Source organism: Cryobacterium cheniae (genome assembly GCF_004403395.1).
In the GTDB taxonomy this organism is placed as follows: Bacteria; Actinomycetota; Actinomycetes; order Actinomycetales; family Microbacteriaceae; genus Cryobacterium; species Cryobacterium cheniae.
Genome location: NZ_SOGN01000044.1, coordinates 1 through 113,530 on the forward strand (window position 1 = coordinate 1; position 113,530 = coordinate 113,530).

At 66.9% G+C, this 113,530-nt stretch carries 108 protein-coding genes, 1 tRNA gene and 2 pseudogenes (1 of these 111 cut by a window edge); 58 read left to right on the plus strand and 53 right to left on the minus strand.

From position 1 onward, the window contains the following. The first annotated feature begins 121 nt into the window (after positions 1-121). Positions 122-517, plus strand: a complete 396-nt coding sequence (locus E3T23_RS09410) for a hypothetical protein (protein ID WP_478213375.1) — start codon at positions 122-124, stop codon at positions 515-517. Then, the gene (locus tag E3T23_RS09415) at positions 502-831 is read left to right on the plus strand and encodes a metal-sulfur cluster assembly factor (RefSeq protein WP_134370125.1); all 330 of its coding nucleotides are present in this window, start codon (positions 502-504) and stop codon (positions 829-831) included. Before E3T23_RS09410 ends, E3T23_RS09415 begins: the two co-directional genes overlap by 16 nt. A gap of 109 nt (positions 832-940) precedes the next feature. On the opposite strand, the gene E3T23_RS09420 is transcribed toward E3T23_RS09415, so the two are convergent. Together E3T23_RS09420 and E3T23_RS09425 are read right to left on the minus strand one after the other, a co-directional pair. After that, the gene (locus E3T23_RS09420; RefSeq protein WP_134370126.1) at positions 941-1,189 is read right to left on the minus strand and encodes a hypothetical protein; all 249 of its coding nucleotides are present in this window, start codon (positions 1,187-1,189) and stop codon (positions 941-943) included. A 135-nt stretch (positions 1,190-1,324) separates the two neighbouring features. Beyond that, positions 1,325-1,876, minus strand: a complete 552-nt coding sequence (locus E3T23_RS09425) for an OsmC family protein (protein WP_134370127.1) — start codon at positions 1,874-1,876, stop codon at positions 1,325-1,327. A 140-nt stretch (positions 1,877-2,016) separates the two neighbouring features. Between E3T23_RS09425 and E3T23_RS09430 the strand changes: the two genes are divergently transcribed. Both E3T23_RS09430 and E3T23_RS09435 read left to right on the plus strand, forming a co-directional pair. Further along, complete coding sequence (locus E3T23_RS09430) at positions 2,017-2,682, plus strand: TetR/AcrR family transcriptional regulator (RefSeq protein WP_134370128.1); 666 nt, start codon at positions 2,017-2,019, stop codon at positions 2,680-2,682. Positions 2,683-2,742: 60 nt separating this feature from the next. Continuing rightward, positions 2,743-4,341, plus strand: coding sequence for an ABC-F family ATP-binding cassette domain-containing protein (locus E3T23_RS09435; RefSeq protein ID WP_134370129.1), 1,599 nt, complete (start codon positions 2,743-2,745; stop codon positions 4,339-4,341). A gap of 19 nt (positions 4,342-4,360) precedes the next feature. On the opposite strand, the gene E3T23_RS09440 is transcribed toward E3T23_RS09435, so the two are convergent. The 3 genes from E3T23_RS09440 to E3T23_RS09450 are packed head-to-tail and all read right to left on the minus strand — an operon-like array spanning position 4,361 to position 5,720. Then, positions 4,361-5,197 carry an SURF1 family cytochrome oxidase biogenesis protein gene (locus E3T23_RS09440; protein ID WP_134370130.1) on the minus strand — a complete coding sequence of 279 codons (837 nt, stop codon included), beginning with the start codon at positions 5,195-5,197 and terminating at the stop codon, positions 4,361-4,363. After that, positions 5,194-5,427, minus strand: coding sequence for a hypothetical protein (locus E3T23_RS09445; protein WP_134370131.1), 234 nt, complete (start codon positions 5,425-5,427; stop codon positions 5,194-5,196). Before E3T23_RS09445 ends, E3T23_RS09440 begins: the two co-directional genes overlap by 4 nt. Beyond that, positions 5,424-5,720, minus strand: a complete 297-nt coding sequence (locus E3T23_RS09450; RefSeq protein ID WP_134370395.1) for a DUF3099 domain-containing protein — start codon at positions 5,718-5,720, stop codon at positions 5,424-5,426. The genes E3T23_RS09445 and E3T23_RS09450 overlap by 4 nt, the downstream gene beginning before the upstream one ends. A 138-nt stretch (positions 5,721-5,858) precedes the next feature. Between E3T23_RS09450 and fabG the strand changes: the two genes are divergently transcribed. Continuing rightward, entirely contained in the window at positions 5,859-6,569 is a 711-nt protein-coding gene (gene fabG, locus E3T23_RS09455; protein ID WP_134370132.1) for a 3-oxoacyl-ACP reductase FabG, read from the plus strand. Here fabG and serB read toward each other — a convergent pair. Both serB and E3T23_RS09465 read right to left on the minus strand, forming a co-directional pair. Further along, positions 6,566-7,213: a phosphoserine phosphatase SerB gene (gene serB, locus E3T23_RS09460; protein ID WP_134370133.1), complete on the minus strand. Its 648-nt coding sequence runs from the start codon at positions 7,211-7,213 to the stop codon at positions 6,566-6,568. The genes fabG and serB overlap by 4 nt on opposite strands. Next, positions 7,210-8,454: a glucose-1-phosphate adenylyltransferase gene (locus E3T23_RS09465; RefSeq protein WP_134370134.1), complete on the minus strand. Its 1,245-nt coding sequence runs from the start codon at positions 8,452-8,454 to the stop codon at positions 7,210-7,212. Before E3T23_RS09465 ends, serB begins: the two co-directional genes overlap by 4 nt. 80 nt (positions 8,455-8,534) lie before the next feature. Between E3T23_RS09465 and glgA the strand changes: the two genes are divergently transcribed. From glgA to E3T23_RS09480, 3 genes are all read left to right on the plus strand, one after another. Beyond that, a complete protein-coding gene (gene glgA, locus E3T23_RS09470) occupies positions 8,535-9,716 on the plus strand; it encodes a glycogen synthase (RefSeq protein WP_134370135.1) in 1,182 nt (393 codons plus the stop codon). 96 nt (positions 9,717-9,812) lie between these two features. Next, positions 9,813-10,595, plus strand: coding sequence for an ABC transporter ATP-binding protein (locus E3T23_RS09475; RefSeq protein ID WP_134370136.1), 783 nt, complete (start codon positions 9,813-9,815; stop codon positions 10,593-10,595). Between the two features lie 148 nt (positions 10,596-10,743). After that, positions 10,744-10,995 carry a type B 50S ribosomal protein L31 gene (locus E3T23_RS09480; RefSeq protein ID WP_104102169.1) on the plus strand — a complete coding sequence of 84 codons (252 nt, stop codon included), beginning with the start codon at positions 10,744-10,746 and terminating at the stop codon, positions 10,993-10,995. A gap of 101 nt (positions 10,996-11,096) precedes the next feature. Here E3T23_RS09480 and E3T23_RS09485 read toward each other — a convergent pair whose 3' ends face one another. Together E3T23_RS09485 and treS are read right to left on the minus strand one after the other, a co-directional pair. Continuing rightward, entirely contained in the window at positions 11,097-11,783 is a 687-nt protein-coding gene (locus tag E3T23_RS09485) for a 3'-5' exonuclease (protein WP_134370137.1), read from the minus strand. Positions 11,784-11,858: 75 nt separating this feature from the next. After that, on the minus strand, positions 11,859-13,556 hold the full coding sequence (gene treS, locus E3T23_RS09490; protein WP_134370138.1) for a maltose alpha-D-glucosyltransferase: 1,698 nt from the start codon (positions 13,554-13,556) through the stop codon (positions 11,859-11,861). A 63-nt stretch (positions 13,557-13,619) separates the two neighbouring features. Between treS and E3T23_RS09495 the strand changes: the two genes are divergently transcribed. Both E3T23_RS09495 and E3T23_RS09500 read left to right on the plus strand, forming a co-directional pair. Next, positions 13,620-14,519 (plus strand): alpha/beta fold hydrolase, encoded by a 900-nt coding sequence (locus E3T23_RS09495; protein WP_134370139.1) that lies wholly within the window; start codon positions 13,620-13,622, stop codon positions 14,517-14,519. After that, complete coding sequence (locus E3T23_RS09500; protein WP_134370140.1) at positions 14,516-15,646, plus strand: glycosyltransferase family 4 protein; 1,131 nt, start codon at positions 14,516-14,518, stop codon at positions 15,644-15,646. The genes E3T23_RS09495 and E3T23_RS09500 overlap by 4 nt, the downstream gene beginning before the upstream one ends. On the opposite strand, the gene E3T23_RS09505 is transcribed toward E3T23_RS09500, so the two are convergent. Both E3T23_RS09505 and E3T23_RS09510 read right to left on the minus strand, forming a co-directional pair. Then, positions 15,634-16,233, minus strand: a complete 600-nt coding sequence (locus E3T23_RS09505; protein WP_134370141.1) for a histidine phosphatase family protein — start codon at positions 16,231-16,233, stop codon at positions 15,634-15,636. The genes E3T23_RS09500 and E3T23_RS09505 overlap by 13 nt on opposite strands. A gap of 49 nt (positions 16,234-16,282) precedes the next feature. Further along, on the minus strand, positions 16,283-17,140 hold the full coding sequence (locus tag E3T23_RS09510) for a Sir2 family NAD-dependent protein deacetylase (RefSeq protein ID WP_134370142.1): 858 nt from the start codon (positions 17,138-17,140) through the stop codon (positions 16,283-16,285). 102 nt (positions 17,141-17,242) lie between these two features. Here E3T23_RS09510 and E3T23_RS09515 point away from each other — a divergent pair, with 102 nt between their 5' ends. Both E3T23_RS09515 and E3T23_RS09520 read left to right on the plus strand, forming a co-directional pair. Then, positions 17,243-18,046, plus strand: coding sequence for a TrmH family RNA methyltransferase (locus E3T23_RS09515; protein ID WP_134370143.1), 804 nt, complete (start codon positions 17,243-17,245; stop codon positions 18,044-18,046). A 26-nt stretch (positions 18,047-18,072) separates the two neighbouring features. Further along, positions 18,073-19,305: a D-alanyl-D-alanine carboxypeptidase family protein gene (locus tag E3T23_RS09520; RefSeq protein WP_134370144.1), complete on the plus strand. Its 1,233-nt coding sequence runs from the start codon at positions 18,073-18,075 to the stop codon at positions 19,303-19,305. 17 nt (positions 19,306-19,322) lie between these two features. On the opposite strand, the gene E3T23_RS09525 is transcribed toward E3T23_RS09520, so the two are convergent. Next, positions 19,323-20,111 carry an SGNH/GDSL hydrolase family protein gene (locus E3T23_RS09525; RefSeq protein WP_134370145.1) on the minus strand — a complete coding sequence of 263 codons (789 nt, stop codon included), beginning with the start codon at positions 20,109-20,111 and terminating at the stop codon, positions 19,323-19,325. A gap of 57 nt (positions 20,112-20,168) precedes the next feature. Between E3T23_RS09525 and E3T23_RS09530 the strand changes: the two genes are divergently transcribed. Continuing rightward, positions 20,169-21,983 carry a DEAD/DEAH box helicase gene (locus E3T23_RS09530; protein WP_241977804.1) on the plus strand — a complete coding sequence of 605 codons (1,815 nt, stop codon included), beginning with the start codon at positions 20,169-20,171 and terminating at the stop codon, positions 21,981-21,983. A gap of 73 nt (positions 21,984-22,056) precedes the next feature. On the opposite strand, the gene E3T23_RS09535 is transcribed toward E3T23_RS09530, so the two are convergent. Then, positions 22,057-23,334 carry a trans-sulfuration enzyme family protein gene (locus E3T23_RS09535; RefSeq protein ID WP_134370147.1) on the minus strand — a complete coding sequence of 426 codons (1,278 nt, stop codon included), beginning with the start codon at positions 23,332-23,334 and terminating at the stop codon, positions 22,057-22,059. A gap of 106 nt (positions 23,335-23,440) precedes the next feature. Between E3T23_RS09535 and E3T23_RS09540 the strand changes: the two genes are divergently transcribed. Then, positions 23,441-23,920: an Lrp/AsnC family transcriptional regulator gene (locus E3T23_RS09540; protein ID WP_134370148.1), complete on the plus strand. Its 480-nt coding sequence runs from the start codon at positions 23,441-23,443 to the stop codon at positions 23,918-23,920. A 139-nt stretch (positions 23,921-24,059) separates the two neighbouring features. Here E3T23_RS09540 and cspE read toward each other — a convergent pair whose 3' ends face one another. After that, the gene (gene cspE, locus E3T23_RS09545; protein ID WP_035840308.1) at positions 24,060-24,263 is read right to left on the minus strand and encodes a transcription antiterminator/RNA stability regulator CspE; all 204 of its coding nucleotides are present in this window, start codon (positions 24,261-24,263) and stop codon (positions 24,060-24,062) included. Between the two features lie 248 nt (positions 24,264-24,511). Further along, on the minus strand, positions 24,512-25,348 hold the full coding sequence (locus E3T23_RS09550; protein WP_134370396.1) for a DUF3097 domain-containing protein: 837 nt from the start codon (positions 25,346-25,348) through the stop codon (positions 24,512-24,514). Positions 25,349-25,484: 136 nt separating this feature from the next. Between E3T23_RS09550 and E3T23_RS09555 the strand changes: the two genes are divergently transcribed. From E3T23_RS09555 to E3T23_RS09565, 4 genes and pseudogenes are all read left to right on the plus strand, one after another. After that, positions 25,485-26,198, plus strand: coding sequence for an SOS response-associated peptidase (locus E3T23_RS09555; RefSeq protein WP_134370149.1), 714 nt, complete (start codon positions 25,485-25,487; stop codon positions 26,196-26,198). Positions 26,199-26,267: 69 nt separating this feature from the next. Continuing rightward, positions 26,268-26,432: a hypothetical protein gene (locus tag E3T23_RS15245; RefSeq protein WP_158250294.1), complete on the plus strand. Its 165-nt coding sequence runs from the start codon at positions 26,268-26,270 to the stop codon at positions 26,430-26,432. 64 nt (positions 26,433-26,496) lie between these two features. Then, a pseudogene (locus E3T23_RS15685) lies at positions 26,497-26,857 on the plus strand (SMP-30/gluconolactonase/LRE family protein); the annotation flags it as partial. Between the two features lie 216 nt (positions 26,858-27,073). Continuing rightward, entirely contained in the window at positions 27,074-28,009 is a 936-nt protein-coding gene (locus E3T23_RS09565) for a DnaJ domain-containing protein (protein WP_134370397.1), read from the plus strand. On the opposite strand, the gene E3T23_RS09570 is transcribed toward E3T23_RS09565, so the two are convergent. Continuing rightward, a complete protein-coding gene (locus tag E3T23_RS09570; protein ID WP_134370150.1) occupies positions 28,006-28,890 on the minus strand; it encodes a hypothetical protein in 885 nt (294 codons plus the stop codon). The genes E3T23_RS09565 and E3T23_RS09570 overlap by 4 nt on opposite strands. A 223-nt stretch (positions 28,891-29,113) precedes the next feature. On the opposite strand from E3T23_RS09570, the gene E3T23_RS09575 reads away from it, so the two are divergent. After that, complete coding sequence (locus tag E3T23_RS09575) at positions 29,114-29,476, plus strand: hypothetical protein (RefSeq protein WP_134370151.1); 363 nt, start codon at positions 29,114-29,116, stop codon at positions 29,474-29,476. 112 nt (positions 29,477-29,588) lie between these two features. Here the strand turns inward: E3T23_RS09575 and E3T23_RS09580 are convergent, their stop codons facing one another. Next, positions 29,589-32,108 (minus strand): FAD-dependent oxidoreductase, encoded by a 2,520-nt coding sequence (locus tag E3T23_RS09580; RefSeq protein WP_134370152.1) that lies wholly within the window; start codon positions 32,106-32,108, stop codon positions 29,589-29,591. Between the two features lie 187 nt (positions 32,109-32,295). Here E3T23_RS09580 and E3T23_RS09585 point away from each other — a divergent pair, with 187 nt between their 5' ends. Then, the gene (locus tag E3T23_RS09585) at positions 32,296-34,524 is read left to right on the plus strand and encodes an MMPL family transporter (protein WP_134370153.1); all 2,229 of its coding nucleotides are present in this window, start codon (positions 32,296-32,298) and stop codon (positions 34,522-34,524) included. 9 nt (positions 34,525-34,533) lie between these two features. On the opposite strand, the gene E3T23_RS09590 is transcribed toward E3T23_RS09585, so the two are convergent. From E3T23_RS09590 to E3T23_RS09635, 10 genes are all read right to left on the minus strand, one after another. Beyond that, positions 34,534-35,685, minus strand: a complete 1,152-nt coding sequence (locus E3T23_RS09590; RefSeq protein WP_134370154.1) for an XdhC family protein — start codon at positions 35,683-35,685, stop codon at positions 34,534-34,536. A 34-nt stretch (positions 35,686-35,719) separates the two neighbouring features. Further along, positions 35,720-36,436: an SRPBCC family protein gene (locus tag E3T23_RS09595; protein ID WP_134370155.1), complete on the minus strand. Its 717-nt coding sequence runs from the start codon at positions 36,434-36,436 to the stop codon at positions 35,720-35,722. After that, a complete protein-coding gene (locus E3T23_RS09600) occupies positions 36,436-37,710 on the minus strand; it encodes a vWA domain-containing protein (protein ID WP_134370156.1) in 1,275 nt (424 codons plus the stop codon). The genes E3T23_RS09595 and E3T23_RS09600 overlap by 1 nt, the downstream gene beginning before the upstream one ends. Then, positions 37,703-38,623, minus strand: coding sequence for an AAA family ATPase (locus tag E3T23_RS09605; protein ID WP_134370157.1), 921 nt, complete (start codon positions 38,621-38,623; stop codon positions 37,703-37,705). The genes E3T23_RS09600 and E3T23_RS09605 overlap by 8 nt, the downstream gene beginning before the upstream one ends. After that, a complete protein-coding gene (locus E3T23_RS09610) occupies positions 38,620-39,228 on the minus strand; it encodes a nucleotidyltransferase family protein (protein ID WP_134370158.1) in 609 nt (202 codons plus the stop codon). Before E3T23_RS09610 ends, E3T23_RS09605 begins: the two co-directional genes overlap by 4 nt. Continuing rightward, entirely contained in the window at positions 39,212-40,117 is a 906-nt protein-coding gene (locus tag E3T23_RS09615; RefSeq protein WP_134370159.1) for an XdhC family protein, read from the minus strand. The genes E3T23_RS09610 and E3T23_RS09615 overlap by 17 nt, the downstream gene beginning before the upstream one ends. A 13-nt stretch (positions 40,118-40,130) precedes the next feature. Then, the gene (locus E3T23_RS09620; RefSeq protein ID WP_134370160.1) at positions 40,131-42,524 is read right to left on the minus strand and encodes an aerobic carbon-monoxide dehydrogenase large subunit; all 2,394 of its coding nucleotides are present in this window, start codon (positions 42,522-42,524) and stop codon (positions 40,131-40,133) included. Further along, entirely contained in the window at positions 42,521-43,036 is a 516-nt protein-coding gene (locus E3T23_RS09625; protein ID WP_134370161.1) for a (2Fe-2S)-binding protein, read from the minus strand. The genes E3T23_RS09620 and E3T23_RS09625 overlap by 4 nt, the downstream gene beginning before the upstream one ends. 4 nt (positions 43,037-43,040) lie before the next feature. Beyond that, the gene (locus E3T23_RS09630; protein WP_134370162.1) at positions 43,041-43,919 is read right to left on the minus strand and encodes an FAD binding domain-containing protein; all 879 of its coding nucleotides are present in this window, start codon (positions 43,917-43,919) and stop codon (positions 43,041-43,043) included. A 313-nt stretch (positions 43,920-44,232) separates the two neighbouring features. Beyond that, the gene (locus E3T23_RS09635; protein ID WP_134370163.1) at positions 44,233-44,871 is read right to left on the minus strand and encodes a TetR/AcrR family transcriptional regulator; all 639 of its coding nucleotides are present in this window, start codon (positions 44,869-44,871) and stop codon (positions 44,233-44,235) included. Positions 44,872-44,945: 74 nt separating this feature from the next. Here E3T23_RS09635 and E3T23_RS09640 point away from each other — a divergent pair, with 74 nt between their 5' ends. The 5 genes from E3T23_RS09640 to E3T23_RS09660 all read left to right on the plus strand — a co-directional run bounded on the left by E3T23_RS09640 (position 44,946) and on the right by E3T23_RS09660 (position 50,454). Further along, positions 44,946-45,938: a nitrilase-related carbon-nitrogen hydrolase gene (locus tag E3T23_RS09640; RefSeq protein ID WP_134370164.1), complete on the plus strand. Its 993-nt coding sequence runs from the start codon at positions 44,946-44,948 to the stop codon at positions 45,936-45,938. After that, positions 45,935-46,960: an agmatine deiminase family protein gene (locus E3T23_RS09645; protein WP_134370165.1), complete on the plus strand. Its 1,026-nt coding sequence runs from the start codon at positions 45,935-45,937 to the stop codon at positions 46,958-46,960. The genes E3T23_RS09640 and E3T23_RS09645 overlap by 4 nt, the downstream gene beginning before the upstream one ends. A 202-nt stretch (positions 46,961-47,162) precedes the next feature. Beyond that, positions 47,163-47,663 (plus strand): CarD family transcriptional regulator, encoded by a 501-nt coding sequence (locus E3T23_RS09650; RefSeq protein WP_104102105.1) that lies wholly within the window; start codon positions 47,163-47,165, stop codon positions 47,661-47,663. A gap of 80 nt (positions 47,664-47,743) precedes the next feature. After that, positions 47,744-49,120, plus strand: coding sequence for an FAD-binding oxidoreductase (locus tag E3T23_RS09655; RefSeq protein ID WP_134370166.1), 1,377 nt, complete (start codon positions 47,744-47,746; stop codon positions 49,118-49,120). Beyond that, on the plus strand, positions 49,117-50,454 hold the full coding sequence (locus E3T23_RS09660) for a class I SAM-dependent methyltransferase (RefSeq protein ID WP_134370167.1): 1,338 nt from the start codon (positions 49,117-49,119) through the stop codon (positions 50,452-50,454). Before E3T23_RS09655 ends, E3T23_RS09660 begins: the two co-directional genes overlap by 4 nt. Before the next feature lie 198 nt (positions 50,455-50,652). Here E3T23_RS09660 and E3T23_RS09665 read toward each other — a convergent pair. Next, positions 50,653-50,735 (minus strand) — tRNA-Leu (locus E3T23_RS09665). Between the two features lie 117 nt (positions 50,736-50,852). Here E3T23_RS09665 and E3T23_RS09670 point away from each other — a divergent pair. From E3T23_RS09670 to mshC, 3 genes are read left to right on the plus strand one after another with little or no spacing between them, the layout of a single operon-like run. Beyond that, positions 50,853-52,178, plus strand: a complete 1,326-nt coding sequence (locus tag E3T23_RS09670; RefSeq protein ID WP_134370168.1) for a M20/M25/M40 family metallo-hydrolase — start codon at positions 50,853-50,855, stop codon at positions 52,176-52,178. An 18-nt stretch (positions 52,179-52,196) separates the two neighbouring features. After that, on the plus strand, positions 52,197-53,051 hold the full coding sequence (locus tag E3T23_RS09675; RefSeq protein WP_134370169.1) for an undecaprenyl-diphosphate phosphatase: 855 nt from the start codon (positions 52,197-52,199) through the stop codon (positions 53,049-53,051). A gap of 13 nt (positions 53,052-53,064) precedes the next feature. Continuing rightward, complete coding sequence (gene mshC / locus E3T23_RS09680; protein WP_134370170.1) at positions 53,065-54,339, plus strand: cysteine--1-D-myo-inosityl 2-amino-2-deoxy-alpha-D-glucopyranoside ligase; 1,275 nt, start codon at positions 53,065-53,067, stop codon at positions 54,337-54,339. A gap of 20 nt (positions 54,340-54,359) precedes the next feature. Here mshC and E3T23_RS09685 read toward each other — a convergent pair whose 3' ends face one another. Then, complete coding sequence (locus tag E3T23_RS09685) at positions 54,360-55,304, minus strand: proteasome assembly chaperone family protein (RefSeq protein WP_198416205.1); 945 nt, start codon at positions 55,302-55,304, stop codon at positions 54,360-54,362. Positions 55,305-55,401: 97 nt separating this feature from the next. On the opposite strand from E3T23_RS09685, the gene E3T23_RS09690 reads away from it, so the two are divergent. From E3T23_RS09690 to lnt, 10 genes are all read left to right on the plus strand, one after another. Continuing rightward, the gene (locus E3T23_RS09690) at positions 55,402-56,106 is read left to right on the plus strand and encodes an HAD family hydrolase (RefSeq protein ID WP_134370398.1); all 705 of its coding nucleotides are present in this window, start codon (positions 55,402-55,404) and stop codon (positions 56,104-56,106) included. 26 nt (positions 56,107-56,132) lie between these two features. After that, the gene (locus E3T23_RS09695) at positions 56,133-57,164 is read left to right on the plus strand and encodes a tRNA (adenine-N1)-methyltransferase (protein WP_134370172.1); all 1,032 of its coding nucleotides are present in this window, start codon (positions 56,133-56,135) and stop codon (positions 57,162-57,164) included. A 79-nt stretch (positions 57,165-57,243) separates the two neighbouring features. Next, on the plus strand, positions 57,244-58,212 hold the full coding sequence (locus tag E3T23_RS09700) for an FKBP-type peptidyl-prolyl cis-trans isomerase (RefSeq protein WP_134370173.1): 969 nt from the start codon (positions 57,244-57,246) through the stop codon (positions 58,210-58,212). Between the two features lie 34 nt (positions 58,213-58,246). Then, positions 58,247-59,326: a helix-turn-helix transcriptional regulator gene (locus tag E3T23_RS09705; RefSeq protein WP_241977805.1), complete on the plus strand. Its 1,080-nt coding sequence runs from the start codon at positions 58,247-58,249 to the stop codon at positions 59,324-59,326. Then, positions 59,323-60,318, plus strand: coding sequence for a helix-turn-helix transcriptional regulator (locus tag E3T23_RS09710; protein WP_134370174.1), 996 nt, complete (start codon positions 59,323-59,325; stop codon positions 60,316-60,318). The genes E3T23_RS09705 and E3T23_RS09710 overlap by 4 nt, the downstream gene beginning before the upstream one ends. Before the next feature lie 3 nt (positions 60,319-60,321). After that, positions 60,322-60,666, plus strand: a complete 345-nt coding sequence (locus tag E3T23_RS09715) for a hypothetical protein (RefSeq protein ID WP_134370175.1) — start codon at positions 60,322-60,324, stop codon at positions 60,664-60,666. Continuing rightward, on the plus strand, positions 60,659-60,880 hold the full coding sequence (gene tatA / locus E3T23_RS09720) for a twin-arginine translocase TatA/TatE family subunit (RefSeq protein ID WP_104102079.1): 222 nt from the start codon (positions 60,659-60,661) through the stop codon (positions 60,878-60,880). Before E3T23_RS09715 ends, tatA begins: the two co-directional genes overlap by 8 nt. Positions 60,881-60,927: 47 nt before the next feature. Then, positions 60,928-61,680, plus strand: coding sequence for a twin-arginine translocase subunit TatC (gene tatC, locus E3T23_RS09725; RefSeq protein WP_134370176.1), 753 nt, complete (start codon positions 60,928-60,930; stop codon positions 61,678-61,680). Between the two features lie 9 nt (positions 61,681-61,689). After that, complete coding sequence (locus E3T23_RS09730) at positions 61,690-64,143, plus strand: DEAD/DEAH box helicase (RefSeq protein WP_134370177.1); 2,454 nt, start codon at positions 61,690-61,692, stop codon at positions 64,141-64,143. 9 nt (positions 64,144-64,152) lie between these two features. Then, positions 64,153-65,697 (plus strand): apolipoprotein N-acyltransferase, encoded by a 1,545-nt coding sequence (gene lnt, locus E3T23_RS09735; RefSeq protein WP_134370178.1) that lies wholly within the window; start codon positions 64,153-64,155, stop codon positions 65,695-65,697. Between the two features lie 55 nt (positions 65,698-65,752). Here lnt and E3T23_RS09740 read toward each other — a convergent pair whose 3' ends face one another. The 4 genes from E3T23_RS09740 to E3T23_RS09755 all read right to left on the minus strand — a co-directional run bounded on the left by E3T23_RS09740 (position 65,753) and on the right by E3T23_RS09755 (position 68,445). Next, positions 65,753-66,118, minus strand: coding sequence for an RNA polymerase-binding protein RbpA (locus E3T23_RS09740; protein ID WP_134370179.1), 366 nt, complete (start codon positions 66,116-66,118; stop codon positions 65,753-65,755). 90 nt (positions 66,119-66,208) lie between these two features. Further along, positions 66,209-66,952: a glycerophosphodiester phosphodiesterase family protein gene (locus tag E3T23_RS09745; RefSeq protein WP_134370180.1), complete on the minus strand. Its 744-nt coding sequence runs from the start codon at positions 66,950-66,952 to the stop codon at positions 66,209-66,211. Positions 66,953-66,958: 6 nt separating this feature from the next. Beyond that, on the minus strand, positions 66,959-67,918 hold the full coding sequence (locus E3T23_RS09750) for an SPFH domain-containing protein (protein ID WP_134370400.1): 960 nt from the start codon (positions 67,916-67,918) through the stop codon (positions 66,959-66,961). A 56-nt stretch (positions 67,919-67,974) separates the two neighbouring features. Further along, positions 67,975-68,445, minus strand: a complete 471-nt coding sequence (locus E3T23_RS09755; protein ID WP_134370181.1) for an NfeD family protein — start codon at positions 68,443-68,445, stop codon at positions 67,975-67,977. A gap of 116 nt (positions 68,446-68,561) precedes the next feature. Here E3T23_RS09755 and E3T23_RS09760 point away from each other — a divergent pair, with 116 nt between their 5' ends. Beyond that, on the plus strand, positions 68,562-69,353 hold the full coding sequence (locus E3T23_RS09760) for an SDR family oxidoreductase (protein ID WP_241977813.1): 792 nt from the start codon (positions 68,562-68,564) through the stop codon (positions 69,351-69,353). A 29-nt stretch (positions 69,354-69,382) separates the two neighbouring features. Here E3T23_RS09760 and E3T23_RS09765 read toward each other — a convergent pair whose 3' ends face one another. The 4 genes from E3T23_RS09765 to dhaK form a co-directional block, all read right to left on the minus strand. Further along, on the minus strand, positions 69,383-69,979 hold the full coding sequence (locus E3T23_RS09765) for an HdeD family acid-resistance protein (protein ID WP_134370182.1): 597 nt from the start codon (positions 69,977-69,979) through the stop codon (positions 69,383-69,385). Positions 69,980-70,140: 161 nt separating this feature from the next. Continuing rightward, complete coding sequence (gene dhaM / locus E3T23_RS09770; RefSeq protein WP_134370183.1) at positions 70,141-70,827, minus strand: dihydroxyacetone kinase phosphoryl donor subunit DhaM; 687 nt, start codon at positions 70,825-70,827, stop codon at positions 70,141-70,143. A gap of 1 nt (position 70,828) precedes the next feature. Continuing rightward, positions 70,829-71,467, minus strand: a complete 639-nt coding sequence (gene dhaL / locus E3T23_RS09775; protein WP_134370184.1) for a dihydroxyacetone kinase subunit DhaL — start codon at positions 71,465-71,467, stop codon at positions 70,829-70,831. A gap of 19 nt (positions 71,468-71,486) precedes the next feature. Next, on the minus strand, positions 71,487-72,488 hold the full coding sequence (gene dhaK, locus E3T23_RS09780) for a dihydroxyacetone kinase subunit DhaK (RefSeq protein WP_134370185.1): 1,002 nt from the start codon (positions 72,486-72,488) through the stop codon (positions 71,487-71,489). A gap of 226 nt (positions 72,489-72,714) precedes the next feature. Here dhaK and E3T23_RS09785 point away from each other — a divergent pair, with 226 nt between their 5' ends. Together E3T23_RS09785 and glpK are read left to right on the plus strand one after the other, a co-directional pair. Continuing rightward, on the plus strand, positions 72,715-73,479 hold the full coding sequence (locus E3T23_RS09785; RefSeq protein ID WP_255570709.1) for an MIP/aquaporin family protein: 765 nt from the start codon (positions 72,715-72,717) through the stop codon (positions 73,477-73,479). A 59-nt stretch (positions 73,480-73,538) separates the two neighbouring features. Further along, on the plus strand, positions 73,539-75,053 hold the full coding sequence (glpK, locus tag E3T23_RS09790; protein ID WP_134370186.1) for a glycerol kinase GlpK: 1,515 nt from the start codon (positions 73,539-73,541) through the stop codon (positions 75,051-75,053). A 39-nt stretch (positions 75,054-75,092) separates the two neighbouring features. Here glpK and trpD read toward each other — a convergent pair whose 3' ends face one another. Further along, the gene (gene trpD / locus E3T23_RS09795; RefSeq protein ID WP_134370187.1) at positions 75,093-76,145 is read right to left on the minus strand and encodes an anthranilate phosphoribosyltransferase; all 1,053 of its coding nucleotides are present in this window, start codon (positions 76,143-76,145) and stop codon (positions 75,093-75,095) included. Between the two features lie 105 nt (positions 76,146-76,250). Here trpD and ctaE point away from each other — a divergent pair, with 105 nt between their 5' ends. The 6 genes and pseudogenes from ctaE to E3T23_RS09820 all read left to right on the plus strand — a co-directional run bounded on the left by ctaE (position 76,251) and on the right by E3T23_RS09820 (position 81,365). Next, positions 76,251-76,919, plus strand: coding sequence for an aa3-type cytochrome oxidase subunit III (gene ctaE / locus E3T23_RS09800; protein WP_134370188.1), 669 nt, complete (start codon positions 76,251-76,253; stop codon positions 76,917-76,919). 22 nt (positions 76,920-76,941) lie between these two features. After that, positions 76,942-77,754 (plus strand): cytochrome bc1 complex diheme cytochrome c subunit, encoded by an 813-nt coding sequence (qcrC, locus tag E3T23_RS09805; protein WP_134370189.1) that lies wholly within the window; start codon positions 76,942-76,944, stop codon positions 77,752-77,754. Positions 77,755-77,810: 56 nt separating this feature from the next. Continuing rightward, positions 77,811-78,884: a cytochrome bc1 complex Rieske iron-sulfur subunit gene (qcrA, locus tag E3T23_RS09810; RefSeq protein WP_134370190.1), complete on the plus strand. Its 1,074-nt coding sequence runs from the start codon at positions 77,811-77,813 to the stop codon at positions 78,882-78,884. Beyond that, positions 78,881-80,500: a cytochrome bc1 complex cytochrome b subunit gene (gene qcrB / locus E3T23_RS09815; protein WP_198416206.1), complete on the plus strand. Its 1,620-nt coding sequence runs from the start codon at positions 78,881-78,883 to the stop codon at positions 80,498-80,500. Before qcrA ends, qcrB begins: the two co-directional genes overlap by 4 nt. A gap of 31 nt (positions 80,501-80,531) precedes the next feature. Next, positions 80,532-80,654, plus strand: a pseudogene (locus E3T23_RS16000) (methyltransferase domain-containing protein); the annotation flags it as partial. A 3-nt stretch (positions 80,655-80,657) separates the two neighbouring features. Next, positions 80,658-81,365: a methyltransferase domain-containing protein gene (locus E3T23_RS09820; protein ID WP_166806264.1), complete on the plus strand. Its 708-nt coding sequence runs from the start codon at positions 80,658-80,660 to the stop codon at positions 81,363-81,365. Between the two features lie 145 nt (positions 81,366-81,510). On the opposite strand, the gene E3T23_RS09825 is transcribed toward E3T23_RS09820, so the two are convergent. The 5 genes from E3T23_RS09825 to E3T23_RS09845 all read right to left on the minus strand — a co-directional run bounded on the left by E3T23_RS09825 (position 81,511) and on the right by E3T23_RS09845 (position 86,655). Continuing rightward, complete coding sequence (locus E3T23_RS09825; protein WP_134370192.1) at positions 81,511-81,933, minus strand: cytochrome c oxidase subunit 4; 423 nt, start codon at positions 81,931-81,933, stop codon at positions 81,511-81,513. Next, complete coding sequence (ctaD, locus tag E3T23_RS09830; RefSeq protein ID WP_134370193.1) at positions 81,934-83,673, minus strand: aa3-type cytochrome oxidase subunit I; 1,740 nt, start codon at positions 83,671-83,673, stop codon at positions 81,934-81,936. A 3-nt stretch (positions 83,674-83,676) separates the two neighbouring features. Then, on the minus strand, positions 83,677-84,564 hold the full coding sequence (gene ctaC / locus E3T23_RS09835) for an aa3-type cytochrome oxidase subunit II (RefSeq protein WP_134370194.1): 888 nt from the start codon (positions 84,562-84,564) through the stop codon (positions 83,677-83,679). Positions 84,565-84,746: 182 nt separating this feature from the next. Beyond that, entirely contained in the window at positions 84,747-85,103 is a 357-nt protein-coding gene (gene erpA, locus E3T23_RS09840) for an iron-sulfur cluster insertion protein ErpA (protein ID WP_134370195.1), read from the minus strand. A gap of 130 nt (positions 85,104-85,233) precedes the next feature. Then, a complete protein-coding gene (locus E3T23_RS09845; RefSeq protein ID WP_134370196.1) occupies positions 85,234-86,655 on the minus strand; it encodes a dipeptidase in 1,422 nt (473 codons plus the stop codon). Between the two features lie 37 nt (positions 86,656-86,692). On the opposite strand from E3T23_RS09845, the gene E3T23_RS09850 reads away from it, so the two are divergent. Further along, a complete protein-coding gene (locus E3T23_RS09850) occupies positions 86,693-87,289 on the plus strand; it encodes a DUF3043 domain-containing protein (RefSeq protein WP_241977817.1) in 597 nt (198 codons plus the stop codon). Positions 87,290-87,309: 20 nt separating this feature from the next. Here E3T23_RS09850 and E3T23_RS09855 read toward each other — a convergent pair whose 3' ends face one another. Beyond that, a complete protein-coding gene (locus E3T23_RS09855; RefSeq protein WP_134370197.1) occupies positions 87,310-88,455 on the minus strand; it encodes an alkaline phosphatase family protein in 1,146 nt (381 codons plus the stop codon). 102 nt (positions 88,456-88,557) lie between these two features. On the opposite strand from E3T23_RS09855, the gene E3T23_RS09860 reads away from it, so the two are divergent. Together E3T23_RS09860 and E3T23_RS09865 are read left to right on the plus strand one after the other, a co-directional pair. Continuing rightward, complete coding sequence (locus E3T23_RS09860; protein WP_134370198.1) at positions 88,558-91,041, plus strand: DNA gyrase/topoisomerase IV subunit A; 2,484 nt, start codon at positions 88,558-88,560, stop codon at positions 91,039-91,041. A 60-nt stretch (positions 91,042-91,101) separates the two neighbouring features. Continuing rightward, a complete protein-coding gene (locus tag E3T23_RS09865) occupies positions 91,102-91,800 on the plus strand; it encodes an SDR family NAD(P)-dependent oxidoreductase (RefSeq protein WP_134370199.1) in 699 nt (232 codons plus the stop codon). Between the two features lie 12 nt (positions 91,801-91,812). Here E3T23_RS09865 and E3T23_RS09870 read toward each other — a convergent pair whose 3' ends face one another. Then, positions 91,813-93,894 (minus strand): DNA gyrase/topoisomerase IV subunit B, encoded by a 2,082-nt coding sequence (locus tag E3T23_RS09870; RefSeq protein ID WP_134370200.1) that lies wholly within the window; start codon positions 93,892-93,894, stop codon positions 91,813-91,815. A 172-nt stretch (positions 93,895-94,066) separates the two neighbouring features. On the opposite strand from E3T23_RS09870, the gene E3T23_RS09875 reads away from it, so the two are divergent. Continuing rightward, positions 94,067-94,303: a DUF7455 domain-containing protein gene (locus E3T23_RS09875; protein WP_134363773.1), complete on the plus strand. Its 237-nt coding sequence runs from the start codon at positions 94,067-94,069 to the stop codon at positions 94,301-94,303. A 61-nt stretch (positions 94,304-94,364) separates the two neighbouring features. On the opposite strand, the gene E3T23_RS09880 is transcribed toward E3T23_RS09875, so the two are convergent. From E3T23_RS09880 to E3T23_RS09900, 5 genes are all read right to left on the minus strand, one after another. Next, on the minus strand, positions 94,365-95,093 hold the full coding sequence (locus tag E3T23_RS09880; RefSeq protein ID WP_134370201.1) for a type 1 glutamine amidotransferase: 729 nt from the start codon (positions 95,091-95,093) through the stop codon (positions 94,365-94,367). Then, positions 95,090-96,265: a MurT ligase domain-containing protein gene (locus tag E3T23_RS09885; protein WP_134370202.1), complete on the minus strand. Its 1,176-nt coding sequence runs from the start codon at positions 96,263-96,265 to the stop codon at positions 95,090-95,092. Before E3T23_RS09885 ends, E3T23_RS09880 begins: the two co-directional genes overlap by 4 nt. A gap of 101 nt (positions 96,266-96,366) precedes the next feature. After that, complete coding sequence (locus tag E3T23_RS09890) at positions 96,367-97,707, minus strand: RNA polymerase sigma factor (RefSeq protein ID WP_134370203.1); 1,341 nt, start codon at positions 97,705-97,707, stop codon at positions 96,367-96,369. A gap of 231 nt (positions 97,708-97,938) precedes the next feature. Then, on the minus strand, positions 97,939-99,273 hold the full coding sequence (locus E3T23_RS09895; protein WP_134370204.1) for an MFS transporter: 1,335 nt from the start codon (positions 99,271-99,273) through the stop codon (positions 97,939-97,941). Between the two features lie 62 nt (positions 99,274-99,335). Next, the gene (locus tag E3T23_RS09900) at positions 99,336-100,259 is read right to left on the minus strand and encodes a proteasome assembly chaperone family protein (RefSeq protein ID WP_134370205.1); all 924 of its coding nucleotides are present in this window, start codon (positions 100,257-100,259) and stop codon (positions 99,336-99,338) included. 96 nt (positions 100,260-100,355) lie between these two features. On the opposite strand from E3T23_RS09900, the gene E3T23_RS09905 reads away from it, so the two are divergent. From E3T23_RS09905 to E3T23_RS09915, 3 genes are all read left to right on the plus strand, one after another. Next, positions 100,356-101,843 (plus strand): leucyl aminopeptidase, encoded by a 1,488-nt coding sequence (locus E3T23_RS09905; protein ID WP_134370206.1) that lies wholly within the window; start codon positions 100,356-100,358, stop codon positions 101,841-101,843. Between the two features lie 100 nt (positions 101,844-101,943). Further along, a complete protein-coding gene (gene lpdA / locus E3T23_RS09910; RefSeq protein WP_134370207.1) occupies positions 101,944-103,314 on the plus strand; it encodes a dihydrolipoyl dehydrogenase in 1,371 nt (456 codons plus the stop codon). Between the two features lie 70 nt (positions 103,315-103,384). Next, positions 103,385-104,824 (plus strand): 2-oxo acid dehydrogenase subunit E2, encoded by a 1,440-nt coding sequence (locus tag E3T23_RS09915; RefSeq protein WP_134370208.1) that lies wholly within the window; start codon positions 103,385-103,387, stop codon positions 104,822-104,824. Positions 104,825-104,852: 28 nt separating this feature from the next. Here E3T23_RS09915 and E3T23_RS09920 read toward each other — a convergent pair whose 3' ends face one another. Further along, entirely contained in the window at positions 104,853-106,427 is a 1,575-nt protein-coding gene (locus E3T23_RS09920; protein ID WP_134370209.1) for a serine/threonine-protein kinase, read from the minus strand. A 108-nt stretch (positions 106,428-106,535) separates the two neighbouring features. Between E3T23_RS09920 and lipB the strand changes: the two genes are divergently transcribed. From lipB to E3T23_RS09935, 3 genes are read left to right on the plus strand one after another with little or no spacing between them, the layout of a single operon-like run. Then, the gene (gene lipB, locus E3T23_RS09925) at positions 106,536-107,171 is read left to right on the plus strand and encodes a lipoyl(octanoyl) transferase LipB (protein WP_134370210.1); all 636 of its coding nucleotides are present in this window, start codon (positions 106,536-106,538) and stop codon (positions 107,169-107,171) included. After that, a complete protein-coding gene (gene lipA / locus E3T23_RS09930) occupies positions 107,168-108,157 on the plus strand; it encodes a lipoyl synthase (RefSeq protein WP_134370211.1) in 990 nt (329 codons plus the stop codon). Before lipB ends, lipA begins: the two co-directional genes overlap by 4 nt. A gap of 48 nt (positions 108,158-108,205) precedes the next feature. Continuing rightward, positions 108,206-108,916, plus strand: a complete 711-nt coding sequence (locus E3T23_RS09935) for a DUF4191 domain-containing protein (protein ID WP_134370212.1) — start codon at positions 108,206-108,208, stop codon at positions 108,914-108,916. A gap of 17 nt (positions 108,917-108,933) precedes the next feature. On the opposite strand, the gene E3T23_RS09940 is transcribed toward E3T23_RS09935, so the two are convergent. Then, positions 108,934-109,374: an RDD family protein gene (locus E3T23_RS09940; protein WP_134370213.1), complete on the minus strand. Its 441-nt coding sequence runs from the start codon at positions 109,372-109,374 to the stop codon at positions 108,934-108,936. A 144-nt stretch (positions 109,375-109,518) separates the two neighbouring features. On the opposite strand from E3T23_RS09940, the gene glnA reads away from it, so the two are divergent. Further along, positions 109,519-110,943 carry a type I glutamate--ammonia ligase gene (gene glnA, locus E3T23_RS09945; protein WP_134363786.1) on the plus strand — a complete coding sequence of 475 codons (1,425 nt, stop codon included), beginning with the start codon at positions 109,519-109,521 and terminating at the stop codon, positions 110,941-110,943. Positions 110,944-111,023: 80 nt separating this feature from the next. Here the strand turns inward: glnA and E3T23_RS09950 are convergent, their stop codons facing one another. After that, a protein-coding gene (locus tag E3T23_RS09950; protein ID WP_134370214.1) for a bifunctional [glutamine synthetase] adenylyltransferase/[glutamine synthetase]-adenylyl-L-tyrosine phosphorylase crosses the window boundary here: on the minus strand, positions 111,024-113,530 show its 3' portion. It continues 529 nt past the right edge of the window; only the last 2,507 of its 3,036 coding nucleotides appear in the window; its start codon lies off the right edge, out of view — the gene reads right to left on this strand; its stop codon occupies positions 111,024-111,026.

Genomic DNA, 113,530 nt, shown 5'->3' on the forward strand with positions numbered 1-113,530 from the left:
CGAGATCCCCGGCGTGACCGTGACGAACTTCCTGCGCACCGCGAAGACCGCCGTCGACGGCACGGCGCCGCCCATCCGGACCTGGATCAAGGACGTGCGTGAGTCGATGAAGCAGCTCCGGATGGATAAGTCCTTCGCCGAGCGCAACGTGAACGAGGGCTTCTCCGGTGGCGAGAAGAAGCGCAACGAGATCCTGCAGCTCGAACTGCTGAAGCCCCGGTTCGCCATTCTCGACGAGACCGACTCCGGCCTCGACGTCGACGCGCTCAAGGTCGTGTCGGAGGGCGTGAACCGGGCCAAGGAGAACACCGGCCTGGGCCTCGTCCTGATCACGCACTACACGCGCATCCTGCGCTACATCAAGCCGGACTTCGTGCACGTGTTCGTCGACGGCCGCATCGCCGAGCAGGGCGGCCCCGAGCTCGCCGACCGTCTCGAAGACGANTCTCGAAGACGAAGGCTACGATCGCTTTCTCACGGAATCGAACGTAGGTTAGCTACATGGTCTCCACGCTGACTCCGGCGCGTTTCGATGAAATCGAAGAGGCGCTCAAAGACGTCATGGACCCGGAACTCGGCATCAACGTCGTCGACCTCGGGCTCATCTACGACCTGGGCTGGGACGACGAGAACGACGCCCTGATCATCCACATGACCCTCACCTCGGCCGGCTGCCCGCTGACCGACGTGCTCGAGGAGCAGACCGCCGAGGCGCTGGACGGCGTCGTCGACGCGTTCCGCATCAACTGGGTCTGGATGCCGCCGTGGGGCCCGGAGAAGATCACCGACGACGGCCGCGACATGATGCGCGCCCTCGGCTTCTCCATCTGATCCGCTTGGTCTGAAGCGCGTCGTGAAGCCACGATGACCTGAAAATGGGGCACCCACCATCCGGCCGGTGCCCCATTCTCTGTGTCCTGACCCGTGGTCCGCTCCAGGGTCACTCGTCCGACGACGTGTCCTCGGTGCTGGTGTCCTCGGTGTTGGTCTCCGATGTGCTCGCGGACGAGGCCAGATCGGATGAGTCCCAGTTCTCCAGATTGATGAGGTCCGGGTGTGGTCCGACGTCGGTCTCACCCTCCTCGAACATGTCGCCCACCGGACTGGCGGATTCCGGTTCGTCACCAGGCTCGGACCGGGGAGGCCCGCCCTGGCTCGGCGGGCGTGGTGTAGCTGCACTGTTCTCCATCGTCGACCTCCTCGCTGTCGCGCAGCGACTGCTGCGGCTGCACCTGACGGTAGGCCTTAGCCCTGCTCGCCGCTAGACGAGGGAATCATTTGATGAAGCGCAACTGGGAAGGACCGGGCCACCCGCCGGACGCGGCTATGCCGTGGTGACGGTCACGGACACCGGGGTGGGGTTCGCGAACAGGTCGAGCACCGGGCAGTGCGCGTCAACGGTCGCACGGAGCTCCTGGTAGCGCTGATCGGTCTCCGGCCCGGTGATGGTGATGCTCAGGCGGATCGCCGAGAAACCGGCGCGCACGTCGGCCTGGATTCCGAACAGCTTCCGCACGTCGAGGTCTCCCTCCGCGACGATGTCTATCCCGTCGACCTGGATGCCGAGCGCCTGGGCGTAGAGACGGTAGACGACCACCTGGCAGGAGAGCAGAGCGCCGAGCGCGATCTCCACGGGGCTGGCCGCCACGTCGTCTCCGGCCAGGGCTCCGGGTTCGTCCACGAGGAAGACGTGCTTGCCGGCCGTCACACGGGTGGCGACCGACCCCTCGCCGGCGGCGGTGACCCGGTAGGTCAGCTGCGCCGTCGTGGGGTCCGCGGTGATGCGTTCGTTCCAGGCGGTTCCGGCGGCAACGAGGCGGCCGGCCCGATCTTCGGCAAGGGACAGGAGGGCGGCTGGCGTCTGCAAGAGTGTCATGCCGTAACCATAGGAGCCGAGTCCGGCAGGGGCGCTCGTCCCGGTCATACGGCGTCATGGAAGCAGGACCGGAGAACGCCCAAACGGTGATCAACCACACAAGATCGTCATTCCAGTGAGTAGAACTCTATCCTAATGAAATGGTTGAAATCCTGATGAGCTCGAAATCCCGGAGAGCGGAGCAGGTTTTGCAGACCCGCACCCTGATTGTGCGGGCCGCGTTGCGGCTGATGCTCGAACGAGGCTACATTCCCACGACCCTGGGTGCCATCGCCGCCGAGGCGGGCGTCGCCGTGCAGACGATCTACAACTCCGTCGGCGGCAAGGCCGCGGTTCTGTCCGCCGTGCTCGACCTTGCGGCAGCGCGCCCCGACCCACCGGATGACCGTCCAGGACCGCTACGGAGTCAGGTCAGTGAGGCACGAACCGCCACCGAGATCGTCCGGATACTCACCGACTGGATCGCGGACCTGAACGAACGCACGTCCGGGGTGCACCGGGTGATCGCCCAAGCCGCCGGCGTCGATGCCGACATCGCCGAGCTTGAGATCCGTCGCTCCGCCCAACGGCTTCTCCAGTACGGCGAGGTGGCGTCCGCGCTGCGCTCACGGCACAGTCTGCGCGGGGGACTGAGCGACCACGAGGCGGCGGCGACGGTGTGGGCGCTCGGGCATCCGCAGTCGTACCGGTCCCTGGTCCTCGACCTCGGCTGGTCCGGTGCCGCGTACCGGGACTGGCTGGCAAAGGCCCTTCAGGGGGCACTTTCGCTTTCCGGCGCACCCGGCGGCGCACGGGATCAAATATAGTGGAGAGTTGGCCCACTTCGGCTAAAAAAATTCTACGACTCCCCTGATCGGACTGTTGCTGTGCTGAGTGTGCAAAATCTCGAAATCCGAGTTGGGGCGCGCGTGCTCATGGAAGACGTCAGTTTCCGCGTTTCCGCCGGCGACAAGATCGGTCTGGTCGGTCGCAACGGCGCCGGCAAGACGACACTGACGAAGACCCTCGCGGGGGAGACCGTCCCGACCAACGGCTCCATCGACCGCACCGGTGACATCGGCTACCTGCCCCAGGATCCTCGATCAGGAGACCCGGACATGCTCGCCCGCACCCGCATCCTGGATGCGCGCGGCCTCGGCACGATTTCGCTGGGCCTCAGTCAGGCTGGAATCGACATGGGCAGCGACGACCCCAAGGTCAGCGCCAAGGCGATGCGCACCTACGGCAACCTCACCGACGAATTCAACGCGCTCGGCGGTTACGCGGCCGAGGCGGAAGCCGCGTCGATCGCCAGCAACCTGAACCTTCCGGACCGCATCCTCGACCAGCAGCTGCGAACCCTGTCCGGCGGGCAGCGCCGCCGCATCGAACTCGCCCGGATCCTGTTCTCGGCCGCGGAAACGATGATCCTCGACGAGCCCACCAACCACCTCGACGCGGACTCCGTGGTCTGGCTGAGGGAGTTCGTCAAGAACTACCGCGGCGGATGCATCATCATCAGCCACGACATCGAGCTGGTCGGCGACACGGTGAACCGGGTGTTCTACCTCGACGCCAACCGCATGGTCATCGACATCTACAACATGAACTGGAAGAACTACCAGCGGCAGCGCGTCGCAGACGCTGACCGTCGCAAGAAGGAACGCGCCAACGCCGAGAAGAAGGCGTCGACCCTGCAACTGCAGGCCGCGAAGTTCGGTGCCAAGGCGAGCAAGGCCGCCGCCGCCCATCAGATGGTGGCGCGCGCCGAGAAGCTCCTGTCCGGACTGGACGCCGTGCGCGCGGTGGACCGGGTCGCGAAGCTGCGCTTCCCCGAGCCCGCACCCTGTGGACGCACCCCGCTGATGGCCACCGACCTCTCCAAGAGTTACGGCTCGCTCGAGATCTTCGCGGCCGTGGACCTGGCCATCGACCGCGGTTCGAAGGTCGTCATCCTCGGCCTCAACGGTGCGGGCAAGACCACGCTGCTGCGGATGCTCGCCGGCGTGGACAAGCCGGACACCGGTGAGATCGTGCCGGGCCACGGGCTGCGGATCGGGTATTACGCGCAGGAGCACGAGACCATCGACGTCAAGCGCAGCGTCCTCGAGAACATGGTGTCCTCCTCGCCGAACATCACCGAGATGGAGGCGCGCCGCGTTCTGGGCTCGTTCCTCTTCACCGGTGACGACTCGCACAAACCGGCCGGCGTGCTGTCCGGTGGCGAGAAGACCCGCCTCGCCCTGGCCATGATCGTGGTCTCCGGCGCCAACGTGTTGCTGCTCGACGAACCGACCAACAACCTCGACCCGGCCAGCCGCGAGGAGATCCTCGACGCCCTCGCGCATTATGCCGGCGCTGTCGTCCTCGTCAGCCACGACGAGGGTGCCGTCGAGGCGCTCAACCCCGAGCGCGTGCTGATCATGCCCGACGGCACCGAGGACCACTGGAACAAGGACTACCTCGATCTGATCATGCTCGCCTGATCACCCTCGTTGCGGTCGCTCAGCGGTCGATGAGTTCGTCCTCGATCTCGGAGTCGCTGCGCGGTTTGGCAGCCTGACGGCGGGCCCGCTCAGCCGCACGAACGCGCTCCTGCGGGTCGTCGAAGTTCACGGTCCGGTATTCCTGACGAATGGCCCAGCCGAGCCCGACGAAGCCCATCAGCGCGAACACGAACCATTGGAAGGCATACGACAGGTGCGGGCCCTCGTCTTTTACCGGACGGGTGACGGCCACGGGACGTTCATCCGGCGCCGGATCCTCGGTCGCCATCAGCCCGTAAGCTCCGGTGTACGTGGGCAGCCCCAGCCTGCCGGCCACATCGTCGAGATTGATCGTCGCGATCTGGTTGCCCGTGGCGGAGCGCCCGGGTAGAAGGGGCTCGCCGGCCTTGAGCCGGGCGACGACCGTGACCTCACCCGAGGGCGCGGCCGGAACGGATGCCGGGGCGTCCGCGGTCTGACCGGTCGGCAACCAGCCCCGGTTGACGATGAAGACCGAGCCGTCGGCGAGCAGCAGGGGAGTGAGGACCTCGAACCCCGGGTTGATCTGCAGCGGACGGTTGCGCACGATCAGCTCGTCGTCCGTCAGATACGTGCCGGTCATCACAACGGGCAGCCACTTCTGGGACTCGGAGAACGATTCCAGGCCCGGCAGTGCGTCAGCCAGGGGAACGGGGTCCGCCGCGTAGTTCGTCTCGACCTTGCTCATCTCGGTGAGAGCATCCGCGCGGCGCGCGAGCTGCCAGAGACCGAGGCCGGAACAGACGGCGGCGAAGAGGATCGTCAGTGCGAGGTATCCGGCCCAGCGCCGGGTGAACGCGAATCGCCAGCCGATCACTCCGGCCCTGCTTCCGGCTCTGCACTCAGCGGAGATACGGCCAGCGGGAAGTCCCGGGCGGCCAGAAAATCGCGGAGGTAGTCAACGTGCAGGTCGCAGGCCAGCCAGGTCTTCACTCGGTTTTCAGTGTGAAGGCGCGGATTGCGCCAGTCCAGTCGCCAACCTGCGCTCTCACGACAGCCGGCGCGAGAACAGTTCCTTGTGTCGAGTTCGGCGCCGAGGCCGATCACGTTCCGCTCTCATCGCTGTTCGACCGCTTGTCCTGGCCCCGAAACACCTGCACCGCCCCCGGACGAACGACGGAAGATGCCGATGCGGCGCCCTGCACATTCGCGAAGACGACCGCGAAGTAGGGGAGAGTGATCGCGCCTACGGCGCAGACGAGCAGCCACCAACCCTGGACGAAGAGCATCAGCACGATACAGACCATCCGGATGCCCATGGCGATCGAGTATTTGATCATCCGGGCACGTCGCTCATCCTCGGGCGAGGGTGGGAGCGAGGTGATCGACTGCTGCTTCATGGGTGCCATCGATTCGGTCAGTCGGGGAGGTTTTTCCTCTAAATTCTACGTCTCGTCCGGGTCAAACGCGGACGCTCTAAGCTGGGATTTACATGCGTGCGGCTGTTCGTTCGCTGAGAAAAAGAGATTGGACGCAGTATGACCACTGGCAGAACTGTCCTTGTCACCGGAGGAAACCGCGGCATCGGATTCTCGATCGCCGAGGAGTTCATCCGGCAGGGACACCGCGTCGCGGTCACCGCCCGCTCCGGGGACGGCCCCAGCGGCAGCCTGACCGTGCGCGCGGACGTGACGGACGCCGCGTCCATCGACGCCGCGTTCACCGAGATCGAGGCTGCCCTCGGCCCGGTCGAGGTGGTCGTCGCCAACGCCGGCATCACCAAAGACATGCTGCTGATGCGGATGAGCGAAGACGACTTCACCTCCGTGATCGACACCAACCTGAGCGGCGCCTTCCGAGTCGTGAAACGCGCCTCCAAGGGGATGCTCAAGGCCCGGTTCGGTCGCATCGTCCTGATCTCCAGCGTGGTCGGCCTCTACGGCTCCGCGGGCCAGGTCAACTACTCTGCCTCGAAGAGCGGCCTGATCGGGCTGGCCCGCTCGGTGACCCGCGAGCTGGGCGCCCGGGGCATCACGGCCAACGTCGTCGCTCCCGGCTTCATCGAGACCGACATGACCGCCAAGCTCTCCGAGTCACAGCAGTCCGACTACAAGCGGAGCATCCCGGCGGGACGCTTCGCCACGCCGGTCGAGGTGGCTCGTGTCGTCACCTGGCTCGCCGGCGACGACGCCGGGTACATCTCCGGCGCCGTTATCCCCGTCGACGGTGGACTGGGGATGGGGCACTAACCGCGCAGGCCGAGCATCGGCAGGATCTGGCTGAGGTCGCGGGCGTCGACGGCCAGGTCCGCCTGTGCCTTCACGATCGGTTTCGCGTTGAACGCGATGCCCAGTCCGGCCACCCTCATCATCGTCAGGTCGTTCGCGCCGTCGCCGACGGCGACGGTCTGGGGGAGAGCAACGCCCTCGAGGGCCGCCCACTCCCGGAGGGCCGCAGCCTTGGCCGCGGCGTCGATGATGGGCCCGACCAGGCCGCCGGTCAGGCGACCGTCTGCCGTTTCGAGCCGGTTCGCCCGCCAATGGTCGAGTCCGAAGGCGGCGGCGAGCGGGTCGAGCACTTCATGGAAGCCTCCGGAGACCACCCCGATTCGGCTTCCGTGCGCGTGCAGGCCGTCGATCAGTTCCTGGACTCCGGGAGTCGGCCGGACGAGCCGCCCAACCTCCGCGAACACATCCGTGGACAGCCCGGCCAGAGTCCTGACCCGTTGCCGCAGACTCTCCGCGAAATCGATCTCACCGCGCATGGCCTGCTCGGTCACCTCGGCGACGAGCGCCAGCGAGCCGGCCGCATCCGCGAGCAGCTCGATGACCTCGTCTTCGATCAGGGTGGAATCGGCGTCCAGGACGACGAGGAAACGTACGGGAGCGGTCACGGGTGGACGTGCACTCCCTTGCCGACCACGGTGATGCCGGACTCGGTGACGCTGAAGCCACGGGCCAGGTCCCGGTCGCGATTGACGCCGACCTCCGCCCCGGCGGCGACGACTACGTCCTTGTCCAGAATCGCCCGACGCACGGTCGCACCCGGCTTGATCTGTACCCGGTCGAAGACGATCGAGTCCACGACCTGGGCACCGGAGTCGATGGCGGCCCAGGGGCCGAGAACGCTGCGCTCGATGTGCGCTCCCGAAATGACACAGCCGAGGGAGACGATCGAGTCGATCATCGTGCCGAGGAAGCCGCGTCCGTCGCGGACGAACTTCGCCGGCGGGGAGTTGAGCTGCTGGCTGAAGATCGGCCACTTCTGGTTGTAGAGGTTGAACACGGGGAGCGCGCTGATCAGGTCCTGATGTGCCTCGAAGAACGAGTCGATGGTACCCACGTCGCGCCAGTAGTCCCGGTCGCGATCGGTGGATCCCGGGACGTCATTGAGCTTGAGGTCGTACACGCCGGCCTCGCCACGGGACACGAAGTCGGGAATGATGTCCCCGCCCATGTCGTGGCTGGAATCGGCACGCTCGCCGTCGCGGAGGACGGCCTCGATCAGCGCCTCCGTGTTGAAAACATAGTTGCCCATGGACGCGAAGACCTCGTGCGGGGCATCGGCCAGACCGATTGCGTCCTTCGGCTTCTCGCGGAAATCACGGATGCGGTCCGGCGTCGCCGCGTCGACCTCGATGACACCGAACTGGTCGGCCAGGCCGATCGGCTGACGGATGGCGGCGACGGTGGCGGCGGCTCCGGAGGCGATGTGAGCCGCGATCATCTGGCTGAAGTCCATCCGGTACACATGGTCGGCTCCGACGACGACGACGATGTCGGGCTTCTCGTCGTGGATCAGGTTCAGGCTCTGCAGGATTGCGTCCGCGGATCCGCTGAACCAGCGTTTGCCGAGTCGTTGCTGCGCCGGAACGGAGGCGATGTAAGAGTTGAAAAGGCCGCCGGAAACGTGCCAGGTCTGGGAGACGTGACGGTCGAGGCTGTGCGACTTGTACTGGGTGAGCACCACAAGCTGGGTGAGGCCGGAGTTGATCAGATTCGACAACGCGAAGTCGATCAGTCGGTAATGACCCCCGAAGGGCACCGCCGGTTTCGCACGGTCCTCCGTCAACGGCATGAGCCGTTTTCCTTCTCCGCCGGCGAGCACGATTCCAAAGATCTTCTTTGACTGCATGTCTTTACAGTAGGGCCATTCGTCACGTCGTTCCAGCAGGGATGGGTGTGTCCCCGGCCAGCCTGCGCTAGCTTTGCCTCATGCGAGTGGATCTATTGACCAAGGAGTATCCCCCGGAGATTTACGGCGGGGCAGGCGTGCATGTGGCGGAGCTTGTGAAAGCCCTCCGCACCGACATTGACGTCTCCGTGCGGTGTTTCGGCGCGCCCCGCGATGCCGTCGACACCGTCGCCTATGGGGTGCCGACGGAGCTGGCCGACGCGAACGCGACGCTGGCCACGCTGGGTGTGGACCTTCAGATGGCGCAGGACGTGCAGGGTGCCGACATCGTGCATTCGCACACCTGGTACGCCAACGGCGCGGGCCACCTCGCGAAGCTCCTGCACGGGGTGCCGCACGTCGTGACCGCGCACAGCCTCGAACCGCTCCGCCCGTGGAAGGCCGAGCAGCTCGGCGGAGGCTACCGGGTCTCCAGTTGGATCGAGCGCACCGCCTTCGAGGCAGCGGATGCCGTCATCGCCGTCAGCGGCGGAATGCGCCGCGACATCCTGCGCAGCTACCCGGCGCTCGACGCGTCCCGGGTGCACGTCGTCTACAACGGCATCGACCTCGACCGGTGGAAGCCCACGGACGACCCGGACACGGTGCGGGCCCTGGGCATCGACCCGGACCGGCCGGCCGTGGTCTTCGTGGGCCGCATCACCCGGCAGAAGGGGCTGCCGTACCTGCTCCGCGCCGCAGCCCTGCTGCCGCCGGAGGTGCAGCTCGTGCTCTGCGCCGGAGCCCCCGACACCGCGGGCATCCTGGCCGAGGTCACTGCCGGGGTCGAGGCCCTCCAGCGCGAGCGATCCGGCGTGGTCTGGATCGACCGCCTCCTGTCGCAGCACGACCTGGCCGCCGTCCTCACCGCCGGCACCGTCTTCGTCTGCCCGTCGGTCTACGAACCGCTGGGCATCGTCAACCTGGAGGCCATGGCCTGCGGCCTGCCCGTCGTCGGAACGGCCACCGGGGGCATCCCCGAGGTCGTGGCCGACGGCGTCACCGGCCGGCTGGTGCCGATCGACCAGGCCACCGACGGAACCGGCACCCCCGTCGACGCGGACCTCTTCGTCGCCGACCTGTCGCGCACCCTGATCGAGGTTCTTGCCGACCCGGTCAGGGCGGCCGAGATGGGCCGTGCCGGCCGGGTCCGCGCCGAGCAGATGTTCAGTTGGACTCAGATCGCCACCCGCACCCGGGAGATCTACGCCTCGCTGCTCTGACTCCTGCTCTGAATAGCCGCTCCAACGGGTGCCGCAGGAAAGCGCGGCACCCGTTTGGCGTGACTGGCGCTCCTTTTCGGCAGATAACATGGCTTCATGGTCAACGTTCTTCATCTCACCGACGTCTCCGTCATCCGGGATGGCGCTCCCATCCTCGACTCAGTGAACTGGAGTGTTGATGACGACCAGCGCTGGGTGATCCTGGGTCCGAATGGCGCGGGCAAGACCACGCTGCTGCAGATCGCCGCCGCACTCATCCACCCCTCCAGCGGCAGTGCCGTGGTTCTCGACGAACCGATCGGACGCACCGACCTGTTCGAACTGCGGCCGCGGATCGGGTTCGCCTCCACGGCGATGGCCCGCCGGGTTCCCGCCAACGAGAAGGTCCTCGACGTCGTGATGACGGCCGCGTACTCGGTCACCGGTCGTTGGACGGAAGAGTACGAGGCCATCGATGAGCGGCGCGCCCAGAGGGTGCTCGGCGAATGGAAGCTCGACACTCTGGCCGGCCGCAAGTTCGGCACGCTGAGCGACGGCGAGCAGAAGCGGGTTCAAATCGCCCGGTCCATCATGACCGACCCTGAGGTTCTGCTGTTGGACGAGCCCGCCGCGAGCCTCGACCTCGGCGCCCGCGAGGAACTGCTGCAGCTCCTCGGCGGCTACGCGAGTGAGTCCGGGTCTCCGGCGATCATCATGGTCACCCACCACGTGGAGGAAATCCCGCGCGGTTTCACGCACGTGCTGCTCCTGTCCGGTGGCCGCATCGTCAGCGCCGGACCCATCGCCGACGCACTGACCGCCGAAGCGCTGACCGAGACGTTCGACCTGCCCATCGAGTTGAGCGAGACCGACGGACGTTTCAGCGCCCGCGCGATCTGACCGGCACCGGATGGCGGTCACCGCCACCGGATTCTGCTAAACTCGACAGTCGGTCCTAGGACCGCACATTTTTTCTGCCGCACCTGGCGAGTCTGAACTCGCTAATCGAAGCGCAACTCACCAATCGAACAGCAATAAGGAAGTCTTCATGAAGTCTGACATTCACCCCACGTACGCTCCCGTGGTTTTCCGCGACCTCGCGTCGGGTGCGACGTTCCTTACCCGTTCGACGGTCTCCAGCTCCAAGACCATCGAGTGGACCGACGGAACCACGTACCCGGTCATCGACGTGGAAATCTCGTCGGAATCGCACCCGTTCTACACCGGCAAGCAGCGCATCATGGACTCCGCCGGCCGTGTCGAGAAGTTCAACTCCCGGTACAAGGGCTTCGGCAAGTAAGACCGCCGTACCCCGCAGCATCCGGCACGATGAAAGGGCGACCAGCTTCGGCTGGCCGCCCTTTTTGTGTGGCTGTACGGTGTCGTGCGGACGGTGCCGGGTCAGCGCTCGGGCCACCCGCCGGCGGCGACGAACTCCGGGTCGCGTTCGCGGCGCATGTAGGCCTGGAAGCTCTCCGCCTGCTGCTGTGACCACTTGGCCTGAAGCACGTGCAGTTCACTGACGGTGGGCGGCAGGGCCGTGACGTGCGTCCGGGCGATGGCCTGGGCGACCCGGCCGGCCGCGATCGCATCCGCACCGGAGTCGTGCGCGTCGTCGAGGCGCACACCGTAGAACGCACTGGTCACTTCGAGGGTGCGCTTGCCCTTGCGGTAGCGATCGACGGCCTTGTCGATGACCAGCGGGTCGACCACCGGCGCCGGTGACACCAGCGGGGCAACCCCGTAGCGGATCGACTCGCGGTTCAGCAGGGTGAGATCGTAGGGGGCGTTGTACGCCACCAGAGGCAGACCCCGGGCGAGGTGCTCCCGGATCGTCTGGACGATCTCGGCCACCCCGTCCGCGGCAGGCCGGCCGTTCTCGGCGGCGTGCTGGGTTGTGATGCCGTGCACGTTGGTGGCCTGGGCCGGGATCTCGATACCGGGATCGAGGAGCCAGTCGACGCGCTCGAGCACCTCCCCGGTCACATCGATGATCGCGACGGTGGCCGACACGATGCGGCTCGTCTCCACGTCTATACCGGTCGTCTCGAGGTCGAAAACGGCGAGGGTGTCACTCCAATTGCTCATGGGGAAAGCCTAGGGCCGACCACCGTCATCACCGGGCGGTTCGGGACTCGGCCCGGTGACCCAGGGTGCCCACCTTCAGCCGCAGTGCAGCCAGTAGAAGCTCTGCGCCCCCAGGGTCAGGGTCAGTCCGCCCTCCGCGTCGAAGCTGGGGAACACCGAACCGCCGAAGATGTCGTAGAGGCGCAGGTCGGCCAGCGTCGGGTCGTCGATCCGGCAGGCGACCGGGTTGTGGGAGAAGCTGAAAACGCACAGGACTGTCTCCGGCTGATCCCCGAAACTCGTCCCGGAGCCGGCGTATTCACGGGTGAAGGCCAATACCGATTCGTGGTCCGTGGACAGCACCCGCAGCGCGCCGAGTCCGAAGGTCGGGTGGTTTTTGCGCACGTGAATGACGTTGCGCACCCAGTGCAGCAAAGAACTGGACTGGGCCAGGTGCGACTCCACATTCGTCTGGCTGTAGTTGAAGACGAGGGACTGCACGACCGGGAGAAAGAGTTTCCCGGGGTCCGCGTCCGAGAATCCGCCGTTCCGGTCCGGCGTCCACTGCATCGGTGTGCGTGAGCTGTCCCGGTCGGGCAACCAGATGTTGTCGCCCATGCCGATCTCGTCCCCGTAGTAGAGGAACGGGCTGCCGGGAAGCGCGAAGAGCAGGGCGTAGGCGAGTTCCAGCTCCGACCGAGAATTGTCCAGCAGAGGAGCGAGCCGGCGACGGATGCCGATGTTCGCGCGCATCCGAGGGTCGTACGCGTACCAGCCGTACATCGCCTGACGGTACTCCTCACTCACCATCTCGAGGGTCAGCTCGTCATGGTTGCGAAGGAAGACGCCCCAGCCGGCCGCCACCGGGATGTCGGTCGTCTCCGAGAGCACCCGCACGAGCTCGTCGGCCCGTTGGGAGCGCAGGGAGTAGAAGATGCGGGGCATGACCGGGAAGTCGAAGGCCATGTGGCACTCGGGTTCGGATTCGGACCCGAAGTAGGCCGCCACCTCGCGGGGCCACTGGTTCGCCTCGGCGATCAGGACCCGGCCGGGGAAGTCCCGGTCCACCATGGTGCGCAGCTTCCGGACGAACTCGTGGGTGGGCGGTTCGCCCTCGCCGTTGCCCTCGTCCGACTCGTACAGGTAGGGCACGGCATCGAGCCGGAAGCCGTCGACGCCCAGGTCGAGCCAAAATCGCACGACCTCGAAAATTGACTCGTGCACCTTCGGGTTGTCGTAGTTGAGGTCCGGCTGGTGCGAGAAGAACCGGTGGAAGTAGAACTGCCGCCGCACGGAGTCGAAAGCCCAGTTCGAGTCCTCCGTGTCGGTGAAGATGATGCGGATGTCCGGGTACTTCTGGTCCGTGTCGCTCCACACGTAGTAGTCGCCGTAGGGCCCCTCGGGGTGCTCCCGGGACTGCTGGAACCACTCGTGCTGGTCCGAGGTGTGGTTCAGCGGCAGATCGATGATGATGCGCATATTCCGTTCGTGCGCCTTGGTGACCAGCTCCTTGAACAACTCGAGGGTGCCGAATTCGGGCAGGATCGACCGGTAATCGGTGACGTCGTAGCCGCCGTCCTTGAGCGGCGACGTATAGAACGGCGGGATCCAGAGTGCATCGATGCCGAGCCACTGCAGGTAGTCCAGTTTGGAGATGAGGCCGGCGAGGTCACCGACCCCGTCGCCGTTGCTGTCGACGAACGAGCGGACCATCACCTCGTAGAACACGGCGCGCCGATACCAGCGCGGGTCGAGGGTGAGACCAGGAAGCTGGATCGGGGCGGTGAAGCTCATTGCGTTCCTTCCGATCCGAGGGGCGTCGAGCCGACGGGCGACCGTCGCCCTAAACTTGGGATGATGAATGTTCCTTCGCCTTACGACGCACTGCTCGCCCAGATCCCGGTCAGGGTCCGGGACGTCCCGGTGCTGGGCAGCGTAACGCGGTATTGGGAGTACGGCGATCCGGCCGCGCACACCACCATCGTGATGGTGCACGGATTCCGCGGCGACCACCACGGCCTGGAGCCGGTCGTCGCCCAGCTCCACGGATTCCGCATGATCTCACCGGACCTCCCCGGTTTCGGCGAGTCCGGGGCTCTCCTCCGGGACCGGCACGACATCGCGGGGTACGGCCGGTGGCTGGCGGAGTTCGTGGCAGGGCTGGGGCTGACGGGGCGCGTGGTGGTGCTCGGGCACTCGTTCGGGTCGATCGTCGTCGCGGCCTCCGTAGCGGGCGGGCTGCCTGCCGACGAGGTGGTCCTGGTGAACCCCATCGCCGCGCCCGCCCTGGCCGGGCCGCGCGGCATCCTCACCCGCCTGGCCGTGTTCTATTACTGGGCGGCCGCCCGACTGCCCGAGCGACTCGGCTTCGCCCTGCTGCGCAACCGCCTCATCGTGCGGGTGATGAGCGTGACCATGGCCAAGACGGGGGACCCCGGGCTGCGCCGCTGGATCCACAACCAGCACGACCGCTACTTCTCCGCTTTCGCGGACCGCCGGGTCGTACTGGAGGCCTTCACCGCGTCGGTGGGCTCCGACGTCAGCGAGTTCGCCGGCCGCATCCCGCAGCGGACGTTGCTGATCGCGGCGGAGAGAGACGACATCACGCCGGTCGCAGCCCAGCACCGGCTCCAGAAGCTGTTCCCCGATGCCGCCCTGCAGGTGATCGCCGGCGTGGGCCACCTGATCCACTACGAGGTGCCCGCGCAGGCGGCCGACGCAGTGCGCCGCTTCCTCGCGGAGGAAGAGACGGCATGAGAATCGTCTTCGATTGCCGTTACACCCGACTCGACCGGCATGACGGCATCAGCCGGTACACGGCCGGACTGGTCACGGAGCTGGGCAAGCTCCACCCGGTCACCATGCTGATCAGCGACCATCGGCAGCTCGAGCTGCTTCCCGATCTGCCCTGGCAGCTCGTGAGCGCCCCCACCAGCATCCGGGAACCGTTCATCGCCCGCCAGATCAACCAGCTGCGGCCCGACGTGGTGTTCACCCCGATGCAGACGATGGGGTCATGGGGCCGTCGCTACCGGCTGCTCCTGACCGTGCACGACCTGATCTACTACCGCAATCGCACCCCGCCGCGGGACCTGCCCGGCCTGCTGCGCCTCACCTGGCGGCTGTATCACCTGTCCTGGTGGCCGCAACGGATGCTCCTGAACCGGGCCGACGGGGTCGTCACCGTCTCCGAGACCACCCGCGGTCTTATCCTGGAGAACCGTCTGACGCGGAAGCCGGTCACGGTCATCCACAACGCCGCCGATACGCTGTCGACGCGGCCCGCCGGGCATCCCGCACCGAGAACGGGTCGCCTGGTCTATATGGGATCTTTCATGCCGTACAAGAACGTCGACACCCTCGTGCGCGCCGCCGCGCAGCTGCCGGGGCACGAACTCCACCTGATGAGCCGGGTGAGCGACCAGGAACGAGAGCGCCTTTCCGCGCTGGCGCCGCAGGCGACGCTCGTGTTCCACGACGGCGTCACCGACGAGGAGTACGTGCGGGTGCTTGAGTCGGCGACCGCGCTGGTCACGGCGTCCCTGGACGAGGGCTTCGGTATCCCGCTCGTCGAGGCCATGAGCCTCGGAATTCCCGTCGTGGTGAGCGACATCCCGATCTTCCGCGAGATCGGCGGCGGCGCGGCGCTCTACTTCGACCCGACCAGCGCCGACGCGCTCGCCCTGGCCGTGCGACGCCTGGCTGCGGGGGAGTGGGCGGCGCGCTCCGCGGCCTCCGTCAACGAGGCGAAACGTTTCACCTGGCGCGATTCGGCGCGGCGGCTCCTGGATCTGCTCACCGAGGCGGAGTCGGAGACCACGGCCGAGTCGGGTGCCGGCATCGGCAGCGGCACCGGTGCGGAGGGACGAGTTCAGCCGGTGTAGTGCGTGTTCTCGGCCCGGCCGCGCAGGGTGGCATCGAAGTGCGTCAGCTCCAGCCGGCCGTCCCGCCAGACGAAATCGTGCACCGAACCGTTCGCGATGAGCTCGTTCTGGCGCGGCCGTTCCCCGGCCGTGCTGTGCCGGAGCAGGGTGCCGATCACCCCGCCGTGGCAGACCACCAGCACCGACTGGTCGGGACGCTCGTCGGCCAGCAGCCCGAAGGCCGGCAGCACCCGGTCGAGCACCTCCTGGCGCGTCTCCAGGCCGGGAACGGAGACGCCGTCGGGAAAGCGGTGCTGTCGCTCGGCGAACGTGAGCCCCTCGATCTGGCCGTGATGGCGCTCCGTGAGCTCCGGGATGACCTCCGGGCACGGCAGGCCGAGCTCGCCGGCGATGATCCGGGCCGTCTCGTGGGCACGGTCGAGCGGACTCGTCACGATCGTGTCCCAGCTCCGGGCGCGCAAGCGAAGGCCGGCCTCGGCGGCCTGCGCCCGGCCGGTCGAATTCAGGGGGATGTCCGTGCTGCCCTGGATGCGGGTGTGCAGGTTCCACTCGGTCTGTCCGTGCCGCACGATCGAAAGTCTGGTCATCCTGTGGTTTCCGTGTTCGCCGGGGAGGTGAGGTCGAAGGGGCCTGTCGTCACGGTGTGCCGGCCAGGCGGTCGGCCAGCCCCGCCAGCGACTCCGACGTGCCCGCTTCCAGCTTGATCAGGGCCCGGCCGTCCCCCTTGGTCTCGCCGCGGTTGATGACGACGATCGGCAGTCTGCGGCGCCGGGCCTGTTCCAGCAGACGGATGCCGGAGTTCACGAACAGGGACGAACCGGCCACGATCAGGGCCTCCGCACCGGAGACGAGCGCTGTGGCCTCGGTGAACTTCACCGTCGGCACCAGCTCGCCGAAGAAGACGACGTTGGGCTTGAGCATGCCGCCGCAGACCGTGCAGTCGGGGATGGTGAAACCGTCGATGTCGGCGACCTCCGCATCACCGTCGGGGGCGGTTCGCACGTCCTCCGGCGTCAGCAGAGTCGGGTTGACCGCTTCGAGGCGGGCGGCCACGCTGTCGCGGCCGAACGCCTGGCCGCAGTCCAGGCAGACCACGAGGTCCAGCGACCCGTGCAGGTCAACGACGTGCCGCGACCCGGCCCGGGTGTGCAGGCCGTCCACGTTCTGCGTGATGACCCCGCTGATCAGGCCGCTGTGCTCGAGTCGGGCGAGGGATCGGTGCCCGAGGTTGGGCTCCGCGGCGCGAAACCGGTGCCAGCCGAGGTGGCTGCCGGCCCAGTAGCGTTTGCGCGCCCGCTCGTCACCGACGAAGGTCTGGAAATTCATCGGTGTGCGCACCGGGGCACCCTTTCCCCGGTAGTCGGGAATGCCGGAGTCGGTGCTCAGACCGGCTCCGGTGAGCACCGCGGTGTGGCGACCCCGGAGCACCTCGGCCACGGCATCCAGCGCGGCGGCAGCGGCGCCGACGGCGATCGGAAGCGTTTCGGTGGTCATCGTGCTCCATCCTCTGTACACCGAGTCTAAACTCGCGAGTTTTCGACTTGGTGACGGAACTGGCAGGCTGGTCAGATCATCCCGGTGAAAGGCGCCCCCGCTGTGCAGATCGTTCCCATTGACAACCTTGACCTGCCCGGTCTCGCCGACTACTCGCGCTTGACGGATGTCGCGCTCCGCCGCGTGGCCGAACCCGCGGGCGGGCTGTACATCGCCGAGTCGAGCAAGGTCATCACCCGTGCCCTCGCGGCCGGTCACCGCCCGCGTTCCGTGCTGCTGCAGGAGCAGTGGCTGCCCGACGTGCTGCCGCTGCTCGCGGACTGGCCGGACGTGCCCGTATACGTCGGCGCGGCATCCGTTCTCGAACGGCTCACCGGCTACAACCTGCACCGCGGTGCGCTGGCGGCGATGCATCGTCCTGACCTGGCACCGGTGCACGAGGTGATCCGGGACGCCCGGCGCATCGTGATCCTCGAGGACATCGTGGACCACACCAACGTCGGCGCCATTTTTCGCTCGGTCGCCGGTCTCGGCGCGGACGCCGTGCTGATCACGCCCCGCTGCGCCGACCCGCTCTACCGGCGCAGCGTGCGGGTGAGCATGGGCACGGTGCTGCAGGTGCCGTGGACCCGGCTGCCGGAGTGGAGCGAGGCCGCCCCGCTGCTGCACGACGCCGGATTCCACCTGGCGGCCCTGGCGCTGTCCGACGACGCCGTCAGCCTCGAACAGTTCGCCGGGCACACGCCGGAACGTCTGGCCCTGATTCTCGGCGCCGAGGGTGACGGCCTCAGCACCCAGGCGCTCGCGGCCGCCGACACCGTCGTGACCATCCCCATGCTCCACGGCGTCGACTCGCTCAATGTCGCCTCGGCCAGCGCCGTCGCACTCTACGCCCTGCGCGTCTGAACACGGGCGCTTGATAGAGTCGACGGATGCCACTGACCCGACGCCAAACGTTCCTCCGCCGTCGGATCGCCTTCACGGCGGCCCTGGTCCTCACCCTGGGTGGTGTCGGCTACCTGGCGGGCACGGGGCTGGCTCCGGCTCCGGCCGCGGCCGTCGAGCTGATCGAGCCGGCCGCCCTGACCCAGCCGGCTGCGGAGCTGGACTGGCCGGAGGAGGGTGCGGGCTCCATCGGCGCGGTCGGCTATCCGGGGCTGCTCGGCTCCACCGGCGATCAGGAGTCGATGCCGATCGCGAGCATCACGAAGATGGTCACCTCCCTCGTGCTGCTCGAGAAGAAACCTCTGAGCGAGAACGAATCCGGGCCGGACATCAGGTTCACCGACGAGGACGTCGACATCTACTACGACGTGCTGGCCGAGGACGGCTCGGTCGCGCCCGTCACCGCGGGCATGGTGCTCAGCCAGCGTGAGGCCTTCGAGGCCATGCTCCTGCCGTCCGCGAACAACTACAGCATTTCGCTGGCGATCTGGGCGTTCGGATCCGTCGACGCGTACCTGGCGGAGGCTGAAACCTGGTTGGCCGCGAACGGACTGTCGGAAACCTCGGTGGCCGACACGAGCGGGTTGTCGCCGGCCAGCGTGAGCAGCCCGGCCGACCTGGTCAAGATCGGCAAGCTGGTGCTGGCCGAGCCCGTCCTGGCCGAGATCGTCTCCATGGAGACGTCCGACCTGCCGACCATCGGCACCGTCACGAACACCAACAAGCTCCTCGGTTCCAACGGTGTCACCGGGATGAAGACCGGAACCACGGACGAGGCCGGCGCCTGCCTGCTGTACTCGGCCGAGTTCACGGTCGGCGGAGAAACCATCACCCTCGTCGGCGTGATGCTCGGCGGCGCCACGCACACCGATCTGAACGCGTCGATCGTGGACCTGATCGACAGTGTCGAGCCCGGTTTCCGCGAGGTCAGCCTGACCGAAGAGGGAGCCGCATTCGCGTCCTACGGCACCCAGTGGGGGCAGACGAGTCAGGCGGTCGCCGCGGAGGCGGCATCCGCGGTGGTCTGGTCGGACACGCCCATCACAGCCGTTCCGACGGCCCGCCCGGTCACTCTCGGGAAAGCCGGCGACACGGCCGGTGAGGTCGACTTCCAGGTGGGGGAGACCACGGTGAGTGTTCCGCTGGTGCTCGATGGCGAGCTGACCGATCCGGGCGCCGGCTGGCGCTTCACGCACCCGGGCGAGCTGGCCGCAGGGTAGTCGCAACCCGCTCCGGTCTAGTGCCGGGGCTGGCTGAACGGCTGGGCGTCGGGGCGCTTGGGCAGCATGTGGTCCCCGGAGGACTGGTGCCGGATGCGGCGCAGCACCCAGGGCAGCAGGTATTCCCGCGCCCACTGCATGTCCTCCGTGCGGGCCTCCCGGAAGGTGCGACCCGGCATGGGCTCGGGCTTGTGCGGTTCGAGCGTATTGGGCACGTTGAGATCGGACAGCACCATCCGGGCGACGGTGTGGTGACCGAGGGCGTTCAGGTGCAGCCGGTCCGCAGACCACATGCGGGCATCCTGGATCTCGGTCAGCGACCACAGGTCGGCGACGACACAGTCATACCTCGCTGCGACCGCGCGCAAATTCTCGTTGTAGATGGCGATTTTGCCCCGGATGCCCCGGAACATGGGGGAGAATCCCACATCCGCGCCCGTGAACAGCACGATGGTGGCGTTGTCCCGGCTGAGCCGACGGATCTGCTCCTCGCACCGGGCGGCGATGAGATCGGGGTCGGAACCCGGCCGGAGCACGTCGTTGCCGCCCCCTGAGAAGGTGATCAGGTCCGGGTGGAGGGCGAGCGCCGTGCCCACCTGCTCGTCGCTGATCTGGCGGATCAGTTTGCCCCGCACGGCGAGGTTCGCGTAGGCGAAGTCCGGCGTGCCCTGGCTGAGCACCTCGGCGACCCGGTCGGACCAGCCCCGGTTCCCACCCGGGCTGTTCGGTTCCGGATCGCCCACCCCCTCGGTGAAGGAGTCGCCGAGGGCGACATAGCGGGACCACGGATGCATCGGCGTCGTCATCGTTCCATTCTGCCCCGCGCACCGGAGCGCTCCGTTCAGCGGGTAAGTTCTTATGAAGTGAATACTCCACCTGCTTTCGGACCTGCCCAGGGGACGAGTGCAGCCGAACACCTCTCACCCTCCTTCCCGGAGCGTGCCGCGTGGGGAACGGCCGGCAAACTGCGGGCCTGGCAGGCCGAGGCGCTGGAGGCGTATTTCGTGCACCAGCCGCGTGATTTCCTGGCCGCGGCCACCCCTGGCGCCGGCAAGACCACATTCGCTCTGCGGCTCGCCGCCGAGCTGCGGGCCCGCCGGCTGATCGACAGCATCACCGTGGTCGCGCCCACCGAGCACCTCAAGCGCCAGTGGGCGGATGCCGCGGCTCGGGCGGGCATCCGGCTCGACCCGAACTTCAAGAACGCCAACGGCCGCTACGGCAACCACTACCACGGCATCGCCGTCACCTACGCCCAGGTGGCCAGCCGGGCGGCCCTGCACCGGCAACTCACCCAGTCCAGCCGCACCCTGGTGATCCTGGACGAGGTGCACCACGGCGGGGACGCGCTGAGCTGGGGCGACGCGATCCGGGAGGCGTTCGAGCCGGCCACCCGCCGGCTGTCGCTCACCGGCACCCCGTTCCGCTCGGACACCTCGCCGATCCCGTTCGTGAGCTACCTGCCCGACGAGCACGGCATCCGTTTGTCCCAGAGCGACTACAGCTACGGCTACGGCCGTGCCCTCGAGGACGGCGTCGTGCGCCCGGTCATGTTCATGGTCTACGCCGGCCACATGAAGTGGCGCACCCGTGCGGGCGACGAGATGGAGGCCAAACTCGGCGAGGGCAACACCAAGGACATCACCTCCCAGGCCTGGCGTACGGCCCTGGAGCCCACCGGGCAGTGGATCCCCGCCGTGCTGCGCGCCGCCGACTCACGCCTCACCCAGGTGCGCCATGGCATCCCGGATGCCGGTGGCCTCGTGATCGCCACCGACCAGACCATGGCGCGCGCCTACGCGGCCATCCTGCGGGAGATCACGGGGGAGTCGGTGACCGTCGTGCTGTCCGATGAGAAGGAGTCCAGCGACCGGATCGACGAGTTCGCGCACGACACCTCGCGCTGGATGGTCGCGGTGCGGATGGTGTCGGAGGGGGTCGATGTGCCTCGCCTGGCCGTGGGCGTCTACGCGACGAGCGCCTCCACGCCGCTCTTCTTCGCCCAGGCCATCGGTCGGTTCGTGCGGGCCCGGCGACGCGGCGAGACGGCGTCCATCTTCCTGCCCAATGTGCCGAGCCTGCTCAGTCTGGCGAATGCCCTCGAGCTGGAGCGCGACCACGCCCTCGACCGCAGCAACCGCGACGACGGCGACGACGGCATGTACAACCCCGAAGACGCCATGGTCGCCGACGCCAACAAGTCGGAGAAGGCGTCCGACGACCTCGGTGAGGAGTTCACCTGGCAGGCCATCGACTCCCAGGCCACCTTCGACATGGTGATGTTCAACGGTGACGAGTTCGGCGAGCTGGCTGAACCCGGCACCGATGAGGAGTTCGACTTCATCGGCATCCCCGGGCTGCTCGAGCCCGAGCAGGTCTCCGAGCTGTTGCGTCAGCGCCAGCACCGCCAGGCCAAACGCTCCACCGACCGCCGCAAGGATCCGGTCACGGGTGAGGTCGCCCCGGTGGAACCGCCGCCGCTGTACCGCACGCTCAAGGAACAGCGGACCCTGCTGGCGAGCCTGGTCGGTATGTGGTCGAAGCTCGCCGGTGAACCCCACGGAATGGTGCACGCCGAACTCCGGCGCGAGTGCGGCGGCCCGGCCGTGGCGCAGGCCAGCGTCACCCAGCTGCAGAACCGGATCGACCTGCTCCGCCGCCGCCTCGGTCGCAGCTGATCATCCCGCCGAACCGTGAGTTCGGCTCCTGTCCCGTCGCCGGAACGGGACGAAACTCACGGTTCGGCGAAGATCAGGCCGGGCTGAGTGAGGCGGCCGCGGAGTCCGGGACCAGGTCCAGCGACCCGTCGGGCGTGACGCGCACCGCCACGTCCAGGGCGGCGAGGATGTCGGCGAGGAGATCGTCGGCGTGCTCGAGGCCGATCGAGAGGCGGACGATCCCGGCGCCGGGCCGGGCGCCGGCCTCGACCGGGCGGTGGGTCAGCGAGGCCGGATGCTGCACGAGCGAGTCGACGCCGCCGAGGGAGACCGCGTGCGTGATCAGCGTGCAGGCCTCCGTGAATCGCACGGCCGCGTCGAAACCGCCCGCGAGGTCGAGGGCGATGATCGACCCGGGCCCGCTCGCCTGACGGCCCAGGAGCCCCAGCGGGTCCTGCCCGGGCAGCCCCGGGTAGAGCACCCGGGTGAGGGCAGGATGGCCGACGAGGCGCTCCGCGACCGCGGCGGCGGTGGCCTGCTGGGCGCGCACCCGCACCGGCAGGGTGCGCAGCCCGCGGTGCAGCAGATAGGCCGCGAACGGATGCAGGATGCCGCCGGTCAGGGCTCGCACCTGCCGCAGACGCACCATCCAGTGCTCGGGGCCCGAGACCGTGCCGCCCATCACGTCCCCGTGGCCGCCCAGGAATTTGGTCGCACTGTGCAGCACCAGGGTGGCGCCGGAGTCGACCGGGCGTTGCAGCACCGGGGTGGCGAAGGTGTTGTCGACCAGCACCGGGACGCTGCCGGCCGCCGCGACCACGGCCCGGATGTCGGTCAGGGTCAGCGTCGGGTTCGCGGGGGACTCCAGGATGACCAGCCCCGTGTCCGGCCGGATCGCCCCGGCGACACCGTCGGCGTCGACCCAGGTGACGGTCGTGCCGAGCAGCCCGGTGGCGAGCACATGGTCGGTACCGCCGTAGATCGGCCGGAGTGCCACCACGTGGGGCGTGCCGGCGGCCACGGATGCGATCAGCACGGCCGCCAGCGCGGCCATTCCGCTCGCGAAGGCGACGGTTCCCTCGGTGCCCTCCAGCGCGGACAGCGCCGTCTCGAACCGGGCGACTCCGGGCTGCCAGAGCCGCTGGTACACCGCGGAATCGCCCTCCCGGATCGTGCCTCCCGTGGCGAGGTTCTCGTAGGAGTCGCCGCCGCACTCGACCCCCGACAGAGGATTGGTCGTGGACAGGTCGATCACGGGCACGTGCGAACCGGTCTGAGTCACCCCGGCCATTCCGCCGTGCACGGCGACCGTGTCCGGGTGCAGGGTGGGTGGCAGCAGAGCAGGGACTCGCGGAGGCAGCGGAGGCGTCATGCAGAGACAAAAGCAGATTCTGAGTCTGAGCGCAATCAGTCCTGCAGACCCTTCCGAATCGGCAGTCGCTTTCGCATAAACTGCTCATGGAAGAAAGAGTGTGGCGATGGAACCGAAGAAATCCGAAATCGACCGGGTCGACCGGGCGCTTCTGCGTGCGCTGTCCGTCAACGCCCGGGCCTCCGGTGCGGCGCTGGCCGCGGAGATCGGCGTCGCCGAGTCGACCGTGTCGTTGCGCCTTCGCCGTTTGCAACAGCTGGGGCACATCCGCGGCTATCGCGCCAATATCGATTTGGCCGCGCTGGGTGCGTCCCTGCAGGCGTTGATCTCGGTTCGCCTGGTCAAGCATGCTCGCACGCAGATCGACGATTTCCGGGCGGCGGCGCCGCACTGGCCCGGGGTGATCGGCCTGTTCCACACCGCCGGCGCCGACGACTACCTTCTGCATGTGGCCGCGGCGGACGCGTCGGACCTGCGCGACTTCGTCCTGCAGCACCTGGCCGAGCATCCGGCGGTCGCGCACACCGAGACGAACCTGATCTTCGAGTACGTCGACGGCGACGGTTGGCAGGACCTCGTCAAATAGGTGACGTTCGGGCAGAGCCGGGTTAACGAGACAACGCCCCCACCGAAGTGAGGGCGTTGTCGAAGCTCAGAGTGAGCGGTTGCGCTGTGTGCGCAGTTCCGCTGCTAGAGCAGTTGCGCTATGTGCGCAGTTCCGCAGCTTAGAGGGCGCGGATGTTCTCGGCCTGAGGACCCTTCGGGCCCTGGGTTACCTCGAACTCGACCTTCTGGTTCTCGTCGAGCGACTTGTAGCCGTTCGAAGCGATCGCGGAGTAGTGCGCGAACACGTCGGCGCTTCCGTCGTCGGGAGCGATGAAGCCGAAGCCCTTTTCAGCGTTGAACCATTTCACGGTACCTGTTGCCATTATGAAACTCCTCCAGGAGTGTTAGAAAGGCCCCGACTTTCGAGGCCGTTCGTCGCGGTATTCGTCGTCCGCTTCCGAAAGGAATACGCCGCGGTGACCGGAGTCACCACGTTTTAAGACGTGCAAGCACTACAACTACTGAGACCACTGTAGCCCACATCGCCGCGGCCCATTCGGATTCACAGCCAATTCGGTTCCAAAGCGTTACGTATCTTGCAGTTTGTGACGAAATCCGGGTGCACGCTGCATCAGTCGGCCGTGACGAAGTCGATCAGCTGCTCGACCCGACCCAGCAGCTGCGGCTCCAGGTCGGCGAAGGTGCGCACCCGGCCCAGGATCCGCTGCCACGCCCGGGCGATGTCGGCCTGGTCCTCGTGGGGCCAGCCGAGGGCCGCGCAGATCCCGTGCTTCCATTCGACACTGCGCGGAATCTGGGGCCACTCCGTGATTCCGAGGCGGTTCGGCTTCACGGACTGCCACACGTCGATGAACGGATGCCCGACCACGAGAACATTCCGGCCGTACGGTCCGCGCGCCACGGCTTCGGCGATCCGGCTCTCCTTCGATCCGGCCACGAGATGGTCCACCAGCACCCCGACCCGACGGGTGGGCCCCGGCCGGAATTCCTTGAGGAGCTCCTCGAGGTTGTCGACGCCCTCGATGTACTCGACCACGACCCCCTCGATTCGCAGGTCGGCTCCCCAGACCTTCTCGACGAGTTCGGCGTCGTGCCGGCCTTCGACGAAGATGCGGCTGGCACGGGCCGCCCGGGCCGGGGCATCCCGCACGGCCATCGATCCCGACGCGGTGCGGGCGCGGCCCTGCGGCGCCGCGTTGGCCGGGGCGACGAGCACCACCGGCTCGCCGTCGATCAGGAATCCGCCGCCGAGTGGAAACAGTCGCAGCTTGCCGAGGCGGTCCTCCAACGTGACGATCTTCTTCTCGATCCGCACCACGGCGCCGCAGAATCCGGTCGCGATCTCTTCGACGACCAGGTCCGGCCTGGCCTCGCGGGTCGGAATCACTCTCCGTCCGGCGTCCCGCCAGCCGGGGGAGAGCACGTCCGCGCTGTACCGGTCCTGCATGTTCCGCTCATCCATCCGGGTCTTCCTCGTTCCCGCGTCTCGCCGACGCCGGAATCGACGCTAGCGGATGCCCCGCACGATCTACTCCGTGCCGTCCAGATCGGCGGTGTCGGCGGCCGGGGGTAACCTGTCATCCATGTGCGGTCGATTCATCATCACGGACACGGCGTCCGATCTCGCCGCGATGTTCGACGTGGAGCACGAGGGCGAGAGCCTGCCGGAGCCGTCGTGGAATATCAAGCCCACCGAGAAGATCCCGATCGTGCTCGAGTCCGCCAAGACCGGGCCGGTCGTGCGCCGGCTCGAGGCCGCGCGCTGGTCCCTGGTACCTTCGTTCGCGACCGAGTTGCAGTCCTCTTTCCCCACCTTCAACGCTCGCGCCGAAACGGCGGCGGTGAAGTCCTCCTTCAAGAGTTCGGTCGTCTCCCGGCGCGCGCTCGTCCCCGCCACCGGGTACTACGAGTGGCGCACGGTCGGCGCCGTGAAGACCCCGTACTTCATTCACTCGGACGACGGTCTTCCGTTGGCTTTCGCCGGCCTCTACTCCTGGTGGCGCAACCCGGCCCTGGCCGAGGACGACCCGGCCAGATGGGTGCTGTCGGCGACGATTCTCACACAGGACGCCGTGGGCCCCCTGGCCGCCCTCCACGACCGGATGCCCGTGATCCTGGCCGAGGAATGGTGGGACCAGTGGCTCGACCCGCGCACCATGGGCGACCAGGCGCTGATCGACGCCGCGGTGGCCGCCTCCCGGGAGGCCGGTGAGAGCCTGCGCTTCCACGAAGTCGCACCGGTGCGCGGTGACGGCCCGGAACTCATCGAGCCGGTCGGGGCGCCGTCGCCGCTCTGACGCTCGACCGGGTACGCTCGATTCATCGGCCCGGCGACCAGTGCGGGCATCGCTCGAAAGGATCGCACCATGAACGCCGTCGCCTTCACCGTCGCAATGGCCATCTTCGTCTTCGGTCTCTGGCTGTTCGGGTTCGCGTTCGAAGTGACGGCCTGGCAGCTGCCGATCTTCCTCAGTGGCATCCTCTGCGTTTCCCTGGCCGTGGCCATCCCGGTGCAGATCCTCCGCGACTAGTCCGTCCGGCACCGGCTCCGGCTCCGCGGGGCGCACCGTGCGTGCCAGACAGAGAACCGACCCGGTGGCTTTTCACGCCGAGGGCCCGGTCTGGTCCGAGCGATGGGGCGGGCTGCGCTGGGTGGACATGTTCGCCGGCGACACCCTCTCCCTGCACGGGGACACCGTGAGTCGTCGCCGGGTCGGCACGATCGCGGCGGCCCTCCGGCCCCGCAGCGTCGGCGGGGCCGTCATCGCTCTCGAACGAGGGTTCGCGCTCGAGGATGCCGGGGGAACGATCACCGAGCGGGGCGCGCTGTGGGACGACCCCGGACTGAGGATGAACGAGGGCGGCTGCGACCCGGGTCCTGCAGAATCTCACCGTCTCGAACGGCCTGGAATGGAGCCCGGACGGCTCCCGGGCCTACTTCAACGACACCCCTACCGGCCGGATCGCTGTTCGTGGCCGAGGTCGGTGTTGCCGGCCGCCCGGTGCGGGAGTTCGCCGGCTGACGCCCGTCAAACCGTCAAGCCAGGTGCGCGGGCCGCCGGACGCGGCACGGAGAGCGCCCGGCGAGATGCCAGCCAGGGTCGGTAGGGTGAGGTATCGATGGGCCGGTTGTTCCACTGCCGGCCGCACTAACGCTGAAAGAGACCGCTGGATGTCAGATAGCCCGGCCGCGGCGTCGCCCTACGAGGTGCTCGGCGTCAGCCCGTCGGCCAGTGACGACGAACTCCGTCGTGCCTACCGTCGCCTGCTGCGCCACACGCATCCGGATGTCGGCGGAGACGCCGCCGCCTTCCACACCGTGCAGATCGCGTGGGAACGGGTGGGAACCCCGGCCGATCGCGCCGACTACGACCGCCGCCGGTATCCGGACTCGGCCGCCGAGCCGGAGCGCCCCGCCTACGCGTCGGGGGCCGGCCGCGGGCAGGCCACGCAGGCCGGGCCGCGCGCCCGCATGTACGGCCATCCGGGCGGCGAAGCGCGCCAGCGCTACCTCGAGCTCCTGCGGGAATGGGCCGGGCGCGGAACCTCCATCGACGACCCGTACGCCCCGGCGCTGATCCGTTCGGCTCCGCGCGAGATCCGGCACTGGCTGGCGAAGGCCTTGGCCGAGGAATCCACGGCACAGCTGGTCTCCGCCCTCGGAATCGGTTTCACGGCCTGGCACGACGTGGTCGCCGGCGCTACGCAGGGCAAGGTCGATCACGTCGTGCTCGGCCCGGCCGGACTGTTCGCGGTCCTGTCCGAGGACTGGGGCGGGCCGGTCCAGCTGCGCCGCGGGGAACTCGTCGGCGACGCCCTCGACCCCGATGATCGCCCGATCGAAGATGTCGAGGGTGCCGTGCGTGCTCTGGCGAAGTCGCTCCGGGTGCGGTTCACCGCCGTGCTGATCGTGCTGCCCGACGAGGCCCTGGACGCCCCCCTGACCGTCACCGGCCGTGGCCGGCGCCCGACCGTGATCACCCTGCCTCGGTCACGGCTGATCGGTGTGCTGCGCAGCGGTCTGCCCGGTATCGACCGCGGCAGCTTCGAGAAGGTGTTCGAGTTGCGGAGCCGCCTGCAGGACGGCATCCGTTTCAGTTCGGACTAGCCGTTTCGCGGCAGACCCAGCCTGTCGACCCAGGAGCGGAGGAATTCCGCCCCGGCGGCGTCGTGGATCAGTGTCCCCTCCACGATCACGGGGTAGGGGCGCTCGAGGATGCCGTCGGACGGTCGCACGTCCACGTGCGAGACGTCGTAGCCGGCGGCGTGCAGGTGGTCGGCCATCAGGTAGTCGCTCCGCGAGTCGCCGACCGAACGCCAGACGCGGGGGAGTGACCCCGATTCGGAGAAGAAGGCCAGCGCCCGCTCCGCGCCGCGGTCCTTGTCCAGGGTGACCGACTCGATGTCGGTCGAGATGATCGTCGGGTCGATCCGGAATCCCACTGCGCCGGCGGCGTCCGGCACAACCCGATCACCGAAGCGGATGCCCAGCCCGAGTTCCACCATCACCGCGAACGCTGCCTCGTTGAACTCCGCCGCGGCTGCCTGGTACGCGCCGTGGTCGGCATCCGTGCGCTGCTCGACCGACACCATGGCCTGCTTGGTCTCATCGAAGAACATGGTGTCGCTGAACCGGTCCGCGACGAGGTCGCGTAGCAGGTCGACGGCAACGGCAGGAAGGGCCACGCTGTCATCGACGATGATCCGGCCCATCCCCGCAGCCGTGATCGGGAACCAGACGGCCCCCTTCTCGCAGACCCCGTACATGCGCATCGACTCGGGCAGGCCGGCCTCGCAGAGCGGCGCGACGACCTGCTCGCGAATGAACGTCGACGAGCGCCCGGTGATGAACGCGATCGGGACGTTGGCTCCGGCCAGGCTGATCAGGTCCGTGATGATGCTCGGTGTAGCGATGGTCCGGGTCACCGGACTGGCGATCGGGCCGTCCACGTCGAGCAACAGGCCAAGGGGAGAAAGGGTATCGCGCATACCCCAGTGTTTCACGGGTGCGCCGCCGCGGGGTCTCCGGGCTTCGACCGCCCGGCCATCGGTGGTCGTCGCGGCCATTCGTCGCGAGCCGGAGTCGCGCACGTCGATCGCCCCGTTCGTCGTCTGCAGCTCGACGTGACCCCGACTGGTGGACGGAGCCGGCGGCGCGCACGAGTGTGTTCCGCAGTGCCACTCGGACCCGGGAACGCCTATCCTTGATCGAGTGATTACGCGACGAATGGCTGCCCTGCGCCTTGATATCCCGATCGAAATGGCGCAGCGCCACGAACTTCCCTCCCGGATGTCGGAGGCCGAGCTGGCCGAGATCGAGCGCAACCCGCCGGCGTGGCTCGTGCAGTCGCGGGCCAACCGCACGGGCAAGAAACCGGTCTGGGTGGAACTGCGCTGCGACGTCTGCGGGTTCACCGAGGCCGCGCGTCCCAAGAAGTGGTGGCCCACCTTTACGTATCTGACCTGCGATTACCACGGTTCCGAGGAACTCCCAAATCCCGCGTCCGGTCTCAGCCGCACCGAGGTCGACGGCATCGGCAACGCTTTCATCGGCATCGTCGACGAGGCACCCTAGGCCGGATTGGAACCAATTCGACGGAGATTCTGGGTCAAACACCCGGTTCTGAGCCGAAATGCGGTGTCTGGAGCAAAATCCCCGTCGAATTCGTTAGGGGCGGAGCCGCGGACTAGATGAACAGAGTCGTGGTGGACTCCGATGCTTCGCCGAGGAAGGTGGCCACGCCGCCGAGCTCCACGCCCTCCATCAGGTCCGTCTCGGCGATGCCGAGCAGGTCCATGGTCATGGTGCAGGCGATGAGGCGGGCTCCGCCGGTCTGGGCCGACTTGATCAGTTCCGGCAGGGAGGCGACCGAGTTGTCCTTCATGACCTTCTTGATCAGGGCAGCCCCGGCACCGAGCATGTTCATCTGGGACAGCGGCATGCTGCCCGCTCCCGAGGGCATCATCGTGGCGAACATCTTGTCGATCGCCTTGCGATCCCGCTTGGGCGGGTGTGTGCGCCGCAGCGAGTTGAGACCCCAGAAAGTGAAGAACATCGAGACCTCGTCGCCCATGGCGAGGGCGCCGTTGGCGATGATGAACGCCGCGAGCACCTTGTCGAGGTCGCCCGAGAAGATGACGAATGAGGTCTTCCCCGACCTGGCCTCTGCCGGTGCGGCTGCCGCCTGGACGGTCGTGGCCACCGCGCCGCCCTTCCGCATGGTGGCGACGTAGCCTGGACCCTCCGGCTCGATGGCCAGCAGCTGGTGGCCGTTGCGCCGGGCCCATGCCGGGGCGTCGTTGGCGAAACCGGGGTCGGAGACGTGCACGACGATCTCATCACCCGGCGTCAGGGAGCGCATGTTCTCGGTCAGTTTCATGATCGGGCCGGGGCAGGCCAGACCCGAACAGTCGAGGTTGACGCGCACCCCCGTGCCCTGGGCCAGGGCGGCGGTCTTCGCCGCGGCGGCCCGGATGTCGACCGCTTCCGCGTAGGCGGTCATCGGCAGCGGCGGTTCGTCGCTGTCCGGTTTCACCTCGTGCCAGGAGCGGAAGGTGTCCGAACCGCCCGACAGTGTGGCGACATCCGTGAAGCCCCGCTGCACGAGTGCCCGATAGCCCAGGTAGCTGCGGAAGCCGACCGCGCAGTACAGCCGCACGGGAACGGCCGGGTCCCAGTCGCCGGACGCCTCGCGGATGGTGCCGAGGGGCACGTTCTCGGCGCCGGGCAGGTGCCAGATGGAGAACTCCTCGGGCGTGCGCACGTCGATCAGGCGCGCGCCGGCCGTCGTGGCGGGGTAGTCCTGCGCGTACCAGAGGGTGAGGTCGCCGCGGAGCACGTTGCCGGCGACGAAGCCCGCCATGTTGACGGGGTCCTTGGCGGATCCGAACGGCGGGGCGTAGGCGAGCTCGAGTTCCTCGAGATCGTAGACGGTCAGTCCGGCCCGCAGCGCGGTGGCCATCACGTCGAGGCGCTTGTCGACGCCGTCGAAGCCCGCGGCCTGCGCGCCGAGGATACGGCCTGTGTCAGGCGCGAAGAGAACCTTCAGCTGCATCATGGCGGTGCCCGGGTAATAGCCGGCGTGCCCGGACGGGTGCACGTGCACGGCGCGGTAGGGCAGGCCGGCGGCGAGCAGCTGGCGCTCGGTCGCGCCGGTCCCACCGGCGACCATGTCGAAGATCTTCACGATCGACGTGCCCTGAGTGGACGTGTACTCCGTGCTGCGGCCGCAGATGTTCTCCGCCGCCACCCGTGCTTCGCGGTTGGCGGGTCCGGCCAGGGGAGCCAGCCAGAGCCCGGGGAGCACCGTGTGCGGGGTCTCGACCGAGTCTCCGGCTGCCCAGATGTGCGGGTCTGACGTCTGCATGTGGGTGTCGACCGTGATGCCGCCGCGCGGCCCGATCTCCAGCCCGGCGTCCTTGGCCAGGGTCGTGTTGGGGCGGACACCGGCCGAGAGGATGACGAGGTCGGCTTCGAGCACGGTCCCGTCGGTCAGTTCGACGTTCAGCCCGCCCCCGGCGCGCGCGGTGAAGGCTGCGGCCGCGGTCGAGAGATGCAGGGTGATGCCCCGGCTGCGGAGGTGCTGTTCGACGGGAACGGACAGTTCGTGGTCGAGCGGCGGCAGGATCTGGTCGCTCATCTCGACGACGTCCACGAGGGCGCCGCGGTGTTTGAGGTTTTCCGCCATTTCCAGGCCGATGTAACCGGCCCCGATCACGACCGTGCGCACGGGGCCGCGGGCGCCCGTGGCGGCCTCGGAGAGTGCGGCATCCAGTCGAGCCTTAATGGAATCCATGTCGCCGATGCGGCGCAGGACGTGCACGCCGGCCAAGTCGATGCCCGGCAGGGGAGGGCGCAGCGGCTCCGCGCCGGGGCATAACGCCAGAGCATCGTAATTTTCGACGTATTCACGGCCGCCGTCGACCTCGCGGATCGTCACGGTGCGCGCGATCCGGTCGATGCCGGTCACCTCGTGGCCCACCCGCACATCGATGTCGAGGGATTCGCGCAGGCTCTCCGGCGTCTGTAAGAGGAGTCGACTGCGATCCGTGATCACCTCGCCCACGTGGTAGGGCAGACCACAGTTGGCGAAGGAGACATGATGTCCCCGTTCGAGAACCACGATCTCGGCGAATTCGTCCAGACGACGGGCTCGGGCGGCGACGGAAGCGCCGGCTGCGACTCCACCAACGACGACGATCTTCATAAAAGTGCCTTTCGGTTGGCCGGGAGAGCGTTCAGGCCAACCCGACAGATACCCCTATGGGTATGCGGGGCATTCATTCGAGCGTACACCTCGCGAGGTGCGTCCCGCGCACCGGACAGGGGTCGCCCAGCGACCAACGGGTGGAGTAATTTGGCGGTAGCCGCCAGAGACCGGAGGACGCCCGACCATGCTTCGCACCCTCGGCGTTTTCGTCGCCCGTCACCGTTTCACCTCCCTGCTGGTCTGGGCGCTCACGATCGCCGCGTGCGTGGCGACGGCACTGTTCGGGGTGACGGGGGAGAGCCTGTTCCAGCGCCTCTCCAGCGCCGGACCCACCGTCGAGGGCGAAGCGAGCCAGGCCGCCGACCTGCTGCAGGGGGACGACGGCGAAGACACGGAGTCCCTGTCCCTGCTCATCCACGGGGTCGACCTGTCCTCCCCGGACCTGGGCCGGATCCTCACCATGGCCACAACCGACCTGGCCGAGATCGACGGGGTGACCGGCGTCGCCAATCCGTCCGCCATCCCACCGCTGCCTGACGGCTCGCCGAGCCCGGCTGCGGTGCCCCTTCTGGCGCCCGACGGGACCGGATTGCTGCTGACCGCGCAGATGGAGGCACCCGACGGTGAGCTCAGCGATGAGCTGCTGGGGGAAGTGGAGGACCGGTTCGGCGTCGCGGCCGACGAGGTGCGGCTTCTCGAGCCGGACGCCACCGTGGAGGTCGGCGGAACCCCGCTCCTGGTGGAGTCCCTGGTGGCGGTCGCCGAGGCCGACCTGCAGAAGGGGGAGCTGATCGCGTTGCCGATCGCTCTGCTGGTGATGCTCATCATCTTCGGAGGTTTCCTGGCGGCCGGCATCCCGCTGGTCGGTGCGCTCGCGTCGATAGCCGGGGCACTCGGCGCCCTCTACGGGTTCAGCTACCTGCTGGAGATCGACACCACGGTGCTCAACGTCATCACCGTGATCGGGCTGGGGCTCTCCATCGACTACGGGCTTCTGATCGTCAGCCGGTTCCGGGAGGAGTTCCGGGCGCTTGTGGAACGGGTCGGCGAGAGCGAGACGCCCAAGGAACGGCACGATCTGATGCTGCAGGCCGTGGGCGTGACGGTCGACACGGCCGGACGCACGGTGCTCTATTCGGGCCTGACCTTCGCCATCGCCACGGTGGGCCTGCTGGTCTTCGAACCCACGATCATCCGCGCCATCGCCATCGGCGCGGTCTCCGTGGTGCTGATCGCGATCCTGACGGCGCTCGTACTCGTCCCGGCTCTGCTCGGGTATTGCGGCGAACGGCTGTTGCAGCCGGGCCTGCTGACCCGCGTCCCGGGCCTCGGGCCCCCCCTGACCCGGTTCGGCGACGTCGCCCCCCGGGAGGGCGCCTTCTCCCGGCTGACCCGCCGCGTGCAACGGGCGCCCGTGCTCGTGGCGCTCGGCGGCATCGCCGTGCTCCTCCTGCTGGGTAGCCCCGCGCTGAACATCAACGTGTCCAGCGGCGGTGCCGACGCCATCCCGAAGGCCTCGACCCAGTACGGGTTCGTCACGGCGTTGAACGACTACTTCCCCCTCGCCACGGCCCCGCTGGTGCAACTGGTCTCGGACACCGACGAGGCATCCGCCGCGGCCTGGGCCGAAGAAGTGGCGACCCTGCCGAACGTCACCGGCACGACGCCGCCGGCCCAGGTGAACGGGTACTGGGTGTCGCGCGTCGGCTTCGACCAGAACGAGGGCCCGGCCGTCGTCCGGGAGATCCGGGACGAGCGGCCCGACTTCGCCCACTGGGTCGGGGGCACGGATGCCGCGTCGGTCGACTACGTCGACTCACTGGTCGCCGGCGCGCCCTGGGCCGCCCTGATCATCGCCGGGGCCACGTTCCTGCTGCTCTTCCTGATGACCGGTTCCGTGGTCATCCCGATCACCGCCCTCGTGATCAGTGTCATCTCGCTCGGCGCCTCGGTCGGGATCCTGGTCTGGGGTTTCCAGGAGGGTAATCTCGCCGGGCTGCTCGATTTCGATGCCGACACGATCGCCGGGGTGGATCCCCTGGTCCTGACCCTCGTGCTCACCTTCGGTTTCGGCCTGGCCATGGACTACGAGATGTTCCTGCTCGCCCGGATCAAGGAACACCACGAACAGGGCGAGAGCACGCGCCTGTCGATCGAGACGGGTCTGCAGAGCTCGGGCCGGATCATCTCGTCAGCGGCCCTGATCATCGTGATCGTGTTCGCCGGGTTCGCCACCGGCAACCTGCTGCAGATGAAGCAGATCGGTGTCGCCCTGGCGGTGGCCGTGCTTCTGGACGCGACCCTCGTGCGCACCATCGTGGTGCCCGCCGTGATGACCGCGCTCGAAAAGGGGCTCTGGTGGGCGCCGAAGTGGATGCACCCGATCCACGCCCGCTTCGGGATGAGGGAATAGGAGCGTCGGTTACACCGCGGCCGGCTCGTCCGGCTCGTCCGGGTCGTCGTGGTGGATCCGGTCGGCGAGGCTGCCCAGCGGCTCGCCGCTGCCGCCCCACTGCTTCGAAATGATCTCCGCGGCGATGGACACGGCCGTTTCCTCCGGCGTGCGGGATCCGAGGTCCAGCCCGATCGGGCTGTGCAGCCGAGCCAGGTCCGCGTCGGCCAGACCGGCCTCGCGGAGCCGGGCCAGCCGGTCCTGATGGGTGCGCCGCGAACCCATCGCACCGATATAAGCGAACGGGCCGCAGGTCAGGGCCACCTCGAGCAGTGGCACGTCGAATTTCGGGTCGTGGGTGAGCACGCAGACGACGGTGCGCTCGTCGACGAGCCCCGCCCGAACCTGCTCGGCCAGATAGCGGTGCGGCCACCCGACCACGACCTCGTCGGCGCTGGGGAACCGGGCCGGGGTCGCGAAGACCTCGCGGGCATCGCACACGGTGACCCGGTAGCCGAGGAAGGAAGCCAGCTTGGCCAGGGCGGCGGCGAAATCGATGGCGCCGAACACCAGCATCCGGGGGCGCGGGGCGAAGCTGTTGACGAAGACCCGCATCCCCTCACCGCGTCGCTCGCCGTCGGGTCCGTAGATAAGGGTGCTGTTGCGCCCGGCGGCGAGTAGCCCGCGGGCGTCGTCTCCGACGGCCCGGTTGGCCCGTTCGGAGCCCAGGTCGCCGGCGAAGCCGGGCGGCCGGATGATCAGGTGCCGGCCCAGCCGGCTCGGATCGGGGTGCTCGATCACGGTCGCGACCCCGACCGGGACAGAACCGTTGATGTCCTGCTCCACTGCGGCCAGTTCGGGGAAGATCGCCTGGCTGACGGGCTCGACGAAGACGTCGAGGATGCCGCCGCAGGTCAGGCCCACGGAGAAGGCGTCATCGTCGCTGATGCCGTAGCGCACGAGCACCGCCCGCCCGTCCTCGATGACCTGGCGTGCGAGGTCGTAGACGGCACCCTCCACGCAGCCGCCGGAGACCGAGCCGACCACCTCCCCGCCGGCGGTGACCAGCATCGACGCTCCGGCCGGCCTGGGGGCGGATTGGAAGGTGCGCACGACGGTGGCCAGGCCGGCGACGCCGCCGGCCTGCCATCCCGTCAGCATCGGGTTCAGGACTTCACGCACCGTCGGCGACCTTTCCGGGTTCGCTCATCCGGGCCTACTTGCCGCCCGCGCGACGGCCGATGCGATAGGCGACGAACGCCACCGCGGCCATCACGCCGAGGAGTCTGGGCAGGCTGTTGAGCTGGTCCAGGACGATGCCTTTGGCCAGGTCGAGGGCGTTCAGGCTGGACTCGGTGGCCGGCTGAGGCGCGCGGGGTGCGGGCGCCGTCGTGGCGGGCGGAGACGTCGGTGCGGCCGGTGGTGCCGTCGCGGTTCCCTGCTCGGTGACCGTCTCGGTGCCCTGCGATGCTGCGGGTTCCGGAGCCGGCCCCGTGACCATGGCCTGCAGGTTCTCCGAGAAGAGGGACATCATCTGTTCCGTGACACTGCCGATGACACTGCGGCCCATCGCGGCCACCTTGCCGGAGAGTGCCACATCGGCGCTCACCGTGCCCTGGGTCTGGCCGTGCGCCTCCACGAGGGTGAGGGTGGCCGTTCCCTGCGCCGTCCCCTGACCGCGGGTCTCTTGGGCGCGCCCCTCGAACACGGCGCGATGCGCGGCCGCATCCCGTTCGAGAACGGTCATCTGCCCTCTGTACTGCATGGTCACCGGACCCAGTTTCACTTTCATTCCGACCTGATAGGCGTCGTCCGAAAGCTTGTTCAGCACCTGTGCCCCCGGCACGCAGCCGGCGACACGTTCGAAGTCCATCAGAGTCTTCCACACCTCGTCGATCGGTGCGGCGACGGTGAACGTGCTGTTGATGTCCATTATCGGGTCCTCGTATTCTCGTGTGGGTCCGAACGGTCGGCGCGGATCGCCGCCGCCACTTCCGCCAGGGCCGCATAGCTGTGCCCGCTGACGAACGCGTCCACGTAGGGCAAGGCGGCCTTCATGCCGCCCACCACCGGTTGGTAGTCCAGGGCGACCTTCCTCGGGTTGACCCAGATGATCCGATAGGCCAGGCGCCGCAGGCGGGCCATCTGGGTGCCCACGGTTTCCGGGTCGTCCAACGCCCAGCCGTCGGAGATGATCACGACGACCGCCCCGCGGGCGAGACCGCGTCGACCCCAGGCATCCACGAAATGACGGATGCTCTCCGCCAGCCGCGTACCGCCCGCCCAGTCCTCGGTGCTCGCGGCAGCCCGGGCCAGGGCCTGGTCAGGGTCGCGCACCGCAAGTTGCCGGGTCAGCCGGGTCAATCCGGTCGAGAAGATGAAGGCCTCCGCCTCGGCGCCGGCGACCGCGCCCTGCAGGAGCGAGAGGAATACCCGCGTGTACGGCTCCATCGATCCGGACACATCGCACAGCAGGATCAGTCGCCTCATTCGCGTACGCCGACGCCTGTAGACCAGGCGCACCGGTTCGCCTCCGGTGCGGTGCGCCGCCCTGACCGTTCTGCGCAGGTCGAGTCCGGGGGCGCTCCGGGAGGTCTTCCGAGTGCGGCGGCTGAGCCGCTCCGGCGTGGCAAGGGCGATCCGGCGCACCAGCTGACGCATCCGGGCGATCTCGTCCGGGGTCAGGTCGGCGAAGGACATCTGGTGCAGGCGCTCCTCGGCTGCCGCCGTCACCAGGATCGATTCCCGCTCCGGAGCGTCCGGGTCGGTGGAGCCGTCTGCGCCCGGAGTCAGGGCCGGGGGCTGAGGTGGAGCCTGATCCGCCGCGATCGCCGGACGCTGGTCGGCAGCGGTCGGACGGGTGCGGGGTTCGGAGCCGATCGACGGTGGGGCGTTCTGGTCGCCGCGGAAGTCGGCCGGGTCGAGGGTTCCGGCGAACACGGCCTCGAAGACCGCGTCGAAAACAGGCACCTGCTCCCGGGAGGAGACCAGGACCACCCGGCACGTCCAGTACAGCGGCTCGCGCGCGTGGGGCGGAACCAGCCGGAGGGCCTCCGCCAGCCGGGCGGCACGGTCCGGGGAACTCGGCACGCCGGCGCGGCGCAGCGCCGTGCTGAACCCGACCGCCAGTGCGGCCGCTTCGATGCTGGTCCGGCCGAACCCGGAACGATCACTGCTCCGGATGCCCGGTGATCCCTGGTCAGCCATGGTCGCCCACCAGCCAGGCGGCGCCCCGGCCGACCGCCAGGTCGAGGTCCTCGCGGTTCTTCAGAATCGTCCCCCAGGTCTGATCCACGTGCTCGGCGGCGAGCGTGTCGACGCCGAGCACGGTCAGGGCCGACACCCAGTCGATCGCCTCGGCGATTCCGGGCGGCTTCGTCAGGTCCAGCGAGCGCAGCCGGGTGATGGCCGACGCCGCCTGCAGGGCGATCGGTGCGGCGCTGGCAGGCACCCGCCGGCGCACGATCTCCGCGATCCGCTGCGGTGCCGGGTAGTCGATCCAGTGGTACAGGCACCGCCGGGTCAGGGCGTCGTGCAGGTCGCGGGTGCGGTTGGAGGTCAGGATCACGATCGGCGGATGCGTGGCCCGCACCGTGCCCAGTTCCGGGATCGTCACGGCCGCCTCGGCCAGCAGTTCGAAGGTGAAGGCCTCGAACTCGGCATCCGCCCGGTCGATCTCGTCGAGGAGGAGCACCGCCGGGCGCGGACCGGGGTGCTCGATCGCCTGCAGCAGGGGGCGGCGCAGCAGATACTCCGGGCCGAACAGCTCGGTCTCGGCCAGGTTGGCCTGGCGGGCCTCGGCCAGCCTGATTCCCAGCAGCTGGCGCGGGTAGTTCCATTCGTAGAGTGCTTCGCCCGCGTCGATGCCCTCGTAGCACTGGAGCCGGAACAGCGGCGTGTCCAGCACCCGGGCCAGCGCCTTGGCGGCCTCGGTCTTGCCGACCCCCGGCTCACCCTCCAACAGGATGGGCTGCGGAAGGCGCACCGCCAGGAACAACGCGGTGGCGAGGCCCTCGTCGGGCAGGTAGTCGACGTCGTTCAGGGCGCCCAGCAGCGCGGGGACGTCCGGGATCATCCGGCGCACGGCGTCCTCGGCCCCCGTCCGGGCAGCGCCGGTCATGGTGCCTTCTCCCGCTCGGCGAGCGCGCGCTCGTAGTCCGCCTCGGTGTCGATGTCCGGGGGGATCGGGCCGGCCACGATGACCTCGGTCACCTCCGCGGCGCGCTGCTCAAGGAGTTTCCAGACCGCCTTGTCACCGTGGAGTGCGGTCAGTTGCGGCAGCACCGAACGGTCGAAAGCGAACGGATGCCCCACACCGTCGTCGTAGCGGCAGACGGCGAGGAGGGCGGATCCCCGCCCGTCCACCAGGCGCCGCACGGTCTCCGGGCTCACGCCGGGCTGGTCGCCGAGGAGGAGCACCAGCACCTCGGTTTCGGGGTGCAGCGCCGGGATGGCGGCCGCGATCGACGAGGAGCAGCCGGCCCCGAACGCGGGATTGCCGACCACGTCGCAGCCGTGGGTGTCGACGCGCTGCCGGACGGCCTCCTCCGCGCCGCCCAGGGCCAGCACGATCTGGTCGAAGCCGCAGGCCCGTGCGGTTCTGAGGACGGCATCCAGGAGCATCCCGCCGCCGTACGGCAGAAGTGGCTTGGGTCGGCCCAGCCGCAGCGACGCCCCGGCGGCCAGGACCAGCCCGGCGATGCGCGGATCAGGAGGCGATGACATACCGCTCCGGATCGGCGAGGAAGCTGCGGCGGCAGGACTCCGAGCAGAAGAAGACGGATTCCCCGTCGCGCGCGGCCCGCGGGGTCGCGTCCCCGACGGTGACCGACATCCGGCACACCGGGTCGACCACAACCGGGACCGTGTCCCTGACGGGAGCCACCGTCATCCGTTCCGCCCGTTCCGCGATGAGCTGGGCCAGGATGGACAGCGCGATTTCGGCGGGGGAGCGGGCGCCCAACTGCAGGCCGGCCGGGCTGTGCACATGCGCCCGCTGCTCCTCCGAGACGTTGAGGGAGGCGACCACGGCCGCGCCCCGGGCGTGGCTGGCGACAAGAGCGACATACGGCACCTCGGCCCTCAGGGCGGCTTCGAGGAGGGACTCTTCATCACGTCCGTGCGAGGCCACGATCAGCGCCGCATCGTCCGACCGCGGCGCCGCGCCAGAGTCCTCCGTGAGGTGCATCTCCAGACCGAGTGGGCCTCCCAGCGCGACCAGTGCCTGTGCCACCGGCGTCGATCCGACGACCAGCACCCGGGGTGCCGGCATGAACGGCTCGAGGAAGATCTCGATGCCGCCGCCGCTGAGGCAGGGGTTCGACACCTGCACGGCACCCTCCTCGAGCAGGGCGGACGGCGCGCCCGCCACAACACGCAGCAGGAGGGGCTCGTGGGTGGTCAGACTCCTGAGCCCGTATTCACGCACCGACGCCTCCACGCAGGCGCCGCCGACGAATCCAACCAGCGTGCCGTCGGCCAGCAGCAGGCCGGTGTCTCCGGCCTGGGCGCTCGTGGGATGCTGGGCCCGCACCACGGTGGCACGCACGAACGGTTCCCGGTTTCCGGTGAGTGCCCGAGCCCTCTCCGTGAGGGCGTCTCTTATTTCCGACATGGCGACCGGCGGATCAGATCGGTGGGCGCGGCCGGCCCTGCATGGCCTCCCACACCCGAGCCGGGGTGCACGGCATATCCATGTGTGTGATGCCGAACGGTGCCAGGGCGTCGACCACGGCGTTGACGATCGCCGGCGGCGACCCGACGGTGGCGGACTCGCCGATGCCCTTCGCCCCGATCGGGTGGTGTGGCGACGGGGTCACGGTGAACCCGGTCTCCCAGTCGGGCACCTCCAGGGCCGTCGGGATGAGGTAGTCCATGAAGGTGCCGCCGAGGTTGTTGCCCTCCTTGTCGAACTCGATGAACTGCATCAGGGCCATGCCGACCCCGTCGGTGAGGCCGCCGTGCACCTGCCCTTCGATGATCATCGGGTTGATCCGGGTGCCGCAGTCATCGACGGCGATGAACCGGCGCACTTTGACGTGACCGGTGCCGGGGTCGACGTCGACCACGCAGATGTAGGCGCCGAAGGGGAACGTCAGGTTCGGGGGATCGTAGGTGACCTCGGCATCCAGGTTGCCGTCGATCCCTTCCGGGAGGGTGAGCGTGCCGTGCGCGCCCATGGCGATTTCGGCCATGGTCCTGCCGACGCTCGGGTCGCCCTTGACGAACCAGCGACCCTTCTCCCATTCGAGGTCCTCGGGCCGTGTCTCAAGCATCGCCGCCGCGATGAACTTCGCCTTCTCCCGTACCTTGCGTGCGACCAGGGCCACGGCGGCGCCGCTGACGGGGGTCGATCGGCTGCCGTAGGTTCCGAGTCCGAAGGGGGTCTGGTCCGTGTCACCGTGCACGACGTCGATGTCTTCCGGCGGGATGCCGAGCTCCTCGGCCACGATCTGGGCGAAGGTCGTCTCATGGCCCTGCCCCTGGCTCTGCACGGAGATGCGCACGACGGCCTTGCCGGTGGGATGGATCCGCAGCTCGGCTCCGTCCGCCATTCCCAGGCCGACGATGTCCATGTGCTTGCGCGGCCCGGCACCCACGGTCTCGGTGAAGAACGAGATTCCGATCCCCATCAGCTCGCCGCGTGCACGCTTCTCCCGCTGCTCGCGCCGCAGATCGTCGTAGCCGGCCATCTGCATCGACTTGCGCAGCGCCTGCTCGTAGTTGCCGGAGTCGTATTCCCATCCGGTTTTGTTCTTGTACGGGAACTGTTCGGGCTTGATCAGGTTCTTCAACCGCAGCTCAGCCGGATCCATCTCCAGCTTCCGGGCGAGCATGTCCACGAGCCGTTCGACCAGGTAGACCGCCTCGGTGACCCGGAAGGAACAGGCGTAGGCCACCCCGCCCGGCGCCTTGTTCGTGTACACGCCGGTCACTTTGCAGTGCGCGGCCTGCAGGTCGTAGCTTCCGGTGAAGATGTGGAAGAACCCGGCCGGGTACTTCGAGGGCTGCGCCGTCGCGTTGAACGCGCCATGGTCCGCGAGCACGGTGGAGCGCACGGCGAGGATCTTGCCGTCCTTCGTGGCGGCGATCTCGCCCTGCATGATGTAGTCGCGGGCGAAGGAGGTGCTCATCAGGTTCTCGGAGCGGTCCTCCATCCACTTCACCGGCCGCCCGGTCACGATCGACCCGACGACGGCGAGGATGTAGCCCGGGTAGATGCCGACCTTGTTGCCGAAGCCGCCGCCGATGTCGGGAGAGACGATGCGGATCTTGTGTTCCGGGATGCCCGAGACGATCGCGAACAGGGTTCGGTGCGCGTGCGGGGCCTGGCTGGTCTCGTACAGGGTCAGCGCGCCTTCGATCGGCTCGAAGTCGGCGACGGCCCCGCAGGTCTCCATCGGTGCCGGGTGCACCCGGGGGTAGACCATCTCCTGGGTCACGACGACGTCCGCCGCGGCGAACACCGCGTCGGTCTCGGCCGCGTTGCCGGCCTCCCAGTCGAAGATGTGGTTGTCGGTGCGGCCCTCAATGTCGTCGCGGATGACGGGGGAGCCGGGGTCCAGGGCCGTGCGCACGTCGATGACCGGCGGCAGCACGTCGTAGTCGACCTCGATGAGCTCGAGCGCGTCGCGCGCGGCGTAGCGGTCCTCGGCGATCACGAAGGCGACCTCCTGCCCCTGGAATCGCACCTTGTCGGTGGCGAGCACCGCCTGCACGTCGGCGGACAGGGTCGGAGCCCAGGCGAGCTTGAGGCCGAGCAGGTCCTGGCCGGTGATCACGGCCACCACGCCCGGGTGGGCGAGCGCGGCGCTGGTGTCGATCGACACCAGGCGGGCGTGCGCCACGGGGGAGCGCAGGATGGCGCCGTGCAGCATCCCGGGCAGCACGATGTCATCGACGTAGTGGCCCTTGCCCCGCACGAAGCGGGGGTCTTCCTTGCGCTGGATGCGGCCGTAGCCGATCGGGCGGTTCTCGTCTCCGGCTGCCGGATTCGCGGCCCGCTCCTCGATGATGGTCATGCCGTCACCTCTTCTCCTGCGTTCTCTTCCATCTCGTCCATTCGGTCCTGCCCCGCGGGGTGGGCCGCCGCCCACTGCACCGAGCGCACGATGGTCGCGTAGCCGGTGCACCGGCACATCTGGCCGGAGATCGCCTCGCGGATCTCCCCGTCGTCCGGGTGCGGGTTGTGGTCCAGCAGTGCCCGGGCGGTGAGCATCATCCCCGGTGTGCAGAAACCGCACTGCAGGCCGTGTTCCTCCATGAACCCCTGCTGTACGGGATCGAGCGTGGCCCCGGTGGCGAGACCCTCGACCGTGGTGATGGAATGGCCGTCGGCCATCGCCGCGAGCACCGTGCAGGATTTGACCGGCCGGCCGTCCATGAGCACGACGCAGGTTCCGCAGTTGGAGGTGTCGCAGCCCCAGTGTGTGCCGGTCAGTCGGAGCTGGTCGCGGATGAAATGAACAAGCAACACCCGGGGTTCGATCTCCTCGGTGATGTCGGTGCCGTTGATGGTCATGCTGATCTGCATGGACTTAGCCTTCCTGTGCTTCGCCGGCGCGGGCGGCCGCGCGCCGCAGCACCCGCCGGGTGAGTTCGTCGGCGAGGTGCCGCTTGTAGTCGATGGGACCCCGCTGGTCGGCAACCGGGTCGCTCGCCAACGCGGCGATCCGCCCGGCCGCTACGAACAGTTCTTCCCCCGGCCGGTGGCCGCGCAGCAGGGTCTCGGCCTCGGTCACCGTCCCTTCCATGCCGACGGCGGTGAGGCCGATGGTGACGTCGTCGATCGTGCCGTCAGAGGCCAGGGACACCGCTGCTCCCGCCGCGACAACGGCCCAGTCGCCGACGCGCCGTTCGACCTTCTCGTAGGCGCTGCCCGAGTGGGGGCGGATCGGGAAGCGCACCTCGACGAGGAGTTCGTTGTAAGCCACGGCGGTCTCGTAGGGCCCCTTGTGAAAGTCGTTCATGCTGAGCACGCGCTCGCCGCCGGGCCCGCGGACGACCGCCTCCGCCTGCAGAACCTTGCAGACCGTGGAAAGGTCTTCGGCCGGGTCGGCCTGGCACAGGGACCCACCGATGGTTCCGCGGTTCCGCACCGTGGGGTCGGCGATCACCCGCTCCGCATCGGCGATGATCGGAAACAGGCGGGCGATGTCGGGAGACTCCAGCAGCGTGGCGTGGCGCGTCATCGCACCGACCCGCAGCGTGTTGGCGTCCCGGAGCACGAAGTCCAGTTCGAAGAGCTCGTTGATGTCGATCAGCCATTCGGGTCTGGCCAGCCGGAGCTTCATCATCGGCAGAAGACTGTGCCCGCCCGCCACGACCCGGGACTCCGGCCCGTGGCGCTCGAGAAGACTGATCGCATCGTCGACCGTGCTGGCGCGCACATAGTCGAAGGAAGCTGGAATCTGCACAGGGGCCTCCACCTCGAAAAGGTGCCCGGCGGCAGCGACGGGCACGGAATTGTGACACATAGTGCTCCGGGGCCCTCAGGTTGTCAACGCGAATCGGTGCGGCTCCGGGCCGCCGCGGAGACGATTGCCCGGCTCGTCATACCCACCAGGCTCGGAAGGCGGCCCGGAAACGAGAAAGGCCCCGGCGACGAATCGCCAGGGCCTCCTGCACTGTCTCAACCAGTGCTCGTCCGATCGCAGCAGAACTGTGACCGGAAGTCTGTGTGTCAGCCTACAGGGCCGGCATCCGGTGCCGGGGCCGGCGCCATTCGGATCAGGGTTCTGAGTCGTCCCCGGAGCCGAGGGCACCCGGGGGCAGGCCCAACTCGTGTTCGGCGACGGTGCGCACGAGACCGCGCAGCCGCTGCGCATGGCCATAGCGCACGACGGCGTGCGCGTTCAGCCCGTCGATGATCGCCAGGAGTTGCCAGGCGACCGCATCCGGGTCGATCGCCCGGAATTCGCCGCGTGCGCACCCCGTTTTCACCAACTCGGCGAGGAACGCCTGCCAGGCGTCCATCTGCACGCCTACCTCCACCGCGAGCGCAGCGTGTCGTCGGCCGAGGCTCCAGGCATCGAGCCAGACGGCGGTGACAGCGCTGCGCTCGGGTCCGAGCAGCGAGTCGATCAGGGTCTTCAGGGCCGCCACAGACGTCTCGCAGGGTGCCAATTCCTCGGCCACCTCGCTGATCTCGGCCGCGACGATCGCCCCGAACGTCGTGGCCACCAGCGCGTCCATGCTCGGCTGGTAGTGACTGACCAGGGCAGGGGTCACCCCGACGCGGGAAGCAACCGCACGCAGCGTCAGGGCGGACAGACCCTCGTCGAGGGCGATCTCCTGGGACCGGCGGGCGATTTCCGCGGCCCGTTCGATCGGTGCCTTGCGCCGGGATGCGCTCGGATCGGTTGACATGGAACCTGAGTCTATATATCTTTAGCCAACAGTTATTGATCATTTGATCAATTAATTCGCGGGAAGGCCTCCTCATGCTTGTGATCCACGCCCCCGGCATCGCCGAACCGCTGACCCGCACGGCGGGCGAGGCCGGGCCGCTGCTCCGGGTCGGCCTGGTGCAGCACCGCTGGCACGCCGATCAGGGTGCGCTGCGCGCGGAGCTGGCCGACGGCATCCGCCTGGCCGCCGACCAGGGTGCCCGCGTCGTCTTCCTGCCCGAGCTGACCCTGCGGAAATACCCGGCCAACGAGCGCGCCCAGGGTGCGCCGAAGGAAACGGCCGAGGACCTGCTCACCGGACCGACCTTCACCTTCGCGGCCGAGCAGGCCCGCAAGCACGGCGTCGTCGTGCACGCCTCCCTCTACGAGCGGCCGCACGCCGACGACGCCCCGGAGGACCCGCGCGGCTACAACACGGCCGTCATGGTGTCGCCGACCGGGCGACTGCTCGGACGAACCCGCAAAATGCACATCCCGGTGACCGAGGGCTACTACGAAGACACCTGGTTCCGGTCGGGCCCGGCCGAGGACGCGTACCCCGTGTACGCCCCGGCGGAACTGGGCGGTGCCCGGATCGGGCTGCCCACCTGCTGGGACGAATGGTTCCCCGAGGTGTCGCGACTGTACGGCCTCGGCGGTGCCCAGCTGCTCGTCTATCCCACGGCGATCGGCTCGGAGCCCGGCTTTCCGACTTTCGACACCCAGCCTCTCTGGCGGCAGGTGATCGTGGCCAACGGCATCACCAGCGGATTATTCATGGTGGTGCCCAACCGTCATGGCGACGAAGGAGACCTGACCTTCTACGGTTCCTCCTTCATCTCCGACCCCTACGGTCGAGTGCTCGTGCAGGCACCCCGCGACGCGTCCGCGGTGCTGGTTGCGGATCTGGACCTGGCGCAGCGGGAGGAGTGGCTCACGCTGTTCCCTTTCCTCGCCACCCGGCGGCCGGACAGCTACGCGGGGCTGACCGTGCCGGTCGACCCGACGCATCCGTTCGGTTCGACCGTGACGGTGGGGAAGTCGTGACCTGGTTGATGCCGGCGGAGTCCGCGCCGCAGGACCGGGTGTGGATGGCGTTCCCGGTGGCCGGCTACACGCTCGGCTCGAACGCGGAGTCCGCTGACGAAGCGCGCCGCACCTGGGCTGCGGTTGCCCACGCGGCCCTCGACTTCGAACCCGTCACCATGGTCGTCGACCCGGCCGAGATGGGGATGGCTCGTCGGTACCTGTCCGCGGAAATCGAGGTCATCGAGGCGCCGCTCGACGACGCCTGGATGCGCGATATCGGCCCGACCTTCGTTCTGGGGGACGACGGGCAGTTGGGGGCGGTGGACTGGACGTTCAACGGCTGGGGTGCCCAGGACTGGGCGCGGTGGGGCAGGGACGCGGAGATCGGCAGGATCGTCACCGCTGCCTCCGGCGCGACCGGGATCTCCTCGGTTCTGGTGAACGAGGGCGGCGGAATCCACGTGGACGGCAGGGGAACTGTGCTGGCCACCCACACCGTTCAGCTGGATCCGGGTCGAAACCCCTACGTCGACCAGGCCAGGGTCGAGGCCGAATTCGCTCGCACCCTCGGCGCCACCCACGTGGTCTGGCTGCCCCGCGGCCTGACCCGCGACCAGGAGCGCTACGGCACCCGGGGCCACGTCGATATGGTGGCCGCCATCCCGTCACCGGGAACGGTGCTGATCCATGCCCAGAACGACCCGGCCCACCCCGACTATGCCGTGACCCGGCAGCTCCGCGCCGTGCTCGCCGAATCGGCGGATGCCGCGGGCCGGGCCGTCACCATCGTCGATCTGCCGGCCCCGGCCGCGCTGACGGACAAGGACGGCTTCGTGGACTACAACTACGTCAACCACCTCGTCGTCAACGGCGGCGTGATCGCCTGCGGTTTCGGCGAGGAACGGGCCGACCAGGCCGCGCGGGAAATTCTGGCCAGGGCGTACCCGGGCCGATCGGTCGTGACGGTCGAGGCGCGGCCGTTGTTCGCGCGAGGCGGCGGCATCCACTGCATCACTCAGCAGCAGCCATCGGTGAGCTAGCGCGATGCGCCACGCCGCACCGATGGCCGTAGGGTGAACGTTCAGGGGGCTGTGGCAAACTTGATAGGTTGGCCATCAGGAATGGTGCCGGGTGCCCCCACAATCGCGACCCGAGTTCCACAACCCACCACTCCCTGACCGGCTGATCAGCTGGTCGGCGCCACCGGGACGCCACATGCAGCACGACCTGAAACGAGTGAGTTTGAAGTTCATTGTCGGGGAAACCCTCGTCTACCCGCACCACGGTGCGGTCACCCTTACCGAGCTCTCCACCATAACCCTGAAGGGCGTCGCCCAGCCGGCGATGACCCTGCGCGTGCACTCGTCGCAACTCACCATCCAACTGCCCATCGCGAACGCGGGGCTCGTCGGAGTGCGTGACGTCATCGACGCCGCGGGGCTGGAAGAGGTCTACAAGGTACTGCGCGAGCCGTTCACCGAGGAAGCCACGAACTGGAGCCGCCGGTTCAAGGCCAACCAGGAGAAGATGGCCAGTGACAGCGTGACCCGGGTCGCCGAAGTCGTCCGCGACCTGTGGCGCCGCGAACAGGACGGTGGCGTCTCTGCCGGCGAGAAGCGGATGCTCGCCAAGTCCCGCCAGCTGTTGGAGTCGGAACTGGCGCTGGCCCTCGGGACATCACCGGAAGACACCGTCCTGGCTCTGGACGAAGTTCTCTCGGGCGCCCTGACCGAAGCCGTCTGACCCGGAGCCGGTCCTTCAGCGGAGAGGATGAGCCGCAGCCGGCCCGTGCGGTCGGGGTTATCGAGGACTAGCTTGAAGGCGTGTTCCCTCCCTCGATCGATGCACGGTCCGCTCACGCCGCCGCTGTGGCGCGCCTCCTGGCGAGCTATCGGGCGGTGCCGCCGGCGGCTTCCGTGCGGCTGGCCAAGCCCACCTCCAACCTGTTCCGGTCACGAACAAAACCGAACGCCAGGAGCCTTGAGACCTCCGGGCTGACCGGCGTCCTCGCGGTCGATCCGGAAACCCGGACGGCCGACGTGGGCGGCATGTGCACCTACGAAGATCTCGTCGCCGCGACGCTGCCCCACGGGCTGGCGCCGCTGGTGGTGCCGCAACTGAAGACGATCACCCTGGGCGGCGCGGTCACCGGCCTCGGCATCGAGTCGACGTCCTTCCGCAACGGACTGCCGCACGAGTCCGTGTTGGAGATGGACATCCTCACCGGCGCCGGAGAGGTGGTCACTGCCTCGGCCCACGAGCACGACGACCTCTACCGTGCCTTCCCCAACTCGTACGGCACGCTCGGCTACGCAGTAAGCCTCCGCATCGAGCTGGAGCCGGTGGAACCGTTCGTCGCGCTCCGACATCTGCGGTTCCACGCGCTCACCGAACTGGTCGCGGCGATGGACCGTATTGTCGCGACCGGTGGCCTGGATGGTGAGCGCGTGGACTACCTCGACGGCGTGGTGTTCAGCGCCGACGAGAGCTACCTGTGCGCTGGTACGCGGACCGCGGCATCCGGCCCGGTGAGCGACTACACCGGCCAGCAGATCTACTACCGCTCCATCCAACACGATGACGGCATCAAGTCCGACCGGCTCACGATCCACGACTACCTGTGGCGGTGGGACACGGACTGGTTCTGGTGCTCGGAGGCGTTCGGCGCGCAGCGTCCGCGAATCCGCCGGCTCTGGCCACGTCGCTACCGGCGCAGCAGCTTCTACGGGAAGCTGATGCGTTACGAACGGCGATTCCACATCGGCGATCGGATCGAGCGGCTGGGCGGTCGTCCGCCCCGCGAACAAGTGGTGCAGGACGTCGAGGTGCCGATCGAACGCTGTGCGGAGTTCCTGGACTGGTTCCTTGACACCGTCCCGATCAAGCCGATCTGGCTGTGTCCGCTGCGGTCGCAGGGCGACAGCTGGCCGCTCTACCCGATCCGGCCGCAGCAGACCTACGTCAACGTCGGCTTCTGGTCCACAGTGCCGGTGGGGTCGATCGACGGGGAGACGAACCGCCTGATCGAACGCACGGTCAGCGAGCTTCACGGGCACAAGTCGCTGTATTCGGACTCGTATTATTCCCCGGAGGACTTCGACGAACTCTACGGCGGAGCAATCTATCGCACGGTGAAGAAGCGGTACGACCCCGACTCACGTCTGCTTGATCTCTACGCGAAGGCGGTGCAACGACGATGACCACATTCAGGGAACGGTCGACCGAGAATGCGAGAACGGCAGCGAAGCGGGACAGGGAGGCGAAGCTCACCCTCGCCGAGATCCTGGAGATCGTCGCCGGCGGGCGGCTCCCGCTGAGCTTCACCGCCTACGACGGAAGCTCGGCCGGTCCGCCGGACGCACCGCTCGGACTTGAGTTGAAGACGCCGCGGGGCACGACCTACCTGGCCACCGGCCGCGGCGATTTGGGGCTGGCCCGCGCCTACATCACCGGCGACCTCGAGGTGCACGGGGTGCACCCGGGTGACCCGTACGAACTCCTCCAGGCGCTCACCGGCGATCTGGTCTTCAAGTTGCCACCTCCGCGAGTGACGGCCCACATCATCCGCTCCATCGGCGCCCGCCACCTGCGCCCCATCGCACCGCCGTCGCAGGAGGGGCCGTCGCGTCTGCGCCGCGCCGTCGGGGGACTCCGGCACAGTAAAATCCGGGACGCCGACGCGATCCGCCACCACTACGACGTATCGAACACGTTCTACGAGTGTGTGCTCGGACCGTCGATGACGTACACCTGTGCGTGCTATCCGAACTCCGCCGCATCGCTGGACGAGGCACAGGAGAACAAGTACCGGCTGGTGTTCGAGAAGCTGCGGCTGCGGCCCGGTGACCGTCTGCTCGACGTCGGGTGCGGCTGGGGCGGCATGGTGCGCTTCGCCGCCCATCGCGGAGTCGAAGCCACCGGCGTGACCCTGTCGGAACAGCAGGCCGAGTGGGCACAGCGGACAATCGTCGACGAGGGTCTGACCGGCCTGGCCCAGGTCCGCCACAGCGACTATCGTGACGTTGCCGAGACCGGCTTCGACGCCGTGTCATCGATCGGGCTGCTCGAACACATCGGAGTGCAGAACTATGTGTCGTACTTCGACTTCCTGCAGTCCCGGCTGCGCCCCGGCGGGCTGCTGCTCAACCATTGCATCACCCGGCCGGACAACCGGTCCGAACCGTCCCCCCGCGGTTTCATCGACCGCTATGTCTTCCCCGACGGGGAACTCACCGGCGCGGGCCGCATCATCAGCGCGGCACAGGATGCCGGTCTGGAGGTGGTGCACGAAGAGAACCTGCGCCATCACTACGCACTGACGCTGCGCGCCTGGTGCGCCAACCTCGTCGAGCACTGGGACGAGGCGGTCGCCGAGGTGGGTTTGACCACCGCGAAGGTGTGGGGCCTGTACATGGCCGGGTCACGGCTCGCGTTCGAGACCGGGGGAATCCAGCTGCACCAGGTGCTGGCGGTCAAGCCCGATGTCGATGGTAATGTGGGCGACCTGCCGCTGCGGCCGTGGTGGACGCCTTAGCGGAGGGAGCCCGGCAGCCGTGGGCTATGAAAAATTCACGCATCGATGGAGCGAATCGATTGGGACCGGTCTGTCGCAACGGCCGATCGTCTGCCGGAGGCTCGCATCCGGGCATGAAAAAAGGCCGCGCAACGAGGGTTCCGTTGTCGCGACCTATATCTCACATGAAAGCCCGAAACGCTCCGAACTTCTTTTCTGTGCCCGAGGGGGGACTTGAACCCCCACGCCCATAAGGGCACTAGCACCTCAAGCTAGCGCGTCTGCCATTCCGCCACCCGGGCCGGGTGTTTCAGCAGCCGTTCCCGGCCGCCGAATAGATAATCTAGCACGGATTTCGAGGCCTCCCTGCCGCTGCCCACAGTCGCCGGTCGGCGGCGCGGCCCGGTAGCGTGACAGGCATGCTCTCCTCTGCTGACAACACCCCGGCCGACGAACACCTCGACCTGACGGCCACGATCGCTCGCGACCTCATCCGTTTCGACACGACGAACTATGGTGAGGGCCGTTCGAACGGTGAAACGGATGCCGCCGAGTACGTCGAGGCGAACCTGCGGGCGCTCGGCCTCGCCCCGCAGCTCTTCGATTCCGAACCGGGCCGCACGAGTGTGGTCGTGCGCGTCCCGGGTCGCGACAGCAGCCGCGGCGCGCTGGTGGTCCATGGCCACCTCGACGTCGTGCCCGCCGACCCGGACACCTGGTCGGTGGACCCGTTCGCCGGGGTGATCAAGGACGGACTGTTGTGGGGCCGCGGCGCCGTGGACATGAAGAACATGGACGCCATGATGCTCGCGTCGCTCCAGGACATTCTCGGCTCCGGCCGGATGCCGGCCCGGGACCTGATCGTGGCGTTCTTCGCCGACGAGGAGGCCGGGGGAGTGCTCGGCTCGCACCACCTCGTCGATACCCGCCCGGAGCTCTTCCACGGCGCCACCGAGGCCATCAGCGAAGTCGGCGGCTACTCGATCACGCTCGGCGGTCGGCGCGCATACCTGCTGCAGACGGGGGAGAAGGCCCTGCTCTGGATCAAGCTCGTGGCCCGGGGCGACGCGGCCCACGGGTCCCGGCTGATCCATGACAACGCCGTGACCCGGCTCGCCGAGGCGGTCGCCAAAGTCGGCCGGCGTGAGTGGCCCATTCGTCTGACCGATACCACCACGCTGCTGCTGGCGGAGCTGGCCCGGGTGCTCGGCGTCGACCCGCAACGCGTCGGCCCCGACGAGCTGGCCCTCGCCACCGGCACGGCCTCCGGCTTCATCCAGGCCAGCCTGCGCACCACGACCAATCCCACCGGGCTGGTGGCCGGGTACAAGCACAACGTCATCCCGGGCCGGGCCGAGGCGCTCATCGACATCCGTACCCTGCCCGGCGACGAGGATGCCGTGCTGGCCGAAGTGGCCGCGCTGGTCGGCCCGGACATCGAGATCGTGATCATGCACCGCGACATCGGTCTCGAGACCGAATTCGGCGGGCCCCTCGTCGACGCGGTCGTCGAGACCCTTGGCCGGCACGATCCGGGCGCCCCGGTGCTGCCCTACCTGCTCTCGGCCGGCACGGACAACAAGGCCCTCAGCACCCTCGGCATCAAGGGCTACGGTTTCGCCCCGCTCAAGTTGCCCGCCGACCTCGACTTCCCGGCGATGTTCCACGGCGTCGACGAACGGGTGCCTCTCGACGCGTTAGTGTTTGGCAGGCAGGTCCTGACCGACCTGCTCTCGAACTACTGATAGGTAAAAGGGCATTTTGTGAATTTCATCGACGCACTCATCCTCGGACTCGTGCAGGGACTGACCGAATTCCTCCCGGTTTCCTCCAGCGCCCACATCCGGATCGTCGGGGAATTCCTGGGCACCGGGGCCGACCCGGGATCCCGGTTCACCGCGATCATCCAGATCGGTACCGAGGCTGCGGTGGTGATCTTCTTCTGGCGTGACATCGTGCGCATCATCGGTCAATGGTCCAAGTCGCTCGTCGGCAAGGTTCCGCGCGCCGACCCGGATGCGCGGATGGGCTGGCTGATCATCCTCGGGTCACTGCCCATCGTGGTGCTCGGGCTGCTCTTCCAGGACCAGATCGAGTCTTCATTGCGCAACCTGTGGATCACCGCCAGCGTGCTGATCGGCTTCGGCGTCCTACTCGGAATCGCCGACTACGTCGGGGCCAAGCGCCGCCGGCTGAACGACCTCACCGTGCCCCACGGCATCGTCTACGGTTTCGCCCAGGCCCTCGCGCTCATCCCCGGCGTATCCCGCTCGGGCGGAACCATCACGGCCGGCCTGTTCATGGGCTATGAGCGCGCCGCCGCCGCCCGCTATGCCTTCCTGCTGGCCATCCCGGCCGTGCTCGGCAGCGGGTTTTTCCAGATGTACAAGGCGATCGCCAAACCGTGCCTGGAAGGCGCGACCAACTGCACGCCGGAGATCTTCGGGCCGTGGGACACCCTGGCGGCCACGGTGATCGCCTTCGTCGTCGCCCTGTTCGTGATCAAGTTCTTCATGAGCTACATCTCCAGGCGCAGCTTCCTGCCGTTCGTGATCTACCGCATCGCGCTCGGCCTCGTGCTGATCGGGCTGCTGGTGACGAACACCATCGCCGCCTAGTTAGGCTGGAACGATGCGTGCCTGGAAACGACCCGAAATTCCGCAACTCCCCGGTCAGTCCGGCGCACCCTGGCTGCACGACACCGCCACCGCGGCGCTGATCGAGGCCAGGCCCAACGACATCGCGCGCCTGTACGTGTGCGGGATCACCCCCTACGATGCCACTCACCTCGGCCACGCGGCCACCTACCTGGCCTTCGACACGCTCCAGCGGGTCTGGCTGGACGCCGGCTACCGCGTGCACTACGCGCAGAACGTGACGGATGTCGATGACCCGCTCCTTGAACGGGCGGCCGCCACCGGCGTGGACTGGGTGGTTCTCGCCGAGTCGCAGGTAGACCTGTTCCGCACCGACATGGAGGCTCTGGGAATCATCCCGCCGAACGACTATGTCGCCGTCACCGACGTCATCGACGAAATCGCGGATGCCGTGGCCCAGCTCTGGGACGCCGGGCTCGCCTACCCGGTCCCCGTCGAACCGGCCGCCGCCGGCGTAGCCGAGCCGACGGAACCCGCCGGCTCCGACATCTACTTCGACATCGAGGCCGCCCAGCACGCGACCTCGTGGAGGCTCGGCGACGAGAGCAATCTCGACCCCGAGGCCATGCTCACCCTGTTCGCCGAACGCGGGGGAGACCCGGACCGTCCCGGCAAACGGCATGTGCTCGACCCGCTGCTCTGGCGGTCGGCGCGCCCCAGCGAACCATCCTGGGATTCCCGCGTCGGCGCCGGCCGACCGGGCTGGCACATCGAGTGTTCGGTCATCGCTTTGAAAGAACTCGGCACAGACTTCACGGTGCAGGGCGGCGGCAGCGACCTGATCTTCCCGCACCACGACATGAGCGCGGGGCACGCGGCCGCCCTCTCCGGGCATCCGCTGGCCGGCGTCTACAGCCACACCGGCATGGTGGCCTACCAGGGCGAGAAGATGAGCAAGTCGCTCGGCAACCTGGTGCTGGTGTCCAAACTGCGCGCCGCGGGGACCGACCCTCGAGCCATCCGCCTGGCTCTGCTCGACCAGCACTACCGCACCGATTGGGAGTGGACGGATGCGCACCTGCGGGATGCGGAGTCGCGTCTCGCCGCCTGGACCGCGGCCTTCGGGGCAACCGGTGCGGCCGGAACCGGGAACGCCGGACGGGTCGTCGACCAGCTGAGGGCAGCCCTGGCCGCGGACCTCGACACACCCGCCGCGCTGGCGATTGTGGACGCCGCCGCCACCGTGGGGGTCGACGACCCGGCCCTGGTAGCCCTTGCCGCCGACGCACTGCTCGGCGTAGCGCTCTAGGTTCAGGCCTTCAGCCCGGCTTAAGGCTGGCGCGGTCCGTCGGGCCCCGGGCGTCCCTCGCCCCGGGAGTCACGGCCGTCGCCGCGCTTGCGCAAATACTTCTCGAATTCCTGGGCGATCGCTTCGCCGCTGGCCTCCGGGGAATCCACGGTGTCGCGGGCCTGTTCGAGCTGCCCGATGTACGCCGCCATCTCGTCGTCCTCGGCCGCCAGGGTGTCGATGCCGCTCTGCCATTCCTCGGCCTCGGTCACCAGGTCGCCGCGTGGGATGACGACGTCGATGATCTCCTCCAGCTTGTCGATCAGCGCGAGCATCGCCTTCGGCGAAGGCGCGTTGTGCACGTAGTGGGGAACGGATGCCCAGATCGACAGGGTCGGGATGCCGACCTCCTCCGCGGCGATCGCGAGCACGCTCAGGATGCCGACCGGGCCTTCGTAGGTGCTGCGCTCGATCTGCAGTTCGGCCCGCACCTGCGGGTTGTCGCTGGACACGAAGATGGAAATGGGCCGAGTGTGCGGAACATCGGCCAGCATGGCCCCGAGAAAGACGATGCCGCCGACATCCGCGGCCAGCGCGGCGTCGAGGATCTCCGCGGCGAACCCCTTCCAGCTGCGGGACGGTTCCGTTCCGAGGAGCAGGTAGATGTTTCCGGCGTTCGTGCCGCTGACCCGTAGCTGCGCGTCAGCGGCCAGGGCCGCCCCGGCCTCGGCGGGGGTCGTCGGCCCGTAGAGCACGGCGCCCGGCCACTCGAGTTTGCGACGACCCTCTTCACCACCGGCCGAAATGGTGGGCCGATTGAACTGGTAGTCGAAGTAGACCTCCGGGTCGATTTCGGCGACGGGGGAGACATCCAGCAGATCCTTCAGGGTACCCACGGCGCCGGTAGCCGCCTCGCCGGCGTCATTCCAACCCTCAAACGCCACCACCAGGAGGCGCCCGTTCAGGAACCCATTAGCCTCTGTCACTGTATGAAACCTCTTCCGACGGGGTGCCCCGCGTGGCGCACCATCAATCAAGGATAGGCGGTGCCCTCTACACTTGAACTCCGTGAACGCGATCCGAATCAATTCCCCCCTGCCTGCGGCCGTGCTCTGGGACATGGACGGCACCATCGTCGACTCCGAGCCGTACTGGATGCGTGCCGAGACGGAACTGGTCGAATCCTTCGGCGGCGAGTGGTCGCGCAGTGACGCCATGCTGCTGGTCGGCTCTGGCCTCGAGGGTTCCGCGGTGATCCTGCAGAGTCGGGGCGTGGACCTGGCCGGCGACGCCATCGTGCACCGGCTCACCAGTCGCGTCCAGGAACTCCTCCGCACCCACGGTGCCCCGTGGCGACCCGGCGCTCTCGAACTTCTCGCCGAACTCAAAACCGCCGGCGTCCCCATGGCGCTGGTCACCATGTCGCAGCAGCGGATGGCGCACCAGATCGCCGAACTCGTGGGATTCACCGCCTTCGACACCATCATCGCCGGCGACATGGTCACGCACAGCAAACCGCATCCGGAAGCCTACCTGACGGCCGCCGGACTGCTCGGTGTCGACCCCGAGCAGTGCATCGCGGTGGAGGATTCCGTCCCGGGGATCGCGGCCGCCGTGGCATCGGGGGCCGTCGTCGTCGGCGTCCCGCACATGGTTTCCCTGCCCGAGAGCGCACACTACGACCTCTGGCCGACGCTCGCCGGTCGGACCCTGGACGGATTCACTGCGCTCTACACCGCCCGACGCGGCTCCATCGGTCGCACACCGGCCCTGACCGACTCCGAATGACCCGAGAACAAGGACGTAATCCACGCATGAGCGACAACCAGGTCATCCAGAACAGCGGACCCTTCCGGATCGGCGACCGGGTCCAGCTGACCGGGCCCAAGAACAAACTGAACACGATCACCCTGGAACCCGGCAAGGTCTTCCATACCCACCGGGGCATCCTCGCTCACGACGACATCATCGGCCTCCCGGACGCCTCGGTCGTCACGAACAACGTCGGTGTGGAGCACCTGGCCCTGCGGCCGTTGCTGAACGACTTCGTGATGTCGATGCCGCGTGGCGCCGCCATCATCTATCCCAAGGACGCCGCCCAGATCATCGCGCAGGCCGACATCTTCCCGGGCGCCACGGTGGTGGAGGCCGGCGTCGGTTCCGGCGCCCTGTCGCTCTGGCTGCTGCGCGCCATCGGCCCCGCCGGACGCCTGGCCTCCTTCGAACGCCGCAGCGAATTCGCGGATGTCGCCCGGGACAACATCGCGACCTTCCTCGGATCCGACCCTGCCAACTGGAGCATCACCCTCGGCGACCTCGCCGATACCCTGCCGGACACGATGCCGGCCCACAGCGTCGACCGGGTCGTGCTCGACATGCTCGCACCCTGGGAATGCCTGGGGTCGGTCTCGAACGCGCTCAAGCCCGGGGGAGTGCTGCTCTGCTACGTGGCCACCGTGACTCAGCTCTCACGGGTGGCCGAGGCCATCCGTTCGACCGGTCTGTACACGAACCCGGACTCGAACGAGACCATGGTTCGCGGTTGGCACGTCGAGGGTCTCGCCGTGCGGCCCGATCACCGCATGATCGGGCACACGGGCTTCCTGATCACCGCCCGCCGTCTCGCCCCGGACACGATCCTGCCCGAGTTGAAGCGCCGGCCGTCGAAGACCGATTTTTCCGACGCGGATGTGGAGGCCTGGACACCGGGCGCCCTCGGCGAACGCAGCGTCAGTTCGAAGGTCATGCGGAAGCGCGTGCGGATGGCCGAGACCGGCGCCGCCATCTCCAAGGCTCGTGAGCTTGACGCGGTCGCACCCGACGACCTCGCGCCCGACGCCCGTTAGGATTGGGTCCGGCCTGCCGCTGGCCGCAAATCTGCCCCTGTCCCGGACAATCACTCGACCCACACTGAAATGAGACCCCGTGCGTAGAGCTCCTGCACTCATCGCCTCCGCTGGCCTGCTGGTCGCGGTCCTGACCGGCTGCAGCAGTCCCCGCGACGCCGCGGACTGCGAAGCGCCGGTCACGGAGGGGGCAGCGTCCAAGCTCGTCTCAGTGTCAGGCGAGTTCGGGTCCGCACCCACGGTGGACTTCCCGACCCCGCTGAAGACGGACACCACCCAGGTCAGCGAGAACATCGCCGGCACGGGAGGCGGCATCGTCCCGGATCAGCTGGTCAAGCTCGACGTCACCCTCTACAACGGCACGACGGGCGCGCTGATCAGCGAGAGCGAGTACGACGGCGCCACCCAGGCCAGCATCGTCGTCGATGACGAGCAGACCCTCCCCGGCCTGGCCCTGGGCCTGGAATGCGCGCAGGTCGGCTCCCGTCTGGCGCTCATCGTCTCCCCGGACGACGGGCTCGGCCCGGCCGGCGGGGACGCGAACAGCGGCATCGGCGCGAACGACTCCCTGGTCTTCGTGATCGACGTCGTGCGCGCCGACCTGCTTCGTGCCGACGGCGCCAACCGGCCGGTCGCCGGCGGTCTTCCGTCCGTTGTCCTGGCACCTGACGGCACCCCCGGCATCACCATTCCCTCGAGCGAGCCCCCGACCGCGCTGGAGATCGGCGTCCTCAAGCAGGGCAACGGCCCCAAGGTCGCGGAAGGTGACACCGCGACCCTGCACTACACGGGCGTGCTCTGGAACGAGAAGACGGTCTTCGACTCCAGCTGGCAGACCGGGAAACCGGCGGAGTTCCTGATCGTGGACGGTTCCAAGACCGAGGGCGGGCTGATCCCCGGGTTCGCCCAGGCCGTCATCGGCCAGACCGTTGGTTCGCAGGTCGTCGCCGTCATCCCGCCAGATCAGGCCTACGGTGATGAGGCCTCGCAAACCATCCCCGCCGGCTCGACGCTCGTGTTCGTGGTCGATATCCTCGGTGTGAACTAAGGCTCGGCGAGCGAGCGGCGGATAGACTCGCACCGTGTCGTCCACCATTGAGAAGAACAGCCGGGTTTCGGTTGAAGAACGCCTGTTCAGCCTGGTACTTGCTCTCATCGCAACGGAGATCGGGCTGACCAAGGCCGACATTCTGTCGACCGTCCAGGGGTACCGGCAGCGTTACCTCCCCGGAGGCGACAACGCCAGCCTCGAGCGGCAGTTCGAGCGCGACAAGGATGACATCCGCGAACTGGGTATTCCGCTCGAGGTGGTGGAGCAGCAGGGCGAGCCCGGCAGCAACCACCATCTGCGGTATCGCATCCCCAAGGGGCTGTACGAGCTTCCGGCGGACGTGACATTCACTCCGGACGAGTTGATGCTGCTCAAGCTCGCCGCGACGGTATGGCGGGAGGGCTCCCTGTCTGCGGAGTCCCAGCGGGCGATGACGAAACTCCATGCGCTGGGGATCGACTCGAGCGATCCCGTGCTCGGTTACTCACCGTCCCTACGCGTGCGGGAGGCGTCCTTCGAGCCGCTCAGCAAGGCAATGGATCGCGGTCAGGTTGTCGCATTCCTCTATCTGAAGCCCGGCGAGGCCGCCGCGCACCGCCGCCAGGTCGAGCCCCGCGCCGTCGTGCTGCACGACGGACGCTGGCATCTGTTCGGAACCGACCAGGACGCCGCGGCCACTCGCACGTACCTGCTCTCCCGAATCGTCGGGCCGGTCGTGTCCGTCCCCGGAGCCTTGTTCGTGGAGCACGGCGTGGGCCAGGGGCAGGAGGCCCTCAGTGAACTCGAGGCGCTCTGGACGGCCAATATCGCCGTGGTTTCCGCCGAACCGGGCAGTGATGCCGCGGTGCGACTGTCGAAGCGACGCGTTGCGGGGGAGAGGCCAGCGGACCCGGACGCATCCAACCCGCACCTGCATCAGCCCCTGCATCTGCACTACACCGATCTCAACGTGCTGGCCGACGAGCTCGCCGGCTACGGGCCGGAGGTTCTGGTGCGTTCACCCGACTCCCTGCGCGCGGCGGTACGGTCCCGTCTGATCAGCGTGCGGGATGCCCACACCGATTCCGGTGTGAGTGCGCACCCGCAGGCAGCGACGGGAGCTGACTCATGAACGCCGGTCCGGGACTCGGCGCATCCGACAAGCTGACCTTCCTCCTGGCGCTGGTTCCCTTCCTGATGGACCATGACCGCATCAGCGTGACCGACGTCTCCGAGCATTTCAGGGTCTCGCCCGACCGGGTGCGCGACGCGGTCAACCTCATCGCGGTCTCCGGCATCCCGGGGGAGACCCGCCAGTACCTGCACGGCGACCTGTTCGACATCCACTGGGACGAATTCGAAACGAACGACGTCATCGTGCTCACCCATCTCGTGGCCATCGACGACTCGCCGCGTTTCTCCGCCCGGGAAGCCGCCGCACTGATCGCCGGCCTGCAATACCTGTCGTCGCTGCCCGAGAATGCCGACGTCGATGCGATCGCCACCCTGATGGCGAAACTTACCCGCAGCGCCTCGGCCGCTCCCAGCCAGGTGGCCGTTTCCGGAACGGATGCCCGCAGCAGCATCGCGGTCGTTCAGGCCGCTGTCCGCGACGGAGTTCAGATCGAGTTCGACTATCTGAACGCCCGCGGCGAGCATGAGTCGCGTCGGGTCGACCCGTGGCGCATCCAGTCCGTGGACCGGGACTGGTACTTGCGCGGCTGGTGCCACCTGCGCGAGGCCGCCCGCACCTTCCGCCTCGACCGGATGAGCGATCTGCACGCGACCGACGTGCCGACCAGCCCCCGGTCCGCCGACACGCTGCTGCCCGAGAACCTCTTCGAGGGCTCCGCATCCGACCTCGACGTGACGGTAGAGCTCCCGACATCGGCCGTGCCCTTGCTCGCGGACTACGCGCCGCACGGCTCCGCCGGAGGGAAGGGGGACCGCGTGCGAAGAACACTCCGGGTGGCTCATTTCCACGGTCTCAAACGCCTGGTCACCGGCCTCGCCGGAGTCGTGGAAGTGGTCGACCCGGCCGAAGCCCGCGCAGTCGTGCGCGACTGGGCCGCCGCCGGGGTTGCCCGCTATGACGAGACCGAACCGACAGTCGGGGGTGAGTAGCGGATGCCGTGGTGGTCGTGGGTGCTGATCTGGACCGGCCTGGTGCTCGGCCTGCTCGCGATGCTGGTCTGGTTCGGGTTCGCCCTGTTCACGAAGGCCATGGCGACGGGCAAGGCGCTCCAGGACCTCGGCGATCGTGTCGCCGGCGTCACCCAGGGGCAGGAAACACCCGCACAGGGCCGATTCCGACCGTCCATTTTCACAGATCCGACCGACCTCTACCTCGCCCTCGAGCTGGTGCGGCGGGACCGGGCCCAGCGTCGGCAGCGACGGCGGGATTCCTTGATCGCCCGAGGTAAACTATCCATAACACGCTCACTGACCCAGAGGACAGACACTGATGCTTAACAACCTGACCGGATGGCACTTCCTGATCATCCTCGTCATCGTTCTGCTTCTGTTCGGCGCGCCTAAGCTTCCCGGCCTCGCCCGCAGCCTCGGGCAGTCCATGAAGATTTTCAAGAACGAGATCAAGAGCGACAAAGAAGACGCCGAGACCACCGGCAGCGCTGACGACTCTTCGAAGGCCGCCGGCACAGCCGACCCGACGACGAAGTCGTAAGTCCCGTGGCGGGGCGAGCTCCTCGGCGCACGCCTACTGATGGCAAAATGTCGCTGGGGCAACATCTTCTCGAGCTGCGCAAGCGGCTCTTCCTCGCGGCGGCCGGAATCGTGGTCGGTGCGATCATCGGCTGGTTCCTGTCCGACATGGTGTGGGACGCCCTGCGTGAGCCGATCTACGCGATCATCGAGGCGCAGGACCGCACGGCCCAGCTGAACTACCCGGACATCACCAGCGCCTTCGACCTGAAGTTGAAGATCGCCTTCTACGTGGGACTCGTCGTGTCCAGCCCGATCTGGCTGTATCAAATCTTCGCGTTCCTGGTCCCCGGCCTCACCCGGATCGAGAAGCAGTACACCTTCGGTTTCCTGTTCACCGCCATTCCGCTGTTCCTCGCGGGCTGCGCCGCGGGATGGATCGTCCTGCCGAACATCGTCGGACTGATGACGAGTTTCGCCCCCGCGGAAGACGCCGCGCTCATCGTCGCGCAGAGCTACCTCGACTTCGTGTTGAAGCTCATGATCGCGATCGGCGTGGCCTTCGTGCTCCCCGTCTTCATCGTGCTCCTCAACCTGGCGGGCGTGATCAGCGCCCAGTCGATCATCAAATCGTGGCGGATCGCCGTCCTGCTGATCACCCTGTTCACGGCGATCGCCACCCCCGCTGCCGACGTGATCTCAATGTTCCTCCTTGCCATCCCGATGGTGGTGCTTTATTTCGCCGCCTACGGAATCGCGTACCTCCATGACCGACGAGCCGCCAAACGCGCCCGTGCCCTCGAACAGGAGTTGGCGCTCTAAGCGCATCCGATGACTTACCTTGATTCGCCCGCGGAACGCTATGCCGCTTCCCGAGCCCGCGTCGGCCGCCCCCGCCTGGAGTCATTCCGCGCCGGTCTCCGCTTCGAACTGGACCCCTTCCAGTTGGCCGCCTGCGCGTCCCTCGAAGACGGGAACAGCGTGCTGGTCGCAGCGCCTACGGGTGCCGGAAAGACCCTGATCGCGGAATTCGCAATCTATCTGGCGATGCAGAGCACACAGAAGAAGGTCTTCTACACCGCACCGATGAAGGCGCTGAGCAATCAGAAGTTTCAGGAGCTCGTCGCGGAATACGGCGCGGATGCCGTGGGCCTGCTCACCGGCGACACGAACGTGAACCCTCAGGCCCGCATCGTGGTCATGACCACCGAAGTGCTGCGGAATATGCTCTACGCCGACTCGGACCTGCTCACGAACCTCGCCTTCGTCGTCCTGGACGAGGTCCATTTCCTGGCCGACAGATTCCGCGGTGCCGTCTGGGAAGAGGTCATCATCCACCTGCCCCAAGACGTGCGCATGGTCTCTCTCAGCGCCACGGTCTCCAATGCCGAGGAATTCGGCGACTGGTTGCAGGCCGTTCGCGGCGAAACGGATGTCATCGTCTCCGAGGAGCGACCGGTGCCGCTCGAGCAGCATGTGCTGGTCAAGAGCAAGATGCTCGATCTCTTCGACGCGGCCGGCCTGGCCGGGACCCACCGGGTGAACCCCGAGCTGGTCCGGCTGGCCCAGTCGGGCGGGCGCGCACCTGCGCTGCGCTCGGCGAACGGGCGACGGGGCGGCGACCGCGACCGTGGCCGGGGAACCCAGCCGCGCGGCGGCTTCGAACCCGGGCGGATGGATCGTTCCGAGATCGTGCGGCTGCTCGAGGGCAAACACCTGCTCCCGGCGATCTTCTTCATCTTCAGCCGCGTCGGCTGTGACCAGGCGGTCCGCCAGGTGTTGCGCGCCGGCGTGCGCCTGACCGACGCGCACGAGCGCGAGGAGATCCGGCAGATCGTCGACGAACGGTGCCGCACTCTCCTGGACGAAGACCTCGGTGTCCTCGGTTATTTCGAGTGGCTCGACGGCCTCGAGCGGGGCGTCGCCGCCCACCACGCCGGACTGCTGCCGGCGTTCAAAGAGGTCGTGGAGGAGCTGTTTCAGAAGAAGCTGGTCAAAGCCGTCTTCGCCACCGAAACCCTGGCACTCGGCATCAACATGCCCGCCCGCACGGTGGTACTCGACAAGCTCGAAAAGTTCAACGGGGAGGCGAGAGTGCCGATCACCCCGGGGGAGTACACCCAACTCACCGGGCGGGCCGGGCGGCGCGGCATCGACATCGAGGGCCACTCGGTGATCCAGTGGGCATCCGGACTCGACCCGCAGACGGTCGCGTCCCTCGCTTCCCGGCGTACCTATCCGCTCAATTCCAGCTTCAAGCCGACCTACAATATGGCCGTCAACCTGATCGATCAGTTCGGGCGGGAGCGCACGCGCGAGGTCCTCGAGTCCTCGTTCGCCCAGTTCCAGGCCGATCGCGCGGTCGTCGACCTGGCACGCAAAGTGCGCCAGCAGGAGGAATCCCTGGCCGGGTTCGCCAAATCCATGGACTGCCATCTGGGCGACTTCACCGAGTACTCCGCCATCCGGCGCAACCTCACCGAGGTCGAGCGCCAGAATGCGGCGGGGGAGACCGGCGCCCGAGCGGCACGCGAGCGCCGCCAGCGCGAACTGGGCGGTCTGCGCAAACGCATGCGCGAGCACCCCTGCCACAGTTGCCCGGAGCGCGAGCAGCACGCTCGGTGGGCGCAGCGCTGGTGGAAGCTGAAACGCGACACGGATGCCCTCACCCAGCAGATCACAACCCGTACCGGCGCCGTCGCCCGCGTCTTCGACCGGGTGACCGAGGTCCTGGTGGGCCACGGCTACCTCCTCGAGGGTCCCGACGGCACGGTCACGCTCAGCCCGAGCGGTCTGATGCTCCGCCGCATCTACGCAGACCGCGACCTGCTCGTCGCGGAGTCCCTCCGCCGGGGCCTGTGGAACGACCTCGATCCGGCCGGCCTCGCCGCAATGGCCTGCGCCCTCGTCTTCGAACCCCGCCGCGAAGAGGGTCTGATCGATCCGCGCTACCTGCCGAAGGGTGCCTTCCGGGAGGCCCTGCACGAGACCCAGGAGCTGTGGAGCCGCCTCGACGACCTCGAACGCGACCATAAGCTTCCGGGAAGCAACCCCCTCGCCGTCGGTCTCAGCCTGGCGATGTGGAAGTGGGCGCGTGCCGGCTCGCTCATAGATGTCCTGGACGAGGCCGAGATGGCGGCGGGGGACTTCGTGCGCTGGACGAAACAGACCATCGACCTGCTGGACCAGCTCTCGGTCGTGGCCGACGACCCGGTCGGCCGTACGGCGCGCAAGGCCATGGACGCGATCCGCCGCGGGATCGTGGCCTACTCATCGGTCGCTTAGGCTGATGACGTGATTTCGGGGACCCTACGACGGCTTGCCCTACCGCTGCCGGCCGCCATTCTGCTCGTCGCGGTGGCAGGCGCGATCCTCGACGCCGGTTTCCCTGATCGGTCGTGGTGGATTCTGGCCCCGGTCGGGGTTTTCCTGATGCTGCTTGCCCTTCTGGGCCGTGGCCTCTGGTCCGGCCTGCTGATCGGGATGGTGGGCGGCCTGTCGTTCTGGCTGATCCACATCAGCTGGCTGACGCTGTACCTGGGACCTGTTCCGTGGCTGGCGCTGGCCGGCCTTCAATCCATCTTCTTCGGCATCAGCCTGGCGTTGATCGGGGTCGTGCTGGAGGCAGGGCCGCGGGTGTGGCCGTCCACGCTGGGCCGCGTCGGCGTGATCCCGGTGGTGGTGGCCGGGCTGTGGACGGCGCGGGAAGCACTCTCCTCGGTCTGGCCGTACGGCGGATTCGCCTGGGGCCGGGTGGCCATCTCCCAGTCCGAGAGCCCGTTCAATTCGCTGGTGGCCTGGGTCGGCATGTCGGGGCTCAGCTTCCTCCTGGTCTGGCTCTGCGCCCTGGCCCTGCAGTTGGTCCGCGAAACCCCGGTGCGGCTCACTGTGCGCGCAGGCATCGCGGCGGCGGCGATCGCGGTCCTGCTGATCATCCCGGCGTGGCCGACGGTTCAAACGGGCCAGGCCCGTCTGGCCGCTGTCCAGGGGGCATCCGACGCCGGCCTGTTCGCGCGCTACTCGCCGGGGCAGATCCTGGCGGACCATACTTCGGCGACCCTGGCCGTGATCGACGAGGAGGTCGACTTCGTCGTATGGCCGGAGAACGCCAGCGACATCGACCCGCTCCGCTCCACGGATGCCGCGAAGAACCTGGACTACCTCAGCCGCACGATGGGCGTCCCGATCATCGCCGGCACTATCACCCAGCGGGACAACAAGTTCTACAACAGCTCTCTGCTCTGGCAGGAAGGGCAGGGCGCCGTGGACATCTATGACAAGGTCCATCCGGTTCCCTTCGCAGAGTACATGCCCGACCGCGCGTTCTGGCGGCCGTTCGCCCCCGAACTGATCGACCTCATCGCACGCGACTACTCCATCGGCACCCGGGACAACGTCTTCGACATCAACGGAATCATGGCGGGGATCGCCATCTGCTTCGATATCGCCGACGACCAGCTGGTGCAGGAGATGGTCGACGACGGGGCCGAGATCATCCTCGCCCAGACGAACAACGCGGATTTCGGCCGCACGGATGAGAGCGTGCAACAGCTGGCCATCGCACGGCTGCGGGCGATCGAGGCCGGGCGCACGGTCGTCAACATCTCGACCGTCGGCACCAGTGCCATCATCACGCCGGACGGCGCCACCCTCGACAGTCTGCCGACCTGGCTACCCGGGGCCATGGTGCAGACGGTTCCACTCAGCTCCACCGTCACCCCGGCCATGGCGGCGGGCCGGGGGATCGAGTGGCTGGTCGCCGGCCTCGGCCTGGCCGGGTTCGTGTTGTGTTCCCTTAACGAACTACGCGCCCGACGGAATCGGGCGCGTAGCGTGTGACTGAAGAGCAGGTCAGCAATCGAACCTGATCAGATGTGTCCGAGAGAGTGGCCGATCAGGCGCCGATCTTCTGCTGTCCGCGACGCTGCCGCAGGAACGTCAGACGTTCTTCGAGGAGTTCCTCGAGTTCGGCGCGCGTGCGACGCTCCAGGAGCATGTCCCAGTGGGTGCGCGGTACCTTCTCGTCGGAATGGTCGACAACAACCGGCTTGGAGTCAACCAGCCGAGTTGCTGTCTGTGAACAGAAGCGACATTCCCACTCGTCAGGGGCTTCCGCCTCTGCCGAGAAGATCATGACCGTCTCCCGCGCGCACGTTGCACACAGATACGTGTGACTGACTCGTGGTGAAAAGGTAACGCCCTCTTCGCTCTGAAGGCTCTGTGCGCCTAACCTCATGCCACGCAAACTGCGGTCCGCCATCGTGTGGTCTCCTCTCGCGATGCAACTCTCAGGTATAAACCATCAAGCTGGACGTTATCTTTCCGTTACGTGGTCTTTCGGAGACAACTCTCAGGTTCGCGCGGCGATGATCGCCACGGCCAGATCGCAGCGGTCGGTGACGAGCCCGTCGACGCCCAGGTCCAGGAGACGGATCATTGCCTCCGGATCGTTGATGGTCCAGACGTGTACTTCTATCCCCGCAACGTGCATGCCCCGAATGAAGCGGGGCGTGAGGATTCGGTGAAACCTCACCGTTTCCGGGACCTGCACGGCGGCAAAGCCCTTCAAAGTGCGCCGTGACAGAGCGGCCACCCCCATTTCTGCGGCCAGGACAGCGCGCATCAAGACCGAGGCGGATGCCGATGTGGCCACCCCGGGGAGCAGCCCGGCCGTTCGGCGCCGGCGGTTTTCGGAGAACGAGGTGATCAGCACCCGGTCTATGGCGCCGGCGTCCCTGACCGCTGCGGCCGTGGCCTCGACGCCCGACGTAGATTTGACGTCGATGTTGAACCGGGCCTCAGGGAACGCGTCGAGTCCCTCACGCAGGGAGGCGAATGATTGACCCTTGCCGAGTCCGATGCGCCGAAGTTCGCCCATCGTGAGCTGATCCAGGCGGATGCGGGTTCCCGCCACATCATGGTCGGCGTCGTGGCTGAGCACGGCGATTCCGTCGTCCGTGGCGTGGACATCCGTTTCGATGTGCGTCGCGCCGGCGGCCAGGGCGTGCCGGAAGGCCAGAAGGGTGTTCTCCGGTGCGTCGAGGGAGAGCCCGCGATGGGCGAAAACGCGCGGCCCGGCCCCCTCGAGGAACATGGTTGCCTATGCCTCCGTGGCCGCGGGGGCGTAACCAGTCTGGGCTGTTGGGGCTATTGGGGCTGTTGGGGCTGTAGGGGCTGGCGGTACTGGCGGTACCGAGCCGGCCGAGCCGGCCGTGCCGCCGGCGGCGTGGCCGAATGCCGCACCGATGCCGTTCATCGCCGCGGTGAGCTCGCTGGGTACAATCCACAATTTGTTCGCGCTGCCATCAGCGAGCTTGGGGAGGGTCAGAAGATACTGGTAGGCGAGCAGCTTCGGATCCGGATCACCGTCGTGGATCGCTTTGAACACCGTGGTGATCGCCTCGGCCTCACCCTGGGCGCGCAGGACGGCCGCCTTCGCGTCGCCTTCCGCGGACAGGATGGCGGCCTGCCGAGCGCCCTCGGCCGTCAGAATCGCGGACTGCTTCGTGCCCTCAGCGGTCAGGATGACGGCGCGGCGGTCGCGCTCGGCTCGCATCTGCTTCTCCATCGAGTCCTGGATGGAGAGGGGAGGGTCGATCGCCTTCAGCTCCACCCGGCCGACTCGGATGCCCCACTTGCCGGTCGCCTCGTCCAGCACGATCCGCAGCTGCCCGTTGATGTTGTCACGGCTGGTCAGGGCCTCTTCGAGGTTGAGGCCACCGACCACATTGCGCAGAGTTGTCGTGGTGAGCTGTTCGACAGCGCCCAGGTAATTCGCGATCTCATACGTGGCCGCTCGCGCATCCGTGACCTGGAAATAGACCACAGTGTCGATGGAAACCACGAGATTGTCCTCGGTGATCACCGGTTGCGGGGGAAACGACACGACCTGCTCGCGCATATCGAGAAGCGGTCTCACCCGGTCGACGAAGGGGACCAAGATGTTCAGGCCCGGCTGGAGCGTCTTGTGATATTTGCCCAGTCGCTCGACGACCCCGGCATTGGCCTGCGGAATGATCTTGATGGCCCGGATCAGAACGACGACAACGAACACCCCCATCACCAGGAGGAGGGCGACAACGAAGATTTGGCCGATGGTTTCATTCGTGGGAAGCACTAGGTGACGTTCCTTTCAGAGGGTAGGACGACGGCGGTGGAGCCTTCGATCGCGGCTACGCGAACAGTGTCGCCGGGTTCGGCGGATTGCCTGTCGGTGTCGGGGGAGAGGCGAGCGGTCCAGGTTTCGCCGTTGGCCAGTTTGACCATTCCGCCCGAGAGCCGAACGGTGGACAGCACTTGCGCGCTCATGCCGAGCAGTGCGGCTACATTGCTGGGCGTATGGTCGGCACCCGTTCGCAACAGTCGCAGGAGGACCGGACGGATGAGCAGGATGAGCAGGACCGAAACCACGGCGGCGATGACGATCTGGAACCACCAAACGGCTCCCAGCAGGTTCGCACCCAGGCCGGCGAGGCTCCCGACTGCGACCATCAAAAAGGTGAACTCGAGGGACAGCAACTCGATGATCACGCAGACAAGGATGAAGACGAGCCAAACGATCCACAGGTAGTCGGTCAGGTCAGCCATTGATTTCGGAGCCTCTCACGTGACGTTTCGCTTCCGAAGCTATCACCTGCTCGTCGGCCGGTGTCGAGGCAGGCCGGGGCAGAGTCGGGCGACTCCTATTGCTAAGATTCCGTGTTGTGAGTATTGCACCCAAAACCCCCCTCGACGCCGGCTCTCTCACCGGCAAACGCGCTCTCGTCACCGGGTCCTCCCGTGGTGTCGGAGCGGCCACCGTCGGCTTCTTCGCCGAGGCGGGCGCCAGCGTTGCGATCAACTTCCGCAACAAAGAGACTCGCGCGATCAAGGTCGCCGACGCGATTCGCGCCGCAGACGGTACTGCTATCACGGTCGGCGCCGACCTGACGGATGCTGCCTCCGTGGCGTCCATGTTCGAAACCATCCGTGCGGAATTCGGCGGCCTGGACATCCTCGTCATGAACGCCTCCGGCGGGATGGAGAGCGGTATGGCCGAGGATTACGCCATGCGGCTGAACCGGGACGCCCAGGTCAACCTGTTGAACGCGGCACGACCGTTGCTCGCTCCGGGTTCCCGCGTGGTGTTCGTCACCAGCCACCAGGCCCACTTCGTCGAGACCACGACCACGATGGCCGAGTACGAGCCGGTCGCCCGCAGCAAGCGGGCCGGCGAGGATGCCCTGCGGGCCCTCATCCCCGAGCTCGCGAACGCCGGTATCGGTTTCGTCGTCGTTTCGGGCGACATCATTGAAGGAACGGTCACTGCCGTTCTGCTCGAGCGTGCCAGCCCCGGAACCATGAACGCCCGCAAGGATGCCGCCGGCCGGCTGTACAACGTCAGCGAATTCGCCGCCGAGGTTGCGCTGGCGGCCGTCGAAACCGTGCCGGAGAACAACACCCGGTACGTCGGAGACATCGCCGACTACGTCGGCGAAGCCGCCGGCCAGAGCTGACGTCTCCGCAGATCACTCTGCGCAAATAGCTAGGCAGTGTCGAACGTCGCGTCTTGACCCCGGCCGAACATGAAGGCCTGCACCAGCTGAACAATCCCGGACAGGACGAGGAACACTCCGCCGATCACCACCAGGATGGTGACCGACTCGACGGGGGAGAAGAGCACCACAACGCCGGCGACGACGCCGATGGCTCCGAAAACGGTTCCGAACCACCGGCTGGAGTCGGGCGACGTCTCCACCAGTGCGGCTACGCCCTCCACGATCCAGGAGATGCCGATGAGCAGTCCGAGCACGGCGAGAGAATCCAGGGGGTTCCTGATCGCCACGATGCCGCCGACGACCAGCAGCACGCCGAGCAGGATGTTCAGCACCCGGCTGCCACCGGAGGCGCCCTTCGTGAGTAAACCTCGCGCCACATGGACGATCCCGCTGATCAGGAAGTACAGCCCGAACAGGACGCCAAGGACGGCGACGGTGGTGTCCGGCCAAACCAGAATCACGATGCCGACGACCAGCGCCAGCAGGCCGGTTCCTGCGATGGCCAGCCGCACCCCGGTGATCTCTGACTTGCTGAGCGCTCTCGCATCCAACGAGAGATCGTAGGCCGTGACAGTACTGGGCATTTCAGCCGCCTCTCGGTGTCGGTCGACGTGCGACGTCTCGGACCTTGTGGAACACACGATAGTCAGTGCTGCCGACCGCGTCCAGACTTTCCTTTATCTGACCGATAATGCACATTATGTCAGTATGGATCTGAACGGGGTGCGTTCTATGGAGGATCTGACTATTCTTCTCCGAAGCCCGACTCCAGAAGATCTCCCAGTGCGGCCACGGCTTCCGCACCGTTCTCATCCGAGGAGCTGATTTCCGCTGTCATTCCGCGGATGAGCCCGAGCGACATCACGGCGAGCAAACTCGAGGCATCCTTGCCATTCACGGTGACCCGGGCGGTGAACGTGCTCGCGAGCTTCACGAAATCCGCGGCCGGGCGGGCGTGCAGACCGTCCTTGTTGACCAGGGTGACGGTGCGCGTGACCAGCGGCGGCGACGCGGGGTCCACCGGAGCGGCGGGTACTCCTTCGGCGGCGGAGCGAGCGGCACGAACCACGGACTCGAGGTCTCCCCCGATCTCGGCGGCCACAGCCGCAGCCACTCCCCCCTCGACCAGAGGAGCATCCACGATGCGCACCCGGGCACGTACCGCGTCGTCGAGGAAGTCCAAGGCGGTTTCGGCCGTCAGAATCGCGGAGCCCAGATCGCAGAGGAGTACGACCCCGTCGCCGGCGTCTGCCTGTTCGATACCGCTGAGCACCTTCTCGAAGCTCGTGCCGATCCCCCCATCGTCGGTCCCTCCGGCCGGGATCATCCTCGTCCGCGGTGCCATCTGGCGCGCAAGATCGACGAGACCGTCAGCGATCTTCGTGCTGTGGGAGACGAACACAAGCCCGACAGTCCCCCCTGCTGCGGCCATGTCAGTCCCCTGCAGCCGTATCGGCCGCTGCCCGCAACAGCAGGGCCGAAGACTGCGCACCCGGGTCGCGGTGGCCGATGGCCCGTTCGCCCAGGTAGCTCGCCCTTCCCTTGCGTGCGACCCATGGTTCCGTCGCCTCTGCCCCCGCCTCGGCGGCGGCTGCGGCGGCTGCCAGGATCGCCGGGCCGTCCGCGCCGCCGGCGCGGGCGGCGTCGGCGGCGTCGACGGCCGGAGTCCAGGCGTCGACCATGGTCTTGTCCCCTGATTCCGCCTTGCCGCGCAGAACGATACCGTCCCGTGCGGCCGTCAGGAGCGCGACCAGAGCAGCCCCGTCAAGTTCAGCGGATCCGGTGACGGCGACGGCGGCCTTGAGGAAGGCAGTTCCATAGAGCGGTCCCGCCGCACCGCCCACGGTTGAGATCAGCGTGGTCGCGACGAGCTTGAAGACGTCACCGGGGTTCGCCTCGGCGGGCAGGTCATCGAGTTTCAACAGCACCGCTTGAAAACCACGGTCCATGTTTTCGCCATGATCGCCATCGCCGATTTCGCGGTCCAAATTGATCAGTTCCACCCTGTGCTCATTCATCACGGCCGCGCCGGTTGTGATCCAGGCCTTAGCCCAGGTGACGTCTAAGTTCATCGGATCTCCTTCTACCCGTCTATCGTCCCCACCGTAGCGCTGCCGTTTGGACCGGCGCATCCCACAGGGCGGTCAATTCGTCGTCGAGCTTCAGCAGCGTGATGGATGTCCCCTGCATCTCGAGCGAGGTGGTGAAGTTCCCGACGAGGGTTCTGGTCACTTCGATCCCCTTCTCGGCCAGCACCTCTGCGGCCCGTCGAAAGACGATGTACAACTCGATTTGCGGTGTGCCACCCATTCCGTTGACGAACAGAAGCACCTTGTCCCCCGCCGCGAAGGGGATGTCCTCCAGAATGGGGCCGAGGAGGCGGTCGACAATGGCGTCGGCAGGTTCGAGCTTGATGCGCGCGCGTCCCGGCTCGCCGTGGATGCCGATCCCGATCTCGATCTCATCGTCGGCCAGTGTGAAGCTGCCTTCCCCGGCGTGAGGGACGACGCAGGGAGTCAGCGCCACACCCATCGACCGAACACCGGAGATGACCCGTTCCGCGATTCCGGCCACCGATTCCAGCGCGTCACCTCGCTCGGCGGCGGCTCCGGCGATCTTCTCGACCAGGACCGTTCCGGCCACACCGCGTCGCCCGGCCGTGTACAGCGAGTCCTTCACGGCGACGTCGTCGTTGACGATCACGGAGCGAACCTCGATTCCCTCAGCGGCGGCGAGGTCCGCGGCGGTCTCAAAATTCAGGACATCCCCGGTGTAATTCTTGACGATGTGGAGCACCCCGGCACCCCCGTCCACGGCCTTCGTGGCAGCAAGGATCGGGTCGGGTGTCGGTGAGGTGAAGACCGCCCCGGGCACGGCTGCATCCAGCATCCCGAAACCGACGAACCCCCCATGCAGAGGCTCGTGTCCGCTTCCTCCCCCGCTGACCAGACCCACTTTCCCGGCCAGGGGGGCATCCCTGCGCACTATGAAGATCGGATCCGTCGAAATCCGAACAATGTCGGTATGGGCCACACCGAAGCCGGCAACGGCCTCAGCGACGACGTTCTTGGGATCATTGACCAGTTTTTTCATGTCTCTTCCTTCGATGGAGGTGGTTGAACGACGCCGTCGACGGCCCGTAGTTGGAGCATTCTGCATTCCCCGGCCAACTTACGCGCAGCCCCCTCAACCGGTAAGGGGCGGGGATTTGTTCGTCAACCGGCCCATTCCGCTGCGTAATCCGCCGCGCTATATTTGTGCCGTTCGCTCACCGCGACGGGTTGCTCCGGCACCTCAAGCCTTACCAAGGAAGGTCAACGTGGACAATATTGGAGTCGTATTCTTATCGGAAGTGCTCGGGACGGGGATGCTCGTCCTCCTCGGAACCGGTGTGGTCGCCAACGTCGCACTGGCCAAGAACAAGGGCCTCGGTGGTGGGTTTCTCATGGTCACCATCGGTTGGGCCTTTGCGGTCTACGCCGGGGTCATCGTCGCCTATAACTCCGGTGCACACCTCAACCCGGCCGTCACCCTCGGTCTGGTGGCTTCGGGTGCGACCGAATTCGGTTCGGGCGTGCCCGTCAACTTCCTCTCCGTTCTCACCTACATCGCGGCCCAGTTCCTCGGTGCGTTCATCGGGGCAATCATCTGCTGGGCGGCCTACAAACAGCACTTCGATGCCGAACCCAACTCGGCGAACAAGCTCGGCGTCTTCTCGACCGGTCCGGCCATCCGTTCTTACGGTTGGAACCTGACGACCGAGATCATCGGCACGTTTGTGCTGGTCTTCGTCGTGCTGGCCTTCGGTGGCGAACGTCAGGGTGAGAGCGGCGGACTGGCCGCCCTCGGAGCCCTCCCCGTAGCGCTCCTCGTGCTCGTCATCGGCACCTCCCTCGGCGGGCCGACCGGCTACGCCATCAACCCGGCTCGTGACCTGGGCCCCCGCATTGCGCACTTCGTCCTGCCGATCAAGGGCAAGGGCGGCTCCGATTGGGCGTATTCCTGGGTTCCCGTGGTGGGTCCGGTCATTGGCGGCGTTCTCGCCGGATGGGCATCGTTGTTCCTCCTTCCCGTCCTGACCTGATCCGTCCCGTGGGCCGCTTCACACCAAGCACAGAATTCCAGACTTCAGAGAGGCATTTCATGGCCAAGTACGTCATCGCAATCGACCAGGGAACAACAAGTTCTCGGGCCATCATTTTCGACAAAGCAGGCTCGGTGATCTCGATCGGCCAGCTTGAGCACGAGCAGATCTTTCCCCGCGCCGGCTGGGTCGAACACGACCCGATGGAAATCTGGGACAACACCCGAGAAGTCATCGGCCAGGCCCTCTCGAAGGCGAATCTGACCCGGCACGACATCGAGGCCGTGGGAATCACCAACCAACGTGAGACGGCCGTCGTCTGGGACCGCAACACCGGGCTTCCCATCTATAACGCCATCGTCTGGCAGGACACGCGCACCCAGCCGATCGTGGACCGCCTCGCCGCCGACGGAGGCGTCGAACGGTTCAAGGCCAAGGTGGGGCTCCCCCTGGCGACGTACTTCTCCGGAACGAAGATCGTCTGGATCCTCGAGAACGTCGAGGGGGCCCGGGAGAAGGCCGAGGCCGGTGACCTGATGTTCGGCACGACCGACTCCTGGGTGCTGTGGAACCTCACCGGCGGTCTCGAGGGTGGCGTTCACGCAACGGACGTCACCAATGCCAGCCGCACCATGTTCATGGACCTCGCTACCCTGCAGTGGGACGACGAGATCCTCGCCGCTTTCGGAGTACCCAAGTCGATGCTGCCCGAGATCCGCTCCTCGTCCGAGGTCTACGGCCTCGTCAACGAGCACAGCCTGCTGCGTGAGGTGCCGATCGCGGGCATCCTGGGCGACCAGCAAGCCGCCACCTTCGGGCAGGCCGCATTCGATCAGGGGGAAGCCAAGAACACCTACGGCACGGGTAACTTCCTCATCTTCAATACGGGGACCGAGATCGTACATTCCAAGAACGGTCTCCTCACCACCCTCGGTTACAAGCTGGGCGACGCGGCCCCCCACTATGCGTTGGAGGGCTCCATCGCGGTCACGGGCGCCCTGGTTCAGTGGCTGCGGGACAACCTGGGCATGATCAGCACCTCCGCTGAAATCGAGACGCTGGCCAAAACGGTGGATGACAATGGCGGCGCCTACTTCGTTCCGGCCTTCTCGGGACTCTTCGCGCCCTATTGGCGTGCGGATGCCCGGGGAGCCCTCGTCGGTTTGACTCGATTCGTCAATAAGGGCCACATCGCCCGCGCCGCACTGGAGGCGACGGCGTTCCAGACACGGGAAGTCCTGGACGCCGTCAATGCCGACTCAGGGGTTCCGTTGACCGAACTGAAAGTCGACGGAGGCATGATCTCCAACAACACCCTCATGCAGTTCCAGGCCGACATCATCGGCGTGCCGGTGGTCCGTCCGGTCGTTGCCGAAACGACTGCTCTCGGCGCCGCTTATGCCGCCGGGCTGGCGGTCGGGTTCTGGAGCGACCTCGATGAGCTGCGGGCCAATTGGCAGGAGGACAGCCGATGGACTCCGCAAATGGGCGAGCCGGAGCGGAACCGTCAGCTGCGCAACTGGAAGAAAGCAGTCACCAAGACGTTCGGTTGGGTGGACGAAGACATCGTCTAGCAAGAGACGTCAGCGCCGGTCGGGTCAGCGCCGGTCGGGTCACATCTGGCTGGCTCTGACCCATTCGGCGAGCTTGGCCGTGGCCGCACCGGAGTCGATCGCTTCCGCGGCCACGGCCATCTTGCTGCGAAAGCGGTCGATGATGTTGACTTGTGCCTGAGCGGGATCGTTGGCCAGGTCGAACGCGACCAGGCCGGCGGCGGCGTTCAACAACACGATGTCACGCACCGCACCGACCTGACCGGCCAACAGCGAGTGCACGACGGCCGCATTGTGCTCGGCATCCCCGCCGACGAGCTCGCTGATCGAGGCCCGGCGCAGACCCAGGTCGCGCGGATCGATGTCGTGCTCTGTTACGAGTCCGCGCGACACTTCCCAAACGTGGCTGTGACCGGTCGTGGTCAGTTCGTCAAGCCCGTCGTCCCCGCGGAAGACCAGGGCCGTTGCCCCGCGTGTCTGGAAGACGCCCACGATCAATGGAACGCGATCCAGATTGGCCACACCGACGGCCGAGGCTTCAGGACGGGCCGGGTTGCACAACGGGCCGAGGTAGTTGAACACGGTGGGGATGCCGAGCTCCTTGCGCGCCAGGGCCGCATGACGGAACCCCGGGTGGAACGCGGCGGCGTAGGCGAAGGTGATGCCGGCCGAGTCCAAAATGGCAGCGACCTTGTCGGCGGACAGAGTCAGGTCGATGCCGAGGGCAGCGAGCACGTCCGACGAGCCGGATGCGGAACTTGCGGCCCGGTTCCCGTGTTTGATCACGGGGACGCCGGCCCCGGCGCACACGATGGACGCCATCGTCGAAATGTTCACGGTACCGAACCGGTCTCCGCCGGTTCCGACAATATCCAGGGCCATCGGATTCACCGCCAGCGGGACCGCATGGTCGAGGATGGCATCCCGGAACCCGACGATTTCGTCCACGGTTTCGCCCTTCGCTCGGAGCGCCACGAGGAAGCCGGCCAGCTGCGCCGGAGTGGCCTCGCCGAGCATGACCTGCTCCATGCTCCAGGCCGCGTCGGACACGCTGAGATCCTCCCCCGAGAGCAGAGCACTGAGGACGTTTGGCCAGGACTGAATTTCAAGCATGAGACGATTTTAGCGAGTTCGACCAAAGGCCCCGAATTCGCTTCCGGGGGCGCGTTTGTTGCAATCAGGTAGTCATTTCCACAAATGCGCGACAGGCACGCCCGGATGAGAAAAACCACTGTGAAAATCGGCCATAATGGAACGGTGACGAGCCCCTCAATTACTTATACGGTCAATGCGCCCGTTGTTAACCGGCCCAACAGCGTGGCTGTTGGCACTATCGTCTGGCTGGGCAGCGAAGTCATGTTCTTCGCCGGGCTTTTCGCCATCTACTTCACGCTGCGGTCGACCTCACCTGAATTGTGGTTGTTCGAGACAGAGAAGCATGGCTTCGGCTTTGCACTGGTGAACACGCTCATCCTCGTGTCCTCATCAGTCACCTGCCAGTTCGGAGTGTTCGCGGCGGAGCGGCTGCAATCACGTTCGACCGGCTGGAAGCCGAGCCAGTGGGGCATGGTCGAGTGGTTCTTCCTCACCTACGCCCTCGGTGCGATCTTCGTGTCCGGCCAGGTCTTCGAGTACGCGACACTCGTCTCTGAAGGTGTGTCGCTCACCAGCAACGCGTACGGTTCCGCTTTCTACCTCACCACCGGGTTCCACGGAATCCACGTGACTGCCGGCCTGATCGCCTTCCTGCTCGTAATCGGGCGCGCGTTCGCCGTCAAGAACTTCGGCCATAAGGAAGCAACCAGCGCCATCGTCGTGTCGTACTACTGGCACTTCGTCGACGTTGTCTGGATCGGACTGTTCCTCGTCATTTACGTTCTTAAATAGAAAGTCGGAGTGGACACCACGTATGACCACGATTAGCACCCCCAAGCAGTCCGGCGGTCGCAGAACCGGCCGCCGCAGCCCGCTTGCCAGCGTCGCCCTCATCGCGATCGGACTCCTCTTCACGGGAGGCGCATACGCGGCTTTCAGCACGAGTACCGCCAGCGCGGAGACGAACGCCGCGTCCCAGCAGACGGTTGACGAGGGACAGAAACTCTTCGCGGCAAACTGTGCCACCTGCCACGGTCTGGCTGCTGCCGGCACCGAGGCCGGCCCCAGCCTGATCGGAGTCGGCGCGGCCTCGGTCGACTTCCAGGTGGGCACGGGACGCATGCCGATGCAGCTGAACGGCCCGCAGGCAGAGAAGAAGGCGGTTCAGTTCACAGAAGAGCAGACCGCATCCCTCGCAGCCTATGTGGCGTCCCTGGCGCCGGGACCGGCGCTTCCGGATCCGTCGCTCCTCGACGGTGAGGGCGATGCCGCCAATGGTGCCGAACTCTTCCGCATCAACTGCGCGATGTGCCACAACGTCGCCGGTGCCGGCGGAGCCCTCACGCAGGGCAAGTACGCACCTGCCCTGACCGGGGTTTCGGAGACGCACATCTACGAGGCCATGGTCACCGGCCCGCAGAACATGCCCGTCTTCAACGACATGAACATCTCCCCGGAGAGCAAGCGGGACATCATCACGTACCTCAAGTACCTGGACAACAACCCGTCTCCCGGTGGGTTCGCCCTGGGCGCGCTCGGTCCCGTTTCGGAAGGCCTCTTCCTCTGGATCTTCGGTCTCGGTTCCATCGTCGCCTTGACGGTGTGGATCACCGCGAAGTCGAACTGACCGACGACCGAGTCTGAATCAAACTTTTCTTATGAGCATTCCGATGAAGGAGAACAATGGCCAAGGACGATAACAGCGGGAAGGACTTGACCGCTGCTGACTCGTCGAGCGTCGGGCATGAGGGGGCTCCCGCAGGCACCGCCGTCGTCGTACGGGATGCCGTGGCCAACCCGGGCTTCCCCCCGCACCGCCCGCGCGTCACCGACCTTAACCCGAGCGCGGAGCGCCGCGCCGAGCGCACCGTCTACACGCTCTTCTACCTGTCGATCGTTGGCAGTGTCTTCGCGATCGTGGCCTACATGGTCTTTCCGATCATCCCTGAGGAGCCGGATTCGGTTCGGCTGAACAACCTGTTCATCGGTCTCGGCCTCACTCTCGCCCTACTGGCGATCGGCATCGGCGCCGTGCACTGGGGCAAGGCCCTCATGTTCGATCACGAGGGTGTCGACGAACGTCACCCGGTGAGAGGTTCCGACGAGACCCGCGAACGCGCGGTCGAAATCTTCCACGAGGCCAATGTCGAATCCGGCATCGGTCGCCGCACCCTCATCCGCAACAGCCTCATCGGTGCGTTGATTGCCTTCCCGTTGCCCGCCGTCGTGCTGTTCCGCGGCCTGGGCCCGCAGGACACCAACCCGGCCGCTCTCCTCGAACACACCATGTGGAAGAAGGGCACCAGGCTTGCGATCGATCCCACGGGCACACCGATCAAGGCTTCTGACGTCACCCTCGGCTCGGCCTTCCACGTCATTCCCGAGGGCCTCCAGGACCTCGGCCACGGCAAACTCGAAGAGAAGGCCAAGGCCGCAGTTCTGCTGATGAGGCTGAAGCCGGAGGACATCAACGAGCCTGCGGACAAGAAGGACTGGTCGTACGACGGCATCGTCGCGTACTCCAAGATCTGCACGCACGTCGGTTGCCCCGTCGCGCTCTATGAGCAGCAGACTCACACACTCTTGTGCCCGTGTCACCAGTCCCAGTTCGACGTGACGAACCAGTGCGAGGTCATCTTCGGACCGGCCAAGCGCCCGCTGCCGCAGCTGCCCATCGCGGTAGACTCAGAGGGATATCTCATTGCCCAAAGCGATTTCACTGAACCCGTCGGACCGAGCTTCTGGGAGCGGAATTGAGTACTGCAACTACGACCACTGAGCTGGTCGAAACAAAGAAATCCGGTGGTCTCACCGGGGCCGCCGCGAATTACATCGACGAACGCACGAGCATCTCAACCGCGGTCAAAGAGCTGGGTCGCAAGATCTTCCCCGACCACTGGTCGTTCCTGCTGGGTGAGGTCGCCCTCTACAGCTTCGTCATCATCCTTCTGTCCGGTTCATTCCTCACGTTCTTCTTCAGCGCGTCGATGACGCCGGTGGAGTACGACGGATCATACATGCCGCTCAAGGGCGTGGAGATGTCCGCCGCGATGGCGTCCTCGCTCGATATCTCTTTTGATATCCGTGGCGGACTCCTGATGCGCCAGGTACACCACTGGGCGGCACTGCTCTTCGTTGCTGCCATCGGCCTGCACATGCTGCGCATCTACTTCACGGGAGCTTTCCGCAAGCCGCGCGAACTCAACTGGGTCATCGGATTCGTGCTGTTCATCCTGGCCATGGCCGAAGGATTCACCGGCTACTCCCTCCCCGACGACCTGCTCTCCGGAAACGGACTGCGCATCATCGATGGAATGGTCAAGGGAATCCCGCTCGTCGGCACCTGGATCTCGTTCCTCCTCTTCGGTGGAGAGTTCCCGGGCGAAGCAATCGTTGGACGCCTGTACTCCCTGCACATCCTTCTGCTGCCGGCCATCATCGTGGCGCTGATCGCGATGCACCTGCTCTTCGTGGTCGTGCACAAGCACACGCAGTACCCCGGTGCCGGTCGCACCAACCAGAACGTCGTCGGCTACCCGGTCCTCCCGGTGTACGCGGCCAAGGCCGGTGGATTCTTCTTCATCGTCTTCGGCATCGTGATGCTGATGGCGTCGCTCTTCACGATCAACCCCATTTGGAACTACGGTCCCTACGATCCCTCCCCCGTTTCGGCCGGAACGCAACCGGACTGGTATATCGGTTTCGCTGACGGCGCCCTGCGCCTGATCCCGCCGGGACTCGAGTTAGTGTGGCTGGACCGCACCTGGTCCTTCAACATCCTGATCCCATTGGTGTCGCTCGGCCTGTTCATCCTGGTCGTCCTCATCTACCCGTTCATCGAGGCATGGGTGACCGGAGACAAGCGCGAGCACCACATCCTGGACCGTCCTCGGAATGCCCCGACTCGCACCGCCATCGGTGCCGCCGGTGTCACCTTCTACGCGGCGCTCTGGGCCACGGCTTCCTCGGACATCATCGCCACGCACTTCAAGGTGACGATGGAAGGAGTGATCCACACGATGCAGTTCCTGACCATCGTGGGACCGTTCATCGCTTTCTTCGTGACAAAGCGGATCTGCCTGGCGCTGCAGAAGAAGGATCGCGAGATCGTTCTGCACGGCTTCGAATCCGGGCGCATCGTTCGGCTGCCCGGTGGCGAGTACATCGAGGTGCACCAGCCCGTCGATGAGTACGAGCGGTGGAAGCTGGTCAGCTACAACGACTACAAGCCGCTCATGATTCGTCCTAACGCCAAGGGCAAGATCACCGTCGGCCAGAAGGCACGCGCCGGAATGTCCCGCTGGTTCTTCGAGGACCGGATCGAACCGGTCTCCAGCACCGAACTCGAACGGGCACACGGCGACCACCACTAGGCTTCGGTCGTCAACTACAGAACGGGCATCGATGTCCCTCCAGACCCTGTCGGAGTGGCTTCGGTGCCCGAACTGTTTTCTGCCTCTCTCCCCCGCCGGCCCGTTGACGCTGCGCTGCGGCGCGGGACACTCGTTTGACGCGAACAAACGCGGGTATGTGTCACTGGTGTCGGGCGGTGCACGCCGTCTGCTTGGTGACAGCACGGCGATGGTCGACGCCCGGGCCCTGTTCCTCGCGACCGGCTGGTACAAGCCTCTCCGTGAGCGGCTCGCGGCACGGGTGGCAGCGGAGAATCCCACACGGGTTCTGGACGTCGGTTGCGGTACCGGCTACTACCTGCAGGGAGTGCTCACGCGCTCACCGGACGTCTGTGCCCTGGGCATGGATCTCTCCCCCGTTGCCGTCGCACGCACGGTGAGCGGCCGGGACAACATCGACGGCCTCGTGGCCGATGTCTGGTCCCCCCTGCCGGTGCGGGACGCGTCAGCAGATGTGATCTTGAACGTTTTCGCGCCCAGGAACGCGTCCGAGTTTCATCGTGTATTGCGGAAGGACGGTATTCTCGTCGTCGTCGTGCCGCAGGCGACCCACCTTCAGGAGCTCAGGGCCGCGGGTCTGGCATTGGATGTGCCGCCGAACAAGGGCGATCACCTATCCGAGACTCTGTCCCCCGCCTTCGAGCTGGAAACCCGGGACTTGTTGTCGTCCTCCCTGCGCCTCGATCCGGCGCAGGCATCCGCTCTGATTGGAATGGGTCCGTCGGCGCACCATACGGATGCCGAGGCGGTGGCGCAGCAATTGAGCGGCTTGCAGACCGTCACGGCGGCCTTCGAGCTGCTCGGATACCGGCGCATCCCGGCCTGACGACCGGCAGCGCATGGGATCCGTGGATGCGGCTGACTTTCTTGCGGGACCCACCCTGCCACGGAACATCAGGGGCGCGAAAAAAGCGGCGTCCAGGACATATGTCCTGGACGCCGCCGTACGCACCAAAAAGGATGAATTCAGATCAGCGGGCGAAGTTACCCCGGTAGTACTCGTATACCCAGCCGACGAGGCAGATGACGCCGATGCCCAAGGCGATGATCGAAATCCACACGCCCACCGCCAGCCCCATGAAGAGCAGAGCGGCGCTGGCGGCCAGCAGGATGGGCCACCAGCTCCACGGGCTGTAGAAACCAACCTCGGGGTCACCGTCGTCGATGTTCGCGTCCAGACGGTCCTCGGGAAGCTCCCCGCCCTGTGCACTGTGCACCCGGCCGAGATAGAACGCGACAAACATGAACAGGATGGCGGACAGGCCAAGGGCGAATGTTCCCGCCCACTCGACCCTGTTCTGAAGCGGATCGACGAGGCCCCAGATGACATAGGCCGCCGTCACGACGACGAAGAACCCGCTCAGAATCCAGAGGAGATTGACGTTGGCTCTCATTTACTTCGTCCTTTTCGACGCTGCGTCATACGTGGGGGCATCCGGGGCGTCTTTCGCCGGCCCGATACCAACCGTCATGGGCGCCTCCGGGTGGTTCAGGTCGAACGCGGGGCGCTCGGACCGGATCCTGGGGATGGAGGTGAAGTTGTGACGCGGTGGCGGGCACGAGGTCGCCCACTCGAGCGAGCCTCCGTAGCCCCACGGGTCGTTCACGGTGACCTGAGGTGCCTTGCGAGCGGTGATGTAGACGTTCAGGAAGAACGGGATCATCGAGACCGCGAGAATGAACGAGCCGACGGTGGACAGCTGGTTCATCCAGGTGAAGCCGTCTTCGGGCAGGTACGACGCGTAGCGACGCGGCATGCCCACGACACCCAGCCAGTGCTGAACCAGGAAGGTCGTGTGGAACCCGATGAAGAGGAACCAGAAGTGCCACTTGCCGAGGCTCTCGTTGAGCATCTTGCCGGTCCACTTCGGCCACCAGAAGTAGAACCCGCTGAACATCGCGAAGACCACGGTGCCGAAGATGACGTAGTGGAAGTGTGCGACGACGAAGTAGGTGTCCGAGACGTGGAAGTCCAGCGGCGGGGACGCCAGGATGACGCCGGTGAGGCCACCGAACGTGAAGGTGACCAGGAAGCCGAGGGCCCACAACATGGGCGTCTCGAACGTCAGGGAACCGCGCCACATGGTGCCGATCCAGTTGAAGATCTTCACCCCGGTCGGTACGGCGATCAACATGGTCATCAGGGAGAAGAACGGCAGCAGGACAGATCCGGTGACGTACATGTGGTGCGCCCAGACCGCCACGGACAGAGCCGCAATGGAGATGGTCGCGTAGATCAGGGTCTTGTATCCGAAGATCGGCTTACGACTGAAGACCGGGAAGACCTCCGACACGATGCCGAAGAACGGCAGCGCGATGATGTACACCTCGGGGTGACCGAAGAACCAGAACAGGTGCTGCCACAGAATGGCCCCACCGTTGGCCGGATCGTAGATGTGAGAGAGGAAGATTCGGTCGGACGCGGCGGCCAGGAGGGCGGCGGCCAGGACCGGGAAGGCCATCAGGACCAGGAGCGAGGTGACCAGCGTGTTCCAGGTGAAGATGGGCATCCGGAACATGGTCATTCCGGGGGCGCGCATCGTGATGATCGTGGTGATGAAGTTCACGGCACCGAGAATGGTGCCGAAACCACTCAGGCCGAGCCCGACCATCCACAGGTTGCCGCCGACGCCCGGGGAGAACGTCGTGCTGGCCAGGGGTTGGTAGGCGAACCAGCCGAAGGATGCGGCGCCCTGCGGGGTGAGGAATCCACCGACGGCGACGAGGCTTCCGAAGAAGAAGGCCCAGAAGGAGAAGGCGTTCAACCGGGGGAAGGCGACGTCGGGGGCACCGATCTGCAGCGGCATGAGGGAGTTGGCGAATCCGAAGAACAGCGGTGTCGCGAACATCAGCAGCATGATCGTGCCGTGCATGGTGAAGAGCTGGTTGTACTGCTCCTTGGTCTGGACGACCTCGAGGCCCGGGGCGAACAGCTGCGCGCGGATCACGAGTGCCATGACGCCGGCGAGGCAGAAGTAAACGAAGGACGTGATCAGGTACATGTACCCGATCACCTTGTGGTCGGTGGAGGTGATCCACCGGACGATGACGTTGCCCTTGCGCTCGACACCGGTGGGCCGGCGCGGGGCTGTGGGGGCTGCCGGTGCGGTTGGCACCGTAGTGGTGGTAGTCATGGACTAGTTGCCCTCCTGCTCGGTCGGGGCTGTCGTGCCCGGCAGATTCTGGTTGCGTACGTACTCGAGTCCGAGCTGGCCCTCGTTACCTGCAGCACGAAGGGAGTCGATGTAGGACTCGTAGTCCGCCTCGGAAACGACCTCAACGTTGAACAGCATCAGCGAGTGGTACTCGCCGCACAGCTCGGCGCACTTGCCGGAGTACGTGCCGATGCGCTCCGGGATGACCGACATGTAGTTGGTCTTGCCGGGGATCATGTCCTTTTTGTACAGGAAGTCGACGACCCAGAACGAATGAATGACGTCGCGGGCGTCGAGCGCCAGTTCGACCTTTTTGCCGACCGGAAGGACGAGCGTCGGGATCTCAGACTGAATCAGGGAACCGGCCGGGCCGTCCACGTCGGGCTGGCCCTGGATGCCGGCCGTGTAGACGTCTTCGTTGATGTAGTTGAAGTCCCAGGCCCACTGCTTGCCGATCACCTGGATTTTGACCTCCGGCTCATCGAAGCGAGCCTCGATCTCGGCCTGGTCCCGCGCGGTGAAGGCGAAGAAGCCGACCACAAGGATGAGGGGAACGACCGTGTAGAAGATCTCGATCGGCATGTTGTACCGCAGCTGGACCGGGAGCCCGGTCTGACCCTTGCGGCGACGATAGACGACGACGGCCCAGATGGTGAGCCCCCAGGTGATGAGCCCCACGATCATGAGAACCATCCAGGACGTGGTCCACAGTCCCGAGATTCGTTCGGTCTGGTTGGTCACCGCCGGCTCGCCCTCGACGAAGCCCGGAAGGTAGCCGTGAAGCTGGGTTTGCGTACAACCCGCTAGAACAAGGGCCAACGATGCTGCGATCGGAATTGCAGCCCATCGGAGACGATGGTTTTTGCGCACCAGTAACCTTTCGGTGAGACTCGACGACACACTTCACTGGAAGTGCTGTTATAGATTTCCAGCCTACTGTGAGCGGCACGATCTGATGTGCAGGAACAGGCAGGCGGAGGTAACGAATTCGCCGCCAGTCACAGTATTCGCGGAGACGCCGATCCCGTTGGCGTCCGTTGAATGCCGTCGGGTCAGCTGAACGAATCTCCGCACGCGCAGCTTCCACCGGCGTTCGGATTGTCGATCGTGAACCCTTGCTTCTGGATGGTGTCTTCGAAGTCGATGGATGCCCCGTCCAGGTACGGCACACTCATCTTGTCGACGACGACCTCGACACCATCGAAGTCGACGAGGGCGTCACCCTCGAGCACCCGCTCGTCGAAGTACAGCTGGTAGATGAGGCCAGAACAGCCGCCGGGCTGAACGGCGACGCGGAGGCGCAGGTCTTCACGGCCTTCCTGTGCGAGCAGACTGCGGACCTTGTCGGCGGCGGTGGGGCTCAGACTCACGCCATGAGCGGCCGTGCTGGGGGCGATTGTGTCGGTCATGGTGCTCCTTATTGTTTGTGTTGTTCTCGCGCAGTCTGCGGACACATGCCCGCCGGATTCACAGAGGATTCTACCCAGTGGAACCGGGAATGTGCCCCTCGGTCCCGTTTCCCAGGCCGTCCGTATGGGGTCAGCTCTCGGAGCGCTGGTTGAAACGGCTGAGCAGGAAGGCCTCGCTGAGAATGGCCCGTTTGAACACGCCGAGATGCAGGGATTCATCGGGGCTGTGCGCCCGGGAATCAGGATCCTCGACCCCGGTGACCAGGATCTGGGCATCCGGAAACACTCGGACCAGATCGGCGATGAAGGGAATGGATCCTCCGACGCCGATGTCGACCGCGCTTTCGCCCCAGGCTTCGGCCATGGCGCTGCGCGTCTCGGCCACGGCCCAGCCGCCCGTGTCGACCAGGAAGGCCTCCCCCGTGTCGACGTCGTCGATCTCGATCCGGGCGCCGAATGGAGCGTTGGCGTGCAGGTGGGCCTCGAGCGCACGGAAAGCATCGTCCGCCGGCTGACCGGGAGCGATCCGCGTGCTGATGCGCACGGTGACGGCTGGCGTGAGCGTGTTCGACGCGTTGGCCACCGACGGCGCGTCGATGCCGGTGACCGTGATGGCCGGCTGGGACCAGATCCGGCTGAGAACCGAGCCGTGACCGATCGGGCCGACGCCCTCGGTGAGCCCGGTCTCCCGGCGCAGCTGCTCCACGGAATAGTCGGGAGTAGGAACATCGATGCTCGTCAGCCCGGCGACGGCAACGGAGCCGTCGTCAGCATAGAGAGAGGCGAGCAGGCGAATGGCAGCCATCATCGCGTCGGGCACCGCACCCCCGAACATGCCCGAGTGCGACGCATGGTCCAGCGTGCGAATCGTCAGACGAAAGGTGACATTGCCGCGCAGCGCCGTTGTGAGGGCGGGAGTGTTGATGTCCCAGTTGTTTGAATCGGCAACGACGATGGCGTCCGCGCGCAGAGACTCGCGGTTCTCCTCGAGGAACGTGGCAAAGGACCGGCTGCCGAATTCTTCCTCGCCCTCGATGAAGAGCGCCAGACCGAGGTCGAAATCGGTGCCGTGGGATTCCACGAGCGCTCGGATCGATGCAATGTGCGCCATGACGCCCGCCTTGTCGTCAGCCGCGCCGCGACCGTAGAGACGGTCGCCACGCACGGTCGGTTCGAAGGGGTTGGAGTCCCAGTCGGCGTTCTGGCCGGGAGGCTGCACATCGTGGTGCGCGTACAGCAGGACCGTCGGCCGTCCGTTGCGGGCGGCGCGGGTGGCCAGAACGGCCGGGTGACCGAGTTCGTCGCCTCCCGGGATTCCCGCCCTCTTGACCTCGACCGATTCGAACACCCCGAGATCACGGGCCAGTGAGGCGACGGCATCCGCGCTGGCGGCAACCTGATCGGCGTCGAAGGCATCCCAGGAGACGGACGGAATCCGCACCAGGGAGCACAAATCTGCGATCGTCGTGGGAAGGCCCCGTTCGACTGCCGCACGAAGAGCCGGGGCGGCCGGGGAGGTTGCCGTGGGCGCTGTTTCTCGAATATCGGTCATCGGGTAATCTTAAGGCAACCAATTGCAAGGAACTGATGTGGCTAAGCCTGTGAACCCAGACGCACAACCATCCATGGAGACCCCGGACGAGACCAAGTCTCGTCTCGCGGGCGGCCAGCCTGTCGGAAAAGGGCAGGCGACGCCCAGCCGCAAGCAGCAGGAGGCCCTGAACCGGCGCCCGCTGGTTCCGGACGACCGGAAACTCGCGGCCAAGCAGGCGCGAGGCAAGGCTGCCGAGGCTCGCGAGCGGGCCCGGATCGGCATGGCCGCCGGAGATGAGAAGTACTTACCGCTGCGGGACCGCGGTCTGCAGAAGCGCTTTGTGCGCGATTTCGTGGACGCTCGCTTCAATGTGGGCGAATTCATGATCCCGGTGATGTTCCTCGTGATCCTGTTGAGCGTCTTCCCGGACCCGTCGGTTCAGACGTACGGATTCCTCGCCCTGTGGGCCTTCGTCATCGTCGCCATTGTCGACTGCGTCATCCTGGGGTTCATCGTCACGCGCAAGCTCAAGGCCAAGTTCGGCGCCGAGAAGGCCGAGCGCGTGCGCTGGTACGCCGCCATGCGGGCACTGCAGCTGCGTGTCCTGCGTCTGCCGAAGCCGCAGGTCAAGCGCGGCCACCACCCTTCCTGAGTCGGAAACTTCTCGCGCGCTCAGGAGGCGAATGTCCCTGACCTGATCAGGGGCACGCGGATTTCCTCGTCGGTCAGCGACCCGTGCTGACCGATCATGGATCGCGCGGACTGGTTCGGCTCCCGGGAGTCGTAGTAGGCGATGAGCTTGCGTGCGGCCACGACGACGTCGCCGATGCGGGGCAGCACCTCCGGGGCGACCTCGCCGAAGAGTCCGGACTGGACCGCCTCGTCGCGCGTGAACGCCCAAGCACGGTGGCCCTCGATTCCGCGCCAGCTGTCGGTGAGGGCCGCGGGGCCCTCGGTCCCGAGTTCGGGTTCGAGGTACAGGTGCAAGCACCGCGGGTCGCCGCCGATGTGGCGGACGCCGGCGACGAGTTCAGGGACCGTATCGAACAGCACGTGCCTGGTTGCGGGGACGTCGATGATTCCGTGGTCGGCCGTGACCAGGAGACCCTCATCGGCTTTCAGCCCGGCGGCGAAGCGCGCGGCGGCGGAGTCGAGGTTTTCCAGCGCGGCCAACCACCGGTCGGATTCCCAGCCGTGCGCGTGGGCCGCTACATCCAACTCGGGGACGTAGAGGTAGACCAGGGCGCGCGGTTCGGTGTCCAGAAGGTGACGGGCGGCGGCGAACCTGTCGGACACGCTCTCCGCGGGTACGTAGCGGGCGCCGCGGAGGGCCGCCTGGGTGAAGCCGGATGCGGTGTAGCGGCGCGGTCCGATGGCGAAACCGGGGATGCCGGCATCCGCGGCCCGTTCGAACACGGTTCGCGACCGCTGCCAGGTTTCCGGGCGCATCCCGGCGTCCCAGCCGGTCAGCTGGTTCACCACGCGATCCCGGTCGGTGTCTCGGACCCGGTAGCCGACGAGGCCGTGCTGGCCGGGTGCGACGCCGGTGGTGAGGGTCGTGATCCCCGCGGCCGTGGTGGATGGGAAGACCCCGTCGACCACGCTGGACTTGGTGAGCAGTGAGTTCAGGAACCGGGCGTGCCCGGCCCGGGCTCGCAGGGAACTGACGCCGAGGCCGTCCGCCAGAACGACGACCGCCTTATTAGCCTGGCCGAGGCTCAGGGCGTTGGGAAGACCCTCGATGGACGACAGGGAACTTCTGAGAACGTCGGCAAGGCGCAGGGGGCCGAATTGGCGGGCCGGTAGCATGGAGGGCATCCAGCCAAGTTTGACATAGACGGGGCCTACTCGAACCAGCGCCTATCCGACGCCTACCCGACAGCGCGCGTCCCGCAACGCGCGCCTCAGCAGAATTCACGAATGAGCCGTTCAGACAGCACACCGCCCGCCACGTTCACCGAGCGCATCGAGGATGTCGATGTGTCCACCGAGATGCAGGGCTCGTTCCTGGAATACGCCTATTCCGTCATCTACTCCCGGGCGCTACCGGACGCCCGGGACGGGCTCAAGCCGGTTCAGCGCCGCATCCTGTACCAGATGAGCGAGATGGGACTTCGTCCCGATCGCGGCCACGTCAAGTCGGCGCGCGTAGTCGGTGAGGTCATGGGCAAGCTGCACCCACACGGCGACACCGCGATCTATGACGCTCTGGTGCGCATGGCGCAGGCGTTCACGCTGCGCGTGCCCCTGATCGACGGCCACGGCAACTTCGGTTCGCTCGATGACGGACCGGCCGCCCCACGGTACACCGAGGCCAGGCTGGCGGCGGCGGCGCTGGCCATGACGGAGAACCTCGACGAAGACGTCGTCGATTTCGTGCCCAATTACGACAACCAACTCACCCAACCGGACGTTCTCCCAGCGCCCTACCCCAACCTGCTGGTCAACGGCGCGAGCGGTATCGCCGTCGGCATGGCCACCAACATGGCCCCGCACAACCTGATCGAGGTCGTCGGCGCGGCGCGTCACCTGCTGGCGCACCCGAACGCGACCCTCGAAGACCTGATGGAGTTCGTCCCCGGGCCTGACCTGCCCACCGGCGGCACGATCGTGGGGCTGGCGGGAATCAAGGACGCCTACGCCACCGGCCGCGGCAGTTTTAAAACCCGCGCGCGGGTATCCGTCGAAGCCATCACGGCCCGCAAGGCAGGCCTCGTCGTCACCGAACTGCCCTACCTGGTCGGGCCCGAGCGGGTCATCGAGAAGATCAAGGACGGCGTCAATTCCAAGAAGCTCAGTGGTATCTCCGATGTCACCGACCTGACGGACCGCACCAAAGGACTGCGCCTGGTCATCGGGATCAAGACCGGTTTCAGCCCGGAGGCCGTGCTCGAGCAGCTGTACCGGGTGACCCCGCTCGAGGACTCCTTCAACATCAATGCGGTTGCCCTCGTCGACGGCGGCCCGCAGACACTGGGTCTGCGGGAACTGCTGCTCGTCTACATCGGACACCGGATCGAGGTGGTGACCCGGCGCTCGGCCTACCGGCTGGCCCGACGCAAGGAGCGTCTGCATCTGGTTGAAGGTCTGCTGGTGGCGATCCTGGACATCGACGAGGTGATCCAGGTCATCCGCGCCAGCGACGACAGCGAGCAGGCCCGCTCCAAGCTGATCGACGTCTTCGACCTGAGCCAGATCCAAGCGGAATACATCCTCGAACTCCGCCTGCGGCGCCTCACCCGATTCTCCCGCATCGAACTGGAAAACGAACGTGATCAGCTGGTGGCGGAGATCGCGGCGCTGGAGAAGCTCCTCGGCAGCAAGGCCTCGATCCGCACTCTCGTGTCTGACGAGTTGGCCTCGGTGGCCGAACGGTTCGGCACCCCGCGCCGAACCCTGCTGACCGAAGCAAAACCGAGTATCGCCGGTGCCAACGGCGCCGCCGCCAAGCGGAACGCCGCCATCCTCGAGGTGACGGACTCCCCGACCAGGATCTACCTCAGCGCAACGGGCAAAATCGCTCGGGTCGACCTCCCGGCCGACAGCGCGGTTCTGCCCGAACGAATCACTCCGGCGCAGAGGCGGAGCAAGCACGACGCTATCCTGTCCGTTTTGGACACGACCAGCCGCACCGAGATCGGTGCGGTCACCAGCCTGGGGCGGCTCATCCGCTTCTCCCCCGTCGACCTCCCTGTGCTGCCGCCGACCTCGATCCAGCTCGCGGCCGGTGTGCGCGTGAGCGACTACCTGGCCCTGCCCAACAAAGCAGAGAAGATCCTCGCGCTCGTTGCACTCGACTCCGAACGGTCGATCGTGCTCGGAACCCGACTGGGCACCGTGAAGCGGGTCACCCCGGGCGACTGGGCGAACAAGCCTGACTTCGAGATCATCGGGTTGAAGCCCAAGGACGTGGTGGTCGGCGCGGTGCAGGGATCGGACGATGACGAACTCGTCTTCATCGCCTCCGACTCTCAGCTGTTGCGTTTTCCCGCCGGCTCGGTGCGTCCGCAGGGTCGTACCGCCGGGGGCATGGCGGGCATCAAGCTCGCCGCCGGCGCGCACGTGGTGTACTTCACCAGCGTGGATTCGCAGGGCGCGGCCGCTGTCGTTGTCGCGACGGTCGCCGCCGGCAGCCAAACCCTGCCTGGGACCGACCCGGGCAGCGCCAAGGTGTCCGACTTCTCCGAGTACCCCGCGAAAGGCCGGGGTACGGGAGGCGTGCGCTCTCAGCGGTTCTTGAAAGGCGAGGACATCGTTTCCGTGGCGTGGGTGGGACCGCAGCCCGCACGGGCAGTAGGGTCCGACGGCGCACCGCGCGCTTTGCCCGAATCAGGCGCCCGGCGTGACGCGTCAGGGGCCATGCTCGACTCCGTGATCGGTGCCATCGGTGCCCGGATCGGGTGACGTCCGAGAAGCCGGGTAGTGAGCCGATCGGTGATCGGGATGGTGCGTTATGGTAGCGAGATGACAAGCCTCGAAGGTTCCTCCATCCTCGTCCTCGGCGCATCAGGAGGTCTGGGAAGCGAAATCGCCCGGCTCCTCGCTGCCGGTGGCGCTCGACTCATCCTGAGCGGACGGGACCCGGCGAAGCTTGAGGCGCTCGCCATCCCCGGAGCCGCTGTGGCTGCCGATCTCACCGATCCGGACGCGATCACGGCCCTCGTCGCCGAGGCGGTCAGCCTGAACGGACGGCTCGACGGCATCGTCAACGCCTCCGGTGTCGTCGCGTTCGGACCGGCGGTCGAGGTGAGCGACGAGACGCTCACCGAGTTGTTCGCGCTGAACACGTTGGCACCGATTCGCCTGCTGCGGGCAGCCCGTGCCGCGCTGGCCGAATCAGCCGAACAGGGCCGAGCCCCCTTCGTCGTCACGCTCAGCGGGGTCGTCAGCGAGAGCCCCACCGCCAACCTCGCGGCATACTCAGCGTCGAAGGCCGCCCTCGCGGCTTTCGGACAGGCAGCCGGCCGGGAACTGCGACGGAGCGGCATCCGTATCCTGGACGCCCGTCCCGGCCACACCGAGACGGATCTCTCCACTCACCCGATATCCGGAACCGCCCCGCGACTGCCGACCGGCTACTCTCCAGCCGCCGTCGCCCAGCGCGTCGTCGACGCCATCGTCAACGGAGAACGCGACCTGGCGAGTACGTCGTTCCACCCGTAGCCCGACCGGTCGTCACACGTCGATCCGGTCGCGGCTCAGCTTGTCCGAGCTCTCGATGATGAATTCCTTGCGTGGAGCGACGTCGTTGCCCATCAGGAGTTCGAAAACTTTTCCGGCCATCTCCGCGTCGGCGACCCGAACGCGCCGCAGCGTGCGGTGCGCCCGCTCCATCGTCGTCGTCGCGAGTTGGTCGGCATCCATTTCGCCGAGGCCCTTATAGCGCTGGATCGGATCCTGGTAGCGCTTGCCGCTCTTCTTGAGACCGGCGAGTACGGCCTGCAACTCCACCTCCGAGTAGGTGTAGATGGTCTCGTTGGGCTTTGTACCGGGGTTCATCACCACAACCCGGTGGAGGGGTGGAACCGCTGCGAAAACACGTCCCTCCGTGATCATCGGGCGCATGTACCGGAAGAACAGGGTGAGCAACAGCGTGCGGATGTGGGCGCCGTCGACATCCGCGTCGCTCATGATGATGACCTTGCCGTAGCGCGCGGCTGACAGGTCGAAACTCCGGCCGGAACCGGCACCGATCACCTGGATGATCGACGCGCACTCGACATTCGACAGCATGTCGGACACGGATGCCTTCTGCACGTTCAGGATCTTGCCGCGAATGGGGAGCAGCGCCTGGTGTTCACTGTTCCGCGCGAGCTTCGCCGTGCCCAGCGCGGAATCTCCTTCGACGATGAAGAGTTCGCTGGTCGAGACGTCGTTGCTGCGGCAGTCGACCAGTTTGGCTGGCAGGGACGAACTCTCCAACGCGTTCTTCCTGCGCTGGGTTTCTTTGTGGGCGCGAGCCGAGATTCGTGATTTCATCTCGGCCACGATCTTGTCCAGCACGACGGCCGCCTGCGTCTTGTCGTCGCGTTTCGTCGACACAAAACGCTCGTTCATGGCCTGGGCGACGACCGTGGCCACGATGGCGCGGACCGCCGGGGTGCCGAGCACCTCTTTGGTCTGCCCCTCGAATTGCGGCTCAGGGAGCCGAACGGTGAGCACGGCGGTGAGGCCGGCCATCACATCGTCCTTTTCCAGCTTGTCGGACCCCATCTTGAGTCGCCGGGCGTTCAGCTCGACCTGGGCACGCAGGAACTTGAGCAGCCCCGCGTCGAACCCGGCCTGGTGCGTTCCGCCCTTCGGCGTCGCGATGATGTTCACGAAGCTGCGGACGACGGTGTCGTAGCCTGTCCCCCAGCGCAGGGCGATGTCCACGGCGCAGTCACGGACCAGCTCGGTGGGAACCATCGCGCCCGTGGGGGTCAGGACCGGGACAGTCTCCCGGAAAGTGCCGTTGCCGGTCAGCCGCCAAGTGTCGGTGATCGGGCTGTCCGTGGCGAGATGGTCGACGAACTCCGAGATCCCGCCCTCGAACCTGAAGGACTCCTGAATGTGCACGTCTGTGCGCTGGTCCGCGATTTCAATCGCCAGGCCCGGGACGAGGAAGGCCGTCTGGCGCGCACGTTCGAGCAGTTCTTCGGTCTGGAAGGCGGCCCCCTTCGTGAAAATCTGGCGGTCGGCCCAGTACCGTACCCGCGTGCCTGTCACTCCGCGTTTGACCTTGCCGATGACCCGGAGCTCGCTCTGGTTTTCGAACGGTGTGAAGGGCGCGTCGGGGCTCTTGTCCCCCGAGTCTGCGAAGATCCCTGGTTCGCCACGGTGGAAGGACATGGCCCAGGTCTTGCCGTCTCGATCGACCTCGACGTCAAGACGCTCGGATAGGGCATTGACGACGGATGCGCCCACACCGTGCAGGCCGCCGGACGCGGCATACGATCCGCTGCCGAACTTGCCGCCGGCGTGCAGTTTGGTGAAGACGACCTCCACGCCGGTCAGGCCCGTCTTCGGCTCGATGTCGACCGGAACGCCCCGTGCCGTGTCGCGCACTTCGACGCTCTCGTCCGAATGGAGCACAATGTCGATGCTGTTGCCGAAGCCACTCAGCGCCTCATCGACCGAGTTGTCGATGATCTCCCAGAGGCAGTGCATAAGCCCCCGCGAATCGGTGGATCCGATGTACATGCCCGGGCGTTTGCGAACCGCTTCCAGCCCTTCGAGGACAGACAGGTGGCGGGCAGAATAATCAGAGGAACTCACAACGGTCAAGAATACCGAACCATCGCCCTCCCCCACTCATCAACACCCGATCGCCGCGCGCTACGCGGTGAGCGAAATATCGGCCAACCGACTCGATAACCGGGCCGGACCGTGTTTTCATTGAGCACAGGTTAAATTGGTATCAGTTGGTATCAGTCTGGAGGAGGAAACCATGTCCCAGATCGCAACCGAAAATGGTGCCATCGACCAAGAGAAGGCTCCGCACCAGCTCACCGCGGCGGATCGCTGCGATGCTTGTGGAGCTCAGGCATACATTCGTGTTGTCGTGAACAACAGCGAACTGTTGTTCTGCGCGCACCACGGTCGTAAGCACCAGGAGAAGCTCGCCGCCATCGCGGAGAGCTGGCACGATGAGTCGAGCCGCCTCCTCGAGGACCAGCGCTCCTAGAGGATCCGGCAGGGCGCAGGGCAGTTCCGGCTGTTCTGCGCACTTGCGGGTTGCGGAGCCGTTATTCCGTGGGAAGTCCAAGCCGCACGGCAATCTGATTGCGTGCGGCTTTTGCCATCTCGTCGGCGGCCAGCGATCGTTGGCCGGGATGATACTTGTGTCCGTCGCGGGCCAGGGCAGCGCGCAGCAGGTGGTCGGCCAGGCCGGGGTTCCGGGCGAGCACAGGCCCGTGCAGGTGGGTTCCGATGAGGCTGCCCATGACAAGTCCTTCCGTGCCGGCGCCATTGCCTGTCCCGGAGACCACCGGGCCGAGCGGTGACGCTTCGGCACCGACATAGCTGCGCGAGTGGTTCTCGAAGCCGATCAGACGGCCGTGCCGGCTGGTGACCACAATGTCATCCGTGGCGCGGGACGGCATTGGAACGGCGCGACCGGCAACAATGCCCAGTCCCTCGATGACGCCTCCGTCGGCGAGTTCGATTCCCCAGCTCAGAAGTTCCCAGCCGGTTCCGACCAGGAGAATGGGCACCCCCGCGGTGGCCCAGGTGCGCAGCTCCGTGGTCATCGTCGCCAGGATGTCCCGGGCGCGCATCAGGTCGGAGTCGGAGCCCGATCCGACGACGACGGCGTCGACCTGGTCCGGCAGATCCTCCGCGGACCGGACCTCGACCACCGTGGCGGGTGCCCCGGCCCAGCGGGCTCGCTGGGCCAGAACGCGGGCGTTGGCAGCATCGCCGTTGGTGCCGAGGAGCTCGGGCAGCAGCGACACGATCGTGAGCGGACGGCTCATTCCTGCTCCTCCTTGTTGGTTGCAAGTCCCAGGTGTGCCCGGGTGCGTCGCATGGAGTCCGCGGAGAAGATGATCGTCTTCAAACCCGCCAGTGGTTCGGGCAGGGCCAGGAAATCATCCAGGGCCAGACCCAGGTCCGGCTCGATACGGTCGACGACAACGTCGTCGTACGCCAGTTGGAGGGCGATGTCATGGGCCTTGGAACCGGATGCGATGCGGACCCTGCCCAGCCCCGAGGTGTTGACGGGCCAGAAGTAGGACGGGTCACGAACGTCGGACCCGATGGCGACGAGAATCTGCTCGGTGCCCGGTTCGAGGCTGTCGACGTTTAGCTGGAAACTGGCCGGGTTCTGCACCAGGACGAATTCCACCTGTTGACCACGTACCGTGACGATCTCACCACGGCCGAAGACCGGTGGAATGGTCGAGATGGCGTCGATGGCCAGCGCCGGATCGAAGCGGCCACCGAGGGCGGCCGACGCCGTGCACAGCGCGGTCAGCGCGTCGACGGCGTAGTGCGTGCCGCGGGCGGGCAACCCCAACGGGTATTCCACTCCCCCGATACTCACGGTGGCACGGCGGCCCTGCACCGAGGTGAGGACCATCCCGTCCCGCGAGCCCAGCCTGGTGGCGGTGGTCGCGCTGTAGCCCAGACCCCGTGGATTGGCGGTAAGCACCTCGGCCGACACTCCGTAACGGGCGACCGCCGCGGCGCCGTCGAGGCGCGCGGCGAGGTCGGTCAGATACTGGTCGTCCGCGTTGATCACGACGGTCCCGGTGGCTCTGGCCGCGATCTTCGCGAGCATGGTCGCGACCATGTCCGAGTCATGGAATCGGTCGATCTGGTCGACCATGACGTTTGTCAACGCAACAACGCGCGGTGTCAACGAACCGGCGATCAGGGCTCCGTGGCCCTCGTCCATCTCCAGCACGGCGATGTCACCCGCAATGTGACCGCTCAAGCTGGCCCGTTCGAGCAGAGCGGAGGTCAGCCCCTGGCTGATGTTCGCCGTGGACTGGTTGGTGAAGACGACCGTGCCATGGGCGCGGAGCGCCGCGACCAACATCTTGGTCGTGGTTGATTTGCCGCTCGACCCGGTGACGATGATCAGCCCGCCGGGAAAGCTGTTGAGGGTCCGTGGGAGGAAACCGGGTGCGATCCTGTTGACCACGAGACCGGGGATCGCGGATCCACCGCCCGGTTTCCGCCAACGGGCCAGTCTCCGTACGACTCGTCCAATGAGAATCGCCGGTGCGTAGCGCAAAACGCCCTCTACTCGAGGTAGTCGCGTAGGGACTGCGACCGGGAGGGGTGACGCAGCTTGGCCATGGTCTTGGACTCGATCTGACGGATGCGTTCACGCGTCACCCCGAACGTGTCACCGATCTGATCGAGCGTCTTCGGCATGCCGTCCCCGAGGCCGAAGCGCATGCGGATCACGCCGGCCTCGCGCTCGGAGAGCGAGTCGAGGAGGCTCTCCAGTTGCTTCTGCAGCATCGTGAACCCGACAGCATCGGCCGGGACGACCGCTTCCGTGTCCTCGATCAGGTCGCCGAATTCGCTGTCGCCGTCCTCGCCGAGCGGAGTGTGCAGGGAGATGGGTTCGCGACCGTACTTCTGCACCTCGACGACCTTCTCCGGGGTCATGTCCAGTTCGCGGCTCAGTTCTTCCGGCGTGGGCTCCCGGCCGAGGTCCTGCAACATTTGGCGCTGCACGCGTGCAAGCTTGTTGATGACCTCGACCATGTGCACCGGGATGCGGATCGTGCGGGCCTGGTCGGCCATCGCACGCGTGATCGCCTGACGGATCCACCAGGTGGCGTAGGTGGAAAACTTGAACCCCTTGGTGTAGTCGAATTTCTCGACGGCCCGAATGAGGCCCAGGTTTCCTTCCTGGATCAGGTCGAGGAATTGCATGCCGCGACCCGTGTAGCGCTTGGCGAGAGAGACGACGAGGCGGAGGTTCGCGCCGAGGAGGTGGCTCTTGGCACGAGCGCCGTCCTTGGCGACCCACATCAACTCGCGGCCGAGGGCGCTCTTCTTCTCGGCGTCGGTCATCTGGGACATCTTGTCCTCGGCGAAGAGCCCGGCTTCGATTCGCATTGCAAGTTCGACCTCTTCGGCGGCGTTCAGCAGGGCAACCTTGCCGATCTGCTTCAGGTAGTCCTTGACAGGGTCGGCCGTCGCACCGGTGATCGCGCTGGAGTAGACCGGTACCTCGTCCTCGTCGTCGACCAGGGACAGCACCAGTGCACCGCTCGGGAGTGCCTCGGCGGACGCCGCGCGCTTCTTCTTGGCCTCTTCGGAGTCGTCGTCGACATCAGTGTCGTCGCCGTGTGCGGCCTCATCGTGCTCGACCGATGCCGGCTTGGCCTTCGCCTTCGTGCTGGCCGCCCGCTTGCGCGGGGCGGGCTTCTCTTCACCGTTTGCTGCGGCAGCGGCTGCCGCAGCAACCTTGGCCGCAGCGGCCTTGGTGACGGGTTTCTTGGCCGCGACGGCCTTGGTCACCGGCTTCGTCGCTGCGGCCTTGGGCGCGGGCGTAACCGACGCTGGAGCCTCAGCGGTGTTGACGATGGGCTCTTCGGCCTGCTCGACTTTTTTGCGGGTTGCCATGGGAACACCTCTCATGCCGTGGCGCGGGCGCCGGCGGCGCTGCCAGGCGGGTTCCGACCGAGTGGGTTTGGCGGGAGGTGAGCCTGGGCAGTGTGGATTTTGGGCAGTACTAGGACCCATGTCAAGTCCCGGGCGATTGGCAGCGGCATTACTGTCGCTGCTCCCAGAACCAGAAAGGGCCCTATTGACAATTATTGCATGCTTTGTGTAAGGGGCAAGCCAGGCGAGCACCTATTCCGGGCGCTGCCTTCGGCGCCAGGCCCGCGCCACGGCCACCCAGAGCGGCGCGACTTCCACGCCCTCGTCGCGGGACACCTGGGCGCGGGTGCGGGTCCTGGCGTGCAGCAGGAATATCACGCCGAGTCCCACGACCAGGAACTGCACGGAGAACGCCACCCGGAAGGAGTCAAGCGAGTACAGATCGCTTGCCTCTCCGCCGGCGACCCGCCAGCCGTCCTGCAGGTCGAGCAACAGCCCGATCAGGTAGACCATCACGAAACTGGCGGTGAAGCCCCCGACGTTGACGACTCCGTTCGCGGATCCGTGGCTGCGCTGGGGATTGAAGGTTCGTGCGAAATCGAACCCGATCAGCGACCCGGGTCCCCCGATTCCGAGCGCGACGAGCAACACCAGCATCAGCCAGAACGGAGGCTGCTGCGGCCATAACAGCACGGCGGCCCAGGCCGCTCCCATCAGGGCGACGACGCCCAGCACGATATTGCTGCGGCGCAGCGGATATCGCGCCGTCAGGATACCGAGGATCGGCCCGCAGACCATGCCGGAACCCACCAGGACCATGAGCATCGTCGCGGCGAGCGACGGTTCGTAACCGAGGCCGTACACCATGAAGGGGAATCCCCAAAGAAGGGTGAAGACGGTCCCGGAGGACTGCGTGACGTAATGCGACCAGAAGCCCAACTGGGTACCGGGTCGTTTGAAACTGTGCTTGAGCTGCACAAGTGCGGCCCGCCAGCTGGTGGTCCTGTTCTCAACGGATGCGCGGTTCGGCTGGTCTTTCACAGCGACGATGACCACGACGAGCGCCACCGCGGCGACCGACGCTGCGGAGAGGAACGTCGCCGTCCAGCCCCAGGTGTGCAGCACCCAGGCCAGCGGAACGGCGGACAGGACTTGGCCGAGTTGACCGATGTTCCCCAGCCACTGCGAGAGCCGCGGGACGAAGCGTCCGGTGAACCACGATGAGATGAGGCGAATCATCGAGATGAAGATTGCGGCGTCGCCGGCCCCGACGAGGACGCGCCCGAGTACGGCGATCGAGATGTCGGCGGCGAAGGCGAGTGTGATCTGGCCGACGACCATCAGCGCCGTCCCACTGATCACCAGCACGCGAGCCCCGTACCGGTCGATCAGGACGCCCACCGGAATCTGAGCCGCAGCGTAGACCGCCAGCTGGACGACGGCCAGACTGGACAGCAGCGCGGCAGAACCGCCGAACCGTTCGGTGGCGGCGACTCCCGCGATACCGAGGGAAGAGCGCTGCAGGACGGCCGAGAGGTACGCGAACGATCCGATATAAAAGATCAACCAGGATCGGCGCGTGTTCATTGCCTCAAACTTACCCGCGCCGGAGCGCCACCGTCGCCCGGTCACCCGGGCCGTTCAGCGGATCAGGCCGGCGCGCCGTCGTCTCTACTGCGCCGGGTGGCGAGGAAGTTCTCCAGCTCAGCGGCGATCTCGTCGGCGCTGGGCAGTTCGCCGGCCTCGTCGGTCAGCGGGGAGCGCAGCGTGCTGCCCTCCATATAAGCGTCATAGCGCTCCTCGAGCGTGCCGACCAGCTTTCCGAGCTCGGGGTTGTCCTGAACCTGTTCGTCGATGCGTGTGACGAATTCGCGATTCTGCTCGCGCACTCGATCGGTGGGGAAGATGAGTCCGGTGGACGCGCTCGTGCTGTCCAGCGCCGCCAGCGCGGCGAGGGGGAATTCCGTGTCGGCGAGGTAGTGCGGAATGAGCAGCACGAACCCGACGACCGAGGCGCCACTCTCCTGAAGCCGGTATTCCACCAGGTGCAGTGCGTTGGCGGGGACCTGGGTGTGCGGACGCCAGACCGACATGCTCTCGACCAGATCGGATCGGTTTCCACTGACGGTGACGCCGATCGGTCGGGTGTGCGGGACCGGCATCGGTATCGCGTGCACCCAGGTCGTCGAGGCCACCTTGAAGCGCCGCTCCAGCTGCAGCACCGCGGCGGTGAACTGTTCCCAGCGGAAGTCCGGCTCGTAGCCGGCCAGCAGCAGGAACGGTTGGCCGATCTCATCCCGGGCCAGATACACCCGCAGTGCGGGAGGCTGATAGTCGGTGAGATGGTCCTGATCGAAATAGATGATCGGCCGGCGAGCCCGGTAGTCGAGCAGCGCGTCAGCGTCGAAGGTCGCAACGATCGTGTGGTCGAGGGTTTCCAGGAGGTATTCCGTGAACTGCGCGACCGCACCACCGGCATCCGCGAAGCCCGTCAGACCCGCGACCAGGTGGAGCCCCTCCGGGACGTTCTCCGCGTCCGAAGTCAACTCGTAAATGTCACCAGGATCCCGCATGACATCAACTGTAAGCGCCAATTTCCGAGGCATGCGGGAATCGGCCGCCACGCTGTCATGCCGAGAGCGAACACACTCGAAGCGTACGATCGGGGGATGAACGCACCTCGTCTGACCATATCCGCAGGACCAGCCCTCGAATCGGAGGCGGACGTTCTCATTGTCGGGGCGCTCCAGTCCGGCGACTCCGCCACCTTGTTCGCTCACCCTGCCTTCGCCGGGCTCGCGGACCAGCTGACCCCCCTGGGCATCACGGGCGGCCGCGATCAGGTGGTCCGCCTGCCCGCGTCGTTCGGCAGCGCGCGCAGCATCGCCGTCGTCGGAATCGGCAAGGAGGCCACGGTCGACGCGCTGCGCCACGCCGCCGGGTCCGCCGTTCGCCAGTTGACCGGTGTCACCTCGGTCGCCTTCGCCTTCCCCACGACCACGGATGCCGAAGCGGAGGCGGTCCTTGAGGGCGCCGCGCTCGGCGCGTACTCCTATACGGCCTATCGGCAGAGCTCGCTCGCCTCGACCAGGGTGCCGGCGGAGGAGATCACGGTGCACGCCGCCACGGAACCGGCCGGAGCTGCCGCCCGCGTCGCCGTCATCGCCGAGGCCGTCACCCTGGTCAAGGACCTGGTCAACATGCCCCCCTCCGACCTCTACCCCGAATCGCTCGCGCGCCAGGCGGTGGACGCGTCCGCCGGTCTGCCCGTGGACGTGCGCGTCTGGGACGAGAAGGAACTGGCCGCCGACGGCTTCGGCGGGATAGCAGGCGTCGGCCAGGGTTCCACCCGGCCTCCCCGCCTGGTCAAGGTCAGTTACACCCCGGAAGGCGCGACGCAGCACCTCGCCCTCGTCGGCAAGGGCATCACCTTCGACACCGGTGGATTGTCCCTGAAGCCGCCGGCCTCCATGGTCGGGATGAAATACGACATGACCGGGGCCGCGACCGTGCTGGCCGTGACCCTGGCGGCAGCCCGCCTGGGTCTCAACGTGCGCATCACAGCCTGGTTGTGCATCGCGGAGAACATGCCGTCCGGCTCGGCCATCCGCCCGAACGACGTGTTGCGGATCCGCGGCGGCCGTACCGTCGAGGTGCTGAACACGGACGCGGAGGGTCGCCTGGTTCTCGCCGACGGTCTCGTCGCGGCCGGCGAAGAGGGCCCGGACGCGATCGTCGATGTGGCCACGTTGACCGGCGCCGCCCTCGTCGCGCTCGGCACCCGGTACTACGCCGCCATGGGTGAGGATGCCCTGGTCGCCCGGGTGCTCACCGCCGGCAAATCGGTGGGCGAGCTGGTGTGGCCGATGCCGCTCCCCGACGAGTTGCGCCCGCTGCTCAACTCGGATGTCGCCGACATCGCCAACGCGAAAATCGGCAGCGCCCACGGCGGAATGCTGCTCGCCGGGGTCTTCCTACAGGAGTTCATCGGGACCCGCGGCGACGGAGACGCCGCCGAGACGATCCCGTGGGCGCACCTGGACATCGCCGGTCCGGCCCACAACACGGGCAGCGCGTGGGGCTTCACGAACGCCGGACCGACCGGAATCGCGGTTCGGACACTGTTACGACTGGCCGAGGACTTTTCGCGCCCGTAGTACAGTCGAGTGGGCGAGAAAACTCGCCCACTCTTTGCCTGCCCGGATGCGTATCCTCACTCCGGGCAGACCGGGTCGTGATGCATAAGGGAGTATCTGGGTGTCGGAACAGAATTTTGACCTTGTCGTTCTCGGTGGCGGAAGCGGCGGCTATGCGGCCGCATTGCGCGCCGTTCAGCTTGGCCTCACCGTTGGTCTGATCGAAAAGGACAAGCTCGGGGGAACCTGCCTGCACCTCGGTTGCATCCCGACCAAGGCTCTCCTGCACTCGGCCGAGGTGGCCGATGTCAGCCGCGAGGCCGCGAAATACGGTGTCAAGACGCAGTTCGAGGGCATCGACATGCCCGCCGTGAACGCGTTCCGCAAGGGCATCGTGGCGTCGAAGTTCAAGGGGTTGCAGGGGCTGATCAAGTCTCGCGGCATCACCGTGATCCAGGGCGAAGGTCGTCTGACTTCGCCGACCACCGTGCAGGTCGGCGAAAACACCATCGTGGGCAAGAACATCGTCCTCGCGACAGGTTCCTACTCCCGCTCCCTGCCGGGGCTCGCCATCGGCGGCCGCGTCATGACCAGCGAGCACGCGCTCGAGCTCGAGTTCGTGCCCCAGAAGGTGGCTGTGCTCGGCGGCGGCGTCATCGGCGCCGAGTTCGCGAGCGTCTGGAAGTCCTTCGGCGCCGACGTGACCATCATCGAGGCCCTCCCCCACCTGGTGCCCAACGAGGAAGAATCCATCTCCAAGCAGTTGGAGCGCGCCTTCCGCAAACGCGGCATCGAGTACTCGCTCGGCGTGCGGTTCCAGAGCGTCACGCAGCACGAGAACGGCGTCGTCGTCACCCTGGAGAACGGCACCGTCATCGAAGCGGAGATCCTGCTCGTCGCCGTCGGGCGTGGCCCGTCGACCGCCGGTCTCGGCTTCGAAGAGGTCGGCGTCACCATGGACCGCGGCTTCGTCCTGACCGACGAGCGCCTGGCGACCAACATCCCCGGCGTCTTCGCCGTGGGCGACATCGTCCCCGGTCTGCAGCTCGCGCACCGCGGTTTCCAGCAGGGCATCTTCGTCGCCGAAGAGATCGCCGGCCTGAACCCCATCGTCGTCGACGACCTCAACATCCCCAAGGTCACGTACTGCGACCCGGAGATCGCTTCGGTGGGCTACTCGGAGGCCAAGGCGGCCGAGAAGTTCGGCGCCGACCAGATCTCGACCTTCGAGTACAACCTGGGTGGAAACGGTAAGAGCTCCATCCTCGGCACGGCCGGGTCCATCAAACTCGTCCGGGTCAAGGACGGCCCCATCCTCGGCGTCCACATGATCGGCGCCCGCGTCGGCGAGCTGATCGGCGAGGGGCAGCTGGTGGTGAACTGGGAGGCGTACCCGGAGGACATCGCCCCGTTCCTGCACGCGCACCCCACCCAGAACGAGGCACTCGGCGAGGCCTTCCTGGCTCTGGCCGGCAAGCCGCTGCACGCGTAGCAGCCGAACCTCGGCATCCAGACACTCACTACTCTAAATACAGACAAATGGCTTTGAAGGAGACAACCGCATGAGCGAATCCGTTAACCTCCCGGCACTCGGTGAGAGTGTCACCGAGGGTACGGTCACCCGCTGGCTGAAGAACGTGGGAGACCGCGTCGAAGTCGACGAGCCGCTGCTGGAAGTATCGACCGACAAGGTGGATACAGAAATCCCGTCCCCCGTCGCCGGCGTGATCGAAGCGATCCTGGTCCAGGAGGACGAGACCGTCGAGGTCGGAACGCCCCTGGTCACGATCGGTGACGGTTCCGCCGCTGCCGCTCCGGCCACCGAGGCGCCGGCACCGGAGGCCGCCCCCGAGCCCGTCGCGGAAGCTCCCGCACCCGTCGCGGAAGCTCCCGCACCCGTCGCGGCACCCGCACACGTCGCGGAAGCTCCCGCACCCGTCGCGGCACCCGCACACGTTGCGGAAGCTCCCGCACCCGTGTTCGCCCCCACGCCGGTCGCAGCACCCGTCGCCGCCCCCACGCCGGTCGCAGCACCCGTCGCCGCCACGGCACCGGTTGCCGCCCCCGTGGCCGCGGAGCCGGCCGTCGCCCGCGGATCGCACGCGGGGACATCCGGTTACGTCACCCCCATCGTTCGCAAGCTCGCGAACGAGGCCGGCGTCGACCTGTCCCGCGTGGTCGGAACCGGCGTCGGTGGGCGCATCCGCAAGGAAGACATCGCGCTCGCTCAGGCCGGCGCTTCCTCGGACACGGCTGCCGCAGTCTCTCCGGCCGTGGAGGTCTCCGCTCTGCGCGGGACCACCCAGCCCATGTCGCGTCTCCGCAAGGTCGTCGCCGAGCGCGCCGTCATCTCGATGCAGTCGTCGGCTCAACTGACCACCGTGGTCGAGGTCGACGTCACCCGGGTCGCGATTCTGCGCGACAAGGTGAAGGCCGATTTCCAGGCCAAGACGGGCAACAAGCTGTCCTTCCTGCCGTTCTTCGCTCTCGCCGCCGCCGAGGCGCTTCAGGCCAACCCGATCATCAACGCCACCATCGACGGCGACACGATCGTGTACCCGAGCCAGGAGAACATCAGCATCGCGGTCGACACCGAACGCGGCCTGCTCACCCCGGTCGTACGCAATGCGGGCGACCTCGATCTGGCCGGATTCGCCGCTCAGATCGCCGACCTCGCCCAGCGCACCCGCGACAACAAGCTCAAGCCCGACGAACTGTCGGGGGGAACGTTCACGCTGACCAACACCGGTTCGCGCGGCGCCCTCTTCGACACCCCCGTCGTCTTCCTGCCGCAGAGCGCCATCCTCGGTACCGGTGTCGTCTACAAGAAGCCCCTCGTCGTCACCCAGGACGGCCTCGACGCAATCGCCATCCGCTCGACCGTGTTCCTGGCCCTGTCCTACGACCACCGCATCATCGACGGCGCGGATGCCTCACGGTTCCTCGTCACCATGAAGCAGCGTCTCGAGGCCGGCGCTTTCGAGGCGAACCTCGGAATCTAGTCACTGTGGTCCGTGAGAGAACCACGGACTAGTAATCGAAAATATCTCTGACTCGCCAGCCGGCCTCGCCCTTGACCACAAGGACCGAGGCCGGCTGTCGTTCTGCGGCCGGAGCTTGGAGCGATACCAGCGCGACGTCCCCCGTGCGCTCCACCAGAGCAGCGGCCCACGACCAGAGGTCTTCCTGCTCGGGTGCGACACCGCCCTGCTCCATCAGGCGCAGGGTGTGGCTGTCGGCCGCCAGCGCGGCCGATTGCGACTGGTGCACATCGTCGAGGCAGACCACCGAGACCTCGCGCAGGCATCGGGCTCGGATCCGCAGCAGCGCCGGGACTGCAACCGCGGGGTCGTCACCGAGCACCGCGGCTCGGTCAGCGCCGTCGGTGTCTGACCCGGACGGCTCTGCCGGGTCGTCCGAGGGGACTCCGGAGGAGTCGCCCGACTCCGTGGAGGCTGCGGGCCGCCCTCCCGCGTCGTGCTTGGACATTCCGGGGTTAACGGTCGTCACCGCGAGTCCGGTGCTCACCACGGCCACGACGGCCGCGAGAAGCAACGGGCCACCGCGGGCGCGGAATCCTCGGCCCCGCACCTTCTTCAGCTCACCGTCCCGGATGCCTATCCATCGCCGATGAACCGCCGCCCGCGAACGGGAGACCCGGCGCGCGAGCATCCGCCAGACCCCGGACTCCCCTGCGGCGAGTCGATCCACCTCCCCGTGCTCCCGCCCGGCTGGATCGTCAGGCGGAGGGCGCCTGAGCCAGTCACCGACTTGAGGCCCGCGGCCTGCAGCGCGGGTCTGACCCAGCCGCACCGGTACGGCCTCGGCCCAGGCGAACAGGAGGTGCTCGAGTTCGCCCGGGGCTCGGACCGTTGAACGAGCGGCCGGCACCGTGCACCAGCGCTCCAGGTCGCGGAGCGCGGTCGGGGCCGGCAGACCAGGGTCAACGTGGTCGAGTACCGCGCGGACAACCTGCGCGAGCCGGCCGTGGGCCGCGTCGACCGCGTCGACCGCCTCGGGGCGCCCGTCGTCGGCGTCCGGCAACGGCCGGAGCTGCCCCAGCCCGGTCAGGACCGGGCGACCGCTGGAGTCGAAGAGAATCGTCGACAGGTTCACGGCAGCATGCATCAGCCCGATGGCCTGCAACTCAGCGAGTGCGGCCGCGACCGGTGCCAGGATCGTGACCGCCTCCCCCGGACCGATGCGCCGGCGCCCCTCCAGGAAGCCAGAGAGCGCCCCGCCGGTGAGCTGTTCGAGGACGAGGCAGGTGCGACCGTCGGACAGGGTTCCGACGTCGACGAGCGCGGTCAGCCGGCCGGGCGTCAGAGTGGTCAGGGCACGGACCTCCCTGTCGACCGACAGGCTCTCCGTTCCCGGCAGGAAGACCTTGAGCACAACAGGGGCCGGGTGGTCACCCGGCCCCTGCCCGTGCCTCTCGCGCCCGGGCGGAGTCGACCACGGTGACGCCACGCCCACATACAGATCCGCCCGGTCGCTGGATCCCAGGCGCCGCAGAACCCGGTACCCGGCGATCAGTGCCGGGCCGCCGCCGGGCACCGGGGACGGGGGCTCCGGGTTGCGGGCGCGTGGGTCGCGGGTACTCATGCCGGAATGCTGGCCCCGCCGTTCCCCTACCGGGGGACCCGCACTCGGTTCGGGGACAACCGGGTCGGCATCCCCGTGGGGAGGAATGCCGGGGCTTAGAATGGCAGCATGCTCGACTTTGTCGTCGCGGGGCTAAGCGCCAACTCCGTGCCGTATGTTGAGGGCCTTGAGCTCCAACGCGCAGTCCACCGTTCCGTCGTCTCCGGGGAGAGGCCGGACACCGTCATCTTCCTCGAACATCCGAGCGTGTATACCGCCGGGAAGCGCACGGCTCCCGAAGAACGGCCCACCAACGGAACCCCCGTCATCGACGCGGACCGCGGCGGGAAGATCACCTGGCACGGCCCCGGTCAACTGGTCGGGTACCCGATCATGCGCCTACGGGAGCCCGTCGACGTCGTCGGCTATGTGCGCCTGCTCGAGGGGATCCTCATCGACGCGCTCCGGGGCTTCGGCATCGACGGTTTCCGGGTGCCCGGCCGTTCCGGAGTCTGGGTCGGCCCGAAGGGCAGGGAGGACAAAATCGCTGCCATCGGAATCCGCGTCGCTGAGGGAGTGACCATGCACGGCTTCGCCCTCAACTGCAACAACTCGCTCGAGCCTTACGACCACATCATCGCCTGCGGGATCAAGGACGCCGGCGTCACCACCATCTCGAGCTCGGTGGGCCACGACGTGAACCCCGCCGATCTCATCCCGTCCATCACCGCCCAGTTCGAGGCTGCCTGGGCGGTCTTCGCATGAGTGCGGCGCCCGAAGGGCGGAAGATGCTTCGCCTTGAAATCCGCAATATGGAAACGCCTATCGAACGCAAACCCGCCTGGATCAAGACGGTCGCGAAGATGGGACCCGAGTACCGCAAGCTTCAGAACCTGGTCAAGGGCGAGAACCTGCACACCGTGTGCCAGGAGGCTGGCTGCCCCAACATCTTCGAGTGCTGGGAGGACCGCGAGGCCACATTCCTGATCGGAGGGTCGCAGTGCACGCGGCGCTGCGACTTCTGCCAGATCGACACCGGCAAACCCGCCGAATACGACACGGATGAGCCGCGCCGGGTCGCGGAATCCGTCATCAAAATGAATTTGCGCTACGCCACCGTGACCGGCGTCGCCCGCGACGACCTGCCCGACGAGGGATCCTGGCTCTACGCCGAGACCATCCGGCAGATCCACCGGCAGAGCCCCGGAACCGGAGTCGAGATCCTGGTCCCGGACTTCTCCGGAAACCCGGACCACCTCGGCGAGGTCTTCTCCGCCCGGCCAGAGGTCTTCGGCCACAACGTGGAGACCGTCCCGCGCATTTTCAAGCGAATCCGGCCGGCATTCCGCTACGACCGGTCCCTCGACGTACTCACGCAGGGCCGGAACGCCGGACTGATCACGAAGTCGAACCTCATCCTGGGTATGGGCGAGGAGCGGGCGGAGGTGAGTCAGGCGCTCCAAGACCTGCACGATGCCGGGACCGACATCATCACGATCACCCAGTATCTGCGCCCGAGCGCGCGTCACCTCCCCGTCGCCCGCTGGGTGAAGCCGGAGGAATTCATCGAGCTCAAGGAGGAAGCCGAGGCCATCGGTTTCCTCGGTGTGCTCTCCGGCCCGCTGGTACGGTCCTCGTACCGGGCCGGCCGGCTCTGGGCCCAGTCCATGCTGGCGACCGGTCGCGAGGTTCCGCCGCAACTGCGCCACCTGGCGGATGCCTCTCTCGGGTTCGCCCAGGCGGTCACCTGATCAAAATTCGGTCACGAGACATTCGGGTGACTCGGTAGTCTTGGAACCATGGCACGCAGCAAGGACAAGACTCCCCGCCCCCCCAAGAAGCCCGGCCGCATGAAGCAAATGTGGCAGGTGTTCCAGATGACACGTCGTTACGACAAGAAGATCGTGTTGTTCATGGTTCTCGGCTTCGTGGTTCCCGTCGCCGTCGCCCTGGGGCTGGCCCTCATTCTGTCCCCCGGCAGCATCCTCAACATCGTGTTGTGGACGATTTCGGGTGTGCTCGCCGGCATCCTCGCCATGCTCATCATTCTGGGCAGGCGGGCCGAAAAGGCCGCATACTCCCAGATCGAGGGCCAACCCGGCGCGGTCGGCGCCGTGCTGCGCGGCTCACTGAAGCGTGGCTGGGTGGGCAGTGAAATGCCCGTCGCCGTCAACGGCAAGACCCAGGACGCCGTGTACCGGGCGGTCGGTCGCGGTGGCGTCGTACTGATCAGTGAAGGTCCGCGCACCCGTACGGCCCGCATGCTCGAAGAAGAGCGTCGGATGGTGACCAGGCTCGGCGGAAGCATCGCCGTCACGATCATCAGCGTCGGCCCCGACGCTGATGCCGTGCCGCTGCACAAACTGGCCAGACGCCTTACCCGGATCAAGCCCACCCTGACCAAGGCCGAGGTGCTCGCCGTGAACAACCGCTTGAACTCCATGACCAAGAAGCTGCCGATCCCCAAGGGCGTCGACCCGATGAAGGCACGCCCGCAGCGCGGAAACTAACCGTTTTCCCGCGCCGGTCAGCCGCGGATGAGCACCGTTCCCGCGACCTTGTCGTGAAAACCGCGCTGGTCCGAGTCCCAGACCAGCGCGGGGACCGCCAGGCCGAGCAGCACGGAACGCACGACAGGGCGCCACACCCCGACCCAGCCCGGCCGGAGCGGGACGACGCGGAGTCCGACCAGGCGGTGGCCGATGCTTCCACCGATCGTCGGGATGAACACGATCTGCAGGCCCACGAAAATCCCGGTCACGGCGAAGCCGTTGACCACTCCCTCCGGGCTGAAGAACAGTGACGCCGCCCCGTAGGCCAGGGCCCAGTCCAACGCGAGGGCGCCGATTCGGCGGCCGACGCGCCCCACGGACCGAGGGCCCTCGTTCGGCAGGCCGAGGCGCTCCCCCGGCCACCGACTCGGTGGAAGCTGTCCAAAAGTGGTTGAGTTCGAGGCTGCGGCAGACACGGTTTGAGTCTACCGAGCGGGCCCCGCTGTAACATGTGTGAAACATAAGCGTCACTGCCGGGTAATGGCACCCCAGTAACCTCAAGGGAGCCGCAGTGCGCGACTCATAAGTTCTGTGCCCACGTCGTTTGGAGAAAAAACCGCATGTTCCGCGATTCGTCAGAAGTGCTCAAGTTCATCAAGGACACCGACGTCAAGTTCCTTGACATCCGTTTCACCGATTTACCGGGTGTGCAGCAGCACTTCAACATCCCCGCGTCGACGGTCGATGAAGAGTTCTTCACGGTCGGGCAGATGTTTGACGGTTCGTCGATCCGCGGTTTTGCGTCGATCCACGAATCGGACATGCAGCTGATTCCGGACGTCACCACGGCCTATATCGACGCGTTCCGCACCGAGCGCACGCTCATCATGCTCTTCGACATTTACAACCCGCGGAACGGCGAGATTTACTCGAAGGACCCGCGTCAGGTGGCCAAGAAGGCCGAGAAGTACCTCGCCTCGACCGGGATCGCCGACACCGCGTTCTTCGCGCCCGAGGCCGAATTCTACATCTTCGACGACGTTCGCTACGAAGTGAACCAGCACTCCAGCTTCTACTCCGTCGACTCCAGCGAGGGTGCCTGGAACTCGGGCAAGGAAGAGGTCGGCGGCAACCTCGCCAACAAGACCCCGTTCAAGGGCGGCTACTTCCCGGTCAGCCCGGTCGACCAGCACGCCGACCTGCGCGACGACATCTGCCTCAAGCTGATCGACGCCGGACTCATCCTCGAGCGCAGTCACCACGAGGTCGGCACGGGCGGCCAGGGCGAGATCAACTACCGCTTCGACACCATGGTCCACGCGGCGGACGACCTTCTCAAGTTCAAGTACATCGTCAAGAACACCTCGGCCGAGTGGGGAAAGACTGCCACCTTCATGCCGAAGCCGCTCTTCGGCGACAACGGCTCGGGCATGCACACGCACCAGTCGTTGTGGGCCGACGGCAAGCCGCTCTTCTACGATGAGGCCGGCTATGGCGGACTGTCCGACGTCGCCCGCTGGTACATCGGGGGTCTGCTCAAGCACGCCGCCGCCGTGCTCGCGTTCACGAACCCGAGCGTCAACTCGTACCACCGGCTGGTACCCGGCTTCGAAGCCCCCGTGAACCTGGTCTACTCGGCCGGCAACCGCTCGGCCTCCATCCGGATTCCGATCACGGGCACCAACCCGAAGGCCAAGCGCATCGAATTCCGCGCTCCGGATGCCTCGGGCAACCCGTACCTCGCCTTCGCCGCTCAGCTGATGGCCGGCCTCGACGGGATCAAGAACCGGATCGAACCGCACGAGCCGGTCGACAAGGACCTCTACGAGCTTCCGCCCGAAGAGGCCAAGAACATCCCGCAGGTTCCCGCGTCGCTCGGCGAGGCCCTCACGGCCCTCGAGAACGACCATGACTTCCTGCTGGCCGGCAACGTCTTCACTCCTGAACTGATCGAGACCTGGATCGACTACAAGCGCGAGATGGAAATCAAGCCGCTCGCGCAGCGTCCGCACCCGTTCGAGTTCGAGCTCTATTACGGGGTCTAAGCCGTAATCCACACATCAGGACCGCATCCCCGTCGGGGTGCGGTCCTCTTGTTTTGTCGCTGCCGGCGACGGTGCCGGGGCTATCCGCCGAACGGTCCCGCCCGTTCCACCGGGCCGTAGAAGAGCCGCTCGAAGACCGCTCGGGCGCGCCGGGTCACCGACAGGTAGTCCTCTTCGAGCGTGTTGGCGGATCCCGGAGGGTACTCCATCACCCGGGCGACGCCTTCGAGTGCGGCGCGGTCGGTCGGGAGGACATCCGTGGTCTTGTTGGTCCAGAGGGTGATCGCTGATCGGCAACGGGACGCGAAGATCCACGCGGCAGTGAGCGTTTCCGCGTCCAGCTCGCTGACCAGGTCCGCAGCGACGGCCGCGCGGAGCGCACCGAGAGTGGACGAGGTGCGCAGCGACGGGATGTCGGCCGCGTACTGCAGCTGCATCAGCTGCACGAACCACTCCACGTCGCTCAACGATCCACGACCCAACTTGAGGTGGCGGTTGGGATCGGCGCCCTGCGGCAGCCGTTCGTTTTCGACTCTGGCTTTGATCCGCTTGACCTCACGGATCGCCTGGCCGCTGATCGACGGTGGGTACCGCACCGCGTCGGCGACGGCTTCGAAGTCGGTCAGGAGCCGGGCATCGCCGGCGACTCCTCTTCCCCGCAGGAGCGCCTGCGCCTCCCAGGTGAGCGACCAACGCCGATAATAGGCCTCGTAGGATTCGAGGGATCTGGCGACGGAACCATTCTTCCCTTCAGGGCGCAGGCCGATGTCCAGATCCAGAGGCAGTCGGTTGTCCTCGGTAAGCCGGGACAGCTCCTTCACGATGAATTTCGCCCGGTCGTGGGCTGCTTCGCCCGTGAGGGCGCCCGTGCGGAAGACGTACATCACGTCGGCGTCCGAACCGAACCCCAGTTCCGAGCCGCCGAACCTGCCCATCCCGATCACGGCGAATTCGATCCCGTCGGCGCCTTGGCCGTCCTCGGCGCCGTCGAGCGTGGTACCACGGATGGCGGCGAGCACCCCCTGAATAACGGTGGCGGTGACATCGGTGAGCCCCGTGGCCAGCTCGTCGATGCTGACCTGCCCCAGCACCGCCGAGAACGCCAGCCGCAGCATCTCGCGGCGTCTGGCCGTGCGCAGGATCGACGCGGCGGCATCCGGGCTCTCGTGCCGGGCCAGCACGGCGCGGGCCTCCTCCCGGAGGGTGGCGGCACTCCGCGGCCGCAGGTCGTCCTCGTCTTCCAGCCAGGCCACGGACGCGGGAATGGTCTCCAGGAGCTCGCCGACGAACCGGGACGAGGACAACACCCGGGTGAGGCGTTCGGCGGCCCCCGACGAGTCGCGGAGCATTCGCAGGAACCAGTAGGTCGTACCGAGACTGTCACTCAGCCGACGGAACGCGAGCAGCCCGTAGTCCGGGTCGGCTCCCTCGGAGAACCACTGCAGCAACACCGGCAGCAGATTGCGTTGGATCGTCGCGCGCCGGGACACCCCGCCGGTCAGAGCCGCAATGTGGCCGAGGGCGCCCTTCGTGTTGCGGAACCCGATCGCGGCCAACCGGGCCTCCGCCTGGGCGCTGGTGAGGCCCCGTCCGTCCGCCGGCAGTGCGGCGACCGCCGACAGGAGGGGGCGGTAGAACAGGCGCTCGTGCAGGCCGCGCACCCGGTGCTTGGTGTTCAGCCAACGGACGGTCAGCTGGGCGGCATTCGGGGCGAGCCCGGTCGCCCGGGCGAGGACGCGCAGGCTCGACTCGTCCCGCGGCACGAGGTGGGTTCGCCGAAGCTTCTCCAGCTGCAGGCGATGCTCCATCAGCCTCAGGATGCGGTACTCCTCTGCGAACTCGGCCGCCTCGGCGCGCCCGACGTAGCCGCTCTCAGCCAGCGCGGTCAGCGCCGGCAGGGTACCGGCCTGCCGAACCGCCGGATCCGCCTGCCCGTGCACCAACTGCAGCAGCTGCACCGTGAACTCGATGTCGCGGAGGCCGCCGGGGCCGAGCTTCAGTTGCACGGCCACTTCGTCCTCGGGGATGTTCTGAGTCACGCGCTCGCGCATCCGCTGCACAGACTCGACGAAATTCTCCCGACTGGCGCTGGTCCACACCTTCGGGGACACCGCCGCGACATACCGGGCGCCAAGCTCGAGGTCGCCGGCCAGCGGCCTGGCTTTCAGCAGCGCCTGGAACTCCCAACTCTTCGCCCAGCGCTCGTAGTAGGCCAGGTGGGACTCGAGGGAGCGCACGAGGGCGCCGGACTTGCCCTCGGGGCGGAGATTCGGGTCCACCTCCCAGAGTTCGGGTTCGACGGACGGCTGATTCAGGCCCCGCATCAACAGGATGGCGAGCCGGGTGGCGATGTCGACCGCACGCGGCGCGTCGAGTCCGGCGTCCGGGTCACCCTCTGCGACGAAGATCACATCGACGTCGCTCACGTAGTTGAGTTCGCCGGCACCCGCCTTGCCCATACCGATCACCGCGAGCCGGGTGGCGCGCACCTCGTTCTCCGGGAAAACGCCGCGGCCCGCGACCAGACCGGTTGACATACTGCGGGCGACGGCCAGGGACGCCTCCAGCGCGGCGGCCGCCAGGTCGG

Excerpts from the sequence above, each read along its gene's own strand:
- qcrC (WP_134370189.1), top strand. The coding sequence starts at position 76,942 with ATGACCACGATTAGCACCCCCAAGCAGTCCGGCGGTCGCAGAACCGGC.
- E3T23_RS09855 (WP_134370197.1), bottom strand. The coding sequence starts at position 88,455 with ATGCCCTCCATGCTACCGGCCCGCCAATTCGGCCCCCTGCGCCTTGCC.
- treS (WP_134370138.1), bottom strand. The coding sequence starts at position 13,556 with ATGAGCTTCACCGCCCCGATCCAGCTTCCTGGTCTCACCCTCGACCCG.
- E3T23_RS09430 (WP_134370128.1), top strand. The coding sequence starts at position 2,017 with ATGGTTGAAATCCTGATGAGCTCGAAATCCCGGAGAGCGGAGCAGGTT.
- fabG (WP_134370132.1), top strand. The coding sequence starts at position 5,859 with ATGACCACTGGCAGAACTGTCCTTGTCACCGGAGGAAACCGCGGCATC.
- lipA (WP_134370211.1), top strand. The coding sequence starts at position 107,168 with ATGAGTGCGGCGCCCGAAGGGCGGAAGATGCTTCGCCTTGAAATCCGC.
- E3T23_RS09730 (WP_134370177.1), top strand. The coding sequence starts at position 61,690 with ATGACTTACCTTGATTCGCCCGCGGAACGCTATGCCGCTTCCCGAGCC.
- E3T23_RS09640 (WP_134370164.1), top strand. The coding sequence starts at position 44,946 with ATGCTTGTGATCCACGCCCCCGGCATCGCCGAACCGCTGACCCGCACG.
- E3T23_RS09550 (WP_134370396.1), bottom strand. The coding sequence starts at position 25,348 with ATGCAGGACCGGTACAGCGCGGACGTGCTCTCCCCCGGCTGGCGGGAC.
- qcrA (WP_134370190.1), top strand. The coding sequence starts at position 77,811 with ATGGCCAAGGACGATAACAGCGGGAAGGACTTGACCGCTGCTGACTCG.
- E3T23_RS09615 (WP_134370159.1), bottom strand. The coding sequence starts at position 40,117 with ATGTCGGAAATAAGAGACGCCCTCACGGAGAGGGCTCGGGCACTCACC.
- E3T23_RS09620 (WP_134370160.1), bottom strand. The coding sequence starts at position 42,524 with ATGACCATCATCGAGGAGCGGGCCGCGAATCCGGCAGCCGGAGACGAG.
- E3T23_RS09755 (WP_134370181.1), bottom strand. The coding sequence starts at position 68,445 with ATGGCTGACCTGACCGACTACCTGTGGATCGTTTGGCTCGTCTTCATC.
- E3T23_RS09660 (WP_134370167.1), top strand. The coding sequence starts at position 49,117 with ATGACCACATTCAGGGAACGGTCGACCGAGAATGCGAGAACGGCAGCG.
- E3T23_RS09895 (WP_134370204.1), bottom strand. The coding sequence starts at position 99,273 with ATGAACACGCGCCGATCCTGGTTGATCTTTTATATCGGATCGTTCGCG.
- E3T23_RS09565 (WP_134370397.1), top strand. The coding sequence starts at position 27,074 with ATGTCAGATAGCCCGGCCGCGGCGTCGCCCTACGAGGTGCTCGGCGTC.
- trpD (WP_134370187.1), bottom strand. The coding sequence starts at position 76,145 with ATGCTTGAAATTCAGTCCTGGCCAAACGTCCTCAGTGCTCTGCTCTCG.
- E3T23_RS09480 (WP_104102169.1), top strand. The coding sequence starts at position 10,744 with ATGAAGTCTGACATTCACCCCACGTACGCTCCCGTGGTTTTCCGCGAC.
- E3T23_RS09825 (WP_134370192.1), bottom strand. The coding sequence starts at position 81,933 with ATGAGAGCCAACGTCAATCTCCTCTGGATTCTGAGCGGGTTCTTCGTC.
- dhaL (WP_134370184.1), bottom strand. The coding sequence starts at position 71,467 with ATGAACTTAGACGTCACCTGGGCTAAGGCCTGGATCACAACCGGCGCG.
- E3T23_RS09500 (WP_134370140.1), top strand. The coding sequence starts at position 14,516 with ATGAGAATCGTCTTCGATTGCCGTTACACCCGACTCGACCGGCATGAC.
- E3T23_RS09740 (WP_134370179.1), bottom strand. The coding sequence starts at position 66,118 with ATGGCGGACCGCAGTTTGCGTGGCATGAGGTTAGGCGCACAGAGCCTT.
- E3T23_RS09525 (WP_134370145.1), bottom strand. The coding sequence starts at position 20,111 with ATGACGACGCCGATGCATCCGTGGTCCCGCTATGTCGCCCTCGGCGAC.
- glgA (WP_134370135.1), top strand. The coding sequence starts at position 8,535 with ATGCGAGTGGATCTATTGACCAAGGAGTATCCCCCGGAGATTTACGGC.
- E3T23_RS09745 (WP_134370180.1), bottom strand. The coding sequence starts at position 66,952 with ATGTTCCTCGAGGGGGCCGGGCCGCGCGTTTTCGCCCATCGCGGGCTC.
- E3T23_RS09610 (WP_134370158.1), bottom strand. The coding sequence starts at position 39,228 with ATGTCATCGCCTCCTGATCCGCGCATCGCCGGGCTGGTCCTGGCCGCC.
- E3T23_RS09510 (WP_134370142.1), bottom strand. The coding sequence starts at position 17,140 with ATGACCACCGAAACGCTTCCGATCGCCGTCGGCGCCGCTGCCGCCGCG.
- E3T23_RS09900 (WP_134370205.1), bottom strand. The coding sequence starts at position 100,259 with ATGCGGGATCCTGGTGACATTTACGAGTTGACTTCGGACGCGGAGAAC.
- lipB (WP_134370210.1), top strand. The coding sequence starts at position 106,536 with ATGCTCGACTTTGTCGTCGCGGGGCTAAGCGCCAACTCCGTGCCGTAT.
- E3T23_RS09475 (WP_134370136.1), top strand. The coding sequence starts at position 9,813 with ATGGTCAACGTTCTTCATCTCACCGACGTCTCCGTCATCCGGGATGGC.
- E3T23_RS09505 (WP_134370141.1), bottom strand. The coding sequence starts at position 16,233 with ATGACCAGACTTTCGATCGTGCGGCACGGACAGACCGAGTGGAACCTG.
- E3T23_RS09415 (WP_134370125.1), top strand. The coding sequence starts at position 502 with ATGGTCTCCACGCTGACTCCGGCGCGTTTCGATGAAATCGAAGAGGCG.
- E3T23_RS09540 (WP_134370148.1), top strand. The coding sequence starts at position 23,441 with ATGGAACCGAAGAAATCCGAAATCGACCGGGTCGACCGGGCGCTTCTG.
- ctaE (WP_134370188.1), top strand. The coding sequence starts at position 76,251 with ATGAGAAAAACCACTGTGAAAATCGGCCATAATGGAACGGTGACGAGC.
- E3T23_RS09715 (WP_134370175.1), top strand. The coding sequence starts at position 60,322 with ATGCCGTGGTGGTCGTGGGTGCTGATCTGGACCGGCCTGGTGCTCGGC.
- E3T23_RS09890 (WP_134370203.1), bottom strand. The coding sequence starts at position 97,707 with ATGGCAACCCGCAAAAAAGTCGAGCAGGCCGAAGAGCCCATCGTCAAC.
- E3T23_RS09570 (WP_134370150.1), bottom strand. The coding sequence starts at position 28,890 with ATGCGCGATACCCTTTCTCCCCTTGGCCTGTTGCTCGACGTGGACGGC.
- E3T23_RS09695 (WP_134370172.1), top strand. The coding sequence starts at position 56,133 with ATGAGCGACAACCAGGTCATCCAGAACAGCGGACCCTTCCGGATCGGC.
- E3T23_RS09915 (WP_134370208.1), top strand. The coding sequence starts at position 103,385 with ATGAGCGAATCCGTTAACCTCCCGGCACTCGGTGAGAGTGTCACCGAG.
- E3T23_RS09420 (WP_134370126.1), bottom strand. The coding sequence starts at position 1,189 with ATGGAGAACAGTGCAGCTACACCACGCCCGCCGAGCCAGGGCGGGCCT.
- E3T23_RS09670 (WP_134370168.1), top strand. The coding sequence starts at position 50,853 with ATGCTCTCCTCTGCTGACAACACCCCGGCCGACGAACACCTCGACCTG.
- E3T23_RS09865 (WP_134370199.1), top strand. The coding sequence starts at position 91,102 with ATGACAAGCCTCGAAGGTTCCTCCATCCTCGTCCTCGGCGCATCAGGA.
- E3T23_RS09585 (WP_134370153.1), top strand. The coding sequence starts at position 32,296 with ATGCTTCGCACCCTCGGCGTTTTCGTCGCCCGTCACCGTTTCACCTCC.
- dhaK (WP_134370185.1), bottom strand. The coding sequence starts at position 72,488 with ATGAAAAAACTGGTCAATGATCCCAAGAACGTCGTCGCTGAGGCCGTT.
- E3T23_RS09920 (WP_134370209.1), bottom strand. The coding sequence starts at position 106,427 with ATGAGTACCCGCGACCCACGCGCCCGCAACCCGGAGCCCCCGTCCCCG.
- E3T23_RS09935 (WP_134370212.1), top strand. The coding sequence starts at position 108,206 with ATGGCACGCAGCAAGGACAAGACTCCCCGCCCCCCCAAGAAGCCCGGC.
- E3T23_RS09580 (WP_134370152.1), bottom strand. The coding sequence starts at position 32,108 with ATGAAGATCGTCGTCGTTGGTGGAGTCGCAGCCGGCGCTTCCGTCGCC.
- glpK (WP_134370186.1), top strand. The coding sequence starts at position 73,539 with ATGGCCAAGTACGTCATCGCAATCGACCAGGGAACAACAAGTTCTCGG.
- E3T23_RS15245 (WP_158250294.1), top strand. The coding sequence starts at position 26,268 with ATGAACGCCGTCGCCTTCACCGTCGCAATGGCCATCTTCGTCTTCGGT.
- E3T23_RS09880 (WP_134370201.1), bottom strand. The coding sequence starts at position 95,093 with ATGAGCCGTCCGCTCACGATCGTGTCGCTGCTGCCCGAGCTCCTCGGC.
- E3T23_RS09465 (WP_134370134.1), bottom strand. The coding sequence starts at position 8,454 with ATGCAGTCAAAGAAGATCTTTGGAATCGTGCTCGCCGGCGGAGAAGGA.
- E3T23_RS09875 (WP_134363773.1), top strand. The coding sequence starts at position 94,067 with ATGTCCCAGATCGCAACCGAAAATGGTGCCATCGACCAAGAGAAGGCT.
- E3T23_RS09860 (WP_134370198.1), top strand. The coding sequence starts at position 88,558 with ATGAGCCGTTCAGACAGCACACCGCCCGCCACGTTCACCGAGCGCATC.
- E3T23_RS09535 (WP_134370147.1), bottom strand. The coding sequence starts at position 23,334 with ATGACGCCTCCGCTGCCTCCGCGAGTCCCTGCTCTGCTGCCACCCACC.
- ctaD (WP_134370193.1), bottom strand. The coding sequence starts at position 83,673 with ATGACTACCACCACTACGGTGCCAACCGCACCGGCAGCCCCCACAGCC.
- mshC (WP_134370170.1), top strand. The coding sequence starts at position 53,065 with ATGCGTGCCTGGAAACGACCCGAAATTCCGCAACTCCCCGGTCAGTCC.
- tatC (WP_134370176.1), top strand. The coding sequence starts at position 60,928 with ATGTCGCTGGGGCAACATCTTCTCGAGCTGCGCAAGCGGCTCTTCCTC.
- E3T23_RS09750 (WP_134370400.1), bottom strand. The coding sequence starts at position 67,918 with ATGGGGGTGTTCGTTGTCGTCGTTCTGATCCGGGCCATCAAGATCATT.
- E3T23_RS09710 (WP_134370174.1), top strand. The coding sequence starts at position 59,323 with ATGAACGCCGGTCCGGGACTCGGCGCATCCGACAAGCTGACCTTCCTC.
- E3T23_RS09845 (WP_134370196.1), bottom strand. The coding sequence starts at position 86,655 with ATGACCGATATTCGAGAAACAGCGCCCACGGCAACCTCCCCGGCCGCC.
- E3T23_RS09520 (WP_134370144.1), top strand. The coding sequence starts at position 18,073 with ATGCCACTGACCCGACGCCAAACGTTCCTCCGCCGTCGGATCGCCTTC.
- erpA (WP_134370195.1), bottom strand. The coding sequence starts at position 85,103 with ATGACCGACACAATCGCCCCCAGCACGGCCGCTCATGGCGTGAGTCTG.
- glnA (WP_134363786.1), top strand. The coding sequence starts at position 109,519 with ATGTTCCGCGATTCGTCAGAAGTGCTCAAGTTCATCAAGGACACCGAC.
- E3T23_RS09605 (WP_134370157.1), bottom strand. The coding sequence starts at position 38,623 with ATGACCGGCGCTGCCCGGACGGGGGCCGAGGACGCCGTGCGCCGGATG.
- E3T23_RS09600 (WP_134370156.1), bottom strand. The coding sequence starts at position 37,710 with ATGGCTGACCAGGGATCACCGGGCATCCGGAGCAGTGATCGTTCCGGG.
- cspE (WP_035840308.1), bottom strand. The coding sequence starts at position 24,263 with ATGGCAACAGGTACCGTGAAATGGTTCAACGCTGAAAAGGGCTTCGGC.
- E3T23_RS09555 (WP_134370149.1), top strand. The coding sequence starts at position 25,485 with ATGTGCGGTCGATTCATCATCACGGACACGGCGTCCGATCTCGCCGCG.
- E3T23_RS09495 (WP_134370139.1), top strand. The coding sequence starts at position 13,620 with ATGAATGTTCCTTCGCCTTACGACGCACTGCTCGCCCAGATCCCGGTC.
- E3T23_RS09625 (WP_134370161.1), bottom strand. The coding sequence starts at position 43,036 with ATGCAGATCAGCATGACCATCAACGGCACCGACATCACCGAGGAGATC.
- E3T23_RS09485 (WP_134370137.1), bottom strand. The coding sequence starts at position 11,783 with ATGAGCAATTGGAGTGACACCCTCGCCGTTTTCGACCTCGAGACGACC.
- E3T23_RS09595 (WP_134370155.1), bottom strand. The coding sequence starts at position 36,436 with ATGGACATCAACAGCACGTTCACCGTCGCCGCACCGATCGACGAGGTG.
- E3T23_RS09425 (WP_134370127.1), bottom strand. The coding sequence starts at position 1,876 with ATGACACTCTTGCAGACGCCAGCCGCCCTCCTGTCCCTTGCCGAAGAT.
- tatA (WP_104102079.1), top strand. The coding sequence starts at position 60,659 with ATGCTTAACAACCTGACCGGATGGCACTTCCTGATCATCCTCGTCATC.
- E3T23_RS09635 (WP_134370163.1), bottom strand. The coding sequence starts at position 44,871 with ATGTCAACCGATCCGAGCGCATCCCGGCGCAAGGCACCGATCGAACGG.
- E3T23_RS09765 (WP_134370182.1), bottom strand. The coding sequence starts at position 69,979 with ATGCCCAGTACTGTCACGGCCTACGATCTCTCGTTGGATGCGAGAGCG.
- dhaM (WP_134370183.1), bottom strand. The coding sequence starts at position 70,827 with ATGGCCGCAGCAGGGGGGACTGTCGGGCTTGTGTTCGTCTCCCACAGC.
- E3T23_RS09905 (WP_134370206.1), top strand. The coding sequence starts at position 100,356 with ATGAACGCACCTCGTCTGACCATATCCGCAGGACCAGCCCTCGAATCG.
- E3T23_RS09450 (WP_134370395.1), bottom strand. The coding sequence starts at position 5,720 with ATGAAGCAGCAGTCGATCACCTCGCTCCCACCCTCGCCCGAGGATGAG.